90 protein-coding genes, 2 pseudogenes and 1 riboswitch (2 of these 93 only partly in view) are annotated in these 115,343 nt (G+C 66.0%); of the genes and pseudogenes, 61 read left to right on the forward strand and 31 right to left on the reverse strand.

All coding sequences use genetic code 11. The features are described 5' to 3' along the window. Positions 1–1,204, reverse strand: the start of a protein-coding gene (locus tag LPB260_RS07465; RefSeq protein ID WP_371926118.1) for a penicillin-binding protein 1A. The gene continues 1,223 nt to the left of window position 1, outside the view; the window shows 1,204 of its 2,427 coding nt (coding positions 1–1,204); it begins with the start codon at positions 1,202–1,204; its stop codon lies beyond the left edge, outside the window. A gap of 184 nt (positions 1,205–1,388) precedes the next feature. Here LPB260_RS07465 and LPB260_RS07470 point away from each other — a divergent pair, with 184 nt between their 5' ends. The 11 genes and pseudogenes from LPB260_RS07470 (at position 1,389) to hemE (ending at position 16,923) form a co-directional block, all read left to right on the forward strand. Next, the gene (locus LPB260_RS07470) at positions 1,389–2,453 is read left to right on the forward strand and encodes a pilus assembly protein PilM (protein WP_208708067.1); all 1,065 of its coding nucleotides are present in this window, start codon (positions 1,389–1,391) and stop codon (positions 2,451–2,453) included. Continuing rightward, a complete protein-coding gene (pilN, locus tag LPB260_RS07475) occupies positions 2,453–3,025 on the forward strand; it encodes a PilN domain-containing protein (RefSeq protein ID WP_208708068.1) in 573 nt (190 codons plus the stop codon). The genes LPB260_RS07470 and pilN overlap by 1 nt, the downstream gene beginning before the upstream one ends. Beyond that, positions 3,022–3,645, forward strand: a complete 624-nt coding sequence (gene pilO / locus LPB260_RS07480; RefSeq protein ID WP_208708069.1) for a type 4a pilus biogenesis protein PilO — start codon at positions 3,022–3,024, stop codon at positions 3,643–3,645. Before pilN ends, pilO begins: the two co-directional genes overlap by 4 nt. After that, positions 3,642–4,166, forward strand: a complete 525-nt coding sequence (gene pilP / locus LPB260_RS07485; protein ID WP_371926119.1) for a type 4a pilus biogenesis lipoprotein PilP — start codon at positions 3,642–3,644, stop codon at positions 4,164–4,166. Before pilO ends, pilP begins: the two co-directional genes overlap by 4 nt. Positions 4,167–4,220: 54 nt before the next feature. Further along, entirely contained in the window at positions 4,221–6,299 is a 2,079-nt protein-coding gene (gene pilQ, locus LPB260_RS07490; RefSeq protein WP_208708070.1) for a type IV pilus secretin PilQ, read from the forward strand. 3 nt (positions 6,300–6,302) lie between these two features. Then, on the forward strand, positions 6,303–6,821 hold the full coding sequence (gene aroK / locus LPB260_RS07495; protein WP_208708071.1) for a shikimate kinase AroK: 519 nt from the start codon (positions 6,303–6,305) through the stop codon (positions 6,819–6,821). A gap of 51 nt (positions 6,822–6,872) precedes the next feature. Continuing rightward, positions 6,873–7,978: pseudogene (gene aroB, locus LPB260_RS07500) on the forward strand (3-dehydroquinate synthase). A 7-nt stretch (positions 7,979–7,985) separates the two neighbouring features. Continuing rightward, positions 7,986–9,560 (forward strand): SPOR domain-containing protein, encoded by a 1,575-nt coding sequence (locus LPB260_RS07505; protein ID WP_208708072.1) that lies wholly within the window; start codon positions 7,986–7,988, stop codon positions 9,558–9,560. Between the two features lie 235 nt (positions 9,561–9,795). Then, a complete protein-coding gene (gltB, locus tag LPB260_RS07510) occupies positions 9,796–14,244 on the forward strand; it encodes a glutamate synthase large subunit (RefSeq protein WP_208708073.1) in 4,449 nt (1,482 codons plus the stop codon). A 33-nt stretch (positions 14,245–14,277) separates the two neighbouring features. After that, entirely contained in the window at positions 14,278–15,696 is a 1,419-nt protein-coding gene (locus LPB260_RS07515; protein WP_208708074.1) for an FAD-dependent oxidoreductase, read from the forward strand. Between the two features lie 159 nt (positions 15,697–15,855). Then, the gene (gene hemE, locus LPB260_RS07520; protein ID WP_208708075.1) at positions 15,856–16,923 is read left to right on the forward strand and encodes a uroporphyrinogen decarboxylase; all 1,068 of its coding nucleotides are present in this window, start codon (positions 15,856–15,858) and stop codon (positions 16,921–16,923) included. A gap of 262 nt (positions 16,924–17,185) precedes the next feature. Here the strand turns inward: hemE and LPB260_RS07525 are convergent, their stop codons facing one another. Beyond that, positions 17,186–17,614, reverse strand: coding sequence for a hypothetical protein (locus LPB260_RS07525; protein ID WP_208708076.1), 429 nt, complete (start codon positions 17,612–17,614; stop codon positions 17,186–17,188). A gap of 265 nt (positions 17,615–17,879) precedes the next feature. Here LPB260_RS07525 and LPB260_RS07530 point away from each other — a divergent pair, with 265 nt between their 5' ends. Continuing rightward, positions 17,880–18,656: a ParA family protein gene (locus tag LPB260_RS07530; RefSeq protein ID WP_208708077.1), complete on the forward strand. Its 777-nt coding sequence runs from the start codon at positions 17,880–17,882 to the stop codon at positions 18,654–18,656. A gap of 65 nt (positions 18,657–18,721) precedes the next feature. Here the strand turns inward: LPB260_RS07530 and LPB260_RS07535 are convergent, their stop codons facing one another. The 4 genes from LPB260_RS07535 to LPB260_RS07550 all read right to left on the reverse strand — a co-directional run bounded on the left by LPB260_RS07535 (position 18,722) and on the right by LPB260_RS07550 (position 23,349). After that, positions 18,722–19,519 carry a universal stress protein gene (locus LPB260_RS07535; protein WP_208708078.1) on the reverse strand — a complete coding sequence of 266 codons (798 nt, stop codon included), beginning with the start codon at positions 19,517–19,519 and terminating at the stop codon, positions 18,722–18,724. A gap of 182 nt (positions 19,520–19,701) precedes the next feature. Continuing rightward, entirely contained in the window at positions 19,702–20,136 is a 435-nt protein-coding gene (gene trxC / locus LPB260_RS07540) for a thioredoxin TrxC (protein WP_208708079.1), read from the reverse strand. A 55-nt stretch (positions 20,137–20,191) separates the two neighbouring features. Further along, entirely contained in the window at positions 20,192–21,466 is a 1,275-nt protein-coding gene (locus LPB260_RS07545; RefSeq protein ID WP_208708080.1) for a bifunctional O-acetylhomoserine aminocarboxypropyltransferase/cysteine synthase, read from the reverse strand. A 92-nt stretch (positions 21,467–21,558) separates the two neighbouring features. Beyond that, positions 21,559–23,349 (reverse strand): SLC13 family permease, encoded by a 1,791-nt coding sequence (locus LPB260_RS07550; RefSeq protein WP_208708081.1) that lies wholly within the window; start codon positions 23,347–23,349, stop codon positions 21,559–21,561. A gap of 231 nt (positions 23,350–23,580) precedes the next feature. Between LPB260_RS07550 and LPB260_RS07555 the strand changes: the two genes are divergently transcribed. Next, entirely contained in the window at positions 23,581–24,282 is a 702-nt protein-coding gene (locus tag LPB260_RS07555; protein WP_208708082.1) for an aspartate/glutamate racemase family protein, read from the forward strand. Positions 24,283–24,325: 43 nt separating this feature from the next. Here LPB260_RS07555 and LPB260_RS07560 read toward each other — a convergent pair whose 3' ends face one another. From LPB260_RS07560 to LPB260_RS07585, 6 genes are all read right to left on the reverse strand, one after another. Beyond that, positions 24,326–25,132 (reverse strand): ABC transporter substrate-binding protein, encoded by an 807-nt coding sequence (locus LPB260_RS07560; RefSeq protein WP_208708083.1) that lies wholly within the window; start codon positions 25,130–25,132, stop codon positions 24,326–24,328. Positions 25,133–25,276: 144 nt separating this feature from the next. Then, entirely contained in the window at positions 25,277–26,737 is a 1,461-nt protein-coding gene (gene selO, locus LPB260_RS07565; protein ID WP_208708084.1) for a protein adenylyltransferase SelO, read from the reverse strand. A 56-nt stretch (positions 26,738–26,793) separates the two neighbouring features. Further along, positions 26,794–30,144, reverse strand: a complete 3,351-nt coding sequence (gene mscK, locus LPB260_RS07570) for a mechanosensitive channel MscK (protein WP_208708085.1) — start codon at positions 30,142–30,144, stop codon at positions 26,794–26,796. A 36-nt stretch (positions 30,145–30,180) separates the two neighbouring features. Continuing rightward, positions 30,181–31,926, reverse strand: a complete 1,746-nt coding sequence (locus LPB260_RS07575; RefSeq protein ID WP_208708086.1) for a potassium/proton antiporter — start codon at positions 31,924–31,926, stop codon at positions 30,181–30,183. A 134-nt stretch (positions 31,927–32,060) separates the two neighbouring features. Further along, entirely contained in the window at positions 32,061–33,878 is a 1,818-nt protein-coding gene (locus tag LPB260_RS07580; protein WP_208708087.1) for an acyl-CoA dehydrogenase, read from the reverse strand. 82 nt (positions 33,879–33,960) lie between these two features. Further along, a complete protein-coding gene (locus tag LPB260_RS07585; protein WP_208708088.1) occupies positions 33,961–35,004 on the reverse strand; it encodes a nitronate monooxygenase family protein in 1,044 nt (347 codons plus the stop codon). 114 nt (positions 35,005–35,118) lie between these two features. On the opposite strand from LPB260_RS07585, the gene LPB260_RS07590 reads away from it, so the two are divergent. Beyond that, positions 35,119–35,967, forward strand: coding sequence for a 23S rRNA (adenine(2030)-N(6))-methyltransferase RlmJ (locus LPB260_RS07590; RefSeq protein WP_208708089.1), 849 nt, complete (start codon positions 35,119–35,121; stop codon positions 35,965–35,967). 18 nt (positions 35,968–35,985) lie between these two features. On the opposite strand, the gene msrA is transcribed toward LPB260_RS07590, so the two are convergent. Together msrA and LPB260_RS07600 are read right to left on the reverse strand one after the other, a co-directional pair. After that, positions 35,986–36,633 carry a peptide-methionine (S)-S-oxide reductase MsrA gene (msrA, locus tag LPB260_RS07595; protein WP_208708090.1) on the reverse strand — a complete coding sequence of 216 codons (648 nt, stop codon included), beginning with the start codon at positions 36,631–36,633 and terminating at the stop codon, positions 35,986–35,988. A 68-nt stretch (positions 36,634–36,701) separates the two neighbouring features. Then, a pseudogene (locus LPB260_RS07600) lies at positions 36,702–38,888 on the reverse strand (putative bifunctional diguanylate cyclase/phosphodiesterase); the annotation flags it as partial. A gap of 581 nt (positions 38,889–39,469) precedes the next feature. Here LPB260_RS07600 and LPB260_RS07605 point away from each other — a divergent pair. After that, on the forward strand, positions 39,470–40,000 hold the full coding sequence (locus tag LPB260_RS07605; protein WP_208710117.1) for a hypothetical protein: 531 nt from the start codon (positions 39,470–39,472) through the stop codon (positions 39,998–40,000). A gap of 84 nt (positions 40,001–40,084) precedes the next feature. Here the strand turns inward: LPB260_RS07605 and aceF are convergent, their stop codons facing one another. Further along, positions 40,085–41,746 carry a dihydrolipoyllysine-residue acetyltransferase gene (aceF, locus tag LPB260_RS07610; protein ID WP_208708092.1) on the reverse strand — a complete coding sequence of 554 codons (1,662 nt, stop codon included), beginning with the start codon at positions 41,744–41,746 and terminating at the stop codon, positions 40,085–40,087. Between the two features lie 11 nt (positions 41,747–41,757). Next, complete coding sequence (gene aceE / locus LPB260_RS07615; RefSeq protein WP_208708093.1) at positions 41,758–44,403, reverse strand: pyruvate dehydrogenase (acetyl-transferring), homodimeric type; 2,646 nt, start codon at positions 44,401–44,403, stop codon at positions 41,758–41,760. Positions 44,404–44,673: 270 nt separating this feature from the next. Here aceE and glnE point away from each other — a divergent pair, with 270 nt between their 5' ends. From glnE to LPB260_RS07675, 12 genes are all read left to right on the forward strand, one after another. Next, positions 44,674–47,619 (forward strand): bifunctional [glutamate--ammonia ligase]-adenylyl-L-tyrosine phosphorylase/[glutamate--ammonia-ligase] adenylyltransferase, encoded by a 2,946-nt coding sequence (gene glnE / locus LPB260_RS07620; RefSeq protein WP_208708094.1) that lies wholly within the window; start codon positions 44,674–44,676, stop codon positions 47,617–47,619. Between the two features lie 71 nt (positions 47,620–47,690). Continuing rightward, a complete protein-coding gene (locus LPB260_RS07625) occupies positions 47,691–48,614 on the forward strand; it encodes a branched-chain amino acid transaminase (protein WP_208708095.1) in 924 nt (307 codons plus the stop codon). A 109-nt stretch (positions 48,615–48,723) separates the two neighbouring features. After that, positions 48,724–49,767, forward strand: coding sequence for a lipopolysaccharide heptosyltransferase II (gene waaF / locus LPB260_RS07630; RefSeq protein WP_208708096.1), 1,044 nt, complete (start codon positions 48,724–48,726; stop codon positions 49,765–49,767). Continuing rightward, positions 49,767–50,768 carry a lipopolysaccharide heptosyltransferase I gene (gene waaC, locus LPB260_RS07635; protein WP_208708097.1) on the forward strand — a complete coding sequence of 334 codons (1,002 nt, stop codon included), beginning with the start codon at positions 49,767–49,769 and terminating at the stop codon, positions 50,766–50,768. The genes waaF and waaC overlap by 1 nt, the downstream gene beginning before the upstream one ends. Further along, on the forward strand, positions 50,768–51,889 hold the full coding sequence (locus LPB260_RS07640) for a glycosyltransferase family 4 protein (RefSeq protein ID WP_208708098.1): 1,122 nt from the start codon (positions 50,768–50,770) through the stop codon (positions 51,887–51,889). Before waaC ends, LPB260_RS07640 begins: the two co-directional genes overlap by 1 nt. Then, positions 51,886–52,692, forward strand: coding sequence for a lipopolysaccharide core heptose(I) kinase RfaP (gene rfaP / locus LPB260_RS07645; protein WP_208708099.1), 807 nt, complete (start codon positions 51,886–51,888; stop codon positions 52,690–52,692). Before LPB260_RS07640 ends, rfaP begins: the two co-directional genes overlap by 4 nt. Then, a complete protein-coding gene (locus LPB260_RS07650; protein ID WP_208708100.1) occupies positions 52,692–53,426 on the forward strand; it encodes a lipopolysaccharide kinase InaA family protein in 735 nt (244 codons plus the stop codon). Before rfaP ends, LPB260_RS07650 begins: the two co-directional genes overlap by 1 nt. After that, positions 53,423–54,169, forward strand: a complete 747-nt coding sequence (locus LPB260_RS07655; protein ID WP_208708101.1) for a lipopolysaccharide kinase InaA family protein — start codon at positions 53,423–53,425, stop codon at positions 54,167–54,169. The genes LPB260_RS07650 and LPB260_RS07655 overlap by 4 nt, the downstream gene beginning before the upstream one ends. Further along, the gene (locus LPB260_RS07660; RefSeq protein ID WP_208708102.1) at positions 54,166–55,641 is read left to right on the forward strand and encodes a lipopolysaccharide kinase InaA family protein; all 1,476 of its coding nucleotides are present in this window, start codon (positions 54,166–54,168) and stop codon (positions 55,639–55,641) included. The genes LPB260_RS07655 and LPB260_RS07660 overlap by 4 nt, the downstream gene beginning before the upstream one ends. A gap of 11 nt (positions 55,642–55,652) precedes the next feature. Then, on the forward strand, positions 55,653–57,407 hold the full coding sequence (locus LPB260_RS07665) for a carbamoyltransferase (RefSeq protein ID WP_208708103.1): 1,755 nt from the start codon (positions 55,653–55,655) through the stop codon (positions 57,405–57,407). Continuing rightward, positions 57,394–58,320 carry a glycosyltransferase family A protein gene (locus LPB260_RS07670; RefSeq protein ID WP_208708104.1) on the forward strand — a complete coding sequence of 309 codons (927 nt, stop codon included), beginning with the start codon at positions 57,394–57,396 and terminating at the stop codon, positions 58,318–58,320. Before LPB260_RS07665 ends, LPB260_RS07670 begins: the two co-directional genes overlap by 14 nt. Positions 58,321–58,340: 20 nt before the next feature. Beyond that, on the forward strand, positions 58,341–59,792 hold the full coding sequence (locus LPB260_RS07675; protein ID WP_256625544.1) for a hypothetical protein: 1,452 nt from the start codon (positions 58,341–58,343) through the stop codon (positions 59,790–59,792). A gap of 17 nt (positions 59,793–59,809) precedes the next feature. Here LPB260_RS07675 and LPB260_RS07680 read toward each other — a convergent pair whose 3' ends face one another. Then, positions 59,810–60,442, reverse strand: coding sequence for a phosphotransferase (locus LPB260_RS07680; protein WP_208708105.1), 633 nt, complete (start codon positions 60,440–60,442; stop codon positions 59,810–59,812). 95 nt (positions 60,443–60,537) lie between these two features. On the opposite strand from LPB260_RS07680, the gene LPB260_RS07685 reads away from it, so the two are divergent. After that, entirely contained in the window at positions 60,538–61,419 is an 882-nt protein-coding gene (locus LPB260_RS07685) for a glycosyltransferase (RefSeq protein WP_208708106.1), read from the forward strand. 157 nt (positions 61,420–61,576) lie between these two features. Here LPB260_RS07685 and LPB260_RS07690 read toward each other — a convergent pair whose 3' ends face one another. Next, positions 61,577–62,557, reverse strand: coding sequence for an IS5 family transposase (locus LPB260_RS07690; protein WP_208708107.1), 981 nt, complete (start codon positions 62,555–62,557; stop codon positions 61,577–61,579). Positions 62,558–62,711: 154 nt separating this feature from the next. Between LPB260_RS07690 and LPB260_RS07695 the strand changes: the two genes are divergently transcribed. From LPB260_RS07695 to hldE, 5 genes are all read left to right on the forward strand, one after another. Then, positions 62,712–63,254, forward strand: a complete 543-nt coding sequence (locus LPB260_RS07695; protein WP_208708108.1) for a CatB-related O-acetyltransferase — start codon at positions 62,712–62,714, stop codon at positions 63,252–63,254. A gap of 32 nt (positions 63,255–63,286) precedes the next feature. Beyond that, positions 63,287–65,098 carry a lipid A export permease/ATP-binding protein MsbA gene (gene msbA / locus LPB260_RS07700; RefSeq protein WP_208708109.1) on the forward strand — a complete coding sequence of 604 codons (1,812 nt, stop codon included), beginning with the start codon at positions 63,287–63,289 and terminating at the stop codon, positions 65,096–65,098. Continuing rightward, on the forward strand, positions 65,098–65,994 hold the full coding sequence (locus LPB260_RS07705) for a GNAT family N-acetyltransferase (RefSeq protein ID WP_208708110.1): 897 nt from the start codon (positions 65,098–65,100) through the stop codon (positions 65,992–65,994). Before msbA ends, LPB260_RS07705 begins: the two co-directional genes overlap by 1 nt. A 2-nt stretch (positions 65,995–65,996) precedes the next feature. Beyond that, positions 65,997–67,391: a PIG-L deacetylase family protein gene (locus LPB260_RS07710; protein ID WP_208708111.1), complete on the forward strand. Its 1,395-nt coding sequence runs from the start codon at positions 65,997–65,999 to the stop codon at positions 67,389–67,391. 92 nt (positions 67,392–67,483) lie between these two features. After that, complete coding sequence (hldE, locus tag LPB260_RS07715) at positions 67,484–68,905, forward strand: bifunctional D-glycero-beta-D-manno-heptose-7-phosphate kinase/D-glycero-beta-D-manno-heptose 1-phosphate adenylyltransferase HldE (protein WP_208708112.1); 1,422 nt, start codon at positions 67,484–67,486, stop codon at positions 68,903–68,905. Between the two features lie 17 nt (positions 68,906–68,922). On the opposite strand, the gene LPB260_RS07720 is transcribed toward hldE, so the two are convergent. The 4 genes from LPB260_RS07720 to LPB260_RS07735 form a co-directional block, all read right to left on the reverse strand. Then, entirely contained in the window at positions 68,923–69,849 is a 927-nt protein-coding gene (locus tag LPB260_RS07720; protein ID WP_208708113.1) for a metal ABC transporter ATPase, read from the reverse strand. Between the two features lie 41 nt (positions 69,850–69,890). Further along, entirely contained in the window at positions 69,891–70,700 is an 810-nt protein-coding gene (locus LPB260_RS07725; RefSeq protein ID WP_208708114.1) for an aldo/keto reductase, read from the reverse strand. Then, a complete protein-coding gene (locus LPB260_RS07730) occupies positions 70,700–71,872 on the reverse strand; it encodes an FAD-binding oxidoreductase (protein WP_208708115.1) in 1,173 nt (390 codons plus the stop codon). The genes LPB260_RS07725 and LPB260_RS07730 overlap by 1 nt, the downstream gene beginning before the upstream one ends. A gap of 64 nt (positions 71,873–71,936) precedes the next feature. After that, on the reverse strand, positions 71,937–72,269 hold the full coding sequence (locus LPB260_RS07735) for a multidrug efflux SMR transporter (protein ID WP_208708116.1): 333 nt from the start codon (positions 72,267–72,269) through the stop codon (positions 71,937–71,939). Between the two features lie 85 nt (positions 72,270–72,354). Between LPB260_RS07735 and LPB260_RS07740 the strand changes: the two genes are divergently transcribed. After that, a complete protein-coding gene (locus tag LPB260_RS07740; protein WP_208708117.1) occupies positions 72,355–73,239 on the forward strand; it encodes a LysR family transcriptional regulator in 885 nt (294 codons plus the stop codon). Between the two features lie 33 nt (positions 73,240–73,272). Beyond that, complete coding sequence (gene waaA, locus LPB260_RS07745) at positions 73,273–74,556, forward strand: lipid IV(A) 3-deoxy-D-manno-octulosonic acid transferase (RefSeq protein WP_208708118.1); 1,284 nt, start codon at positions 73,273–73,275, stop codon at positions 74,554–74,556. 79 nt (positions 74,557–74,635) lie between these two features. Here the strand turns inward: waaA and LPB260_RS07750 are convergent, their stop codons facing one another. Next, a complete protein-coding gene (locus tag LPB260_RS07750) occupies positions 74,636–76,075 on the reverse strand; it encodes a TolC family outer membrane protein (protein ID WP_208708119.1) in 1,440 nt (479 codons plus the stop codon). Positions 76,076–76,294: 219 nt separating this feature from the next. After that, positions 76,295–76,401: riboswitch (TPP riboswitch) on the forward strand. A 98-nt stretch (positions 76,402–76,499) separates the two neighbouring features. On the opposite strand from LPB260_RS07750, the gene thiC reads away from it, so the two are divergent. From thiC to LPB260_RS07800, 10 genes are all read left to right on the forward strand, one after another. Further along, positions 76,500–78,389: a phosphomethylpyrimidine synthase ThiC gene (gene thiC, locus LPB260_RS07755; protein WP_208708120.1), complete on the forward strand. Its 1,890-nt coding sequence runs from the start codon at positions 76,500–76,502 to the stop codon at positions 78,387–78,389. 94 nt (positions 78,390–78,483) lie between these two features. Then, a complete protein-coding gene (gene nudF, locus LPB260_RS07760) occupies positions 78,484–79,083 on the forward strand; it encodes an ADP-ribose diphosphatase (protein WP_208708121.1) in 600 nt (199 codons plus the stop codon). Beyond that, positions 79,074–79,526, forward strand: coding sequence for a DUF1249 domain-containing protein (locus LPB260_RS07765; protein ID WP_208708122.1), 453 nt, complete (start codon positions 79,074–79,076; stop codon positions 79,524–79,526). Before nudF ends, LPB260_RS07765 begins: the two co-directional genes overlap by 10 nt. 130 nt (positions 79,527–79,656) lie before the next feature. Beyond that, on the forward strand, positions 79,657–80,472 hold the full coding sequence (gene cpdA / locus LPB260_RS07770; RefSeq protein ID WP_208708123.1) for a 3',5'-cyclic-AMP phosphodiesterase: 816 nt from the start codon (positions 79,657–79,659) through the stop codon (positions 80,470–80,472). A 77-nt stretch (positions 80,473–80,549) separates the two neighbouring features. Then, a complete protein-coding gene (locus LPB260_RS07775) occupies positions 80,550–81,167 on the forward strand; it encodes a YqiA/YcfP family alpha/beta fold hydrolase (RefSeq protein WP_208708124.1) in 618 nt (205 codons plus the stop codon). 16 nt (positions 81,168–81,183) lie between these two features. Further along, positions 81,184–83,082, forward strand: a complete 1,899-nt coding sequence (gene parE / locus LPB260_RS07780) for a DNA topoisomerase IV subunit B (protein ID WP_208708125.1) — start codon at positions 81,184–81,186, stop codon at positions 83,080–83,082. After that, positions 83,082–84,065 (forward strand): esterase-like activity of phytase family protein, encoded by a 984-nt coding sequence (locus tag LPB260_RS07785; RefSeq protein ID WP_208708126.1) that lies wholly within the window; start codon positions 83,082–83,084, stop codon positions 84,063–84,065. The genes parE and LPB260_RS07785 overlap by 1 nt, the downstream gene beginning before the upstream one ends. 35 nt (positions 84,066–84,100) lie before the next feature. Next, a complete protein-coding gene (locus LPB260_RS07790) occupies positions 84,101–84,586 on the forward strand; it encodes a TIGR02281 family clan AA aspartic protease (protein WP_371926165.1) in 486 nt (161 codons plus the stop codon). Positions 84,587–84,593: 7 nt separating this feature from the next. After that, positions 84,594–86,852, forward strand: coding sequence for a DNA topoisomerase IV subunit A (parC, locus tag LPB260_RS07795; protein WP_208708128.1), 2,259 nt, complete (start codon positions 84,594–84,596; stop codon positions 86,850–86,852). Positions 86,853–86,989: 137 nt separating this feature from the next. Then, the gene (locus LPB260_RS07800) at positions 86,990–87,697 is read left to right on the forward strand and encodes a membrane integrity-associated transporter subunit PqiC (RefSeq protein WP_208708129.1); all 708 of its coding nucleotides are present in this window, start codon (positions 86,990–86,992) and stop codon (positions 87,695–87,697) included. Positions 87,698–87,796: 99 nt separating this feature from the next. On the opposite strand, the gene LPB260_RS07805 is transcribed toward LPB260_RS07800, so the two are convergent. Continuing rightward, complete coding sequence (locus tag LPB260_RS07805; RefSeq protein ID WP_208708130.1) at positions 87,797–89,275, reverse strand: AhpA/YtjB family protein; 1,479 nt, start codon at positions 89,273–89,275, stop codon at positions 87,797–87,799. Between the two features lie 175 nt (positions 89,276–89,450). On the opposite strand from LPB260_RS07805, the gene serB reads away from it, so the two are divergent. Beyond that, entirely contained in the window at positions 89,451–90,665 is a 1,215-nt protein-coding gene (serB, locus tag LPB260_RS07810) for a phosphoserine phosphatase SerB (protein WP_208708131.1), read from the forward strand. A gap of 53 nt (positions 90,666–90,718) precedes the next feature. Here serB and LPB260_RS07815 read toward each other — a convergent pair whose 3' ends face one another. From LPB260_RS07815 to LPB260_RS07835, 5 genes are all read right to left on the reverse strand, one after another. After that, positions 90,719–92,788, reverse strand: a complete 2,070-nt coding sequence (locus LPB260_RS07815; protein WP_208708132.1) for an EAL domain-containing protein — start codon at positions 92,786–92,788, stop codon at positions 90,719–90,721. Between the two features lie 62 nt (positions 92,789–92,850). After that, entirely contained in the window at positions 92,851–94,665 is a 1,815-nt protein-coding gene (locus tag LPB260_RS07820; RefSeq protein ID WP_208708133.1) for a molecular chaperone, read from the reverse strand. Between the two features lie 276 nt (positions 94,666–94,941). After that, positions 94,942–95,805 (reverse strand): archaetidylserine decarboxylase, encoded by an 864-nt coding sequence (gene asd, locus LPB260_RS07825; RefSeq protein WP_208708134.1) that lies wholly within the window; start codon positions 95,803–95,805, stop codon positions 94,942–94,944. 35 nt (positions 95,806–95,840) lie between these two features. Beyond that, the gene (locus LPB260_RS07830) at positions 95,841–96,656 is read right to left on the reverse strand and encodes a rhodanese-like domain-containing protein (protein ID WP_208708135.1); all 816 of its coding nucleotides are present in this window, start codon (positions 96,654–96,656) and stop codon (positions 95,841–95,843) included. Between the two features lie 44 nt (positions 96,657–96,700). Then, complete coding sequence (locus tag LPB260_RS07835) at positions 96,701–98,227, reverse strand: HDOD domain-containing protein (protein WP_208708136.1); 1,527 nt, start codon at positions 98,225–98,227, stop codon at positions 96,701–96,703. 116 nt (positions 98,228–98,343) lie between these two features. Between LPB260_RS07835 and motA the strand changes: the two genes are divergently transcribed. Beyond that, positions 98,344–99,195: a flagellar motor stator protein MotA gene (gene motA, locus LPB260_RS07840; protein ID WP_208708137.1), complete on the forward strand. Its 852-nt coding sequence runs from the start codon at positions 98,344–98,346 to the stop codon at positions 99,193–99,195. A 6-nt stretch (positions 99,196–99,201) separates the two neighbouring features. Next, positions 99,202–100,212, forward strand: a complete 1,011-nt coding sequence (gene motB, locus LPB260_RS07845) for a flagellar motor protein MotB (protein ID WP_208708138.1) — start codon at positions 99,202–99,204, stop codon at positions 100,210–100,212. A 47-nt stretch (positions 100,213–100,259) separates the two neighbouring features. On the opposite strand, the gene rsgA is transcribed toward motB, so the two are convergent. Continuing rightward, positions 100,260–101,291, reverse strand: coding sequence for a small ribosomal subunit biogenesis GTPase RsgA (rsgA, locus tag LPB260_RS07850; protein ID WP_208708139.1), 1,032 nt, complete (start codon positions 101,289–101,291; stop codon positions 100,260–100,262). Between the two features lie 132 nt (positions 101,292–101,423). On the opposite strand from rsgA, the gene LPB260_RS07855 reads away from it, so the two are divergent. Both LPB260_RS07855 and orn read left to right on the forward strand, forming a co-directional pair. Further along, positions 101,424–102,224 carry a class I SAM-dependent methyltransferase gene (locus LPB260_RS07855; protein ID WP_208708140.1) on the forward strand — a complete coding sequence of 267 codons (801 nt, stop codon included), beginning with the start codon at positions 101,424–101,426 and terminating at the stop codon, positions 102,222–102,224. A gap of 36 nt (positions 102,225–102,260) precedes the next feature. Beyond that, on the forward strand, positions 102,261–102,803 hold the full coding sequence (orn, locus tag LPB260_RS07860; RefSeq protein ID WP_208708141.1) for an oligoribonuclease: 543 nt from the start codon (positions 102,261–102,263) through the stop codon (positions 102,801–102,803). Here the strand turns inward: orn and queG are convergent. Further along, positions 102,800–103,885 (reverse strand): tRNA epoxyqueuosine(34) reductase QueG, encoded by a 1,086-nt coding sequence (gene queG / locus LPB260_RS07865; protein ID WP_208708142.1) that lies wholly within the window; start codon positions 103,883–103,885, stop codon positions 102,800–102,802. The genes orn and queG overlap by 4 nt on opposite strands. 59 nt (positions 103,886–103,944) lie before the next feature. On the opposite strand from queG, the gene LPB260_RS07870 reads away from it, so the two are divergent. From LPB260_RS07870 to LPB260_RS07920, 11 genes are all read left to right on the forward strand, one after another. Then, on the forward strand, positions 103,945–105,435 hold the full coding sequence (locus tag LPB260_RS07870; RefSeq protein ID WP_208708143.1) for an NAD(P)H-hydrate dehydratase: 1,491 nt from the start codon (positions 103,945–103,947) through the stop codon (positions 105,433–105,435). After that, positions 105,432–105,899: a tRNA (adenosine(37)-N6)-threonylcarbamoyltransferase complex ATPase subunit type 1 TsaE gene (gene tsaE, locus LPB260_RS07875; protein ID WP_208708144.1), complete on the forward strand. Its 468-nt coding sequence runs from the start codon at positions 105,432–105,434 to the stop codon at positions 105,897–105,899. The genes LPB260_RS07870 and tsaE overlap by 4 nt, the downstream gene beginning before the upstream one ends. A 9-nt stretch (positions 105,900–105,908) precedes the next feature. Continuing rightward, positions 105,909–107,339 (forward strand): N-acetylmuramoyl-L-alanine amidase, encoded by a 1,431-nt coding sequence (locus LPB260_RS07880; protein WP_371926122.1) that lies wholly within the window; start codon positions 105,909–105,911, stop codon positions 107,337–107,339. Next, entirely contained in the window at positions 107,336–109,213 is a 1,878-nt protein-coding gene (mutL, locus tag LPB260_RS07885) for a DNA mismatch repair endonuclease MutL (protein ID WP_208708146.1), read from the forward strand. The genes LPB260_RS07880 and mutL overlap by 4 nt, the downstream gene beginning before the upstream one ends. 30 nt (positions 109,214–109,243) lie before the next feature. Further along, positions 109,244–110,218 (forward strand): tRNA (adenosine(37)-N6)-dimethylallyltransferase MiaA, encoded by a 975-nt coding sequence (miaA, locus tag LPB260_RS07890; protein WP_208708147.1) that lies wholly within the window; start codon positions 109,244–109,246, stop codon positions 110,216–110,218. A gap of 102 nt (positions 110,219–110,320) precedes the next feature. Next, complete coding sequence (gene hfq, locus LPB260_RS07895; RefSeq protein ID WP_208708148.1) at positions 110,321–110,581, forward strand: RNA chaperone Hfq; 261 nt, start codon at positions 110,321–110,323, stop codon at positions 110,579–110,581. A gap of 13 nt (positions 110,582–110,594) precedes the next feature. Then, positions 110,595–111,896, forward strand: a complete 1,302-nt coding sequence (gene hflX / locus LPB260_RS07900; protein WP_208708149.1) for a ribosome rescue GTPase HflX — start codon at positions 110,595–110,597, stop codon at positions 111,894–111,896. A 97-nt stretch (positions 111,897–111,993) separates the two neighbouring features. Further along, positions 111,994–113,151 (forward strand): FtsH protease activity modulator HflK, encoded by a 1,158-nt coding sequence (gene hflK, locus LPB260_RS07905; RefSeq protein WP_208708150.1) that lies wholly within the window; start codon positions 111,994–111,996, stop codon positions 113,149–113,151. Next, positions 113,151–114,020, forward strand: a complete 870-nt coding sequence (gene hflC, locus LPB260_RS07910; protein ID WP_208708151.1) for a protease modulator HflC — start codon at positions 113,151–113,153, stop codon at positions 114,018–114,020. The genes hflK and hflC overlap by 1 nt, the downstream gene beginning before the upstream one ends. A gap of 107 nt (positions 114,021–114,127) precedes the next feature. After that, on the forward strand, positions 114,128–114,313 hold the full coding sequence (locus LPB260_RS07915) for a DUF2065 family protein (protein WP_208708152.1): 186 nt from the start codon (positions 114,128–114,130) through the stop codon (positions 114,311–114,313). A gap of 37 nt (positions 114,314–114,350) precedes the next feature. After that, positions 114,351–115,343: the 5' portion of an ATP phosphoribosyltransferase regulatory subunit gene (locus LPB260_RS07920; RefSeq protein ID WP_208708153.1), read on the forward strand. It continues 195 nt past the right edge of the window; the window shows 993 of its 1,188 coding nt (coding positions 1–993); the start codon lies at positions 114,351–114,353; its stop codon lies beyond the right edge, outside the window.

The raw sequence follows: 115,343 nt of genomic DNA on the forward strand, positions 1-115,343 counted from the left end.
GGTCGCCCACCTGGACCACGTCTGCCGGCTGCTTCGGTCGCGGGCCCAGGCTGTTGGTGTTGAGGAACGGGCGCGCCCATTTCATGCTGTCCCAGGCGACCGCTTCTTCCGCGCCGCTGCGGGTGAGGACGAGGATGCCACTGGCTTCGACCTGGGTGACGATGACCGGCTCGAGGCCGCCCAGGGAGCTCTGCTTGGCCAGTTCCCCCAGCCAGGTCTGCTGGGTCATGCCGGGCAGCCGGCTCTCCGGTCCACGATAGCCATGGCGTTGATCGTAGTCGATCAGGCCCTCGCGCACCGCCCGATTGGCCGTGGCCTGCAGATCGCTCGGCACCGTGGTGGTGACATTGAAACCCTCGGTGTAGGCATCGCTGCCGAAGCGCCCGACCATCTCCGCGCGGGCCATTTCCGCCACGTAGGGGGCGGCGACTTCCGGGGTGGGGACGTGGTGGCTGGCGTCGATCGGCTCGGCCAGCGCCTGTTCATAGCGCTGCTGATCGATCCGGCCGAGCAGGCGCATGCGCCCGAGAATCCAGTCGCGGCGCTCCTGGGCGCGGGTCGGGTTGACCAGCGGATTGAAGCGCGAGGGGGCTTTCGGCAGGCCGGCGATCATCGCCATCTGCGCCAGGCTCAGCTCGCGAATCGATTTGCCGTAGTAGACCTGGGCTGCGGCTTCGATGCCGTATGCCCGATTGCCGAGGTAGATCTTGTTGACGTAGAGCTCGAGGATCTCGTCCTTGCTCAGCTCGCGTTCGATCTGCAGCGCCAGGAGAATCTCGTTGATCTTGCGCGAGAAGCTCCGCTCGCTGGTGAGGAAGAAGTTCTTCGCCACCTGCATGGTGATGGTGCTGCCGCCGGTCTGGATGTGCCCGCTTTTCAATATTTGCGTGGCAGCGCGCAACAGGCTGGTCACGTCGACGCCATAATGATTCGCAAAGTTGTCGTCTTCGGCGGCGAGCAAGGCGTTGGTGAAGTCCGCCGGGATGTCCGCGAAGGCGATGGGCGAGCGGCGCATCTCGCCGAATTCCGCAATCAGCTTGGCATCGCTGCTGTAGACGCGCAGTGGGATCTGCAGCTGAATGCTGCGCAGCGACTCGACGGACGGGAGGCTCGGGCTAAGATAGAGGAACGCGCCGCTCAAACTGAGTAACAGCCCGCAAAAGACGGCGACACAAGACCAGCAGAAAAACTTCAGCAGACGCATCAAGATTCTTGGATTTCCAGATAAAAGAACGAGTTAAGCGGAAGGCGGAGTCAAAAGGGGAAAACTGTTCACATTATAAGCGTTTTTTTTCCTGGGGAGCCATTTGCGCTTCTGTCAAGACTGTTATTTAATGTGAAAAAACATAAATAGTCCGTAAGTCGCGGATGCCAATAGGAAATCGGTCGTGCTAGGGCTCTTCAATAAGAATGCGAATACGCTGCTGGGGATCGATATCAGCTCGACCTCGGTCAAGCTCCTCGAATTGAGTCGCTCCGGAAGCCGCTACAAGGTAGAGGCTTACGCAGTCGAGCCGCTCCCGCCAAATGCTGTGGTCGAGAAGAACATCGCCGAGCTGGAGGGTGTCGGTCAGGCGCTTTCCCGTGTGCTCAGCAAGGCCAAGACCGGCGTGAAGTCGGTGGCCGTTGCGGTGGCCGGCTCGGCGGTGATCACCAAGACCATCGAGATGGAGGCGGGGCTCTCCGACGATGAGCTGGAAAACCAGCTGAAGATCGAGGCTGATCAGTACATCCCTTATCCGCTTGAGGAAGTGGCCATCGACTTCGAGGTGCAGGGCGTTTCGCCAAGAAATCCCGAGCGTGTCGAAGTGCTGCTGGCGGCTTGCCGCAAGGAGAACGTCGAGGTCCGCGAGGCGGCGTTGGCCCTGTCTGGACTGACGGCCAAGGTCGTGGATGTCGAAGCCTATGCGCTGGAGCGGGCTTACGGCTTGCTTGCCGAGCAGCTGGGCAGCGGCCAGGAGGAGTTGACCGTGGCCGTGGTCGATATCGGCGCGACGATGACGACCCTCAGCGTGCTGCACAACGGCCGCACCATCTATACCCGCGAGCAGTTGTTCGGTGGCAAGCAGCTGACCGAGGAGATCCAGCGGCGCTACGGTCTATCCGTGGAGGAGGCGGGGCTCGCGAAGAAGCAGGGCGGCCTGCCAGACGACTATGACAGCGAGGTGTTGCAGCCGTTCAAGGAAGCGGTCGTGCAGCAGGTGTCGCGTTCGTTGCAGTTCTTCTTCGCGGCGGGTCAGTTCAACGATGTCGATTACATCCTGCTTGCGGGTGGCACGGCTTCCATTCCGGATCTGGACCGCCTGATCCAGCAGAAGATCGGCACTCAAACGCTGGTGGCCAACCCGTTCGCCGACATGGCGCTGGGCGGCAGGGTCAATGCCGGGGCGCTGGCCAGTGATGCGCCATCGTTGATGATTGCCTGTGGGCTGGCCATGAGGAGTTTTGACTAATGGCACGGATTAACCTGCTTCCATGGCGCGAGCAATTGCGCGAGGAACGCAAGCAGCGCTTCCTGGTCGCGCTCGGCGGAGTCTTGGCGATTGCGGCCGGTATCGTGTTTCTCGGTGATCAGTATCTGAATGGGGCAATCGAGCAGCAGAATGCGCGTAATGAGTTCGTGCGCAAGGAAATTGCCGTGCTGGATGCCCGCATCAAGGAGATCAGCGAGCTGAAGACCCGACGCGAGCAATTGCTGGAGCGGATGAAGATCATTCAGGACCTGCAAGGTAATCGGCCGATCATTGGGCGAGTGTTCGATCAGCTGGTCAGGACCTTGCCGGATGGCGTGTATTTTACGGGCCTTAAGCTGACTGGAAAAAATATCGCCATTGTCGGGGCTGCGGAGTCAAACAACCGGGTCTCCAACTTGATGCGTAACTTGGATTCTTCCGAATGGCTGGAGTCTCCAAACTTGACGGAGGTCAAGGCGGTCACGGCTGGCGCGATCGATCAGGCTAACGTTTTCAAGCTGACCGTTCAGCAGACTCAGCCCGGACTTGAAGCTGAGGAGACTGTGAAATGAGCCTGAGCGAATCGTTAGAGAGCTTACGCAAAATTGATGTCAGTGATTTAGATTTTAATAATGTCGGCTCTTGGCCAGCGGCAGTAAAGTTCATTGCTGGGGTTATCTTGTTTGTGGCGGTATTGGCGCTGGGCTACAACTTCCATTTGCAGGATTTACAAGTGCAATTGGAGGGGCAGCAGGCTCAGGAGGATGTGCTCAAGCAGCAGTTCGCGACAAAGGCATTCCAGGCGGCCAACCTAGAGGCATATCGGGCGCAAATGGAAGAGATGGAGGTTTCCTTTGGGGCGCTGCTCAAGCAACTTCCAGGAGATACAGAAGTGCCGGGCTTGCTGGAGGATATAACCCGGACCGGCTTGGGCAGTGGCCTGGAGTTTGAGGAGATCAAACTTCTACCAGAGGCCGCGCAGCAATTCTATATTGAGCTGCCCATCCAGATTAAAGTGGTGGGTGCCTATCATGACCTCGCAACCTTTGTCAGTGGTGTGGCCAGTCTTCCGCGCATTGTGACTTTGCACGACTTTGAGCTGACGCCGGCTGAGACTGATAGTACATCGAAGCTACGCATGAGTATCCTTGCCAAGACATATCGTTATAACGACAAGGGGGTGCAGCCATGAAGATTATTCGTTCTGCGCTGCTTCTGCTTGTTTCGTCGTTAGCGGGTTGTGGGGCGGATAACGATTTCGGCGATTTGCAGGCATACATGGACGAGGTCCGTGCTCGGCCCAAGGGTGCAATTGAGCCGCTTCCAAAATTTCAGCCGTATGAAAGTTTTACCTACAGCGCTGCCGCATTGCGAAGTCCGTTTCAGCCGCCAATCAAGATAGATATGGCCAACCGTCAAAAGGGCTCGCAAGAAGTTAAGCCGGATGAGGCGCGGGTCAGGCAGTTTCTTGAAGGCTTCAATATCGAGGTTTTCGAGATGGTCGGTACTCTTGCGAAAGACGAAGCCGTATATGCGTTGGTGAGCGGTGCTGGTGGTGTGCACCGTGTCAAAGTCGGGGATTACCTTGGGCGCAATCACGGTCGTATTCTTGCGATTGACGAATCGAAAGTTGACGTAGTTGAAATCGTTCCAGATGGTGAGGGTGGCTGGTTGGAACGGCCGCGAAGCCTCTCCCTTAAGGAGCGCTCTTGAGGGAGCGAAGTGAGTATGAAGAAAAATAACTGGTCTGCCCAACGGAATACGATAATGAATAGCTCCCTTTCACGTATAGGTATTTCTCTGTCGGCGATGTTGCTATCGCCGGCGCTGTTGGCTGCGGACCTGCAGGCGCTTGATGTGGCGGCCCTGCCGGGTGATAGAGTTGAATTAAAGTTGACGTTCGACGAACCAGTTCTCGCACCGCGCGGGTACACGATCGAGCAGCCAGCGCGTATCGCATTGGATCTGCCCGGGGTGTCCAACAAGCTAGGGGCGAAGAATCGTGAGCTGGGTGTGGGCAATGCGCGCAGCGTTACGGTGGTCGAGGCAAAGGATCGTACGCGTCTAATCATTAATCTGACGAATCTCGCTCCTTATAGTACGCGCGTCGAGGGCTCTAATCTGTACGTGCTGGTGGGGGAGGGAGCCGGTAGAGGTTCCGTTGCTGCACAGTCAATGACTTCGGCGGCGCCTGTTGCTGTGGCTCCTGCAGCCAAGGTGTATGCGCCTCAACGAAAAGCTATTAGTGATATCGATTTTCAGCGCGGCGAGCAAGGCGAGGGTAACGTTGTAATTACCCTGTCAGATGCTTCGGTGAGCCCTGATATCCAAGAGCAGGGTGGCAAGATTCGTTTGGACTTCGCAAAGACGCAATTGCCTGAAGCTTTGCGTGTGCGCTTGGACGTAAAAGATTTTGCAACGCCAGTACAGTTTGTTAGCGCCACAGGCTCTGGCGATAGGGCGAGCATCATCATTGAGCCTAGCGGGCTCTACGATTATCTGGCTTACCAGACAGATAATAAGTTAACGCTGAGTATCAAACCCTTAACCCAAGATGAGGTCGAAAAACGCAAGACAGAGCGTTTTGCGTATACCGGAGAGAAGCTCTCGCTGAATTTTCAGGACATCGATGTGCGCTCGGTGTTGCAGTTGATTGCTGATTTTACGGATTTGAATTTGGTTGCCAGCGATACAGTGCAGGGCAATATTACCTTGCGCTTGCAGAACGTCCCTTGGGACCAGGCTCTGGATTTGGTGCTCAAAACGAAGGGGCTGGATAAACGACAGGTTGGCAACGTGTTATTGGTCGCGCCGGCAGATGAGATAGCTGCTCGTGAACGCCAGGAGCTGGAAGCCCAGAAGCAGATTGCCGAGCTAGCGCCGCTGCGTCGTGAGTTGATTCAGGTTAATTACGCGAAAGCGGCGGATATGGCTAAGTTGTTTCAGTCGGTTACTAGCGTGGAAGGAGCTCCCGATGAGCGAGGTTCTATTACGGTCGATGATAGAACCAACAGTATTATTGCGTATCAGACCCAGGATCGGCTGGATGAGTTGCGTCGAATTGTGTCTCAGCTCGATATTCCGGTTCGGCAGGTGATGATTGAAGCGCGGATTGTCGAGGCCAATGTCGATTACGATAAGGCCCTTGGTGTTGAGTGGCGCGGCGTAAGTCTCGCTGATAACAATTTTATCGTTGGGGGGCGCAACAGTCTGATCAAGGGTTCGGACCCGGTTGACTTCCAGGCGGGTACCTTTGTTGATCTAGGAGCGGCGGGAGCAAATACCGGGCTCAATTTGGGCTTTATCACCAATAATACTTTGCTGGACCTTGAGCTGTCGGCTATGGAGAAAACCGGTAATGGTGAGGTGGTGTCGCAGCCCAAGGTGGTTACCTCGGACAAGGAGACGGCCAAGATTCTGAAGGGTGCCGAAGTGCCCTATCAGGAGGCGAGCTCCAGTGGTGCGACTACTACCTCGTTCAAAGAGGCTGCGCTTTCCCTTGAGGTTACGCCTCAGATTACCCCGGACAACCGGATTATCATGGAGGTCAAAGTTACCAAGGATGCGCCTGATTTTTCTAACGCTGCGGCAAGTGGGGGCGTTCCGGCGATCAATAAGAACGAGGTCAATGCGAAAGTATTGGTGGCGGACGGCGAAACTATTGTTATCGGCGGCGTGTTCTCCAATACTCAGAGTAAGTCGGTCGACAAGGTTCCGTTGCTGGGTGATATTCCTTTCATTGGGCGCGTGTTCCGGCGAGATGTTGTAAAGGATAGTAAGTCGGAGCTGCTGGTCTTTCTCACTCCGCGTATCATGAACAATCAGGCCATATCTGTGAGCCGATAGTTTGTGAGAAATTTGATCCTCATTGGCCCGATGGGTGCCGGCAAAAGCACCATCGGGCGCTTGCTTGCCAAAGAGCTGCGTTTGCCGTTCAAGGATTCGGACAAGGAAATCGAGCAGCGCACGGGGGCCGATATTCCGTGGATTTTCGATGTCGAGGGCGAGCAAGGGTTTCGTGAGCGTGAGCAGGCGGTGATTACCGAGCTGTGCGAGGTCGATGGCATGGTGCTGGCGACCGGGGGCGGGGCGGTGTTGCGTCCGGAAAATCGCGCGGCGCTGAGGCGGGGCGGGCGCGTCGTCTACCTGCATGCCTCGGTTGTTCAGCAACTCGACCGCACTTCGCGTGATCGCAATCGGCCTTTGTTGCGCACCGCAGATCCGGCCAAGGTGCTCAGCGACCTGCTGGCGATACGCGACCCGCTGTATCGGGAAATTGCCGATGTAGTCGTGGAAACCGACGAGCGCCCGCCGCGTATGGTCGTGCAGGAAATACTGGAGCGTCTGGAGGCGTTGCCGCCCCGTTAAAGCGCGGCCTGAACTGCGCTATCCTAGGGCCCTTTTAAACTCGGGGGCTCCATGCAAACTCTTCAGGTCGATCTCGGTGAGCGCAGCTATCCCATCTATATCGGTGCCGATTTGCTGTTGCGCCCCGATTTGCTGGCACCACACATAGTCGGGCGGCAGGTCGCCATCGTCACCAACGAGACGGTGGCGCCGCTCTATCTCAATGCTCTCGAATCCGCCTTGAATGGCTATGCGCTGACCTCCATCGTCCTGCCAGACGGTGAGGCGTACAAGACCTGGGAGACCTTGCAGAAAATCTTCGATGGCCTGCTGACCGCTCGGCATGATCGGCGTACCACGGTGATCGCCCTGGGGGCGGGGTGATTGGCGATATGGCCGGCTTTGCCGCGGCCTGTTATCAGCGAGGGGTCAATTTCATTCAGGTGCCGACCACGCTGTTGTCGCAGGTGGATTCCTCGGTTGGCGGTAAGACGGGCATCAATCATCCGCTTGGCAAGAACATGGTGGGAGCCTTCTATCAGCCTCAGGCGGTGGTGATCGATACGGCCAGCCTAGCCACCCTGCCGGCTCGTGAGCTATCCGCGGGGCTGGCGGAAGTGATCAAGTACGGACTCATTTGCGACGAGCCGTTTCTTTCCTGGCTCGAGGACAATATGGCGGCGCTGAGAGCGTTGGACCAGGTGGCGCTGACCTCGGCCATCGAGCGCTCCTGTGCCGCCAAGGCGCGGGTGGTGGGGGCCGACGAGCGCGAATCGGGCGTGCGTGCCACGCTCAATCTGGGGCATACCTTCGGCCATGCCATCGAGACCCATCAAGGCTATGGCGTCTGGCTGCATGGTGAGGCTGTTGCGGCGGGCACTGTCATGGCCCTGGAGATGTCCATGCGCCTGGGCTGGATTAGCGTCGCGGACCAGAATAGGGCGATTCGGCTGTTTCAGGCCGCCGGGTTGCCGGTGGTTCCGCCGAGTAATATGCAACCCGACGACTTTATCGAGCACATGGCGGTGGACAAGAAGGTCCTCGACGGCCGCCTGCGGTTGGTCCTGCTGCGTCGCCTGGGCGAGGCGGTGGTGACCGCCGATTTTTCGCGCGAGATTTTGCATGCCACCCTCTGCGCGGATTACGCGGCGCTGGTGGATCAGTTAAAAAACCAATGAGTGCCCAATGACCAGTCTGCACGCTGACGAGGCCTTCCTCGATCATTACCAATTCAGCCATGACCCGTTCGCGGCCCGGGTGCCGGGCTTCAAGTTCTTCCCGGCCCAGCGCAAGCCCGTGCTCGGTCAGCTGCATCACCTCGCGCGCTACAGCCAGCTATTGCTGGTGGTGACGGGGCCGCTGGGCAGTGGCAAGACCCTGCTGCGCCAGGCGCTGGTGGCCAGCACCAACAAACAGGCGGTGCACAGCGTCGTGCTTTCTGCCCGTGGGGCGGCGGAGCCGGGGGCGGTGCTGCGTCAGGTTGCCCAGGGTTTGCACATTCAGCAGGCCGATCCCTCGGCAATCCTGGCGCAGGTCGGGCAGTTGGCGCTGACCGGTCAGGAAGTCTATGTGCTGGTCGATGATGCGGAGCAGCTGAGTGACGCGGCTCTGGCCAGTCTGCTGGCGCTGGCCGAGGGCAATGCCGAGGGACGTGCGCATGTCTTTCTGTTCGCCGAGCCGCAATTGGTCGCCAGGCTGGAGGCGCTGGTCGAAGGTGAGGAATGTTTCCATGCGTTGGCGCTGCAACCCTACAGCGAGGACGAGACGCGCGCCTATCTGGCGCAGCGCCTAGAGGGTGCGGGTCAGGGAATCGAGTTGCTGTCGGACCAGCAGGTGGCGCAGATCCATGAGCATTCCGCGGGTTGGCCGGGCGGCATCAACGAGTCCGCGCGGGAGGCGCTGATCGAGGCGATGCTGGCTCAGAAGGGTGCGACGCGACGCGCGGGGGTGGGCTTGAACCTGCCGCGCAAGCACCTGCTGGCACTGGTGGTGGTGGCGGTTGGCGTGCTGGCTGCGTGGCTGATGCAGGGCCAGTCTGGTGGCGACCTGTTGGCGCCGGCGACGGCGCAGTTGCCATTGGGGCAGGGGGCGCAGCCTGCGGTGTCAGCCGATGCGGCACCTGCCGTTGCGCCGGTAGAGGCGCCGGCCATCGAATTTGCTGGTGCCAGTCAGCCGTTACCGCTGCCACTGGTTGGGGAGGCGCAGCCGGTGATTCGTCAGCCGTTGGCGCAGGCCGCAGGGTTGAGCTCGGCCGAGGAAGTGGAGGGGGCGGTGGATGAGATCCTCGTCAGTGTCGAGGCCGATCCGGTTCCGGTGGCGCCAGTTACGCCGAAGCCCCTAGCTGCAGCGCCTGTGGTTGCCGCGGCGCCTGCTGCGCCGGTGGTAAAGCCCGTAGCGCCGCCTGCGCCTGCGCCTGCGCCGGCTCCGGTAGAGCGTAAAGTCGCCGCCGCGGCGCCGGTTCAGGCGCCGGCAGTTGCCGGCTGGTATGCCGCGCAGGCGCCGTCTCGTTACACCTTGCAAGTGCTTGGGGCGCGCGCGGAGAGCAGTGCCCAGGCCTTCGTGCGCGAGCATGGCGGCGAGTACCACTACTTCAAGAAGCTGCATCAGGGACAGCCGCTGTACGTGGTGACCTATGGCAGCTTCGCCACCCGCGAGGCGGCGCAGGCGGCGCTCAGGGGGTTGCCGGCGAAGGTGCAGGCGGGCAAGCCCTGGCCGCGTACGTTCGCCAGTATCAAGCAGGAGATCGCTTCCGCGCGCTAGGGCGGGGCGTTGCCTGGCAGACCGCTCGGTCGTTAGCACGACCGGGCGGTCTATTCCTTCGATTTCGCGACATAAGTTTTCATCGGCCCGTCACGAGGATTTGTGACGAGCCGGGTGGATATGTACAATGACCTCCCTTTTGCCTGCGCAAAGCCGGGGCTCTGCCCTGCGCGTACGGTAAGTGGTTGAATTAGAAAGCAATTGCCTTGCAAAAGGCAGTCTGGTGAGAGTCCCTATGAAAGCAGGTTTGTACCGTCCTGATGAGTTCAAGGATAACTGCGGCTTCGGCCTGATCGCCCATATGCAGGGCGAGGCGAGCCATCACCTGCTGCAGACCGCGATCGAAGCGCTGACATGCATGACCCACCGCGGCGGAATCAACGCCGACGGCAAGACTGGCGATGGTTGCGGCCTGCTGATCCAGAAGCCGGATGCCTTCCTGCGCGCCATGGCCCGGGAGCATTTCGCCGCCGATCTGCCGCAGCAGTATGCCGTCGGCATGGTCTTCTTCAATCAGGACCCGGAGAAGGCCGAGCGAGCGCGGGAGAACATGAACCGCGAAATCCTCGCCGCCGGCCTGAGCCTGGTCGGCTGGCGCAAGGTGCCGGTGGATACCAGCGTGCTCGGCCGCCTGGCCCTGGAGCGCCTGCCGCAGATCGAGCAGGTGTTCATCGGTGGCGAGGGCCTGAGCGACCAGGAGTTCGCCATCAAGCTGTTCAGTGCGCGGCGCCGCTCCTCGGTGAGCAATGCGGCGGACAGCGACCACTACATCTGCAGCTTCTCGCACAAGACCATCATCTACAAAGGCCTGATGATGCCGGCCGACCTGCAGCAGTTCTACCCGGACCTGGGTGACGAGCGCCTGCAGACCGCCATCTGCGTGTTCCACCAGCGCTTCTCCACCAACACCCTGCCGAAGTGGCCGCTGGCGCAACCGTTCCGCTTCCTCGCCCACAACGGCGAGATCAACACCATCACCGGCAACCGCAACTGGGCCCAGGCCCGTCGCACCAAGTTCGCCAACGAGTTGATCGGCGACCTGGATGAGCTGGGCCCGCTGGTCAATCGCGTCGGTTCGGACTCCTCGAGCATGGACAACATGCTCGAGCTGATGGTCACCGGTGGCATCGACCTGTTCCGCGGCGTGCGCATGATCATTCCGCCGGCCTGGCAGAACGTCGAGACCATGGACGCCGACCTGCGCGCGTTCTACGAGTACAACTCGATGCACATGGAGCCGTGGGACGGCCCCGCCGGCGTGGTGCTGACCGACGGTCGCCATGCGGTCTGTCTGCTCGACCGCAACGGCCTGCGCCCGGCGCGCTGGGTCACCACGACCAACGGCTATATCACTCTGGCCTCGGAAATCGGCGTGTGGAACTACGCGCCGGAAGACGTGATCGCCAAGGGCCGCGTCGGCCCGGGGCAGATCCTCGCGGTGGATACCGAGACCGGCCAGGTGCTCGGCACCGACGACATCGACAACCGCCTGAAGTCGCGCCATCCCTACAAGCAGTGGCTGCGCAAGCATGCCCAGCGCATCCAGGCGACCCTGGAAGACCGTGACCACGGTTCGGCCTTCTACGACGTCGACCAGCTCAAGCAGTACATGAAGATGTACCAGGTCACCTTCGAGGAGCGTGACCAGGTGCTGCGCCCGCTCGGCGAGCAGGGCCAGGAAGCGGTCGGCTCCATGGGTGACGACACGCCGATGGCCGTACTGAGCCAGCGCGTGCGTTCGCCGTACGACTATTTCCGCCAGCAGTTCGCCCAGGTCACCAACCCGCCGATCGATCCGCTGCGCGAAGCCATCGTCATGTCCCTGGAAGTCTGCCTGGGCGCCGAGCGCAACATCTTCGCCGAGTCGCCGGAACACGCGGCGCGGGTGATCCTCAGCAGCCCGGTGATCTCGCCGGCCAAATGGCGTGCCTTGATGACCCTGGAGCGCCAGGGCTTCGAGCGCCAGCTGATCGACATGAACTACGACGAGACCCTCGGGCTCGAGGCGGCCGTGCGCAACATGGCCGACCAGGCCGAGGAAGCGGTGCGCGGCGGCAAGGTGCTGCTGGTGCTGACCGACCGGCATATCGCCCCGGGCAAGCTGCCGGCTCACGCGGCGCTGGTCACCGGTGCTGTACACCACCGCCTGGTCGAGAAGGGCCTGCGTTGCGACTGCAACATCCTGGTGGAAACCGCCACCGCCCGCGACCCGCACCACTATGCGGTGCTGCTCGGCTTCGGCGCCTCGGCGGTCTACCCGTTCCTGGCCTACGAAGTGCTCGGCGACCTGATCCGCACCGGCGAGGTGCTGGGCGACCTCTACGAGGTGTTCAAGCACTACCGCAAGGGCATCTCCAAGGGCCTGCTGAAGATCCTGTCGAAGATGGGCATCTCGACCATGGCCTCCTACCGTGGCGCCCAGCTGTTCGAAGCTGTCGGCCTGGCCGACGAGGTCACCGAGCTGTGCTTCCGTGGCGTCGCCAGCCGCATCAAGGGTGCGCGCTTCGTCGACCTCGAGGCCGAGCAGAAGCTGCTGGCGGGCGAAGCCTGGAACAACCGCAAGGCGATCCAGCAGGGCGGCTTGCTCAAGTTCGTCTACGGCGGCGAGTACCACGCCTACAACCCGGATGTGGTCAGCACCCTGCAGGCCGCCGTGCAGCAGGGCAACTACGAGAAGTACAAGGAATACAGCGCCCTGGTCGACACCCGGCCGGTGTCGATGATCCGCGACCTGCTCAAGCCCAAGCTGGCCGAGCAACCGTTGTCGCTCGATCAGGTCGAGCCGCTGGAGGCCATCCTCAAGCGCTTCGACTCCGCCGGTATTTCCCTCGGCGCCCTGTCGCCGGAGGCCCACGAGGCTATCGCCGAGGCGATGAACCGTCTCGGCGCGCGCTCCAACTCCGGTGAGGGTGGCGAAGACCCGGCCCGCTACGGCACCGCCCGCAGCTCGAAGATCAAGCAGGTGGCCACCGGCCGTTTCGGCGTGACCCCGGAGTACCTGGTCAACGCCGAGGTGCTGCAGATCAAGGTGGCCCAGGGCGCCAAGCCCGGCGAGGGCGGCCAGCTGCCGGGTGGCAAGGTCAACGGCCTGATCGCCCGCCTGCGTTACGCGGTGCCCGGTGTGACGCTGATTTCGCCGCCGCCGCACCACGACATCTATTCGATCGAAGACCTGGCGCAGCTGATCTATGACCTCAAGCAGGTCAACCCGGCTGCGCTGGTGTCGGTCAAGCTGGTGGCCGAGGCCGGCGTCGGCACCATCGCCGCCGGCGTGGCCAAGGCCTATGCCGACCTGATCACCATCTCCGGCTACGACGGCGGTACCGGCGCCTCGCCGCTGACCTCCATCCGCTATGCCGGTGCGCCCTGGGAGCTGGGCCTGGCCGAAACCCACCAGACCCTGCGCGGCAACGACCTGCGCGGCAAGGTGCGGGTGCAGACCGACGGCGGCCTGAAGACCGGCCTGGACGTGATCAAGGCGGCCATCCTCGGCGCCGAGAGCTTCGGCTTCGGCACCGCGCCGATGATTGCCCTGGGCTGCAAGTACCTGCGCATCTGCCACCTGAACAACTGCGCCACCGGCGTGGCCACGCAGAACGACAAGCTGCGCAAGGATCACTTCATCGGCACCGTCGAGATGGTGATGAACTTCTTCACCTATGTCGCCGAGGAAACCCGCGAGTGGCTGGCCAAGCTCGGCGTGAGCAGCCTGGAAGAGCTGATCGGCCGTACCGACCTGCTCGAGGTGCTGCCGGGCGAGACCGCCAAGCAGGGCAACCTGGACCTGAGCCCGCTGCTCGGCAGCGAGCACATCCCGGCCGACAAGCCACAGTTCTGCGGGGTCGAGCGCAACCCACCGTTCGACCAGGGCCTGCTGGCCGAGAAGATGGTCGAGCTGGCCAAGCCGGCGATCGATGCGGCCAGTGGTGGCGAGTTCGAGCTGGATATCTGCAACTGCGACCGCTCCATCGGTGCCCGCGTCTCCGGCGAGATCGCCCGCAAGCATGGCAACCAGGGCATGGCCAAGGCGCCGATCACCTTCCGCTTCAAGGGTACCGCGGGGCAGAGCTTCGGCGTGTGGAACGCCGGCGGCCTGAACCTGTACCTGCAGGGTGACGCCAACGACTACGTGGGCAAGGGTATGACCGGCGGCAAGCTGGTGATCACTCCGCCTGCCGGTAGCCCGTTCAAGACCCAGGACAGCGCCATCATCGGCAATACCTGCCTGTACGGCGCCACCGGCGGCAAGCTGTTCGCCGCCGGCACCGCGGGCGAGCGCTTCGCCGTGCGCAACTCCGGCGCCCACACCGTGGTGGAAGGCACCGGTGACCACTGCTGCGAATACATGACCGGCGGTTTCGTCTGCGTGCTGGGCAAGACCGGCTACAACTTCGGCTCCGGCATGACCGGTGGCTTCGCCTACGTGCTCGACCTGGACAACAGCTTCTACGACCGGGTCAACCACGAGCTGGTGGAGATCCAGCGGATCAACAACGAGGCGATGGAGGCTTACCGTAGCCACCTGCAGCGCGTGCTGGCCGAATACGTCGAGGAGACTGCCAGCGAGTGGGGTCGTACCCTGCTGGAGAACCTGGATGACTATCTGCGCAAGTTCTGGTTGGTCAAGCCGAAGGCGGCAAGCCTTAAGTCGCTGCTCACCAGCACCCGTGCCAACCCGCAATGATTTGCGCCTGCAGTAGTTTGATGAGGTTTTGAAATGACTGAACGTCTGAATAACGACTTCCAGTTCATCGAGGTCGGGCGCAAAGACCCGAAGAAGAAGCTGTTGCGTCAGCGCAAGAAGGAGTTCGTCGAGATCTACGACAACTTCAAGCCGGCCCAGGCCGCCGACCAGGCCCATCGTTGCCTGGGCTGCGGCAACCCGTACTGCGAATGGAAGTGCCCGGTGCACAACTTCATTCCCAACTGGCTGAAGCTGGTGTCCGAGGGCAACATCCTGGCGGCGGCGGAACTGTCGCACCAGACCAACACCCTGCCGGAAGTCTGCGGCCGGGTGTGTCCGCAGGATCGCCTGTGCGAGGGTGCCTGCACCCTCAACGACGGCTTCGGCGCGGTGACCATCGGTTCGGTGGAGAAGTACATCACCGACACCGCCTTCGCCATGGGCTGGCGCCCGGATATGTCCAAGGTCAAGCCGACCGGCAAGCGCGTCGCGGTGATCGGCGCCGGTCCGGCCGGCCTCGGCTGCGCCGACGTGCTGGTGCGTAACGGCGTGACCCCGGTGGTGTTCGACAAGAACCCGGAAATCGGCGGCCTGCTGACCTTCGGCATCCCCGAGTTCAAGCTCGAGAAGACCGTGATGAGCAATCGTCGCGAGGTCTTCAGCGGCATGGGCATCGAGTTCCGCCTCAACACCGAGGTGGGCACCGACGTGACCATGGAGCAGTTGCTCGAAGAGTACGATGCCGTGTTCATGGGCATGGGCACCTACACCTACATGAAGGGTGGCTTCCCGGGCGAGGACCTGCCGGGCGTCTACGACGCGCTGGACTTCCTGATCGCCAATGTCAATCGCAACCTCGGTTTCGAGAAGGCCCCGGAAGACTTCATCGACATGAAGGGCAAGCGCATCGTCGTGCTCGGTGGTGGCGACACCGCCATGGACTGCAACCGCACCTCGATCCGCCAGGGCGCCAAGAGCGTGATCTGCGCCTACCGTCGCGACGAAGAGAACATGCCGGGCTCGCGCAAGGAAGTGAAGAACGCCAAGGAAGAGGGCGTTAAGTTCCTGTTCAATCGCCAGCCCATCGCCATCGTCGGCGAGGAGAAGGTGGAGGGCGTCAAGGTGGTCGAGACCCGTCTCGGCGAACCGGATGCCCGCGGCCGGCGCAGCCCCGAGCCGATTCCTGGCTCCGAGGAAGTCATCCCGGCCGAAGCCGTGCTGATCGCCTTCGGTTTCCGCCCCAGCCCGGCGCCCTGGTTCGAGCAGTTCGAGATCCAGACCGACAGCCAGGGCCGCGTGGTGGCGCCGGAGAAGAGCCAGTTCAAGCACCAGACCAGCAACCCGAAGATCTTCGCCGGTGGCGACATGGTCCGGGGTTCCGACCTGGTGGTGACGGCGATCTTCGAGGGGCGTAACGCCGCCGAAGGCATCCTCGACTACCTCGGCGTCTGATGGGTAGGGTGCGCTGTGCGCACCACCTTGACCTAGCCGCTGCGCTCGGCGAGTGCGCGGGCGAGGCAAATCGTCGCAATGGATAAAAGGCACGGCACTCGCCGTGCCTTTTGTTTTCCGGTCTGAGAAAATGCCCGCACTTTTCTACCGGACGCTGCCATGACTGCCCTGAAGAACGACCGCTTCCTTCGCGCCCTGCTCAAGCAACCCGTCGACGTCACCCCGGTGTGGATGATGCGTCAGGCCGGTCGCTACCTGCCCGAGTACCGCGCCAGCCGGGCCAAGGCCGGCGACTTCATGAGCCTGATGATGAACCCGGCGTTCGCCTGCGAGGTCACCCTGCAGCCGCTGGACCGTTACCCGCAACTGGACGCGGCGATTCTGTTCTCCGACATCCTCACCATCCCCCATGCCATGGGCCAGGGCCTGTACTTCGAGACCGGCGAGGGGCCGCGCTTCAAGAAGGTCATATCCACTGCCGCCGACATCGAGGCCCTGCCGATTCCCGACCCGGAGCAGGACCTCGGCTACGTGATGGACGCGGTGCGCACCATCCGCCGCGAGCTGAACGGCCGGGTACCACTGATCGGCTTCTCCGGCAGCCCCTGGACCCTGGCTACCTACATGGTCGAGGGCGGCTCCAGCAAGGACTTCCGCAAGTCCAAGGCGATGCTCTACGACAACCCGGAGGCCATGCACGCCCTGCTCGACAAGCTGGCGCAGTCGGTCACCAGCTACCTCAATGGCCAGATCAAGGCCGGCGCCCAGGCGGTGCAGATCTTCGACACCTGGGGCGGCAACCTGTCGTCGGCGGCCTACCAGGAGTTCTCCCTGGCCTATATGCAGAAGATCGTCGATGGGCTGATCCGCGAGCAGGACGGGCGCAAGGTGCCGGTGATCCTGTTTACCAAGAACGGCGGCCTGTGGCTGGAGTCCATCGCCGCCACCGGCGCCGATGCCCTGGGTCTGGACTGGAGCTGCGACATCGGTGAGGCGCGTCGCCGGGTCGGCGCTCAGGTGGCGTTGCAGGGCAACATGGACCCCACGGTGCTGTACGCCAAGCCGGCGGCCATCCGCGCCGAGGTGGCGCGCATCCTGGCCAGCTACGGTAAGGGCTCCGGCCATGTCTTCAACCTCGGCCACGGCATCACCCCGGAAGTCGACCCGGCCCACGCCGGCGCCTTCCTCGAGGCGGTGCACGAGTTGTCGGCGCAGTACCACGTATAGGCACTGGCCTAGTAGCGAGGCCTTGGGAAGATGCGGCCTCTCTATGGCGCTGCATGTTCAGGGCTGGCTGGGGCCGGGGCTACTCGGGCCCGCGCCTGCCGCTGCTCAAGGGCCAGTTCACTGCATAGGCAGGGTCAGCGGCGAGTACCTGCTGGCCCGTTGTTCGAGCTTGTCAGCTAGCTAGCTAGCGTCGCTCAGCGCACCGTCAACGCAAGCGCCCCTTCTGACGAGGGGGGCTTGCTTTCGGCCCTGCCAGCCGGCCTTAGTTGTACCGGTACTTTTGGTCGACCTTGCGCTTTTCCAGCGTGTACTGGGTGATGTCGATCTGCCCGGTCTGGAGCTTGCTGTCCAGTTCGCCCATCTCGCGCTCTTGCTGGCGATACAGGTGTGCTTTGGTGGCCTCGTAGTTGATTGACTGAGCTGCATCGTAGCCGCTGACCGGGTCCCATAGGATGGAAAGGGGCCAGAACAGCAGGTTCACTACGCCGAAGCCGTACTCGCGCCCATAGAAGGAGCCGCCACCTGGAAGAAGGCCGAGGGCGGCACCCAGGCCGGGTTCCTTCTCCTTCACCGCTTGGCCGCGAGCCTCGAAGTGTTTGAGTTCTGCTTTCTGGTGTGAATTAAGGCCGGTTGCACAACCCGAGCAAAGCACGATGAAGCCGGTGGCGAGCGCCAAGCGTTTGATGTTCATGAAAACTCCTTGCGTTTATCTTCTATCCAGCCGCCGCGATAGGCGGCGGCGAAGATTAGCATGGCTTGATGGCATTTGGCCTTGATCTCACAGACAGGCCACCGTCTGTGATGTCTAAGCGCTCTGGATGGCTGGACAAGAGTCGTGGTCGAAGCATGGCTGTAGGCTTTCGCTTCATGCTCAGTCAGTGGATGACCAAATGGCTCGCCCTTGTCACGCTCTTTGCATAGAATCCAGCCCCACTTAGGGCTCAGGGAGGTGTGCGATGCGGCGTGTGGTGTTCAATCAGAAGGGCGGGGTGGGCAAGTCCAGCATCGCCTGCAATCTGGCGGCGGTGAGCGCGGCGCAAGGCTATCGGACCTTGCTGGTGGACCTGGATGCCCAGGCCAACTCCACCCACTACCTGACCGGCCTGACCGGCGCCGAGATCCCCATGGGGATCGCCGAGTTCTTCAAGCAGACCCTGGCCAGCGGGCCGTTCGCCAAGAAGGGCCGGGTCGATATCTACGAGACGCCGTTCGACAACCTGCACGTGGTCACCGCGACCGCCGAGCTGGCCGATCTGCAGCCCAAGCTCGAGGCCAAACACAAGATCAACAAGCTGCGCAAACTGCTCGACGAGCTGGGCGAGGATTACGACCGGATCTACCTGGATACCCCGCCGGCCCTGAACTTCTACACGGTTTCCGCGCTGATCGCCGCCGATCGTTGCCTGATTCCCTTCGACTGCGACAGTTTCTCGCGCAACGCCCTGTATGGCCTGCTGCAGGAGATCGAGGAGCTGCGCGAGGACCATAACGAGGGATTGGAGGTCGAGGGCATCGTGGTCAACCAGTTTCAGCCGCGGGCCAGCCTGCCGCAGCAGCTGCTCGACGAGCTGATCAGCGAGGGCTTGCCGGTGCTGCCGGTGAACCTGATGAGTTCGGTGAAGATGCGCGAGTCACACCAGGCCTGCACGCCGCTGATCCATCTGGATGCGCGGCACAAGCTGACCCAGCAGTTTGTCGAGCTGCACGACCTGCTCAACGCCGCCGGCCAGTAGTCGTCAGGCAAGCAAAAAGGCGCCGTGAGGCGCCTTTTTGCTATGCGGGTTAACAGGCTGGCGCCCTAGCGGACGACGAAGATGTCGCAGGGGGCGCGGTGCAGGAAGTGTTGCGCCAGGCTGCCGAGCAGCGCCTGGGACAGGGCGCTGCGGCCATGGCTGCCGAGCACCAGCAGTTCGCTGCGGCGCGCCTTCAGCTGCTCCTGCAGGCTGCGCAGGATGCCGCCGTGGAGCACTTCGTGGCTGAGGCGCGGGCCCGGGCTGGGCAGGTTCAGCGCTTCGTCCTGCATCAGCTGGTCGATCAGCGCCTGCTGAATCTGCAACTGCGTCTCGACCTGCTGGGTGGTGCCCTTGTCCGGCTCGAACACGTGCACGGCATGCAGTTCGGCGCTGCTTGGCAGCAGGCGATAGGCCTGGCCCAGGGCGCTGCAGGCGCAGAGGGAAAAGTCGATGGCGGCGATGGCGCGCTGGTAGGGCTGGAAGTCGTTGCGCGCCACCAGCAGCAGCGGTACCGGGCAGCTGCGGGCGATGCGGTCCAGGCTGGTGCCGGAGAAGAAGTCGTGGCGCTGGTGGTGGGCGCCGAGCACCAGCAGGTCGCAGCCGAGCGCCTGCAGCTGCTGCAGCACCACCTCGGCGGGCTTGCCGCTGCACAGGAGCAGTTCGCTGCCGGGCGGTGCGTAGCGGGTCAGGCTGCGATCCAGTGCCTCTCGGGCCTGTTCCTGTTGCGGGCTGCTGTGGCTGGGGTCGAGGACGTGCAGCAGGGTCAGGCGGGCATCGTGCTGCCGGGCCAGTTGGCTGGCCCGGCACAGGGCCAGGTCGGCGGTGTCGCGCAGGTCGTGGGCGACGAGGATGTGGCTGAACATGGCAGAGCAATCTCCGGCCGAAGGGGGCTGCAATTTATTATCCATTCAGGCTTAGCCGGTGAATTGATCTATCGCAAGGTCAGGCGTCAGCGCGGCCGCAATTGACCGCGAGCTTGGCCGCAACGGTTCGCGGTCGCCCCTAGGCTGGCGCGGAGGGTGCGCGGTCCGTGCTGGCCTGTTGCTCAGATACCCTGGCCCTTGAGCCAGGCGAGCAGCTGGGCGAGGGGCAGGGCGCCGCTCTGCCGGGCCACTTCCTCACCGCCCTTGAACAGGATCAGGCTGGGAATCGAGCGGATGCCGAGCTGGCCGGCCAGTTGCCGGTTGGCTTCGCTGTCCAGCTTGCCCAGGCGCGCCTTGCCCTGAAGCTGCCTGGCGGCCTGGGCGAAGGTCGGGGCGAAGGCCTGGCAGGGGCCGCACCAGTCGGCCCAGACATCGACCAGCAGCGGCAGGTCACCCTTGAGCTGGCTGGCGAAGTTGGCCTGGGTCAGCTCCAGCGGCGTGCCCGGCAGCACGGCGCTCTTGCAGCGCCCGCAGACGGGGTGGTCGCCCAGGCGCTGGGCGGGAATGCGGTTGAGGCCATTGCAGGCGGGGCAGGGGATCAGCAGGCTGTCGGTCATGTGCGGCTCCGGATCGGGATAGACCTAATCTGGAGCCGCCGCGGCGAATATCAAGTCAACCGGCGGCCGCCAGGGCCTGATCGAGGTCGGCGAGGATGTCGTCGATATGCTCGATGCCGATCGACAGGCGCACCATGTCCCGCGGCACACCGGCCTTGGCCAGCTCCTCGTCGTTGAGCTGGCGGTGGGTGGTGGAGGCGGGATGGCAGGCCAGCGACTTGGCGTCGCCGATGTTCACCAGGCGCACCACCAGTTGCAGCGCGTCGATAAAGCGCGCCCCTGCCTCCTGGCCGCCCTTGATGCCGAAGGACAGAATCGAGGCCGGCTTGCCCTGCATGTAGCGCTGGGCCAATGCGTGCTCGGGATGGTCGGCCAGGCCGGCATACTGCACCCAGGCCACCTGTGGATGGGCCTTGAGGTGCTCGGCCACCTTCAGGGCGTTCTCGCAGTGCCGCTCCATGCGCAGGGCCAGGGTCTCCAGGCCCTGCAGGATGAGGAAGGCGTTGAACGGCGACAGCGCCGCGCCGGTGTTGCGCAGTGGCACCACCCGGCAGCGGCCGATGAACGCGGCCGGGCCGAAGGCTTCGGTGTAGGTGACGCCGTGGTAGGACGGGTCCGGGGTGTTGAGCAGCGGGAAGCGGTCCTTGTTGTCGGCCCAGGGAAACTTGCCGGAATCGACGACGATGCCGCCGATGCTGGTGCCGTGGCCGCCGATGTACTTGGTCAGCGAATGCACGACGATATCCGCGCCATGGTCGAAGGGGCGGCAGAGGATCGGCGTGGCCACGGTATTGTCGACGATCAGCGGCACGCCGTGACGGTGGGCGGCATCGGCCAGGGCCTGCAGGTCGACGACATTGCCCGCCGGGTTGCCGATGGATTCGCAGAACACCGCCTTGGTCCTGTCGTCGATCAGTGCCTCCAGGGCGGCGATGTCGTCGTGGGCGGCGAAGCGGGTCTGGATGCCAAAGCGCGGCAGGGTGTGGGCCAGCAGGTTGTAGGTGCCGCCGTACAGCTTGGCCACCGAGACGATGTTGTCGCCGGCCTCGGCGACGGTCTGGATGGCGTAGGTGATGGCCGCCATGCCCGAGGCCACGGCCAGGGCGCCGACGCCGCCCTCCAGGGCCGCGATGCGCTGCTCCAGCACGTCGTTGGTCGGGTTCATGATGCGGGTGTAGATGTTGCCGGCGACCTTCAGGTCGAACAGGTCGGCGCCGTGCTGGGTGTCGTCGAAGGCGTAGGAGCTGGTCTGGTAGATCGGTACCGCCACCGCCTTGGTGGTCGGGTCGGGGCTGTAGCCGGCGTGAATAGCCAGGGTTTCCAGTTTCATCGGGCGCTCCTTCAGGTAGATGGCAAGGAGCGCAGCATGGAGACAGTGTCCGGGCCCGGTCAACCTCTGTGGACGGGCCCGGGTATCGCCCGTCAGACCGGCGTCAGCGGCCAGAACAGCGGAATCACCACGGACGCCACGGCCCACAGCAGCAGGTTGAGGGGAATGCCGACCTTCATGAAGTCGGTGAAACGATAGCCGCCGGCGTTGTAGACGAAGGTGTTGGTCTGGTAGCCGATGGGCGTGGCGAAGCTGGCGCTGGCGGCGAACATCACCGCCACCACGAAGGCCCGCGGGTCGACGCCCAGGTGCTGGGCCAGGCCGATGGCGATCGGAGTGACCAGCACGGCCACCGCGTTGTTCGACAGCATCTCGGTGAGGATCGAGGTGAACAGGTAGATGAACGACAGCATCAGCAGCGGCCCGGCCCAGGGCAGCCAGCCCATGACGTTCTCCACCAGCAGCTTGACCAGGCCGACCTTGTCCATGGCGATGCTGATGGCCAGCATGCCGAAGATCAGGCTGAGGATCTTCCAGTCCACCGCCTTGTAGGCGTCCTCGACATCCAGGCAGCGGGTGGCCAGCACGGTCACCGCGCCGATGATCGCCAGGCCCTCGATGGGCATCAGGCCGAAGGCGGCCAGGACCATCACCGCCAGGGTGGCGATGATCGCGATCGGCGCCTTGTCGCGGCGGAAGGCGCGCTCCTGCACGGCGTTGAGGCTGATCAGCTCGCCGTTGTCGGCGAAGCGCTTGATCTGCGCCGGGGTGCCCTCGACCAGCATGACGTCGCCGAACTGCAGCTCGAAGTCATCGAGGTTGCCCTGGATGTTCTCGTCCTGGCGGTGCACGGCGAGCACGGCGATGCCGTAGCGCGCGGTCAGGTCGAGATCGCGCATCGGCCGGTGGCTGTAGCGCGAGTTACGCCCGACTATGGCCTCGGCGAGGATCACGTCGTGGCTGCTGATGGTTTCGAAGGCATCGCCGCGGTTGAACGACAGGTGGCCGCTCTCGCGCAGCTCGACCACGTTCTTCACCTGGCCGTGCAGCAGCAGGCGGTCTCCGCCGGCCAGCAGGGTGCCGTGGTCCGGCTCGGTGAGCTCCTGTTCCTCGCGAAACAGCTTGAGCACCTGCAGGCCACTGCCGCCGTTGAGGTTGGCTTCGGCCAGGGTCTTGCCCACCACCGGCGAGTCGTGCGGCACCAGCAGCTCGGTCATGAAGGTGCGCTCCAGGTCCGGGCGCAGCTGCTTGGACAGGGTCTCGCGCTCCGGCAGCAGGTGGCGGCCGATGGTCAGCAGGTAGAGCATGCCGACGGCGGCGAGGATCAGCCCGGCGCCGGTGATCTCGAAGATGCCGAAGGGCGCCAGGCCGGCCTTGCGCGCCACACCGTCGACCAAGATGTTGGTCGAGGTGCCGATCATCGTCAGGGTGCCGCCGAGGATGGTGGCGTAGGACAGCGGAATCAGCAGCTTGGACGGCAGGGTGCCGGCGCGGCGGGCCAGGGAGATGGCCACCGGGGTGAGGATAGCCACCACCGGGGTGTTGTTCAGGCAGGCGGAGATCACCAGGGCGGTGAGGGTCAGGCCGGTGAGCACGCGGACCGGATTGGTGCCGACCAGGTTGCCCAGCCAGTTGCCGAGGGCGTCGATGCAGCCGGTGCGCTCCAGCGCCGCGGACAGCACGAACATGCAGGCGATGGTCACCGGCGCCGAGTTGGACAGCACGCTGAGCACTTCCTTGGGCTCCAGCAGCTGGGTCACCAGCAGCGCGGCCACGGCAATCGCCGCGACCACGTCCGGGCTCCACTTCTCGCGGATGAAGGCAACCAGCACCCAGACCAGCAGAGCGCCGACGAACAGCAACGGCAGAGAGTCCCAGAACATCTTCGTCCTTAGCGTGCGAATCTCGTATGAGGGGGCAGGCTCACCGATGGGCGGCCGCGCAAGGTCGCCAAGATAGTGGCCTTTGCTTAGATAGTCTAAGAATGTTTGAGAAGGTTTATATGCCTTTTCTGCTGGCCCGATAAGGCTGTACCGCTCACCTGCCAAGTCGCTGTGCCTGTGCCTGTGGCTGGCGGCCGACTAGGCTCGGGGTTTCTGCACAGGGGAGGTGATATGGGGCTTCTAGGCATTCTGGGTGGCATGAGTTGGGAGTCGACGACCAGCTACTACCGCTTGCTCAACCAGGGCGTGCGCGAGCGCCTAGGCGGGCTGCATTCGGCGCCGCTGCTGCTGCACTCGGTGGACTTCGCGGCAATCGCCGCGCTGCAGCAACAGGGCGACTGGGCCGAGGCCGGGCGCCAGCTGGGCGTCGCCGCCCAGGGCCTGGAGCGTGCCGGGGCCGGCGCGCTGCTGCTGGCGACCAACACCATGCACAAGGTGGCGCCGGCCATCCAAGAGGTGCTCGACATCCCGTTGCTGCATATCGGCGATGCCGTCGGCCAGGCCCTGCAGGCGCAGGCGGTGCGCCGCGTGGCCTTGCTCGGCACGCGCTTCACCATGCAGGAGGACTTCTACCGCCAGCGCCTGGCCGAGCGTTTCGCCATCGAGGTGCTGGTGCCCGGCAGCGAGGCTATGGCCGAGATCGATCGGGTGATCTTCGCCGAACTCTGTCGCGGCGAGTTCCGGGCCCCGGCGCGGGCCTTCTACCTGGAATGCCTGGAGCAGCTGCGTGAGCAGGGCGCCGAGGCGGCGATACTCGGTTGCACCGAGATCGGCCTGCTGCTCGAGGGCGTGGCCGCGCCGCTGCCGTTGCTCGACAGTTGCGAGCGGCATGTGGCCATGGGCCTGGAGTGGCTGTTCGCGCAAGCTGACTGAGCCTGGTGCCTGGGCCCAATGCCGCGATAGCGGGATGGCCGGGTCAGAAGTTGGCCGCGTATTCGGCTTCTTCTGCGGGAAGGTACTTCAGGAATATCTTCTCGAGCGTGCCGTCGGCCTTCATGCCATCGATGATGGCCTGCATGTCATCACGGTCCTGCGCCGAAAAATGCACCTTGCTGAGTATCAGGTTGTGCAGGATCGGCGCCGGGTCTGGATCCCAGTCGTTGATCGTGAGGCGGGATGCCAGTCCGTGTTCCTCGAGCTCTTTGTCATAGAAGACCGGCAGGGCGATGATCATGTCGACCCTGTTGCCGGCCTTGAGCATCAGGAACAGGTTGCGAATACTCGGCACTTCGCGCACGCCGCCATGGGCGCGCACGCGCTCGATGATGCCGTCGAAGAACTCGCCGTGCCTGAAGCCCCTGACCACCGCGATTGTCGCGCGGGTGTCGTTCGCCAGGCTGTCGGCGCTTCGATACGCGGGGTTGCTGACCAGCGCCTTGTTGCGCTGCGCCAGGTAGGGAATGAAATAGGCGAACTGATCGCGCTCGGCATTCCTGATCCCGGAGACGCTCATGGGCAGTACGCCGTTCTGCAGGTCTTTCCATATTCTGACGCGCGGCTGCTCGACCAGCTTGAAGCGGTAGCCACCTCGGCGCTGCAGTTCAGTGATCACATCCATATCGATGCCGGCGCCGTTCGAATAGAGGTGCCCGGCCTCATAGAAAGCCACGGTGATGATCTTGTTCCTGAGCCCCGCCTCGTCGGCGTCGGCGGGGGACGCGAGCATGAGCGCCGCGCACGCGAACGCCTTGAGGCAGGCGCTGAAGCAGATTTCGGCTCTCATGCTCGACTGCCTTCCATTGGGTGGGAGGGGGCCTTCGCTGGCCGGTCGATGCAGCGTAGCCGAGATGTGCGTCGAACACGATCCGCCTGGAGTGGTCCAGGGACGTGCGTTCCGCGCCGGGAGTCGACTCACTCGAGGCGGGGTTTATGAGGAGCAGCTGATCGCCAGGTGCTTGCCCCATTCCGGCGGGCGCTCGGCGTAGCGTTCCATGCCGGGCTGTTCGTCGAAGGGCCGGCCGAGTACCGCGTGCAGTTCGCGCACCGGCCCGTAGTCGCCCTGCTCGGCGGCCTCGATGGCCTGCTGGGCCAGGTAGTTGCGCAGGATGTACTTGGGGTTGACCGCGTGCATGCGCGCGCGGCGCTGCTGCTGGTCGTCGCCGTCCCGGGTCGCACGCGCCTGGTAGTCGGCGGCCCAGGCGTCGAAGCCGGCCAGGTCGACGAAGTGCTCGCGCAGGCGCGCCAGGGCCTGTGCTGGCGCGCTGTCGCCCAGCTCGCGGAAGAAGTTGGTGTAGTCCACCGCGCTGCCCTGCATCAGTTGCAGCAGGCGCTGCACCAGGGCCTCGTCGCCTTCCTCGGCGCTGCGCAGGCCGAGGCGGCGGCGCATCAGGTCGAGGTAGTGGGCCTGGTACAGCGGCATGAACAACGCCAGGGCCTCGCGCAGGGCGTCGATTTCGACGAACGACGTCAGGGCCTGGCCGAGGGCGGCGAGGTTCCACTGGGCGATCGGCACCTGGTTGCTGAAGCTGTAGCGGCCGCTGTCGTCGGAGTGGTTGCAGATGTGCTTGGCGTCGAAGTCGTCGAGGAAGGCGTAGGGGCCGTAGTCGAAGGTGATGCCGAGGATCGACATGTTGTCGCTGTTCATCACCCCGTGGCAGAAACCGTAGGCCTGCCAGTGGGCGATCAGCGCGGCATTGCGCTCGACCACCTCGCGGAACATGGCCAGGTAGGGCTCGTCCTCGCTCAGGCAGCCGGGGAAATGGCAGTTCAGCACGTGTTCGCCGAGTTGCTTGAGCTGCTCCGGCTGGCGGCTGTAGTAGAAGTACTCGAAGTGGCCGAAGCGCACATGACTGCGCGCCAGGCGCAGGAGCATCGCGGCGCTTTCCTTCTTCTCGCGCCACACCGGGGTGCTCGAGGCGGTGACGCACAGGGCCCGCGAGGTGGGAATGCCGAGGGCGTGCAGGTGCTCGCTGGCGAGAAACTCGCGAATCGAGCTGCGCAGCACCGCGCGGCCGTCGCCCATGCGCGAGTAGGGCGTCTGGCCGGCGCCCTTGAGGTGCAGGTCCCAGTGCTCGCCGGCGTCGTTGAGCACCTCGCCGAGCAGCAGGCCGCGGCCATCGCCCAGACGTGGGTTGTACGCGCCGAACTGGTGCCCGGAATAGACCATGGCCCGTGGCTCGGCGTCGTTCCACAGTTTGTGCCCGGCGAACAGCTGGGCGAACTCCTCGCGCTCGGCCTCCGCCGGGTCGAGGTCGAGCAGGGCCATGGCCGCCGTGCTGGCCACCACCAGGCGCGGCTCGGCGATGGGCTCGGGCAGCACTTCGGTGGAAAACGCGTCGCCGAGGCGGGCGAAGCGATTATCGAAGGTCAGATCGGTGAGCGACTTCAAAACAACTCTCCAGCGCGGTGGGGTCAGGGGCTTAATTCCTGACCATACACCGCCGATTATTGCGGGTCGACTGCCGGCGCCGCCGGCTGTGGCTGGCCCAGGGGCTGCTGCACCAGGTTGGCCCGGCCGCTGCCGAGGTCGAGTTCCTGGCCCTCCAGGTTCTTCAGTGTCACCTCGACCTGGTTGAAGGCCATCTCCACCTTGTGTTCGCGGAAGCTCAGGGCGATGCGCGTGAGGATCTCGTCGGTGGAGGTGTTGCGGTCGCCCAGCTCGCGCACGTGGAAGCGCAGCTCATAGTCGAAGGTGCTGGCGCTGATGGTCAGGAAGAACAGCTGCGGCTCGGGGTCGCGCAGCACCCGCGGGTTCTCCAGCACGGCCTGCATCATCAGCTTGCGCGCCAGCGGCAGGTCGGTCTCGTAGGCCACGCCGATCTTGATGATCACCCGGGTCACGGTGTCGTTCAGCGACCAGTTGATCAGCTGGTCGGTGACGAAGGTCTTGTTCGGCACGATGATTTCTTTGCGGTCGAAATCGGTGATGGTGGTGGCGCGGATGCGGATGCGGCTGACCGTGCCGGACAGGTTGCCGATGGTCACCACGTCGCCGATGCGCACCGGGCGTTCGAACAGGATGATCAGGCCGGAGATGAAGTTGGCGAAGATCTCCTGCAGGCCGAAGCCCAGGCCCACCGACAGTGCCGCCACCAGCCACTGCAGCTTGTCCCAGCTGACCCCCAGGGTCGACAGGGTGACCACGAAGCCGATCCCCACTATCACGTAGGACAGCAGGGTGGTGGTGGCGTAGGCGCTGCCCTGGGCCAGGCGCATGCGCGACAGCACCAGCACCTCGAGCAGGCCCGGCAGGTTGCGCGCCAGGGCCACGGTGATGGCCACGATGACCAGGGCGCCGAGCAGGTCGCCGAGGCTGATGGGCACCATGCTGGCGTTGTCGCCGCTGCCGCTGGTGTATTCGTACAGGGTGATGTTGTCCAGGTAGGCGAATACCGACAGTAGGTCGGCCCAGACCCAGTAGAGGCCGGCGATGAACAGGCCGAGCAGGCTCAGGCGGATCAGCCGCAACGACTGCTGGTTGACCTGCTCGATGTCCAGGGTCGGTTCCTCGACCACCACTGCCTCGCTGCCATCGGCACCTTCCTTTGGCGGCGCCATGCGCTTGGCCATGGCGCGCTGATAGGCCAGGCGCCGCGCGGCCACCGCCAGGCCGCGGACGAAGGCGGCCTCGACTATGGTCCAGATGATCAGCAGGTACAGGGTGCTGATCAGCCGATCGCTGAGCTTCAGCGCGGTGTAGTAGTAGCCGAAGCCGACCGCGACGATCAGCGCCAGGGGCAGCAGGCTGAACAGCAGGCCGACCAGGGTGCGGAAGTTCGAGGGGTGTTCGCGGGCCGGGCCGCTGAGCAGCAGCTTGTTCAGCAGCCAGGCCATCAGGCCGAAGCAGGCCAGCACCACGGTGATGCCGATGACGTCTTCGGCCAGGCTCGCCGGCTGGTGCTCGGCCACGGCGACCACCGCCACCAGGGCCATCACCACCAGGCCCAGGTAACGCAGCTGCCGGTGCAGGAAGCTCACGTGGCGGCGTGGCCAGTGGAAGTGCAGTTCGGCCACGCCGCCCGGGGTGACGATGCGGTAGACCGTGTAGAACACCAGCCAAGCCAGGGCCATGCCGAACAGCGCCGAGCCCAGGTTGGCATTCTGGCCGCGGGCGTCGAGCTGCAGGGCCAGGCCGCAGAGGGCCAGGAACAGGGTGCCGGGCAGGGCCAGGAGGACGTTGAGGAGGATCGCCATCGGCGTGTGCAGCTGGCTGTCGTGCTTGAAGTGGCCGATGTCCTGGTGCAGCTCGCCGAGCTTGCGGTAGAGGAAGCCGCGCTTCCACAGCAGCAGGCCGATCAGCAGCAGCAGCGGCAGGAACAGCACCGGGCGCTCGATCAGGCCGGCGCCGAGGGCGCGCAGGTTGGCGCCCCAGGGCAGCTCGGCGATCTGCCGCTTGAGCAGGCCCGGGGCGCTGCTGAACCACTCGAGGTTGAGCGGCTTGTTGCTGGGGATCCAGAACATCTGTTCGTCGAGGGTGGCGCGCAGGGCCTGGGCGGTGCTCTGCAGCTGCTTCTGGTTGAGCTGCAGGGTGATCGACTCGTTGAGCAGCGCGTTGAGTTCGCGGTTGAGGCGGTCGAGCAGTTCTCGGCGGGTGTTGATCAGCTCGAGCAGGGCGTTGCGCAGCTCGGGGGTGACTTCATCTGGCGGCTGCTTGGCGAGCTGTTGCTCGACATAGGCGGTCGGATTGCTGAGGCGCTCGCGCTGCTGGTTCAGCTCGAACTGGTAGAGGCGCAGGTCGGCGATCTCGTTGGCCAGGCCGTTGTCCAGCTCGAGGGCGGGCAGTGCCTGTTTCTGCTGGTAGAGGATCTTCGCCAGCAGCAGGCTGCCTTGCAACACGCTGATCTGCTCTTCAAGAGCCTGGTCGCTCTGGTTGAGGCTGTCGAGCTTCTGCTTGGTCTGCAGGTTCAGCTGGGTCAGCTCGTTGAGCCGGTCGGTGGCGTTAAGCAGGTAGTCGGAGAGCTTCAGGTTGCGCGCGCTCTGGCTCGCCAGCAGCTTGTCGGAGCCGGCCTTCTCGGCCTCGCGGGACTGCTCGGCGACGGTCTTCTCCGATTGCGCGCGGCGCTTCTCGTTGACCAGGGTCTGCAGGTCGAGCAGCTCCTGCTCGGCGCGCTTGATGCGCTCTTCGAGCAGGTCGCGCTGGGCGTTGCCGAGGTCCTGCAGCAGGCTGTTGCCGGCCAGTTCCTGGCGGCGCAGCTGGGTCTTGGCGTTGAGCTGGCCCAACTCGACGCTGAGCAGGTCACGGCGCTCGGTGGTCAGCGGCTTGCCGCTTTCCTTGCCGCTTTTCAGTGCGTTGTTGATGTCCTGGGCGCGGGTCTGGTTGCTGCTGATTTCGGCCTGGGCGCGCTCGGGCCGGGTCTGGGCGGTGATGATCAGGCTGTTGGCCTCGCCCAACTGCTTCTGCCACTCGCCGAGTTGGCTGCTGCGCTCGGCCAGCAGCTGCTCGAGCTGCGGCACCGAGGCGCCGGCATGGCGCTGCGCCGCTGGCTGTGGCTGGCTGGCCTTGAGCTGGGCCAGCTCGCGTTGCGCCTCGGCGATCAGGCGCGGAGCCTGCTCGAGCTGCTTTTTGAGCTCATTCAGGCGCTTCTCGCTGTCGACCTGTTCGGTCAGCAGGCTCAGGGTCTTCTCGAACGTCTGCTTGAGCGCCAGTTGCTCGGCTTCCGGCAGCTTGCGTTCGGCGAGGTTGTCCAGGTTGCGCTTGACCTCGGCGATCTTCGACGAATCAGCGGCCTGGAGCAGGGGGGCGCCCAGGCAGAGCCCGAGCAGTGCGGCGGCAAACAGGGTACGGAAAAAGGGCATGGTCGCGATCGTGCGGCTCGAATGAAAGTGCTGAGTTTAGAGGAACAGGCCCGGCCCCGGGCGCGTGCCTTCGGGGAATCTGACGCCGACCTTGCGGATCTTGTTCCCCTCCATGGCGGCGACTGTCCAGGTCAGGCCCTGCCATTCGACCTGGTCGCCGATCACCGGTTCACCGCCGATCTCGTGGGCGATGAAGCGGCCCAGGGGTTGCGCGCCATTGAGGCCGGCCAGCTTCAGGCCGTAGAGCGCCGCCACCGCACTGAGCTCGGCATCGCCTTCCAGCACGAAGTCGCCGAAGAAACGCAGGTCCTGGCCCCGCGTCGGCGCCTGGCTGAACAGCTTGCCGAGGGCCGGCAGGTCGTGCTCGTGGCCGATCACGCAGAGCAGGTCGCCGGCCTCCAGGGTGGTGCTGCCGGACGGGTGGAGCAGCTCCAGGCCGCGAAACAGGGCGGCGATGCGCGTGCCGGGGGGCATCTTCAGTTCGCGCAGGGCGGCGCCGATGCACCATTTCTCGGCGCCGAGACAATAGATGAACAGCTCCCACTGGCTGGTCGGATGCACCTCCAGGCCGGCGCGCGACACCGGCGCCGGCTCCGGCGGCACGGTGACCCGCAGCCACTTGGCGACCCAGGGCAGGCTGGTGCCCTGCAGCAGCAGCGAGACCAGGACGATGAAGAAGGCCAGGTTGAAGAACAGCTGGGCGTTCTCCAGGCCGGCCATCAGCGGGAACACCGCGAGGATGATTGGCACCGCGCCGCGCAGGCCGACCCAGGCGATGAACAGCTTCTCGCGGTCGTGGAAGCCGCGGAACGGCAGCAGGCCGAGGAAGATCGACAGCGGCCGGGCGATCAGGATCATCCATAGCGCCAGGCCTAGGGCTGGCAGGGCGATGGGCAGCAGCTCGTGGGGGGTGACCAGCAGGCCGAGGACCAGGAACATGCCGATCTGGCTGAGCCAGGCCAGGCCGTCGAGCATGTGCAGGATGCCGTGGCGCGAGCGGATCGGCCGGTTGCCCAGCAGCAGGCCGCACAGGTAGATGGCGAGGAAGCCGCTGCCGCCCACGGCGTTGGTGATGGCGAAGATGATCAGCCCGCCGCTGACCACCAGCAGCGGATAGAGGCCATTGGCCAGGTGCATGCGGTTGACCAGGTTGAGCAGCAGCCAGCCGCCGCCCAGGCCCAGCACGCCGCCGAGGCCGAACTGCAGCAGCAGTTGCACGGGCATGTCCCAGCCGAAGCCGGTCTGGCCGCGCACCAGCATGGCGATCAGGGTCACGGTGAGGAACACCGCCATGGGGTCGTTGCTGCCGGACTCGATCTCCAGGGTGGCGCTGACCCGTTCGTTGAGGCCACGGCCGCCGAGCAGGCCGAACACCGCCGCGGCGTCGGTGGAGCCGACGATGGCGCCGATCAGCAGGCCTTCCATCAGGCTCAGGCCGAACAGCCAGGCGGCGGCGACGCCGGTCAGCCCGGCGGTGACCAGCACCCCGGCGGTGGCCAGCGACAAGGACGGCCACAGCGCCACGCGGAAACTCTTGACCCGGGTGCGCATGCCGCCGTCGAGGAGGATCACCGCCAGGGCCAGGTTGCCCACCAGATAGGCCAGGGAATAGTCGGCGAAGTTGATGCCGCCGGGCCCGTCGACCCCGGCGAGCATGCCGACGGCGAGGAAGATCACCAGGATGGGAATGCCGAAACGCGAACCGAAGGCGCTGACCAGGATGCTCATGGCCACCAGCAATGCACCGATCAGGAACAGGTTGTTGATGGCGCTGGCGTCCACGGGGCTGCTCCGGGTTATAAGGAGAGGGCGCCTTATGCATGGCGCGTGCCAGTGATTCTAACCCGCAGCTTCGCCGCGCTGTCAAAAAAACACCCCGCATTCGGCGGGGTGTTGGTAGCTGGCTGGCCTGCGGGCTAGAACCAGGCGTCCTGCATGACCAGTGTGCAGTCGTCGCGGGCCTCGAGCAGCGCCAGTTCGTGCTGGCAGCCGGGGACTTCCCAGGTCAGGAAGTAGCGTGCGGCCTGCAGCTTGCCGCGATAGAAGTCGGCATCGGCGGCATTGCCCCCGCCTTGCTGGAGCAGTGCCAGGCCCTGTTCGGCGCGAATCGCCTGCTCCAGCCAGCGCCAGCCGATCACCGTGTGGCCGAACACCTTGAGGTACAGGGCCGAATTGGCCAGGCCCTGGTTGACCCGGCCGGCCAGCAGGTCGCCGAGCAGGGCCAGGGTCACCCTGGACAGGCCCGCCAGCAACTGCTCCAGCGGCTGGCGCAGGGCGTTCAGGGAGGCGTACTCGGCGGCGCGCTGGCAGCCGTCCTGGATCAGCCTGAACAACTGCTTGAGCGCCGCGCCGTCGTTCATCGCCACCTTGCGCCCGAGCAGGTCGAGGGACTGGATGCCGTGGGTGCCCTCGTGGATCGGGTTGAGGCGGTTGTCGCGGTAGTACTGTTCCACCGGGTATTCGCGGGTGTAGCCGTGGCCGCCGAGGATCTGGATCGCCAGCTCGTTGGCCTTGAGGCAGAACTCCGAGGGCCAGGACTTGACGATCGGGGTGAGCAAGTCGAGCAGCTGCAGGGCGCGCTGGCGTTCTTCCTCGGTGTCCAGGGTCTGGGTGTCGTCGAACAGCCGCGCTGCATACAGGCCGAGGTCGAAGGCGCCCTCGACATAGGCCTTCTGGGTCAGCAGCATGCGCCGCACGTCGGCGTGCTCGATGATCGCCACCTGCGGGCTGGTCGGGTCCTTGCCGTCGGGCTGGCGGCCCTGGGGGCGCTGGCGGGCGTAGTCCAGAGAATACAGGTAGCCGGCGTAGCCGAGCATGGTGGCGCCCATGCCGACGCCGATGCGCGCCTCGTTCATCATCTGGAACATGTACGACAGGCCGTGGTGCGGCTGGCCCAGCAGGTAGCCGACGCACTCGCCGTGGTCGCCGAAGTTCAGCGCGGTGGAGGTGGTGCCGCGCCAGCCCATCTTGTGGAACAGCCCGGCCAGCAGCACGTCGTTGCGCGGGCCCAGGCTGCCGTCATCGGCGACCAGGAACTTCGGCACGATAAACAGGCTGATGCCCTTCACCCCGGGCGGTGCGTCCGGCAGCCGGGCCAGGACCATGTGCACGATGTTCTCGGAGATCGGCTGGTCGCCGCCGGAGATGAAGATCTTGTTGCCGCGGATGCGGTAGCTGCCGTCTGCCGCGGGTTCGGCCTTGGTGCGGATGTCCGACAGCGAGGAGCCGGCATGGGGCTCGGTCAGGGCCATGGTGCCGTAGAAGCGGCCCTCGATCATCGGCGTGAGGAAACGCGCCTTCTGCTCCGCGCTGCCGAAGCTCTCGATCAGATTGGCCGCGCCCATGGTCAGCATCGAATAGGAGCTGGTGGCGATATTGGCCGCCTGGAAGTGGGCGAAGCAGGCCTGGGACAGCAGGTTGGGCAACTGCATGCCGCCGACGTCGAAGTCGCGGGTGGCGTTGAGGAAGCCAGCGTCGATAAAGGCTTGCAGCGCCGGCTTGACTTCAGGGATCAGCTGCGCGGCGCCGTCGACGTACTGCGGTTCCTGTTCGTCGCCCTTGCGGTTGTGCGGGGCGAACAGGCGTTCGGCGATGTTGCGCGCGGTGTCGGTGGCCGCATCGAAGGTCTCGCGGCTGTGTTCGGCGAAGCGCTCGCGCTGGGTCAGGGCTTGGGCATCGAGCACTTCGTAGAGCTCGAAGGCCAGGTTGCGGGCGCTGAGCAGGGTCTCGGACATGGATCGGGCCTCCAATGGATGGGGCCGAGTCTAGGCAGCCGCCAAGCGGCTGCCCAGCACTATCGATGGGCGTGATACAGCCTCACATGGCCAGGCCCGCGGCCAGTTCGCGGGTCAGCTCGGCGGCGCCGATGGGGCGGCAGCCGGCGACGTTCTGCCCAGCCCACAGCGGCGAGAAGTCGCTGCTGCCCTGGGCCTCGGCCGCCGCGCGCAGCGGGGCGATGGCCGCGGTGGCCAGGGGGAAGGCCGGTGCCATGGGACTGAGCGGTCCCTGCTCGCGCATCAGGCGGTTGACGATGCCGCGTGCCGGGCGCCCGCTGAACAGGTTGGTCAGCATCGTGTGGCGCGCCGCCGGGCTCTGCAGGGCGGCGCGGTGCAGCGCGCTGGTGTTGGCCTCGGGGCACAGCAGGTAGGCGCTGCCGACCTGCACGCCGGCCGCGCCGAGGGCCATGGCGGCGGCCACCCCGCGGGCGTCGCCGATGCCGCCGGCGGCGATGACCGGCACCCTCAGCGCATCGACTAGCTGCGGCAGCAGGGCGAAGGTGCCGAGCTGGCGGCTGAGATCAAAGTCGAGGAAGTGACCACGATGGCCGCCGGCCTCCAGACCCTGAGCGATCACCGCATCGACGCCGCGCGCCTGCAGCCACAGCGCCTCGTCCAGGGTGGTGGCGCTGGAGAGGATCTTCGCCCCGCTGCGTCGCACTCGCTCCAGTAAGGACTCCGCCGGCAGACCGAAGTGAAAACTCACCACCGCCGGGCGAAACTCCTCGACCAGTGCCGCCGCCTCGTCGTTGAACGGCAGGCGGCCCGCCCCGCTGACGATGTTCGCCAGGTCGAGGCCCAGTTCCCGGTAGTAAGGCGCCAGGGCTTCGCGCCAGTTCGCCTCGCGTGCGGCATCCGGCTCGGGCGGTACATGGCTGAAGAAGTTCAGGTTGAACGGGCGTGCGCTCGAGGCGCGCATCGCTTCCAGCTCCAGGCGCAGGGCGGCCGGAGCGAGCATGGCGCAGGGGATCGAGCCGAGGCCGCCGGCCTGGCAGACCGCGGCGGCCAGGCGGTGATCCTGGGAGCCGGCCATGGGGGCCTGGATGATCGGGAGTTCGCTGCCGAGCAGTTCTTGCAGGTTCATGGAGGCCTCCTTGGCCAGGGCTGTGTGACCGCGCAAGCTTGCCACAATTGTGTGTCGGTTCGTCGCCGATGGCTGCTGGCGGTTACACTGCGGCCCAGTCCCGAGGGAGCCCCGATGAACTACCGTCACGCCTTTCACGCCGGCAATCACGCCGACGTGCTGAAACACCTGATCCTCTGTCGCCTGGTCGCCTTGCTGTCGCGCAAGGAGGCGCCCTTCGCCTACCTCGACAGCCACGCCGGCGTCGGCCTCTACGACCTGGCCGGCGACCAGGCCAGCCGTACCGGCGAGTGGCAGCAGGGCATCGCCCGCCTGTGGCAGGCCGACGACCTGCCCGACCCGCTGCTCGACTACCTCGAGGTGGTTCGTGCCATGAATCCGGATGGCGTACTGCGTCACTACCCCGGCTCGCCGGAGCTGGTGCGCCTGCTCAGCCGCGAACAGGACCGCCTGCAGCTCAACGAGAAGCACCCCGAAGACGGCCGCCTGCTCAAGGAGAACATGGCCGGCGACCGCCGCGTGGCCGTGCACCTGGGCGAAGGCTGGCATGTGCCGCGCGCCTTGCTGCCGACCCGGGAGAAACGCGCGCTGCTGCTGATCGATCCGCCCTTCGAGAAGGCCGATGAGCTGGAACGCTGCGTGCAGTCGCTGAACGAGGCCATCGGCCGCATGCGCCAGACGGTGGTGGCGATCTGGTACCCGATCAAGGCCCTGGAGCAGCTCAGGCGCTTCTACCGCGACCTGGAGAAGAGCGCGGCGCCCAAGCTGCTACGGGTCGAGCTCTACGTGCAGCCGACTGACGAGGCCCAGCGCCTGAACGGCTCCGGCCTGGTGATCAGCAACCCGCCCTGGGGCCTGGAGGAAGAGCTCAAGCAGCTGCTGCCCTGGCTGGCCGAGCGCCTGGCCCAGGGCCAGGGCGGCTGGCGCCTGGACTGGCTGATCGGGGAGAAGGCGCCGGGCTGAGCCGCGAGCGCCGTCACATCAGGCCGGCAGGCACACCCCGGTGCCGCCGAGGCCGCAGTAGCCGCCGGGGTTCTTCGCCAGGTACTGCTGGTGGTAGGCCTCGGCGTAGTAGAAGGGCGGCGCCTCGGCGATCTCGGTGGTGATGGCGCCGAGCCCGGCCTTGTCCAGCTCGGCCTGGAAGGCGGCCTGGCTGGCCAGGGCGGCGGCCAGCTGCTCGGGGCCATGGCAGTAGATCGCCGAGCGGTACTGGCTGCCGACGTCGTTGCCTTGGCGCATGCCCTGGGTCGGGTTGTGCGCCTCCCAGAACACCTTGAGCAGGGCCTCGAAACTGGTCAGTTGCGGGTCGAACACCACTAGCACCACTTCCGCGTGGCCGGTCAGGCCCGAGCAGGTTTCCTCGTAGGTCGGGTTCGGCGTGTGGCCGCCGGCATAGCCGACCGCGGTGCTCCACACCCCCGGCTGCTGCCAGAAGCGTCGTTCCGCCCCCCAGAAGCAGCCGAGGCCGAAGACCGCCTGCTGCAGGCCGGCGGGAAAGGGCGGCTGCAGCGGGTTGCCGTTGACATAGTGGGCCGGGGGCACCGGCAGCGGCGTGGCGCGGCCGGGCAGGGCCTGCTCGGCGCTGGGCAGCTCGAGTTTGTGGGCGAGTATTTGCGAACGCAGAACCATGGGTCGTGTCCTCGGCGAAGAGTGTGTGTGCAGATAGACCGCGCAGCGGGCGCGGCGTTACAGGTCATTCAGCCCGGCGGGCGGCAGGGGTAGCGCTTCAGGCTGTCGATCAGTTCGCGCCCGGCGATCGGCCGGTCGAACAGGTAGCCCTGGCCGATGTCGCACTGCTGGCGGCGCAGGAAGCCGAGCTGGGCGGCGCTCTCGATGCCTTCGGCGACCACCTTGAGCTTGAGGTTGTGGGCCATGGCGATCACCGCCGAGGTGATCTCCATGTCGTCCTGGTTGTCCGGGATGTCGTTGATGAAGCTGCGATCGATTTTGATCACGTCGATGGGGAATTTCTTCAGGTAGCTCAGCGACGAATAGCCGGTGCCGAAATCGTCCATCGCCAGCGTCAGGCCCAGGCTCTTCAGGTGCCGCAGCTGCTCGCGGGTGTTGTCGGTGGCCTCCAGCAGCAGGCTTTCGGTCAGTTCCAGCTCCAGCAGCGAAGCGGGCAGCTGCTCCTCGTGCAGGATCGCTTCGATCGAGCCGACCAGATCGGGGTCGGAGAACTGCTTGGGCGACAGGTTGATCGCCACCTGCAGGCTGCCGAGGCCGACCGCGGTCATTTCCTTGCTCATGCGGCAGGCCTGGCGCAGCACCCACTTGCCGATGGGGATGATCAGGCCGTTCTCCTCGGCCACGCTGATGAACTGGTCCGGACGGATCATGCCCTTCTCCGGATGGTGCCAGCGCAGCAGGGCCTCCAGGCCGAGCAGCTGGCCGGTCTTCAGGCACAGCTTGGGCTGGTAGAAGACTTCCAGTTCGTTCTGGGTCAGGGCGCGGCGCAGGTTGCTCTCGACGAACAGCTTGTAGTCGGCCTCGGCGTTCAGCGCCTCGGTGAACACCTGGAGCTGGTGCTTGCCGTTGGCCTTGGCCTTGTGCAGGGCCAGGCCGGCGTGCTTCATCAGGGTCTGCGGGTCCTGGCCATGCTGCGGCGCGCAGGCCAGGCCCACCGAGCCGGTGACGCTGATCAGCTGGTTGTCGACGAACAGCGGCTTGTCCATGGTCTGCAGGATCTGCTGGGCGATGCGCTGGCCGTCCTCGAGCGCGTGGTCCTCCAGCAGGATGGCGAACTCGTTGCTGGCGAAGCGCGCCAGCACGCCGCTGGGGTTGAGGCTGTTGCGCAGGCGCCGGGCCAGGCTGCTGAGCAGCTTGTCGCCGGTCTGGTGGCCGAGGCTGTCGTTGATCCGCTTGAAGTTGTCGATGTCCACCAGCAGCAGGTTGATCGGCTTGCCGTCGGCCTTGGCGAAGCGATCCTCCAACGCGCGGATGAAGGCGTAGCGGTTGCCCAGGCCGGTGAGGTTGTCGCTGAAGGCCAGGCGCTCGATGCGCTGCTGCGCGTGCTTGGTTTCGGTGATGTCTTCGTAGATGCCGATGTAGTGGGTCAGGCTGCCGTCGTCGGCGTGCACCTTGGAGATCGACAGCTGGCTCCAGTAGGGCTCGAAGTTCTTGCGTCGGCTCTTGAACTCGCCCTGCCAGCTGTTGTGCTCGGACAGCCCGGTGCCGGCGTCGAACAGCAGGTCGTTGAGGGCTTCCAGGGCCGGCAGCTCGGACAGGCGGCGGCCCTGGACCTCGTCGGCGCTGTACTGGGTGATGGCGGTGAAGCTCGGGTTGACGTACTCCACCAGGCCGTCCCGGTCGAGCAGGATGAAGGCGCTGGCGCTTTGCTCCACCGCGCGCTGGAACAGGTGCAGGGCGCCGGCGGTGCGCCGCCGCTGGTGGCTGCCGATGACCTGGGCGTAGTGCTCGGCGAGTTCACTGGCGAAGGCGACCTCGTCGGCCTGCCAGGCGCGCGGCCCGCCGACATGCTCGAGGCAGAGCACGCCGACTACCTCGCCGTCGACGCGGATGCTGGCATCGAGCATGGCGCCGATGCCCATGGGGCGCAGGTAGTGCTCGGCCATTTCACGGGTGCGCGGGTCGGTCAGGGCGTCCTGGACGTCGATCGCCCGGCCGCTGTGCAGGGCATGCAGGTAGACCGGGTACTGGCCGGCGTCCATGCTGGCGCCCGGCTCGTGCAGGTCGATGTCGCGGCGGTACAGGGTCACCGGCTCGAGGGTCGCGCCCTGCAGGTTCCAGATGCCGGCCCGCGCCACCCCGTAGGCCTCGCAGGCCGCCCGGGTAATCAGCTCAGCGGCTTCGCGCCGAGGATCGCCGGCGCTGTAGCGCTGAAGCGTCAGGTGCTGGAGCAGCGCCTGTTGGGTGCGCGTGCGAACCTGTTCCAGCGCCTCGGCGATCGGCTCCGGCGACAGCCGATGCCGCTCGCGATGTTCCGCTTGCGCCAGGCCGTCGAGATACGGCTGCGGTGTTTCGGCGGGTGTCGGTGGCTCAGCGACCAGCAGGTAGCCGCGCAACAGGTGGCGGTTGCGCTGCCTGAACGGCTCGCCCAGTTCGGTGAGCCTGAGGGCGCCGCGGGGCGTGTGCAGGGTGTAGTGCACCAGGTAGCGCGCGTCCCGCGCGAGCTGCTGCTGGATCGCTTCGTGCTGGCGATGGCGTGCCACGGGCTCCATCAGGCTGGCGTAGGGGGCGTCGATCAGCGAGCACAGCTCGCTGGCGGGAAGGCCGAGCCGCTGCTCGCACTCCGGATCGAGAAAAAGCAGGGTCCAGCTGGCTTCGTTCAGCCGCTCGAAGCGCAGCATGCCGAGCCGCGAAGGCACTGGCAACTGCGTCACAACCTCGGCCGCCAGCTGGCTCGCGGCATCGGGATGGCTTTTCATTGGGAGGCTGGCTTCCAGTATGCTGACCGAGTCGGGGTCTCGGCCCACTTCACTATCGCGTCGGCTAAGGGTGCATGATGCTATTACGACTGACAAGCAAACTAATTCCCGCCGTGCTCCTCGGCGGCTGCCTGCTGGCCGGCCCGCTGTTTGCCGCCGAGTCCGCGGCGACCCTCGGTGGCGCCGAGCAGGCGCGCTACCTGAGCGAACTCAAGCGCCTGTACCTGACCCAGGATGAGCGCCAGGCGCTGCTGGCGCACAGCAATGATCTGCTCAAGACCTATGCCCTCAGCGCGGCCTACCAGATCGGCCAGGCGCAGCGTCAGGACCGTCTCTACCAGCTGCGTCTGGGCGCACCCGGCGAGCTGCTGTTGCGCGAAGAGACCCGCAACGCTCAGGGCACCGATATCGCCGTGCGCAACCAGCGCATCGCGCTGTTCGGCGTCGACCCCTTTATCCGTTACGACTGCCCGCCCAGTGGCATCAGCTGTGTGCTGTTCAGCCCGCTGGACGGCAGTGTGCTGCTGAGCATCGTGCGCGATCACCAGGGCGCCGCGGAGCTGGCCAAGGCCCTGAGCTTCCTGATCCGCAACCTGCAGAAAGGCTAGGCCGGCGGCCAGGCAAAAAAAACCCCGCCGATGAGGCGGGGTTGAGGGTACGAGCGTGGCATGCTCGAAAGTTGAGGCGGTGCCTTACAGCAGCATGGTGCGGATGTCCGCCAGCACATCGCCGAGACGCTTGGTGAAGCGCGCGGCGGCGGCGCCATTGATCACTCGGTGATCGTAGGACAGCGACAGCGGCAGCATCAGCTTGGGCTGGAAGGCCTTGCCATCCCAGACCGGCTGCATGGTCGCCTTGCTCACGCCGAGGATCGCCACTTCCGGCGCATTGACGATCGGCGTGAAGCCGGTGCCGCCAATGTGCCCGAGGCTGGAGATGGTGAAGCAGGCACCCTGCATGTCGTCCGCCGAGAGCTTCTTGGTGCGCGCCTTCTCCGCCAGGGCGGCGGCCTCGGCGGCCAGCTGCAGCAGGCTCTTCTGGTCGACGTTCTTGATCACCGGCACCAGCAGGCCGTCCGGGGTGTCCACGGCGAAGCCGATGTGCACGTACTTCTTGCGGATCACCGCCTTGCCGCTCGGCGCCAGCGAACTGTTGAAGTCCGGCAGCTCCTTGAGCAGGAACGCGCAGGCCTTGAGCAGCAGCGGCAGCACGGTCAGCTTGACCCCGGCTTTCTCGGCGACCGCCTTCTGCGCGACGCGGAAGGCTTCCAGCTCGGTGATGTCGGCCGAGTCGAACTGGGTCACGTGCGGCACGTTGAGCCAGCTGCGGTGCAGGTTGGCGGCGCCGACCTGCATCAGGCGGGTCATCGCCACTTCTTCCACTTCGCCGAACTTGCTGAAGTCCACGACCGGAATCGGCGGGATGCCGGCGCCGCCGGTGGCGCCGGTGGCGCCGGCCGGCGCCTCCTTGGCCTTCTGCATCATCGCCTTGACGTAGGCCTGCACGTCCTCCTTGAGGATCCGGCCCTTCGGACCGCTGCCGTTGATGGCGGCGAGTTCGACGCCGAACTCGCGGGCCAGCTGGCGTACGGCCGGGCCGGCATGCACCTTGGCGCCGTCACGCCTGGGCGCGGGGCTGACGTTGGCTGCGGCCGCCGCCAGCTTGGCGATGGCGCTGACCTCGGCAGCCACTTCCGGCGAGGCGCCGGGCGGCGTGCTGTGCAGCGCCGGGGCGGCGGCCGGCGCCGGAGCCTGGGCGGCTGCAGGGGCGGCGGCTGCGCCGGTGACCTTGAGCTTGAGGATCAGGTCGCCGGTGCCGACTTCGGCGTCCAGCTGGACTTCCACGCTTTCCACGGTGCCAGCGGCCGGAGAGGGAATCTCCATGCTCGCCTTGTCCGACTCCAGGGTGATCAGCGATTGGTCGGCTTCGACCTTGTCGCCGGCCTTGACCAGGACTTCGATGACCTTGACCTTGCCGTCTGTGCCGATATCCGGCACATGGACGTCTTGCACAGATTCGCTGGCCGGCGCAGCCGCGGGCTGTTCGGCCTTCGCGGCAGGCTTCTCCTGCTGGGGCTCGGTCTTGGCTGGTTGTTCGGCCTTGGGCGCGGCTTCGGCCGCACCCTCGACTTCCAGCTCAAGCAGCTCGTCGCCTTCCTTCAGGCGGTCGCCCAGCTTGACCTTCAGGCTCTTGATCACCCCGGCCTTGGGCGCCGGAATTTCCATGCTGGCCTTGTCCGACTCGAGGGTCAGCAGGCTCTGGTCGGCTTCGATACGGTCGCCGACCTTGACCATCAGCTCGATGACTTCGCCTTCGCCACTGCCGATATCGGGTACGCGGATTAGTTCGCTCACAGTGCGTCTCCTTAGCAGTCCAGCGGGTTGCGTTTTTCCGGGTCGATGCCGAACTTGGCGATGGCCTCGGCCACGACCTTGGGTTCGATATCGCCGCGGTCGGCGAGGGCTTCCAGGGCGGCCAGGACCACCCAGTTACGGTCCACTTCGAAGAAGTGGCGCAGTTTCTTGCGGCTGTCGCTGCGGCCGAAGCCGTCGGTGCCCAGCACCTTGTATTCCTTGCTCGGAACCCACTGGCGGATCTGGTCGGCGAACAGCTTCATGTAGTCGGTGCTGGCGATGACCGGGCCCTGACGGCCTTTCAGGCACTGCTCGACGTAGGTCAGCTGCGGCTTCTGCTCCGGGTGCAGGCGGTTGTGACGCTCCACGGCCAGGCCTTCGCGGCGCAGTTCGTTGAAGCTGGTGACGCTCCACACATCGGACGCGACGTTGTACTCGTCGCGCAGGATCTTCGCCGCGGCGCGCACTTCGCGCAGGATGGTGCCGCTGCCCAGCAGTTGTACGTGGTGGGCGGCTTCCTTCTTGTCCTCTTCGAGCAGGTACATGCCCTTGATGATGCCTTCCTCGACACCTTCGGGCATGGCCGGCTGCTGATAGGCCTCGTTCATCACGGTGATGTAGTAGAAGACGTTTTCCTGCTCTTCCATCATCCGCCGCGTGCCTTCGCGAATGATCACCGCCAGCTCGTAGCCGTAGGTCGGATCGTAGGTGCGGCAGTTGGGGATGGTTGCGGCCATCAGGTGGCTGTGGCCGTCCTCGTGCTGCAGGCCTTCGCCGTTGAGCGTGGTGCGCCCGGCGGTACCGCCGATCAGGAAGCCGCGGGTGCGGCTGTCGCCGGCTGCCCAGGCCAAGTCGCCGATGCGCTGGAAACCGAACATCGAGTAGAAGATGTAGAACGGCAGCATCGGCTGGTTGTGGCAGCTGTAGCTGGTGCCCGCGGCGATGAACGAGCTCATGGCGCCGGCTTCGTTGATGCCTTCCTCGAGGATCTGGCCCTTCTTGTCCTCGCGGTAGAACATCACCTGGTCCTTGTCCACCGGCTCATACAGCTGGCCGACCGAGGAGTAGATGCCGAGCTGGCGGAACATGCCTTCCATGCCGAAGGTGCGCGCCTCGTCGGGAATGATCGGCACGATGCGCTCGCCCAGCTCCTTGTCCTTGACCAGCTGCGCGAGGATGCGCACGAAGGCCATGGTGGTGGAGATTTCGCGGTCGCCGGAGCCGTCGAGGATGGCCTTGAGGGTGTCCAGCGGCGGGGTCGGCACGGCGAAGCTGTTGACCCGGCGCTGCGGCACGAAGCCGCCCAGGGCTTCACGCTTCTTGCGCAGGTACTTGCCTTCGGCGCTGTCGGGTGCCGGCTTGAAGAACGGCAGGTTCTCCAGTTCGTCGTCCTTGACCGGGATGTCGAAGCGGTCGCGGAATTTCTTCAGGCTGTCGACATCGACCTTCTTGGTGTTGTGGGCGGTGTTCTTCGCCTCGCCAGCACCGGTGCCATAACCCTTGACGGTCTTGGCCAGGACGACGGTCGGTTGACCCTTGTGGTTGACCGCCTGGTGATAGGCCGCATAGACCTTGTAGGGGTCGTGGCCGCCGCGGTTGAGCTTCCAGATCTCGTCATCGGAGAGGTCCTTGACCATCTCCTTGAGTTCCGGGCTGTTGAAGAAGTGCTCGCGCACGAAGGCGCCGTCTTTGGCCTTGTAGTTCTGGTACTCGCCGTCGATCACTTCGTCCATGCGCCGTTGCAGGATGCCGTCGACGTCTTTGGCCAGCAGCGGGTCCCAGAAACGGCCCCAGACCACCTTGTTGACGTTCCAGCCGCCGCCGCGGAACACGCCTTCGAGTTCCTGGATGATCTTGCCGTTGCCGCGTACCGGGCCGTCTAGGCGCTGCAGGTTGCAGTTGATGACGAAGATCAGGTTGTCCAGTTTCTCGCGGCCGGCCAGGGAAATGGCGCCGAGGGATTCCGGCTCGTCGCACTCGCCGTCACCCATGAAGCACCAGACCTTCTGCTTGCCGGCGGGGATGAAGCCGCGGGCTTCCAGGTACTTCATGAAGCGCGCCTGGTAGATAGCCTGGATCGGGCCGAGGCCCATGGACACGGTGGGGAACTGCCAGAAGTCCGGCATCAGCCAGGGGTGCGGGTAGGACGACAGGCCCTGACCGTCCACTTCCTGGCGGAAATTCTTCAGCTGCTCTTCGCTGATCCGGCCTTCCATGAAGGCGCGGGCATAGATGCCGGGTGAGGCATGGCCCTGATAGAACACCAGGTCGCCGCCGTGTTCTTCGGTCGGGGCCTGGAAGAAGTAGTTGAAGCCGATGTCGTACAGGGTCGCCGAGGAGGCGAAGCTGGAGATGTGACCGCCCAGGTCCGGGTCCTGCAGGTTGGTGCGCATCACCATGGCCAGCGCGTTCCAGCGCACCAGCGAGCGGATGCGGCGTTCCATGAACAGGTCGCCGGGCATGCGGGCTTCGTGGGTGACCGGAATGGTGTTGCGATAGGGCGTGGTGATGGCGTACGGCAACTGGGAACCACTGCGGGTAGCCAGCTCGCCCATGCGGGTCATCAGGTAATGTGCGCGGTCTTCACCCTCATGGTCGAGGACGGACTCAAGCGCGTCCAGCCATTCCTGGGTTTCGACGGGATCGAGGTCTTGCATGGCTTGCTCCAGGGCGGAAAGGCTTCCAGAATCGGAGGCCAGGGGTTCGTGGCCGGCTTCGTGAGCGGGTCACGTAAATTCTTGTTTACCGGGGGTAGGACCGGCTCCGTGTAGTTTTACTACATATCGACGGCGATTTCAGCCCTTGGGATACAATCTTTAGTAGCAAAACTACACTTTATTTTGGCTGTTCGTCGCGTGTCCCGCGGCGAGGTCCGTGGAATACAGCTGTTCCCGGCGCCACCCGCAGCCCGCCGAAAAGGATAGACCATGAGCTTGCCGGTGCTGGTCTCTTTGCCCGCTTCCCTCGACTCCCTTGCCTTGCGCGCCGAGCAGTCCTTGCGCGCGGTTCTGGCCGATCTGGGCACTGCTGCCGAGGCGCGCTTCGACGCCTGGCCGCAGGCCCGTCGTGACGCCTGGCGCCGGGTGTCCGCGGCCAGCGATTTCGTCCTGCAGCAGGCCTTGCGTGATCCGCTGATGCTGCTGGAGCTGGCAGATTCCGGGGAGCTGGAGCGCAGCCTGTCGGCCGGGGAGTTGCGCGCTCAGTTGGTCGTCGCGCTAGACGGCTGTGCCGACGAGGATGAGTTGGGGCAGCGTCTGCGGCGCTTCCGCAACCGCCAGCAGTTGCGCATCATCTGGCGCGACATCGGCCGCCAGGCGGATCTGCAGGAAACCTGCCGCGATCTTTCCGACCTCGCCGACGCCTGCATCGACCTGGCCTACCACTGGCTCTATCCCCACCACTGCGCGCAGTTCGGCACGCCGATCGGGCGGCGCAGTGGCCAGGCCCAGCACATGGTGATCCTCGGCATGGGCAAGCTCGGCGCCCATGAGCTCAACCTGTCTTCGGACATCGACCTGATCTTCGGCTACCCGGAGGGCGGCGAGACCGAAGGGGTGAAGCGTCCCCTGGATAATCAGGAGTTCTTCATCCGCCTGGGCCAGCGGTTAATCAAGGCGTTGGACGCCATCACCGTCGAGGGCTTCGTGTTCCGCACCGACATGCGCCTGCGCCCCTACGGCTCCTCCGGCGCCCTGGTGTTCAGCTTCAATGCGCTGGAGCAGTACTACCAGGACCAAGGCCGCGACTGGGAGCGCTACGCCATGATCAAGGCGCGGGTGGTCGGCGGCGATCCGCTCGCCGGCGAGCAGCTGCTGGAAATGCTGCGCCCCTTCGTCTATCGGCGCTACCTGGACTTCTCCGCCATCGAGGCGCTGCGCAGCATGAAGCTGCTGATCCAGCAGGAAGTGCGGCGCAAGGGCATGGCCGACAACATCAAGCTGGGCGCCGGCGGCATTCGCGAGGTGGAGTTCATCGCCCAGGCCTTCCAGCTGATCCATGGCGGGCGCGACCTCAGCCTGCAGCAGCGGCCTCTGTTGAAGGTGCTGGCCACGCTGGCAGGGCAGGGCTACCTGCCGGACGCGGTGGTCGAGGAATTGCGCGAGGGCTACGAGTTCCTGCGCTACACCGAACATGCCCTGCAGGCGATCGACGACCGGCAGACGCAGATGTTGCCGGACAACCAGCAGGACCGGGCGCGGGTGGCCTTCATGCTCGGCTTCGCCAGCTGGGACGCCTTTCATCAGCAGTTGATGCACTGGCGCGGACGGGTCGACTGGCATTTCCGCCAGGTCATCGCCGATCCGGACGAGGATCAGGATGGCGCGGTCGACGAGGTGATCGGCGGCGAGTGGCTGCCGCTGTGGGAGGACGCCCAGGACGAGGCCGCCGCCTGTCGCCAGCTCAGCGATGCCGGCTTTGTCGACGCCCCGGCGGCTCGGCAGCGCCTGGCCGGCCTGCGCAACGGTAATCAGGTGCGGGCCATGCAGCGGCTCGGCCGCGAGCGCCTGGACGCCTTTATTCCCCGATTGTTGGCGCAGGCGGTGGAGCACGAGGAGCCGGACCTGGTGCTGGAGCGGGTGCTGCCGCTGGTCGAGGCGGTGGCGCGGCGCTCGGCCTATCTGGTCCTGCTGACGGAGAATCCCGGGGCCCTGCAGCGCCTGCTGACCCTGTGCGCGGCCAGTCCGTGGATCGCCGAACAGATCGCCCGCTTCCCGCTGCTGCTCGACGAGCTGCTCAACGAAGGCCGGCTGTTCAAACCGCCCCAGGCGCCCGAGCTGGCCGCCGAGTTGCGCGAGCGGCTGATGCGCATCCCCGAGGACGATCTGGAGCAGCAGATGGAGGCGCTGCGCCACTTCAAGCTGGCCCACCGCTTGCGCGTCGCCGCCTCGGAGATCGCCGGCACCCTGCCGCTGATGAAGGTCAGCGACTACCTGACCTGGCTGGCCGAGGCGATTCTCGACCAGGTGCTGGCCCTGGCCTGGCGCCAGACCGTGGTCAAACACGGCGCGCCGCGCCGCGCCGATGGCAGTCCCTGCGACCCCGATTTCATCATCGTCGGCTATGGCAAGGTCGGTGGCATCGAGCTGGGGCATGGCTCGGACCTGGACCTGGTGTTCATCCATGATGGCGACCCCCAGGCCGAGACCGACGGCGCCAAGCCCATCGATGGCGCGCAGTTCTTCACTCGCCTGGGCCAGCGCATCATTCACCTGTTGACCACCCAGACCAACTCCGGCCAGCTCTACGAGGTGGATATGCGCCTGCGCCCCTCCGGCGCCGCGGGCTTGCTGGTCAGCTCCCTCGGGGCCTTCCAGCGCTACCAGGAAAACGAGGCCTGGACCTGGGAGCATCAGGCGCTGGTGCGCGCCCGGGTGCTGGTCGGCTGTCAGCGGGTGGCCAAGGCCTTCGAGGCGGTACGCGCCGCGGTGCTCGGGGGTGAGCGCGATCTCGACAAGCTGCGCGCGGAAGTCAGCGAGATGCGCGCCAAGATGCGCGACAACCTCGGCAGCAAGGCCACCGCCGCCGGCACCGCGGCCAATGCCTTCGAGGCCTCGGCGCCCTTCGATCTCAAGCAGGATGCCGGAGGTATCGTCGATATCGAATTTATGGTGCAATACGCGGCCCTGGCCTGGTCGCGACAGTACCCGGAGTTGCTCGAGTTCACCGACAACATCCGCATCCTGGAAGGGCTGGAGCGCGTCGGCCTGCTGCCCGGAGAAGATGCCCTGCTGTTGCAGGAGGTCTACAAGGCCTATCGCTCGGCGGCCCACCGGCAGGCGCTGCAGAAGCAGCCCGGGGTGGTGAGTGGCGACCAGTTCCACGCCGAACGACGCAGCGTGCTGCGCATCTGGCAGGCGCTTGGCTTGAACTGAATGAGTGCCGATCGGCAGGCGCAGCGTCCGCCGGTGGCAGTGTACGAAGCGAATTTGAGGAGCAGGCAACTATGTCGATGGCCGATCGTGATGGTGTGATTTGGTATGACGGCAAGCTGGTGCCGTGGCGCGACGCCACCACCCATGTGCTGACCCACACCCTGCACTATGGCATGGGCGTGTTCGAGGGCGTGCGCGCCTACAACACCCCCGATGGCACGGCGATCTTCCGCCTGCAGGCGCACACCGATCGGCTGTTCGATTCGGCCCACATCATGGGCATGAAGATCCCCTTCAGCAAAGACGAGATCAACGAGGCGACCCGCGCCGCGGTGCGCGAGAACAATCTGGAAAGCGCCTATATCCGCCCGATGGTGTTCTACGGATCCGAAGCCATGGGCCTGCGCGCCAGCGGCCTGAAGGTCCAGGTGATCGTGGCAGCGTGGAACTGGGGCGCCTACATGGGCGACGAGGCCCTGCAGGTCGGCATCAAGGTGCGCACCAGCTCCTTCACCCGGCATCACGTCAACATCTCCATGACCCGGGCCAAGGCCAACGGCAACTACATCAACTCGATGCTGGCCCTGCAGGAAGCCATCTCCGGTGGCGCCGACGAGGCCATGCTTCTGGATCCGGAAGGCTACGTGGCCGAGGGTTCGGGGGAGAACATCTTCCTGGTCAAGGATGGCGTGGTGTACACCCCGGAGGTCACCTCCTGCCTCAACGGCATCACCCGCAACACCGTGCTGACCCTGGCCGAGGAGCTGGGCATCAAGGTGATCGAGAAGCGCATCACCCGCGACGAGGTGTACATCGCCGACGAGGCCTTCTTCACCGGCACCGCCGCCGAGGTCACGCCGATCCGCGAAGTGGACGGCCGGCAGATCGGCGCCGGGCGCCGTGGCCCGGTGACCGAAAAGCTGCAGACCGCCTACTTCGACCTGGTGACCGGCAAGACCCGCAACCACGCCGAGTGGCGCACCCTGGTCAAATAAGCTCGCGGGACGGGCAGCCGCCCGTCGATGCGGTGGGTGGTCGCGCACTGAGCGACAAGGCAACTACAACCGGGAGGCGCAAGCCTCCTCGGTCGTTTCTGGGATAGGCATGAGAATACTGATCGTAGGCCCCAGCTGGGTGGGCGACATGGTGATGGCGCAGACGCTGTTCCAGTGCCTGAAGCAGCGCCACGGCGACTGCGATATCGACGTACTGGCGCCGGAATGGAGCCGGCCGATCCTCGAGCGCATGCCCGAGGTGCGGCGAGCCCTGAGTTTTCCCCTTGGCCACGGCGTGCTGCAGCTGGCGACCCGCCGGCGCATCGGCAAGTCCCTGGTCGGTCAGTACGATCAGGCGATCCTGCTGCCCAACTCGCTCAAGTCGGCCCTGGTGCCGTTCTTCGCCGGCATTGCCAAGCGCACCGGCTGGAAGGGCGAGATGCGCTACGGCCTGCTCAACGATGTGCGCAAGCTGGACAAGCAGCGCTACCCGCTGATGATCGAGCGCTTCATGGCGCTGGCCTTCGAACCCGGCGCGCAGCTGCCGCGTCCCTATCCGCGGCCCAGCCTGCAGATCGAGGCGGCCAGTCGCGACGCGGCCCTCGGCCGCTTCGCCCTGAGCCTGGATCGACCGGTGCTGGCGCTCTGTCCCGGCGCCGAGTTCGGCGAGGCCAAGCGCTGGCCCAGCGAACACTACGCCAGGGTCGCCGAGGCCAAGATCCGCGCCGGCTGGCAGGTCTGGCTGTTCGGCTCGAAGAACGATCATCCGGTCGGCGAGGACATTCGCGCGCGGCTGATTCCCGGCTTGCGCGAGGAGGCGGTCAACCTCGCCGGCGAGACCAGCCTGGCCGAGGCCATCGACCTGCTGTCCTGCGCCACGGCGGTGGTGTCCAACGATTCCGGCCTGATGCACGTGGCCGCGGCGCTCAATCGGCCGCTGGTGGCGGTCTACGGCTCGACCTCGCCGCAGTTCACCCCGCCGCTGGCCGAGCAGGTGGAGATCGTCCGGCTGGGCCTGGAGTGCAGCCCCTGCTTCGACCGCACCTGTCGCTTCGGTCACTACAACTGCCTGCGCGAGCTGGCGCCGCAGCCAGTGCTGGAGGCCCTGGATCGCCTGGTCGGCGATCCGATCGAGCCGGTCGAGGTCGATTGATGCGGGTGCTGCTGATCAAGACGTCCTCCCTGGGCGATGTGGTGCACAGCCTGCCGGCGCTCACCGACGCGGCCCGGGCCATCCCCGGGATCCAGTTCGACTGGGTGGTGGAGGAGGGTTTCGCCGAGATTCCGGCCTGGCACCCGGCGGTGGCCCGGGTGATTCCGGTGGCCATCCGCCGCTGGCGCAAGAACCTCTGGCAGACCCTGAGCAATGGCGAGTGGCGCCGCTTCAAGCAGCGCCTGGGCGAGACCCGTTACGACCTGGTGATCGATGCCCAGGGCCTGCTCAAGAGCGCCTGGCTGACCCGCTACGTCAAGGCGCCGGTGGCCGGCCTGGATCGCGACTCGGCACGCGAGCCCATCGCCAGCCGTTTCTATGACCGGACCTATAACGTGCCCCGCGAGCAGCATGCCCTGGAACGCGTGCGCCAGCTGTTCGCCCAGGCGCTGGACTATCCGCTGCCGGCCGGCCTCGGCGATTACGGCTTGAACCGGGCCCAGCTCGCCGGCGCTGCGACGCAGCCCTATGTGCTGTTCCTGCATGGCACCACCTGGCCGAGCAAGCATTGGCCGGAGGCCTACTGGCGCGAGCTGGCCGAGCAGCTCAGCGAGCAGGGCTGGGCGCTTCGCCTGCCCTGGGGCAATGAGCAGGAGCGGGCGCGGGCCGAGCGCATCGCCGCCGGCCTGGACAACGCCGCGGTACTGCCCAGGTTGAACCTGGCCGGAGTGGCCAAGGTGATCGCCGGGGCCCAGGCCTGCGTGGCGGTGGACACCGGTCTGGGCCACCTGGCCGCCGCGCTGGATGTGCCGAGCATCTCCCTCTACGGACCGACCCTGCCGGGGCGCGTCGGCGCCTATGGCCGGGCGCAGATCCACCTGTGCGCCAGCGGGCCCAATGCCGGCCTCGGCGACCGCCACAAACCCTGCCTCGACGAGCTGCGCCCCGAACGGGTGGCCACCGAGTTGCAGGCGTTGTTGCTGGCCGAGGAAATCGTCTGATGCAGCTGGCTTTTATCCTCTACAAGTATTTCCCCTACGGCGGCCTGCAGCGCGACTTCATGCGCATCGCCCTGGAGTGCCAGAAGCGCGGCCACGCCATTCGCGTCTATACGCCGATCTGGGAGGGCGAAGTGCCGGCGGGTTTCGAGGTGGTGGTGGTGCCGGTCAAGGCGCTGTTCAACCACCGGCGCAACGAGAAGCTCACCGCCTGGGTCGAGGCCGACCTGGCCCGGCGCCCGGTCGAGCGAGTGATCGGCTTCAACAAGATGCCCGGGCTGGATGTCTACTACGCCGCCGACGGCTGTTTCGAGGACAAGGCGCAGACCCTGCGCAATCCCTTGTACCGCCGCTGGGGGCGCTACAAGCACTTCGCCGACTACGAGCGGGCGGTGTTCGCCCCCGAGTCTAAGACCGAGATCCTGATGATTTCCGAGGTGCAGCAGCCGCTGTTCGTCAAGCACTACGCCACCCCGGCCGAGCGCTTCCACCTGCTGCCGCCGGGCATCGCCCAGGATCGCCGGGCGCCGGCCAATGCCGCGCAGATCCGCGCCGAGTTCCGCGCCGAGTTCGGCCTGGCGGACGACGAGCTGCTGCTGGTGCAGATCGGCTCCGGCTTCAAGACCAAGGGCCTGGATCGCAGCCTCAAGGCGGTCGCCGCGCTGCCGCGCGAGCTGCGCCAGCGCACCCGGCTGATCGTCATCGGCCAGGACGACCCCAAGCCCTTCCTGCTGCAGATCAAGGCCCTGGGCATCTCCGAGCAGGTGCAGATACTCAAGGGCCGCAGCGACATTCCGCGCTTCCTCCTCGGCGCCGACCTGCTGATCCATCCGGCCTACAACGAGAACACCGGCACCGTGCTGCTGGAGGCCCTGGTCGCCGGCCTGCCGGTGCTGGTCACCGATGTCTGCGGCTATGCCCACTACATCGCCGAGGCCGACGCCGGCCGGGTGCTGAGCAGTCCCTTCGAGCAGCAGCAGCTCAACCGCAACTTGCGCGAGATGCTCGAGGACGATGCCCAGCGCGGCCAGTGGCAGCGCAACGGCCTGGCCTACGCCGACTCGGCTGACCTGTATTCCATGCCGCAGCGGGCGGCCGATGTGATTCTGGCGGAGCGTCCATGAAGTTGTTGTTGAACGAGCCGTTCAAGAGTCTGTGGGCCGGCAAGGACCCCTTCGTCGAGGTCGAGGCCCTGCAGGGCCAGGTCTACCGCGAGCTGGAGGGCCGGCGCACCCTGCGCACCGAGGTGGCCGGGCGTGGCTATTTCGTCAAGATCCACCGCGGCATCGGCTGGGGCGAGATCGCCAAGAACCTGTTCAGCGCCAAGCTCCCGGTGCTCGGCGCCGGCCAGGAATGGCGAGCCCTCGAGCGTCTGCACCAGGCCGGCGTGCCGACCATGACCGCGGTGGCCTACGGCGAGCGCGGTGGCAATCCGGCCAGCCAGCACTCCTTTATCGTCACCGAGGAGCTGGCGCCGACCGTCAGCCTGGAAGACTTCAGCCTCGACTGGCAACGCCAGCCGCCAGAGCCGGCGCTCAAGCGCGCATTGATCGCCGAAGTGGCGAACATGACCGGCACCATGCACCGCGCCGGGGTCAACCACCGCGACTGCTATATCTGCCACTTCCTGTTGCACACCGACCGAGCGGTGGCGGCCGGCGATTTCCGCCTGTCGCTGATCGACCTGCACCGCGCCCAGACCCGCGCCGCGGTGCCGCGCCGCTGGCGCGACAAGGACCTGGCCGGGCTGTACTTCTCCGCCCTGAACATCGGCCTCAGTCGGCGCGACAAGCTGCGCTTCCTCAAGGCCTATTTCCGCCTGCCGCTGCGCCAGGTCCTGCGTGATGAGGCGCGCCTGCTCGCCTGGCTGGAGCGCCGTGCCGACAAGCTCTACGCACGCAAGCAGCGTTATGGGGATGCGCTCTGATGGCTGGCTGGACACTGCAACCCGAATACGCCGGGCGGGCCGCCGAGTTCGGCAGCCTGGAGGCGGTCTTCGCCCTTGAGGGCGAGCGCATCACCAGTGACCCGCTGTCCGAGGTGATCCGCATCGAGCGCGATGGGGTGCGCTACTACGTCAAGCGCTACTGGGGCGCCGGCAAGGGATTGCGCCGCTATATCGGCCGTCCGCGGGTCAAGGCCGAGTGGCAGAACCTCAAGCACTTCGCCAGGTGGGGCATTCCCACCGCGCCCATCGTCGCCTACGGCCTGGAGCGCCAGCTCGGCGCCTTCGTCCGCGGCGCCCTGGTCACCCGCGAGCTGCCGGACACCCTGGACATGAACCACCTGGCGCTGCGCGACCATCCCTGGCTGCGCGATCGCCACTGGGTCGACCGCATCAGCCGCCAGCTGGCCGCGGCGACGCGCGCCCTGCATGGGCACCACTTCACCCATAACGACCTGAAGTGGCGCAACCTGCTGGTCAACGAGCAGGCCGAGCTGTTCTTCATCGACTGCCCGACCGGCGCCTTCTGGTGGGGCCCCCTGCTGCGCTACCGGGTCATCAAGGACCTGGCCTGCCTGGACAAGGTGGCCAAGCGCGCGTTGTCGCGCAGCCAGCGCCTGCGCTTCTACTTGCAGTACCGCGGGCACCGGCGCCTGAGCGCACGGGACAAGCGGCGCATCCGCCAGATCGTCGGGTTTTTCGAGGGCCGCGAATGAGCGACTTTATCGCCGCCGAGGACCGCGCACTGCTCGAGCGCCATGGCCTGGCCAGCTTCTCCGCGCTATGGGCGCTGGAGCTGGAGGCGGTGGACGAGCCGAATACCGAACGCGGCGGTTGGAGCAGCGTCTATCGCCTGGAGCTGGGCGACGCGGCCTTCTACCTCAAGCGCCAGAGCAACCACCTGACCCGCAGCGTGCTGCATCCCCTGGGCGAGCCGACCTTCGCCCGCGAGTTCCGCAACATCCAGCGTTATCGCCGGCTGGGCATCCCGGCCTTGCAGGCCGCCTTCTTCGCCGAGCGCCGTGTGCCGGGAGAACGCCGCGCGGTGCTGCTGACCCGCGCCCTGGACGGCTGGCTGGACCTGGACCACTGGCTGCAGGGCTGGTCCGCCCTCGACGAGCCTCGGCGCCAGGGCATTCTGCGCGCCTGCGGGGCGCTGGCCAGGCGCCTGCACGGGGCGGGGCAGGTGCATGGCTGTTTCTACCCCAAACATATATTCCTGCGCGAGGCGGGCGGCGGCTTCGACGCCCAGTTGATCGACCTGGAGAAGACCCGGCCGCTGCTGTTCGGCGAGCGCGACCGGATCAAGGATCTCGAGCCGCTGCTGCGCCGCGCTGGCGCCTGGGGCGAGGACGAGGTGCGCCAGCTGTTGGCGGCCTACCTGTCATCCGGCGCCGAACTGGAGCGCTGGAGCAGCCGCCTGGGCCGGCGTCGCCAGGACAAGGAGGGGCGCCGATGACCCTGGCCGAGCTGGCGCGCGCCGGCAGGACGCCCACACTGCCTCTGCAGCTGGAGCTGGAAGATGCCGCCGGACCGGCCGTGCTGACCCTGAGCAGCCTGCTGCGCGTGCTGCCGGGCCAGCGCTACGTCGGCCTGGCCGAATGGCGCGGGCGCAAGGTGCTGGCCAAGCTGCTGGTCGGGGCCAGGGCGGCGCGACATTTCCGCCGCGAGCTGGACGGTGCGCGTCTGCTCGCCGGGCAGGGGCTGGCGACGCCGCTGCTGCTGGCCGACGGCCTGCGCGAGGGTGAGGGCGGCTGGCTGCTGTTCGACTACCTGGAGGGCGCCGAAAGCCTGTGGGACGCCTGGCGTCAGGTCGAGCCGCAGCCGTTGCTCAGCGCCGCTCAGCAGGCGGTGCTGGGCGAGGCCCTGGCGACGGTGGCGCAGCTGCATGCCAGGGGGCTGTGGCAGGCCGACCTGCACCTGGACAATCTGCTGCGGCATGGGGGGCGGTTGCTGGTCATCGACGGCGGCGGGGTGCAGGCGCAGGTCCCGGGGCAACCCCTGTCGCGGGAGTTGGTGCTGGAGAATCTCGGGATACTGTTCGCCCAGCTTCCAGTCGAGCTGGAGCCCTTTATCGAAGAGCTGCTGGTGCACTATCTGCTGGTCAACGGCGAGCATGCCCTGCCGCTGGAGGCGCTGCTCGAGGAGACCGCCAAGGTGCGCCGTTGGCGCCTGCGCGACTACCTGCGCAAGGTCGCCCGCGACTGCAGTCTGTTCAGCGCCAAGGTCGGCGCCTTCGGTCTGCGGGTGGTACGCCGGGAGCAGGAAGCGGCGCTGCAGCCGCTGCTGGCCGATCTCGACCGCCTCACCGAGCAGGGCCATGTCTACAAGACCGGCGGCGCCGCCACCGTGGCGCGGGTCGAACTGGACGGCCGCCCGCTGGTGGTCAAGCGCTACAACATCAAGCACTTCGGTCACTGGCTGAAGCGTTTCTGGCGGCCGAGCCGGGCCTGGCACAGCTGGGTCGAGGGCAATCGCCTGGAGCTGCTCGGCATCGCCACGCCGCGCCCGCTGGCGGTGCTGGAGCGGCGCTGGTGCTGGCTGCGCGGTCGTGCCTACCTGATTACCGAATACTGCGGCGGGCAGGATATAATCGCGCGTTTTCGGCCGTACTTGGATACAGAAGGGCGCAGTTCGCCCCCTGAGCACGAACTCCTGGCGCTGGATCGCTTGTTCGCCGCCTTGGTGCGCGAGCGCATCAGCCACGGCGATTTCAAGGGGCACAACCTGTTCTGGGATGGCCAGGAACAGGGCGGCAGATGGGCCTTGATCGACCTCGATGCCATGTGCCAGCACCACAGCATGCGCAGTTTCGCCCGGGCCTATGCCCGCGACCGCGCGCGATTCCTGCGCAACTGGCCGGCCGACTCGGCGCTTCACCAGTTGCTCGACCAACGTTTACCGCAGGTGCCCGGCACCTGCCCTGAATAGAGGCAAAACCAGTGGCACTGACCATTCTCGGCCTTTCCGGCGCCCTCAGTCATGATCCGTCGGCAGCCCTGTATATCGATGGCAAGCTGATCGCGGCCGCTGAAGAAGAACGCTTCGTGCGCGACAAGCACGCCAAGAACCGCATGCCCTACGAGTCGGCCAAGTTCTGCCTGGAGCAGGCCGGGATCAAGCCCGCGGATGTCGACGTGGTGGCGATTCCCTTCGCCCCCATCAGCCTGTTCGGCGAGGCCCGCTGGCATTACGCCAAGCGCTACTGGTACGCCCCGGACCGCGCCCTCGATGCGATCCTGATGGGCAACCGGCGCTACAAGCGCTACCGCAAGAAGATCGTCTGGTGCCTGGAGCAGCTGGGCTTCGATGCGAAGAAGGTCAAGATCGAGCCGGTCGAGCACCACCTGGCCCATGCCTCCAGCGCCTACCACTGCTCGGGTTTCAAGGAGAAGACGGCGATCCTCGGCATCGATGGCAAGGGCGAGTACGCCACCACCTTCTTCGGCTATGGCGAGAACGGCAAGATCCACAAGATCAAGGAATTCTACGATCCAGATTCGCTCGGCGGCCTGTACGGCGCGATCACCGAGTTCCTCGGTTTCGAGATGCTCGACGGCGAGTTCAAGGTCATGGGCATGGCGCCCTACGGCGACGCCAGCAAGTACGACTTCTCCCGTCTGGCGACCTTCGAGAACGGCCAGCTGGTGATCAACACCGACTACGCCAACGTAATCGGCCTGCGCCGCTACAAGGAGAAGGGCAAGGGCTTCTACTTCTCCAAGAAGCTGATCGAGTGGCTGGGGCCCAAGCGCGAAGGCGACATCGCCGACGACCCCTACATCCACTACGCCGCCAGCATGCAGGCGCTGTTCGAGAAGCTGGCGCTGCAGATGATGGACCACTACCTCGGCGACATCATCAAGGAGACCGGCAAGATAGCCTTCGCCGGCGGCTGCGCGCTGAACGTCAAGCTCAACCAGAAGATCATCGCCCGCCCCGAGGTCAAGGAGCTGTTCGTCCAGCCGGCCTCCGGTGACGCCGGCACCGCGGTCGGCGCCGCCGCCTATGTGTCGCACCAGCGCGGCGTGCCGGTGGAGAAGATGGAGCACGTCTACCTCGGCCCGTCCTACTCCAACGAAGACGTCATCGCCGCCTGCGCGCGCCACCCGAGCAAGCCCAGGTTCAAGCAGATCGCCGACATGCCCCAGCGCATCGCCAGGATCATGGTCGACGGCAACCCGGTGGCCTGGTTCCAGGGGCGCATGGAGTTCGGCCCGCGGGCCCTCGGCGGTCGCTCGATCATCGGTTGCCCGAGCATCCCCGGGGTGGCCGACCGGATCAACGAACAGATCAAGTTCCGCGAGCGCTGGCGCCCCTTCTGCCCGTCGATGCTCGACACCGTCGGCCCGCAGATGCTCAAGGTCGACCACCCGAGCCCGTTCATGACCTTCACCTTCGAGGTCAACGAGGAGTGGAAGGCCCGCGTCGGCGAAGTGGTGCACGAGGACGGCACCTCCCGCGCCCAGGTGCTCAAGCGCGAGTACAACCCGCGCTACTACGACATGATGCTGGAGCTGGAGAAGCTCACCGGCAACGGCGTGTCGCTGAACACCTCGCTGAACCGCCGCGGCGAACCGATGATCTGCTCGCCGACCGATGCCCTGAACATGTTCCACGGCTCCGACCTGCAGTACCTGATCATGGAGGACATCCTCGTGGTCAAGGACGGCAAGGACTGGTATGAGCAGGCCTGAGCCGCTGATCAGCGTCATCATCCCGACGTATAACTACGCCCATCTGCTGCCGAGAGCCCTAAACTCGGTATTTCAGCAGATGGCTGAGGACGTCGAGTTGATCGTGGTCAATGATGGTTCTCGGGATAATACCGGCGAAGTTTTGGCCGCATATCAAAGGCAACAAATTCAAGGTTTTCGAGTCGAACACCAAGTGAACGCTGGGGCGGCCGCTGCGCGCAATAGTGGTATTCGCTTGGCTCGTGGGCGCTTTGCATTATTGCTGGACGCGGACGATGAGCTGCTCCCGGGCGCTTTGAGTTGCCTGAGGGAGGTGTTGGCCCACAACCCTGAGGCGGGGCTGGTTCTTGGCGCGCAGGTGTCAGTGTATCCCGACGGTCGTGAGCGGATCCGATTGCCCACGCCGGTTACTAACACTCACTCCCCTTGCGAGTTGACCCGGCGATACTTGCTGGAAAAGAAAATATCGATATCTCACTGCTGTACGCTCTTTCGGCGTGATCTTTTGTTGCAGCGTCCTTACCCCGAAAGTTTGCGTACTGGCGAGGATGTTCCGGTTTTTGCCTATCTCTTGGTCAATGCATTGGTTGTAACAACCGCGCGTCCTCTGGCCAGAATCCACAAGCATTCAGATAGCCTGCGACACAATCGTGAGGATGAAGAGGTCGTCGCGCAAAGGATGGTCCGGGAGGTTTTCGCGGGCCTTCCGCACGAGTGCCAGCAGCTACGCCGCCAATATGAAGCGCAGCGCTACTTGTCCTTGTTTCGCGCAGCCGTGTTAGGGGGGGATCGGGAGGCAGCAAAACGGTTCTATTGGCATGCCTTAGAACTGCACCCTTACCAGGCACTGCGTTGGAGCTATCTGCGCAAGGCGCTTCGGTTGCTAGGAAGGGGAACGCGCAATCGGCGCTAACGGTAATGTATGGAGCGGTAATGCAAGTGTTGATCAGACAGATAGGTATGCTTTCTTCGCCTCATTGGGCTTTTTGGGGCAGTTTGTTGCTCTCTTTTATCGCTGTATTAGGCGTGGCAACGGTCGGAAAAGATGCCGCGTTCTATCTGGACATTGCTCAGCGCTCGGTAGAGCAGGGGCCTCTTGTTGCGTTCAAGGTGTTCAACTGGCCTTGGTTTCCTTTGTTGTTAGCGGGCACTCATGTGCTTACAGGGCTACCGCTTGAGGCCAGTGCTTACCTCTGGTGCGCGTTCTTCTTGGCTGGAACCTGTGCGCTGCTAGTCGACTGCGTGCGGCGGAGCTTTCCTGGGGCGGCGCCATGGGCTTGTCTCGTTGTGCTGTCAGTTCCGGCATTCAACTCCTTTCGTAGCGATATCCTGCGAGAGTATGGGTTCTGGTTTTTTTCGGTATTGGCGCTTTGGCTCGCGCTGCGTTGGTATGAGCGCAGAAGCTGGTTTGGTGCGGTCGCAATTCAGGTGTCGATCGTTATGGCGGCTTTATTTCGGCTGGAAGCTATATTGCTGATCGCGGCGATAAATTTCTGCCTGTTGCCCGATCTGAGTCGGCGTGGTGGTTGGATGGCATTACTTAAGCTTAATGCCTTGCCAATTTTTGTGGCGCTGGTCGGCCTTACGGTGCTGTATCAGCAGGGCGGATTTAGCCAAGGACGGATAGAGTATTTCCTGTCGATGCTCAATCCAGGCCAGGTCCATAGCAAGTTGTTGGTGATGGCGCAGGAGATGTCTGATGCCGTCTTGAACAAGTACTCATCGGATGATGCAATTGTTCTGCTTCTTTCGGGGATGTTAACGGTGATCGCGCTAAGCTTCATCAAGCTGTGTGGCCCTTTCGCCTTGCCGTACCTTAGTCGTCTAGCTTGGGGCTCTGCTCTTCAGTACTGGCGGGCGTACAAGCCATTCGCTTTGGCGATGGCAATATATGTCATAGTGCTGTTGCTCTTCTTTATTCAGGAAAGGTTTATAAATTCGCGCTACACCAGTTACCTCGGCTTGCTTGCCGTGCCTCTTTTGAGCCTGGGGCTGTGGCTGTTCGCGCGTGCTCATTCCCGCATGGCTCGCGTGCTGGTGGCGCTTGCCGTGCTTGTCATGTTGGATAACGTGGTGTCCCTCAGTGCCAAGAAAACCCATTATGTTGAGGCGGGGCACTGGCTGTCCGCGCATGTGGATCCAGGGGAGGGGATCTACTACGACGACTCACGGATCGCCTACTACGCCGGTTGGGGGTATCCGCGCATGGATCTAACCCGTGAGCAGGCCATGAGTGTTAAGAACGCCAGCAAGTTCCGCTATTTTTTAATCGAGGCCGAGGCTGAGGAGCCCTGGCTGGCTGAATGGTTGGATCGGGAGCGCAGACAAATACTCAGTCAGTTCGAAAACCGTAAAGGTGAAACCGTCTTGATCATTGGAGACTGAGGTAGCTGTTCTTCAGCTCATCGTCTCTGCGTGCTGTCGATTTTCGTACTATCGATGATCAGTTTGCTGTTCGACCTATAGGACTGCAGAAAAGGTCCCGACTCTAGCCACTGGCTATCTGCTGGGTCTCGAAACAGGTGTCGGAGATTTCGCAGGCGTTTGCTTTTACCTAAAGCGTGTCGATATTGCCGCAAGTCGGCAATGTCGATCAGGCCCAGCTCACCTTCGGGCGTTAGAACGATATTCCCGAGGTGCAAAGAGCGGAAATAGACGCCTACGTCATGCAAATGAGCGACAAATTTTCCGAGGTCCTCATGCAATTGGTCTGGAGCTTGGCTCTCCCGAAGCTGGCGAAGCGTTTGTCCGGGGAGGGGGGCGTAGTAGACAATGTCGCGCTCGATGTCATGGGCGCGGTAGACTCCGAGAACGGTTGGGCAGCGTATGCCAGCAGCGGCAAGGGCTTTGGCGTTGCGGGCGAAACGCGCGGCGTAGGGCCAGATCAATGCTGATGAGAAAAGACGCTTGCGCCTGAACAGTTTGATGAAATTTCCATCCCGCAGGCGCAGGACCTTATCGCCAAAGCTGTCGGCCTCCAGCACTTCTGCGCCGTAGCGTAGGGTCGCATAGTCAGTTGGGTCGATACGTCGCATGGCCGCTGCTCTGAAAGGGGGGGCTGATGATACTCAGTATTCTCCTCAAGCAAAACGGTACTGATCCTCGAAGGGGCTTGAGAGAGAGTGTGTTTATGAATGAAGCCAAACCGTTGGTCTCGGTGATTATCGCTTGTTACAACCACGCCAAGTACATTGAGCAGTCCATTCGAAGCGTGCTCGCGCAGACCTATCCAAATATAGAGCTGTTGGTCGTTGACGATGGTTCCAGTGACGACAGCCCGCTGATTATCCAGCGGTTGCAGGCGGAGTATGGCTTTGATTTTCGCGTGCAGGCCAATCAAGGCTTGTCTAAGACCTTGAATGAGGCAATTGGCCGTTCCAGTGGGGTGTTTATTGCTCCTTTTGGTTCGGATGATGTGATGTTACCCGAGCGTATAGCAATTCAGGTGGCTTATATGGCGGATAAACCTGAGGTCGGCATATGTGCAGGTGATATCCAGTTGATTGATGGTGAGGGGCGGCAGCTGGCGAAAGGTGCCGGTAAGCGCACAGTGTTTAGGCGCCTAGACTTTGCCGATGTCATCATGGATCGTGTGCCTCTGCCTCCGGCCGCGACCATGCTCCTGCGCAGGGAGGCCTTGCAGGCGGCCGGTGGATTTGACCCAAGTATCCGCTTGGAGGATCTGCAGATTTGGTTGAAGGTGACCCACGCCGGCTTCACGATCGATTGTCTTCCGCAAGTGTTCGCACACTATCGGACTCACGGCGCTAATACCTATAAAAATTATCGTTTTATGGTTGACAATGTGCTGCGGTCTTATGCGCTTTTCGCGGATCATCCGCTCTACGATGAGGCGCGATGGCGCTTTCTCAACGGCATGTTTCTCAAATGTGCGGGCCGCGACAAGGAATTTGCCCGTGAGTTGCTTTCCAAAATTCCCTATTCCGCATGGTCGAAGAAAACCTTGCGAGGTTTGGTGCGTCTCTATTTATTACCTTTGGAGAAGGGATGATGAGGCTTAGGGAAGGTCTGAAGTAGCCCGGTCTCTGCCGCCGACTTCATCCTCCGCTGATTTTAAAAGCGGGCAGTCGATCAAAATTGACTAGATAGCCCACTCATTTCTCCGCTTTTTCGCCGCCGTGAGCACCTCGCGACGGCCATTTCCCACATTACAGGCGCACCTCTCCTGCGGTGGCTAGCAAATGTCGACGTGCCATCCACAGGTTTGACAGTGCGAACAGCGTCATCAGCTGCGCAGTGTTCTTGGCCAGGCCACGGAAGCGCACCTTCACGTAACCGAACTGGCGCTTGATCACTCGGAACGGGTGCTCGACCTTGGCTCGCACCTGCGCCTTGGCCTTTTCGACCTTGCGCTTGGCTTTGTAGAGTGGATTGTTCTTGCCCAGCTTCTTGTAGGTACTACGGCGCGCCGCGACCTGCCAGATCACGTTCCGGCCAGCGTGCTCGGCGCGCTTTTCGACTCCGGTGTAGCCGGCGTCGGCGCAGATGACGTTCTCGTCGCCATGCAGCAGCTTGTCGACCTGGGTGACATCCGCCACGTTTGCCGCCGTGCTGACCACGCTGTGCACCAATCCCGATGCGTCATCGACGCCAATGTGGGCCTTCATGCCGAAGTAGTACTGGTTGCCTTTCTTGGTCTGGTGCATCTCCGGGTCGCGCTTGCCGTCCTTGTTCTTGGTCGAACTGGGCGCATGGATCAACGTGGCGTCGACGATGGTGCCCTGGCGCAGCGACAGACCGCGATCACCGAGATAGCCGTTGATCACCGCCAGTATCCCGGCCGCCAGCTCGTGTTTTTCCAGCAGCCGGCGGAAGTTGAGGATGGTGGTTTCGTCCGGAATGCGCTCTAGGCTCAGCCCGGCAAACTGGCGCAGGATGGTGGTCTCGTACAGCGCCTCTTCCATGGCCGGATCGCTGTAGCCGAACCAGTTCTGCATCAGATGAATACGCAGCATGGCCAGCAGCGGGTAGGCGGGCCGGCCGCCTTCACCCTTCGGGTAGTGCGGCTCAATCAGGGCAATCAGTCCCTTCCACGGCACCACCTGATCCATCTCGATCAGGAACAGTTCCTTGCGAGTTTGCTTGCGCTTGCCGGCGTACTCGGCGTCGGCGAAGGTCATCTGCTTCATGGAATAACTCGGGTGGCGGGTTCGACCTATTTCACCGGATTCAGGAAGTCTTTTTCAGAGTGTCCTTAGGTGGCTCGATCGCATTTTGCAGCGGCGGGCGAAGCGAAGGATCAGCAAGCTACCGGCGTTCTATCGCAGTCAAGCCAAATTTCTGATGCGCTACCCGGCATATAAAATCGGTGTGGGCACGTACGGAATGCCAAATGTTCTGGATTGGGGGGAGGGCAGTACTCTGATCATTGGCGCATATTGCTCTGTTGCCGAGGACGTCGAGATATTGTTGGGCGGTCACCATCGCACCGACTGGGTTAGTACTTATCCGTTTCCAGCGAAGATTCCGCAGGCGGCTGGCATTGAGGGATACGGGAGGAGCCGGGGCGATGTCGTTATCGGCAGTGATGTTTGGCTCTGCACACGTGTAATGATTTTGTCTGGCGTCACTATCGGGCATGGCGCAGTCGTGGCTGCCGGGGCAGTGGTAAGTCGTGATGTGGAGCCATATTCAATCGTGGCGGGCAACCCCGCCAGGCAGATTGGCTGGAGATTTGATGAGAGTACGCGCCAAGCGCTGCTTGAAATAGCCTGGTGGGACTGGCCGGAAAACGAGGTGCGACAAGCCAGTAGCTTGTTGTGTTGCGATGATATTGAGGCGTTTCTGGCCTACGGGCGCAGGAGAAACTCGGCGCAAACGGCATGATATGATGCTCTCCTTTTGACTGTGCCTACTCCATGAGCAATCCTGATCGCCAGCCTGCTTCAAGTTTGAAGATATACCTGCGTTTGCTGGCCTACGTGCGGCCATACATAGGGCTGTTTCTGCTGAGCATTCTAGGGTTCCTGATTTTTGCCTCTACTCAGCCGATGCTTGGCTATATCCTTAAGTACTTCGTCGATGGCCTGTCCAACCCCGACGCCAGCCTGTTTCCCAATGTGCCCTACCTGCAGGATCTGCAGCTGGTCGAGGCGGTGCCGCTGCTGATCGTGCTGATCGCGCTGTGGCAGGGCATCGGCTCCTATCTGGGCAACTACTTTCTCGCCAAGGTTTCCCTGGGCCTGGTGCACGACCTGCGGGTGGCCCTGTTCAACAACCTGCTGGTGCTGCCCAACCGCTACTTCGACAACCACAACTCGGGACACCTGATTTCGCGCATCACCTTCAACGTGACCATGGTCACCGGGGCGGCGACCGACGCGATCAAGGTGGTCATACGCGAAGGCATGACGGTGATATTCCTGTTCGCCACCCTGCTGTGGATGAACTGGAAGCTGACCCTGGTAATGGTCGCCATCCTGCCGCTGATCGGCGTGATGGTCAGCAGCGCCAGCCGCAAGTTTCGCAAGCAGAGCAAGAAGATCCAGGTGGCCATGGGCGATGTCACCCATGTCGCCTCCGAGACCATCCAGGGCTACCGGGTGGTGCGCAGCTTCGGCGGCGAGACCTACGAGCAGGAGCGCTTCCTCAACTCCAGCCTAAGCAACACGGAAAAGCAGCTGCGCATGACCAAGACTGGCGCGGTGTACACGCCCATGTTGCAGCTGGTGATCTACAGCGCCATGGCCGTGCTGATGTTCCTGGTGCTGTTCATGCGCGGCGATGCCTCGGCGGGGGACCTTGTGGCCTACATCACCCTGGCCGGTCTGTTGCCGAAGCCGATCCGCCAGTTGTCGGAAGTGAGTTCGACCATCCAGAAAGGCGTGGCCGGTGCGGAAAGCATCTTCGAGCAACTGGACGAGGCGCCGGAGGTCGATCACGGCACCCAGGAGCGCGAGCGCGTCAGTGGTCGTCTCGAGGTGCGTGACCTGAGCTTCGTCTACCCGGGGGCGGAGAAGCCGGTGTTGAACGACATCTCCTTCAGCGTCGAGCCGGGGCAGATGGTCGCCCTGGTCGGGCGTTCCGGCAGCGGCAAGTCGACCCTGGCCAGCCTGATTCCGCGCTTCTACCACCACGATCAGGGGCAGATCCTCCTCGATGGCGTGGATGTCGAGGAGTACACCCTGCGCAACCTGCGCCGGCACATCGCCCTGGTCACCCAGCACGTCACCCTGTTCAACGATACCGTGGCCAACAACATCGCCTATGGCGACGTCGCTGGCGCGCCGCTGGAACAGGTGCGCAAGGCGGCCGAGGCGGCTTATGCCGACGAGTTCATCAGCGTCATGCCGGAGGGCTATGACACCCTGGTGGGCGAGAACGGCGTGCTGCTGTCCGGGGGACAGCGTCAGCGTCTGGCGATCGCCCGGGCGTTGCTCAAGGACTCGCCGCTGCTGGTGCTCGACGAAGCCACCTCGGCGCTGGACACCGAGTCCGAGCGGCATATCCAGGCCGCCTTGGACGAGGTGATGAAGGGCCGCACCACCCTGGTCATCGCCCATCGTCTGAGCACCATCGAGAAGGCCGACCTGATCCTGGTGATGGACCAGGGCCGTATCGTCGAGCGCGGCACCCACCGCGAGTTGCTGGAACAGAACGGTTATTACGCGCGCCTGCATGCCAAGCAGTTCGAGGTCGGTGGCGAGACCGTGGTGGAGCAGGACGTTTGATGCTGAGTCATCTGCGCCTCTGGCGCGAGCAGGGCTGGACCCCGATCGATGCCGCCACCTATGCCGAGCTCTGGCAGCGTTTCGGCGGCAGCGTGGCCACCCATCCGCAGGTGATCGAGCGCCTGGCCGACCTGGCCGGCATCGCGGTGCGCTATCTGGGCTGGTCGCAGCAGGGTGAGCTGAAGGCGGCTGTGGCGACCTGGGGCCGCCACCTGGCGTTGTCCAAGGATGTGCTCAAGCAGCGCGGGCGGCGTGGGCTGTTCGACCTGGGCAATGCCGAGATCATCCTGCCGCTGGCCCCTGACGCGCGGGTGCAGTTGCGGCACAAGGCGCGCTACGTTTCCGATCTGCACGGCGAACGCATCACCTCGCTGCGCGAGCAGGCCGAGGGCCTAGCCCTGGCGCGTGAGCCGGAGCAGTACAGCAAGAAGTTCCGCTACAACCAGCGCCGCGAGCAGCGTCTGCTGGAAGAGGCGGGCGGGGTGATCCGGCCGATGCTGGAGCTCAGCGCCGCCGAGCAGGCGGCGATCTACGCCGACCTGTTCCAGCGCCGCTGGGGCTTCGAGGCCACCGGCAAGGCGCACCTGGCAGAGGTCTTCGCGCTGATGCGCGAGTTCATGACCGGTTCGCTGATCTACCTCAACGACGAGCCGGTGGCCATCCAGGTGCTCTACCGGGTCGAGGCGCCGCAGTGGATCAGCCTGGAGTACATCAACGGCGGGGTCGACCCGCAGAACCGCGACTTCAGCCCCGGCAGCGTGCTCAGCTTCGTCAATACCCAAGCCGCCTGGGTCGAGGCCCGGGCCCTGGGCAAGCCGCTGCGCTACTCCTTCGGTCGCGCCGACCGCGAGTACAAGGACCGCTGGTGCAATCGCGTGCCGGTCTATCAGGTGTGAGCATGGCCGGCCGCAAGCAACAGCTCCTCAAGCGTCATCGTCGGCACAAGCGCATCGCCCTGCTGGTGGGCATGCTGCTGTTGGCGCTGCTCGGCGTGCTGCTGGCCTGGTGGCTGGTGCCGCTGCTGCTGGTGCTGGGCTGGGTAGGCCACGAGGCCTGGTTCGCCGATCACCTGTTCTACTCGCCGGCCGATGACTACCGCTACGACTTCCCGCCGGGTACGCGGCAGCTGCCGGCGCGCGTGGCCGATGGGATGCTCGAGGTGGAGGGCGACTTCGCCAGCGCCGACACCCTGATCCTGCAGCTGGAGCTCCGGGCCGGCTGGCTGGGGCGCTGGCTCGACCCCCATGTGCTGGTCGGCGAGGATCGCCAGGATTTCGAGCGTGGCGTCAGTGGGCGGCGCTACCTCAACTTGTCCAGCCAGGGCGAGGCCCTTGCCGCCGGCGGCCTGCCGATCCGTGGGCGCTTCTGTCGCCTGGGCGCCAGTGCCACGTTTTACGCCCTGAGTAATCCCGATTACGCCCGCCAGCGGCTGATGGTCATCGCCCCCCATGCCGACGACGCCGAGCTGGCCGCATTCGGCCTGTACAGCCGCGCCGCCGAGGCGAGCATCGTCACCCTGACCCAGGGCGAGATCGAGGCCGATGCCTACCGGCGCCTCGGCCTGGACCAGGCCGCGGCGGCGCGCCTCAAGGGCCGCCTGCGCACCTGGGACAGCCTGGCGGTGCCGCTGTGGGGCGGCGTCACCCCGGAGCGTTGCGTGCAGCTCGGCTACTACTGCCTGCAGCTGCCAGCCATGGCCGAGCAGCCCGCCCAGGCCTTCGGCTCTCGCGAATCCGGGGAGTGCGATACTCGCGGTGCCCGCCGCCACAACCCGCTGCAATTGCCCGGCGATGCCGATGGTGTGCCCAGCTGGCACAACCTGGTGGCGGACCTGGTGGCGCTGCTGGAGCATTACCGCCCCGAGCTGCTGGTCACCCCGCACCCCGAGCTGGACCCGCACAGCGATCATGTCGCCGCGACCCGCGCGCTGCAGGAGGCAATCCAGCGCAGCAGCTGGAAGCCCGCGACCCTGCTGCTCTACGCCAATCACCTGCACGACAACGACCGCTGGCCCATGGGCCCTGCCGGCCAGGGCATCGCCCTGCCGCCGGCCATCGAGCCCTTGCCGGCCGATGGCCTGTGGAGCCCGGGCCTGAGCGCCGAGGTGCAGGTGGACAAGGCCATGGCCCTGGCCATGCAGCACGACCTGCAAGGGCCGCTGCCGACCAAGAAACGCCTGCGCCGGCTGATCCAGCGCCTGCTGGCCGGGCGCCGCTGGCCGGCCAGTGGCGAGGACGAGTTTTTCCGCAAGGCGGTGCGCCGCCACGAGCTGTTCTGGGTGCGTCCTCTGTAGGAGGGCACCGCACCTGGCGCGCGCCTGGCCGGCATCGGCCGATATTCCCGACATGCTATGATCTGCGGCGATTTTGCCGCCCCGGAGTCCCCATGAAGTTGTCCATGCCCCGTTTCGACCAAGCCCCCGTTCTGGTGGTGGGCGATGTCATGCTCGATCGTTACTGGCACGGCGGCACCTCGCGGATCTCCCCGGAGGCGCCGGTGCCGGTGGTCAAGGTCGAGCAGATCGAGGACCGCCCCGGTGGCGCCGCCAACGTCGCGCTGAACATCGCCGCGCTGGGGGCCCCGGCCGTGCTGGTCGGCGTCACCGGCGCCGACGAGGCCGCCGACAGCCTGAGTAACAGCCTGCAGGCGGTGGGGGTCAAGACCCGCTTCCAGCGTATCGCCGACCAGCCGACCATCGTCAAGCTGCGGGTGCTGAGCCGTCACCAGCAACTGCTGCGCATGGACTTCGAGGAAGCCTTCAGCACCGATGCGGACGCCATCGCCCGGGAAGTCGAGGCGCTGCTCGAGGGGGTCAAGGTGCTGGTGCTGTCCGACTACGGCAAGGGCGCGCTGAAGAATCACCAGGTGCTGGTGCAGGCCGCTCGCGCCCGCGGCATCCCGGTGCTGGCCGATCCCAAGGGCAAGGACTTCTCCATCTACCGCGGCGCCAGCCTGATCACCCCCAACCTCAGCGAGTTCGAGACCATAGTCGGGCGCTGCGCCGACGAGGCCGAGCTGGTCGCCAAGGGCGCGGCGCTGATGCGCGAGCTGGACCTCGGCGCGCTGCTGGTGACCCGCGGCGAGCACGGCATGACCCTGCTGCGCCCTGAGCATGCACCGCTGCACCTGCCGGCCCGCGCCCGCGAGGTGTTCGATGTCACCGGTGCCGGCGACACAGTGATCTCCACCCTGGCCGCCAGCCTAGCCGCCGGCGAGGAGTTGCCGCAGGCAGTGGCGCTGGCCAACCTCGCCGCCGGCATCGTGGTCGGCAAGCTCGGCACCGCGGCGATCAGTGCCCCCGAGTTGCGCCGCGCGGTGCAGCGTGAGCAGGGCTCCGAGCGCGGCGTGCTGAGCCTGGACCAGCTGCTGCTGGCCATCGAGGACGCCCGCGCCCATGGCGAGAAGATCGTCTTCACCAACGGTTGCTTCGACATCCTCCACGCCGGTCACGTGACCTACCTGGAGCAGGCTCGTGCCCAGGGCGATCGCCTGGTCCTGGCGGTCAACGACGACGCCTCGGTCAGCCGCCTCAAGGGGCCAGGCCGGCCGATCAACTCGGTGGACCGGCGCATGGCGGTGCTCGCCGGCCTCGGCGCGGTGGACTGGGTGGTGAGCTTCGCCGAGGACACTCCCGAGCGGCTGCTCGAGCAGGTGCGCCCGGACGTGCTGGTCAAGGGCGGCGACTACGGCATCGACCAGGTGGTCGGTGCCGAGATCGTCACGGCCTATGGCGGTGAAGTGCGGGTGCTCGGCCTGGTGGAAAACAGCTCGACCACCGCCATCGTCGAGAAGATCCGCAGCAAATAGTCACCGCGGCGAACCGCTCAGCCTCTCAGCGGCGTCGCTGCGTCCGTCGCGCCGCCGGGGCTGGACGGTTTCAGCCCGTGCAGGCTCAGCCAATCCTTCCAGCGAATGCGTTCGTCGCGCACCAGCCAGCCGTCCTGGGGCGCGAAACTTTCCGCCAGCCACAGGCCGCGCGTGCTGGCCGGGGTCAGCAGGCCGTTTTCCAGGGTCAGCAGTTCCGCGGTCGGCTTGCCGCCCTGTAGCGGGATCAGGTACAGGTCGGGGCGCGAGCGGTCGAGGCGGGCGACCAGCTGGCCGTCCTCCAGGTGCTCGTCGACGTGGAACAGGCTGGGCTGCCTGGCCTCCTTCGGCAGCTCCAGGCACAGGTCGTAGACCAGCTGCAGCGAGGCCGTCGGCAGGTGCACATAGGCGCGCGGGCGCTCCAGCAGGGTCAGGTTGCCGCATTGCACCGGTCGCGCCGCGCCGGATAGCGGGCTCAGGCGAAAGTGCGCGGCCTCGCGGTAATGCAGCGCGCCCTGGTAGGGCGCCGGCAGCCAGGTGTCGCCAAAGCGGCCGTACAGCCAGCCTTCCGGGGTTTCCACCAGGCACTCCTCGGCGACCTCCTGGATTGCGGTGTGCAATGGCAGGTTCAGTTCATGGGTGGGGACGTAGCCGGAGATCAGCTTGAGCACCACGTCGCCGCGATCCAGGCGCCGCTGGCGCACCAGCAGCCAGTATTCGCGGCCCTGCCAGCTCAGGGTCAGGCGTACCGAGACCCCGAGGTTGGCCAGTTCCACGGCGAAGTGCTGGCTGTCGCCGATGGCGATCGCCTGGCGTCGCGCCAGCACCTGGTTGAAGTTCAGTGGCTGGCCGATGCCCTGGTAGCTCAGGCGGTCCGCTCCCGCCTCGACGAACAGCGGCAGGGTCTTGAAGACGCTGGGATTCTTGCGGATCAGCGCGCGCGCCATCTCGGCTCCTTTCGCGGGGTGGCCTGGCCGCGAGCGCGGGCTCAGGCGATGTCCTGGATCACCGCCGCGGCTGTCGCCACGTTGTCGGCCAGGTGCTGCGGGTTGATGGTGCCGATGATCGCGCTGCTCACCGCCGGGTGGCCGAAGATCAGCTCGAAGCTGGCACGCACCGGATCTTCGCCCGGTTGCAGGCAGGCATGGCCGCTGGCCAGGGCCTTCTTCACCAGGATGCCTTTGCCGTGCAGCTCGGCGTAGTCCAGCACCGGCACCTCGCCCTGCTCGTTGAGATTGTAGGTGACCATCGCGCAGTCACCCTGCTCGAGGGCCAGCAGGCCGCCCTCGACGGTCTTGCCGGACAGGCCGAAGGCGCGGATCTTGCCTTCGCGCTTGAGCGCGGCGAGGGTCTCGTAGAGGCCGCTGTCCTGCAGGATGGCGACATCGTTGCCGTCCGAGTGCACCAGCAGCAGGTCGATGAAATCGGTCTCCAGGCGCTTGAGGCTGCGCTCCACGGAGAGGCGCGCGTGGGACGGGGAAAAGTCGAAGCGCGACTGACCGTCCTCGAACTCCTCGCCGACCTTGCTGACGATCACCCACTGCTCGCGCTGGCCGCGCAGCAGCGGGCCGAGGCGCGCCTCACTGGTGCCGTAGGCGGGGGCCGTGTCGATCAGGTTGATGCCCAGCTCGTGAGCCTGGGCCAGCAGCGCGCGCGCCGCCGCGTCATCCGGGATGCGAAAGCCGCTGGGGTACTTCACCCCCTGGTCGCGGCCCAGCTTGACGGTGCCCAGGCCCAGCGGGGAGACCAGCAGTCCGGTCGCGCCGAGCGGGCGGTGGAGGTTGTGCAGGGTGTGCATCAGAACAGTTCCTCCCAGGCGGGATGGGCGATGGCCGGGCGCGGCAGCTCGGGCAGTGGCGGATGGCCGGCGGGCTGGATACCGTCGCGCGCCAGCGTCGCCAGCACGCGGTCGGCGAAGTCCGGGGCCAGGGCAAGTTTAGTCGGCCAGCCGACCAGCAGGCGGCCCTGTTCGGCGAGAAAGGCGTTGTCGGGGCGCACCAGGCCGGATTGCGCCGGTTCGGCGCGCTCGACCCGCAGGGTGGCCCATTGCGCGCTGCCGAAATCGACCCAGGGCAGCAGCTCGCCCAGCTCCTTCTGCGCCGCCCGGACCTGCGCCGCCGGTTCGCGGGCTACTCCATCGGCCTCGGCCAGGTCGCCGCCCAGGTACCAGACCCACTGGCCGTCGGCCGCCGGGTGGCTGGTGACCGTCACCCGCGGCTTGGGGCCGCCGCCCAGGCAGTGGGCGTACAGCGGCTTGAGGGTCGGCCCCTTGACCAGCACCATGTGCAGCGGGCGCAACTGTTGGGCCGGTTGCTGCAGGCCGAGCGCCGCGAGCAGCTCGGCGTTGCCGCGGCCGGCGCTGAGGGCGATGCGCTGGGCGCGGATCTCGCGGCCGTCGACGCGCAGGCCGACCAGCTCGTCCTGCTCGCGCAGCGGTTCGATGCGCTCGGCCGCCAGCAACCCGTCACCGGCCAGTTCGGCGAGGCGGGCGATCAGGCTGGGCACGTCGAGCACCAGTTCGGCCAGGCGGTAGACCTTGCCCTTGAACCTGGGGTGTTGCAGCGCCGGCGGCAGCTGTTCGCCCTTGACCTGGTCGACCCGGCCGCGCACCGCCTTGCTGGCGAAGAAGCTGGTCAGGTTGCCGGCCAGGCTGCCGGGCGACCACAGGTAGTGGGCCTCGGACAGCAGGCGCACGCCGGACAGATCCAGCTCGCCGCTGCCGGCCAGGGCCTCGCGCCAGCGCCGCGGCATGTCGGCGATGGCTTCCGAGGCGCCGCTCAGCGCGCCATGCAGAGCGTACTTGGCGCCGCCGTGGATGATGCCCTGGGACTTGACGCTCTGCCCGCCGCCGAGGCTGGCGTTTTCCACCAGCAGGGTGGCGAAGCCCTGGCGGCGCAGGCGCGCATTGAGCCAGAGGCCGGCGATACCGCCGCCGACGATCAGGACGTCAGTGCTCAGAGCTTGGGACATGGGCGCGCCTCGATAGGAAAACAGGCGCGCAGTATAACCCGCGAGGTCGTGGTGGCTGCCTCGCTCAGTGGCCGACGCTTTGCGAGAACAGCTGGATCACCACCACCCCGGCGACGATCAGGCCCATGCCGAGCAGGGCCGGCAGGTCCAGGCGCTGCTGGTAGAGCACGGCGGCGGCGACGCTCACCAGGACGATGCCCAGGCCGGCCCACACCGCGTAGGCGACGCCGACCGGGATGGTCTTGACCACCAGGCTGAGCATCCAGAACGACAGCACGTAGCCGCCCACCACCAGCAGCAGCGGCAGGGGCCGGTTGAAGCCGTCCAGCGCCTTCATCGAGGCGGTGGCGACGACTTCCGCGGAAATGGCGATGGCGAGGTAGAGATAGCCGGTCATGGTGGAACTCCTGTGGGTGCTGCCGCCATTCTAGGGAGATTCATGATGGGATAAACTTATTACCTATCTGAAATGGAGATGGGTCATGCAGTGGAGCCTCGAGCAGATTCGCCTGTTCATCAGTGTCGCCGAGGGCCGCTCGTTCTCCGCCGTGGCGCGGCAGATGAATCGCGCGCAGTCGGCCGTCAGCACGGCGATTGCCCAGTTGGAGGTCGATCTGGGCGTGCAGTTGTTCGCGCGCAGCAGCGGCCGCCAGCCGCAGCTGACGGAAGCCGGCGCCAGCTTGCTCGAGGAGGCGCGCGAAGTGCTGCGCCAGTGCGAGCGTCTGGAAGGGCGGGCCCTCGGCCTGGCCCGCGGCGAGGAGGCGCGGCTGCGCCTGGCCCAGGACGAGGCGATGCCCTATCCGCCGGTGCTCGATAGCCTGGAGGCGCTGGCCCGGCAGTTTCCGCAGCTCGAGGTGCAGGTCGCCAGCGCCGCCCAGGGCGATGTCGCGCGCAAGCTGCTGGAGCGTCGCGCCGACCTGGGCCTGCTGTTCCACCACGAACAGATGCCCGAGGCCCTGGAGCGCCAGCGCCTCGGCGCCATCGGCATGGTCACGGTGTGCGGCGCCGGCCATCCGCTGGCCGCGCACGATTATGTGGATCGCCGCGAACTGGCCCGGCACCGTCAGCTGCTGATGGCGCCCCAGGACAGCCGCTACCCCGGTGGCGAGCAGATCAGTCCCCAGGTCTGGCGCGCCGACAGTTTCTACGTCATGGCCGAACTGCTGATGCGCAACCTCGGCTGGGCCTGGCTGCCACGCCATGTGGCGCAGTACCCGACCTACCTGGGGCAGCTGGTGGAATTGCGCAGCGACTGGACGCCGCCGCCCCTGGTGGTGGAGCTGGTCTGCCGGCGCGACGAGGCCCTGGGGCCGGCGGCCTTGTGGCTGGCCGACTGCCTGGCCGAGCACCTGCAGGCCATTGGCTGATCGGCGGGCGCGGCTCTGCTAAGCTGCGCGCCCATGAATCGGACCCTCTATACCCTGCTGTTCCATCTCGGCCTGCCCCTGGTCGCCCTGCGCCTGGCCTACCGCGCCTGGCGGGCGCCGGCCTACGCCAGGCGCATCGGCGAGCGCTTCGCCTTCGGCCTGCCGGCGCTCGCCCCTGGCGGCATCTGGGTGCATGCGGTCTCGGTGGGCGAGAGCATTGCCGCCGCACCGCTGATCCGCGAGCTGCTGGCGCGCTACCCGCAGTTGCCGATCACCGTCACCTGCATGACCCCGACCGGCTCGGAGCGCATCCGCGCGCTGTTCGCCGCGCCGGAGTTCGCCGGGCGCGTGCAGCACTGCTACCTGCCCTATGACCTGCCCTGGGCCGCCGCGCGTTTTCTCGAGCGGCTGCGCCCGCGTCTGGCGCTGATCATGGAAACCGAGTTGTGGCCCAACCACATCCACCAGTGCGCCCGCCGCGGCATTCCCGTGGTCCTGGCCAACGCGCGGCTGTCCGAGCGCTCGGCACGCGGTTACGGGCGCTTCGCCAAACTGACCGCGCCGATGCTCGCCGAACTGAGCCTGATCGCCGCGCAGACGGCCGCCGAGGCCGAGCGCTTTCGCACGCTGGGTGCTCGCGGCGAATGCGTCGAGGTGACCGGCTCGATCAAGTACGACCTGCACGTCGACCCGGCCCTGCTCGATCGCGCCACCGAACTGCGGGTGCAGTGGGGCGCCAACGAGCGCCCGCTGTGGATCGCCGCCAGCACCCACGCCGGCGAGGACGAGATCATCCTCATCGCTCATCGCCAGCTGCTGGACCAGTACCCGGACGCACTGCTGATCCTGGTGCCGCGCCATCCGGAACGCTTCTCCGGCGTGTTCGAGTTGTGCCGGCGGCAGGGGTTCGCCACCCGTCGTCGCTCCACCGGCGAGGCGGTGAGCGACGCCGACCAGGTGCTGCTCGGCGATACCATGGGTGAACTGCTGTTTCTCTATGCCCTGGCCGACTGCGCCTTCGTCGGCGGTAGCCTGGTGGCCAATGGCGGCCACAACCTGCTGGAGCCGGCGGCACTGGGCAAGCCGGTGCTCAGCGGCCCGCACCTGTTCAACTTTCTCGAGATCGCCGCGCAACTGCGCGAGGCCGGGGCGTTGGGGGAAGTGGCCGATGCGCAGCAGCTCGCCGCCAGGGTGGCCGAGCTGTGGCAGCAGCCGCAGCAGGCGCAGCGCATGCGTGAGGCCGGCCTGGCGGTGATGAGGGCCAATCAGGGCGCGCTGCAGCGCCTGCTCGCCGGCGTGGGGCGCCTGCTCGGTTAGTCGCCGCGCCGGCTCTGCGGCCTGACCGAACAGCCATGAAAAAGCCGGCCACCTGGGCCGGCTTTTTCATGTTCGTCCTTCAGTAGTCCGGGTTGCCTTGCAGCTGCGCTTCCGCGGCCTTGGCCAGGTCCGGCGGGAGGAAATCCTGGTCCGGGTCGTAGTCCGGCTTGAGGAAGCTGCCCAGGGCCTCCAGATCGGCCGGGCTGAGGGTGCCGGCGGCCTGCTTGAGGCGCAGGTTGTTGAGGATGTAGTCGTAGCGTGCGTCGTTGTAGGTGCGCACCGAGCTGTACAGCTGACGCTGGGCGTTGAGCACGTCGACGATGTTGCGCGTACCGACCTGGTAGCCGATCTCGGTGGCTTCCACGGCGCTCTGGTTGGAGATGATCGACTGCTTGCGCGCCTGCACGGTCTCCACGTCGGTGTTCACCGCGCGGTGCAGGTTGCGGGTGTTCTGCACCACCTGACGGCGCAGGCTCTCGCGCAGCTGCTCGCTCTGGCTCAGGCGCTGGTAGGCCTCGCGCACCTGGGAGCTGGTCAGGCCGCCGCTGTACAGCGGGATGTTCAGCTGCAGGCCGATCGAGCGCTGCTCGACGTCGCCGCTGAAGCGCGCGGCGCTGGCGCCGCTGTTGCTGAAGCCGAGGCTGTCGTTGTCGCCCTTCTGGTAGCTGGCCACCGCATCCAGGCTAGGCGCATGGCCGGACTTGCGCTGGCGCAGGGTTTCCTCGGCGGCGCTGACCGCGTAGTTGCTGGCCAGCAGGTTGAGGTTCTGCGCGGCGGCGGTGTCGACCCAGGCCTTGGCGTCGTTGGGCGTCGGGGCGAGGATCGGCAAGCTGTGGTCGATGCCCTCGAGGGCGCCGTGTTCGCGATTGGTCAGGGTGATCAGGGCCTGGAAGGCGTCTTCCACCTGGCGCTCGGCGATGATCCGGTTGGCCCGCGCGGTGTCGAAGCCGGCCTGGGCCTCGAGCACGTCGGTCTTGTCCGACAGGCCGACGTCGAAGCGCTCGTTGGCCTGGTCGAGCTGGCGCTTGAAGGCGGCTTCCTCGGCCCGGGTCGAGGCCAGGGCGTCCTGGGCGCGTAGCACCGCGAAGTAGGTCTCGGCGCTCTGCAGGATCAGACTCTGCTCGGTGGCGGACAGTTCCAGGGCCGCCTGTTCGCTGCTTGCCTCGGCGGCCTGCAGCTGGAACCAGCGGTCGGCGCGGAACAGCGGCTGGCTGAGGTTGGCCTGGTACACCGTGCCGCTGCGCGTGCTGGTGCTGGCCGGCGAGTCGACCTCGGTGCGGGTGTTGCTCAGGTTGGCGCCCGCCGACAGGTTCGGCAGCAGACCGGCGCGGGCCTGGGGCACCACTTCGCGGCGGGCCTGGTAGTCGGCGCGCGCCGCCGCCAGGTCGGCGTTGTTGCTGGCGGCTTCCTGATAGACGGTGATCAGGTCGGTCTTGGTGGACAGCGGAGCCTGTTCGGCCCAGGCCAATCCGGCGGAGGCGGCGGCCACGGCAAGCGCCAGGGAGAGTCTGCGCAGCATTCGGGGAATCCTAGATTTGGCGGTAATCGGCAAGGCTAAGCGGGTCCGCCGGGAGGGGTCAAGCCGTGCCGAGGGCGCCGAGAGTGTAGTTTGCGACAAGCTATGTTGCCTGCTTGCAACAATCGGCGGCGCCCGTCCTTGGCGTCATTATCCGACGTATGGGTCAGGCGTTTTTGACTCGCCGGTTGGTTTTATCGCCGGCGGTTGATTAGACTGGGCGGGTTCTTGTCGGGGTGCCCCATATGCGGGGCTGAGATTGGCAGCTGCCGGATCCCGTTGAACCTGATCAGGTTAAGGCCTGCGTAGGGAACAAGATGTCCTCGCCCATCCTTCGGCGAGTCCTCTCGGCGCCGTCTCCGGTGCTCCCCGCACACCTCGCCCATCCCAGGTTCGCTCCGACATTCATCCAGGAGAGCACCAGCCGATGAGCGCACAAGAAAAGAAGAACCTGAGCGAGTCCGCCCAGGTCGACCAGCAGTCGATCCAGCCCTTCCCCCGCTCGCAGAAGATCTATGTGCAGGGATCGCGTCCGGACATCCGCGTACCGATGCGCGAGATCAGCCTGGACGTCACCCCGACCGATTTCGGCGGCGAGATCAACGCGCCGGTGCTGGTCTATGACACGTCCGGTCCCTACACCGACCCGAGCGTAACCATCGATGTGCGCCAGGGCCTGGCCGATGTGCGCAGCGCCTGGATCGAAGACCGCGGCGACACCGAGCTGCTCGATGGCCTGAGCTCCCATTTCGGCCAGGAACGCCTGGCCAACCCCGAACTGACCGCCATGCGCTTCGCCCACGTGCGCAACCCGCGCCGCGCCAAGCCCGGCAAGAACGTCAGCCAGATGCACTACGCGCGCCAGGGCATCATCACCCCGGAGATGGAATACGTCGCCATCCGCGAGAACATGAAGCTGCAGGAGGCCCGCGCCGCCGGCCTGCTGGAGCAGCAGCACGCCGGCCACAGCTTCGGTGCCTCGATTCCCAAGGAGATCACCCCGGAGTTCGTCCGCGAGGAGATCGCCCGCGGCCGCGCCATCATCCCGGCCAACATCAACCACGTGGAACTGGAGCCGATGATCATCGGCCGCAACTTCCTGGTGAAGATCAACGGCAACATCGGCAACTCGGCGCTGGGCTCCTCCATCGAGGAGGAAGTGGCCAAGCTGACCTGGGGCATCCGCTGGGGTTCGGACACCGTGATGGACCTGTCCACCGGCAAGCACATCCACGAGACCCGCGAGTGGATCATCCGCAACTCGCCGGTGCCGATCGGCACGGTGCCGATCTACCAGGCCCTGGAGAAGGTCAATGGCGTGGCCGAGGACCTGACCTGGGAGCTGTTCCGCGACACCCTGATCGAGCAGGCCGAGCAGGGCGTGGACTACTTCACCATCCACGCCGGTGTGCTGCTGCGCTACGTGCCGATGACCGCCAAGCGGGTCACCGGCATCGTCTCGCGCGGCGGCTCGATCATGGCCAAGTGGTGCCTGGCGCACCACAAGGAGAATTTCCTCTACACCCACTTCGAGGAAATCTGCGAGATCATGAAGGCCTACGACGTCAGCTTCTCGCTGGGCGACGGCCTGCGTCCCGGCTCGATCGCCGACGCCAACGACGAGGCACAGTTCGGCGAACTGGAGACCCTCGGCGAGCTGACCAAGATCGCCTGGAAGCACGACGTGCAGGTGATGATCGAAGGCCCCGGCCACGTGCCGATGCAGCTGATCAAGGAGAACATGGACAAGCAGCTGGAATGCTGCGACGAGGCGCCGTTCTACACCCTCGGCCCGCTGACCACCGACATCGCCCCCGGCTACGACCACATCACCTCGGGCATCGGCGCGGCGATGATCGGTTGGTTCGGTTGCGCCATGCTCTGCTACGTTACCCCCAAGGAGCACCTGGGGCTGCCGAACAAGGACGACGTGAAGACCGGCATCATCACCTACAAGATCGCCGCCCATGCCGCCGACCTTGCCAAAGGCCATCCGGGAGCGCAGATTCGCGATAATGCCTTGAGCAAGGCGCGCTTCGAGTTCCGCTGGGAAGACCAGTTCAACCTGGGCCTGGACCCGGACACGGCGCGCAGCTACCACGACGAGACCCTGCCCAAGGACTCGGCCAAGGTGGCGCACTTCTGCTCCATGTGCGGGCCGAAGTTCTGCTCGATGAAGATCACCCAGGAGGTGCGGGTCTATGCTGAAGAGCAACGCATCGCCGCCCTGGAGCTGGATCAGGAGGTCGAGCAGGGCATGCAGGCCAAGGCCGAGGAGTTCAAGGCACAAGGCGCGCAGCTCTATCACAAGGTGTGATGGGGGATGCAGCCACCGACGCAGTGCCGCGCCGGTGGCGAGAAGCTGATCTAGGGCGGGCCTTCGGGCCCGTTCCTGTTAACAGGGGGTGCTTATGCAGCGGGACGATGTAGAAATAATCGAGCGGGAGGCCTGCTTTCGCGGCTTCTACCAGCTCGACCGCGTGCGCCTGCGTCATCGCCAGTTCGCCGGGGGCATGGGGCCCGAGCTCAGTCGCGAGCTGTTCGTGCGTCACGATGCGGTCTGCGTGCTGCCCTACGACCCGCAGCGCGACGTCGTGGTGCTGATCGAGCAGTTCCGCGTCGGCGCCCTGGACAAGAGCGCCAATCCCTGGCTGCTGGAGCTGGTCGCCGGACTGATCGACACCGACGAGGAACCGGAGCAGGTGGCTCGCCGCGAGGCGGAGGAGGAGGCCGGTTTGAAGCTCAGCTCGCTGTGGCCGATCACCCAGTACTACCCCTCGCCCGGCGGTTCGGATGAGCGGGTGCACCTGTTCATCGGCCGTTGCGACAGCGATGGCGCCGGTGGTGTGCATGGCCTGGCCGAGGAGGGCGAGGACATTCGCGTGCATGTCTGGCCGCTGGAGGACGCCCTGGATGCGATGAAGGATGGCCGCATCGACAATGCGGCGAGCATCATCGCCCTGCAATGGCTGGCGCTGAACCGCGCCGAGGTCAGGGGGTTGTGGTCGTGAACCTGTTGCGCGAGCGCTACCGGGTCGACCTGGTCGAGCTGCAGGCGGCCTGCGAGGCCAACTACGCCCGGCTGATGCGCCTGCTGCCGGAGATGCGCAGCGAGCAGAAGACTCGCCGGGTCGCCCTCAGTCAGGGCGACCGCGTGCTGGGCGTGCTGGTGCTGGAGGTGCTGGAGGCCTGCCCCTACACCACCACCCTGCTGGTGCGTCAGGAACACAGCCTGCCCTGGTTGCCGGTGCCGCAGTTGCAAGTGCGGGTGTACCACGATGCGCGCATGGCCGAGGTGGTCAGCGCCGAGAATGCCCGGCGCTTCCGCAGCATCTATCCCTACCCGAACGCGGCCATGCACCAGCCGGACGAAAAGAGCCAGCTCAACCTGTTCCTCGGCGAGTGGCTGAGCCACTGCCTGGCTTGCGGCCACGAGCCGGCGCCGGTGTTCTAGGGGGCGCCCGGGGCGTTGTCGCGTTTACGCCCGATTACGACGGTTTTTCTGTGACCCAAGCCCGCTTCGCGGGTTTACCATCGCCGGCGCTAGCTAGCATAATCCAAGCACCCTGCTCGAGGAGACGGCCTTGCCGAGCGTGCCCACTTCCGCTGTTGAGTCTTCGGTGCTGCTGGTGCAGCTATCCGACAGCCATCTGTTCGCCGAGGCGGGCGGCAAGCTGTTGGGCATGGACACCCAGGACAGCCTGCAACGGGTCATCGAGCTCGTGCTTCAGGAGCAGCCACGGATCGACCTGATGCTGGCCAGCGGCGACCTGTCGCAGGACGGCAGCGAGGCGTCCTACGCCCACTTCCGCCAGCTGACCGCGGCCATCCCGGCGCCGGCCCGCTGGTTTCCCGGCAACCACGACGAGCTGCCGGCGATGCACAGCGCCTGCGCCGGCAGCGACCTGCTGGAGCCGGTGGTCGACCTGGGCAACTGGCGCATCATCCTGCTCGACTCCTCGATTCCCGGCGCGGTGCCCGGCTACCTTGCCGACCAGCAGCTGGAGCTGCTCGAGCGCGCACTGAGCGAAGCCCCGGAGCGCCATCACCTGATCTGCCTGCACCACCACCCGGTGTCCATCGGTTGCGCCTGGATGGAGCCGATCGGCGTGCGCAACCCCGAGGCGCTGTTCGCCGTGCTCGAACGCCACAGCCAGGCGCGAGCGCTGCTCTGGGGGCACATCCACCAGGAGTTCGACCAGCAGCGTGGCGACCTGCGCCTGCTGGCCTCGCCCTCGACCTGCGTGCAATTCACCCCGCGCAGCGAGGATTTCCAGGTCGACAGCTGCGCGCCGGGCTACCGCTGGCTGCGCCTGCATGACGACGGCCGCCTGGAAACCGGCGTGTCGCGGGTCACCGGTATCCAGTTCGAGGTGGACTACAGCGTCAAGGGCTATTGATAGCCACGGGCTGGAGGCGGCGGCGGTAAAACTGCTACCGTTCGGCTTCCCGTACCTTGCCGCAAGCCTCGTCACCCATGTCCGCAGTCAGTCCCAGCATCCTCTATATCCACGGCCTCAACAGCTCGCCCGACTCGCTGAAAGCCAGCCTGCTGCGCCGGGCCATGGCGCGGCTGGGCCTGGCCGCGCAGCTGCGCGTGCCGGCCCTGCATCACCATCCGCGCCAGGCCATCGCCCAGCTCGAGGCGCTGATCGCCGAGCTCGGTCGGCCCGTGCTGGTCGGCAGCTCCCTGGGCGGCTACTATGCGACCCACTTGGCCGAACGGCATGGTTTGCGCGCGCTGTTGATCAATCCGGCGGTGCGTCCGCACCTGCTGTTCGATGGCTACCTGGGACCGCAAAAGAACTACTACAGCGATGAAACCTGGGAGCTGACCGCCGAGCACGTGACGGCTCTGGGTGAGCTGCAAGTGCCGCCGCCGCAGGACCCCGCGCGCTATCAGGTGTGGCTGCAGACCGCCGACGAAACCCTCGACTACCGCCAGGCCGAGGCCTACTACCGGGCCTGCGCGCTGCGCATCCAGGCCGGTGGCGACCATGGTTTCCAGGGCTTCGCCGCACGCCTGCCGATGCTTTTTGCTTTTGCCGGTGTGCCCGCCACCCTGTGGCGCGACGCCGACTTCTCCGACCTTTAATACGATTCGAGACCCCATGGCCCAGCAGAACGCCTATAACGCAGACGCCATCGAAGTCCTTTCCGGCCTCGACCCGGTGCGCAAGCGCCCGGGCATGTACACCGACACCAGCCGGCCCAACCACCTGGCCCAGGAAGTGATCGACAACAGCGTCGACGAAGCCCTGGCCGGCCACGCCAAGTCGATCCAGGTGATCCTCCACGAGGACAACTCCCTGGAAGTGCTCGACGACGGGCGTGGCATGCCGGTGGACATCCACCCCGAGGAAGGGGTGCCGGGGGTCGAGCTGATCCTCACCAAGCTGCACGCCGGCGGCAAGTTCTCCAACAAGAACTACCAGTTTTCCGGCGGTCTGCACGGCGTCGGCATCTCGGTGGTCAACGCCCTGTCGACCCGGGTCGAGGTGCGCGTCAAGCGTGACGGCAGCGAATACCGCATGGCCTTCGCCGACGGCTTCAAGGCCAGCGATCTGGAGGTAATGGGCACGGTCGGCAAGCGCAACACTGGCACCAGCGTGCATTTCTGGCCGGACCCCAAGTACTTCGACTCGTACAAGTTCTCGGTCAGCCGCCTCAAGCACGTGCTCAAGGCCAAGGCCGTGCTCTGTCCGGGCCTGGCGGTCAGTTTCGAGGACAAGGCCAGCGGCGAGCGGGTCGAGTGGCTCTACGAGGACGGCCTGCGCTCCTACCTGGTGGATGCGGTCAGCGAGTACCCGCGCCTGCCCGAGGAACCGTTCTGCGGCAGCCTCAGTGGTAACAAGGAAGCGGTGGACTGGGCCTTGCTGTGGCTGCCGGAGGGCGGCGAGGGCGTGCAGGAGAGCTACGTCAACCTGATTCCCACCGCCCAGGGCGGCACCCACGTCAACGGCCTGCGCCAGGGCCTGCTGGACGCCATGCGCGAGTTCTGCGAGTTCCGCAATCTGCTGCCGCGCGGGGTCAAGCTGGCGCCCGAGGACATCTGGGAGCGCATCGCCTTCGTCCTGTCGATGAAGATGCAGGATGCCCAGTTCTCCGGGCAGACCAAGGAGCGCCTGTCCTCGCGCGAGGCCGCGGCCTTCGTCTCTGGTGTGGTCAAGGACGCCTTCAGCCTGTGGCTCAACGCCCACCCCGAGTTCGGCCAGCAGCTCGCCGAGCTGGCGATCAGCAACGCCAACCGGCGCCTCAAGGCCGGCAAGAAGGTCGAACGCAAGCGCATCACCCAGGGCCCGGCACTGCCCGGCAAGCTCGCCGACTGCGCCGGCCAGGAGCCGATGCGCGCGGAGCTGTTCCTGGTCGAGGGCGATTCGGCCGGAGGCAGCGCCAAGCAGGCGCGCGACAAGGAGTTCCAGGCGATCATGCCGCTGCGCGGCAAGATCCTGAATACCTGGGAGGTCGACGGCGGCGAGGTGCTGGCCAGCCAGGAGGTGCATGACATCGCCGTGGCCATCGGCATCGACCCGGGATCCAGCGACCTCTCCCAGCTGCGCTACGGCAAGATCTGCATTCTCGCCGACGCCGACTCCGACGGTCTGCACATCGCCACCCTGCTGTGCGCGCTGTTCGTCCGGCACTTCCGCCCCCTGGTGGATGCCGGCCACGTTTATGTGGCCATGCCGCCGCTGTATCGCATCGACCTGGGCAAGGAGGTGTTCTACGCCCTGGACGACGCCGAGCGCGACGGCATCCTCGACCGCCTGGTGGCCGAGAAGCGCCGCGGCAAGCCCCAGGTCACCCGCTTCAAGGGCCTCGGCGAGATGAACCCGCCGCAGCTGCGCGAGACCACCATGGACCCGAATACCCGGCGCCTGGTGCAACTGACCCTGGACGACTTCGAAGGCACCCGGGAGATCATGGACATGCTGCTGGCGAAGAAGCGCGCCGGCGACCGCAAGTCCTGGCTGGAGTCCAAGGGCAACCTGGCCGAGGTGCTGCTCTGATGCGTGGCCTGGCTGTCGCGCTGTTGCTGGTCTCGGCGGCGGCATCGGCGGATGCGCCGCCCCTCGAGGAGTTGAGCCTGCTCGGCGAGTACCCGGTCGAGGGCCTGGCCGGTGGCAACCTGTCCGGCCTGGCCCAGTGCGAGGACACGCTGTGGGCGGTGTCGGACCGCGAGGATGACCGGCTGTACCGCCTGCAGACCGGCGCCGAGGTCTGGCAGGCCGAGGCCGAGCCCTTCGCGGCCCCGCCGTCACCGCCCATGCCGCTGCCCTGGGGGCTGCGCATGAGCACCTGGGTCGCCGGCCAGGTGCGGGGCGGTGGCCTGGACTTCGAGGGACTGTCCTGCGATCGGCAGGGCAATCGCTACCTGGTCAGCGAGTCGCAGGCCGCCGTGTTGCGCCTTACGCCCCTGGGCGAGGCGCGCTGGCTGGCCCTGCCGGAAGCCGTGGTGCGCCAGGCGCGGGCCAGCGGCATGTTGCTGAAATTCAACGCGTTGCTGGAGGGCGTCGCCGTCGATCCGGCCGGTGAGCGCCTGTGGCTGGCCGCCGAGCGCAATCGTCGCGGTCTGCTGGTGCTGCACGGCAATGGCCTGTCCTGGCGCTGCAGCGGTGGCTGCGTGCTGATCAGCGAAGGCGGCCGCGAGCCGGCGCCGGCGCAACTGGGCGACGAGGCGCGGCCCCGGGACTTCTCCGGCCTGGCCTTCCATCAGGAGAAACTCTTCACCCTGGAACGCCAGGCCCATCGTATCTGCCGCCGCCAGCTGAGCGACGGCGCGGTCGAACGCTGCTGGTCCTTCGCCGCCGAGGCGCTCACCGACGCTCGCCGCTATCCGTCGAGCCAAGGCCAGGCCGAGGCCTTGTGGGTCGATGCCGAAGGCGCCTGGATCGGCCTGGACAATCAGGGCCAGGCCCGCGCCGATGGCGAGCAGCGGCCGATCGTCTGGCGCGTCGCCGCGCCGAAGCACGGCTGGGGCGGCCGCCGGTGAGCGCGCCAGCGCCGGGACGCCGGGCGGGGCGGGTGATGCTGGTGCTCGCCTGGCTCGCCGCGCTGCTGCTGGCCACGCGCTTCTTCGCCGATTGGGAGGAGTCCCAGCGCAACCCCAATCGTCAGCCCGAGTCGCTGCATGGCAGCGATTACGTGGAAGTACGCCTGGCCAGCAGTCGCCAGGGGCATTACCGCGCCACCGGGCAGATCAACGGCGAGCCGGTGACCTTCCTCCTCGACACCGGCGCCACCCAGGTGGCGGTGCCCGTGGAGGCGGCCCGGCGCCTGGGCCTGCGTGCCGGCGCGGCGATCACCATCAGCACCGCCAATGGCCGCGCCACGGCCCATCGCACGCAACTGGCCAGCCTGCGGCTGGGCGACATCGTGCTGCATGACGTCGAGGCGCTGATCGCCCCCGGCATGGATGGCGAGGAAGTGCTGCTGGGCATGAGCGCCCTCAAACAACTCGAATTCACCCAGCGCGACGGCACCCTGATGCTGCGCCAATCAACCTTGCGATGAGACTTTCATGAGCGAATCCCTCGATCTGAGCCTGGATGGCGTTGAGCGCCGCTCGCTTGCCGACTTCACCGAGCAGGCCTATCTCAACTACTCGATGTACGTGATCATGGATCGCGCCCTGCCGCATATCGGCGATGGCCTCAAGCCCGTGCAGCGGCGCATCGTCTATGCCATGAGCGAGCTGGGCCTGGACGCCGACGCCAAGCACAAGAAGTCGGCGCGCACCGTCGGCGACGTGCTCGGCAAGTTCCACCCCCATGGCGACTCGGCCTGCTACGAGGCCATGGTGCTGATGGCCCAGCCGTTCAGCTATCGCTACACCCTGGTCGACGGCCAGGGCAACTGGGGCGCGCCGGACGATCCCAAGTCCTTCGCCGCCATGCGCTACACCGAGGCGCGCCTGTCGCGCTACTCCGAGGTGCTGCTGACCGAACTGGGCCAGGGCACGGTGGACTGGGTGCCGAACTTCGACGGTACCCTCAACGAGCCGGCGACCCTGCCGGCGCGCCTGCCCAACCTGTTGCTCAACGGCACCACCGGCATCGCCGTGGGCATGGCCACCGACGTGCCGCCGCACAACCTGCGCGAGGTCGCCGCCGCCTGCGTGCGCCTGCTCGATCAGCCGGACGCCACGGTCGAGCAGCTCTGCGAGCACGTGCTGGGCCCGGACTTCCCCACCGAGGCCGAGGTGATCACCCCGCGCAGCGATCTGTTGAAGATCTACGAGACCGGCCGCGGTTCGGTGCGCATGCGCGCGGTGTATCGCATCGAGGACGGCGACATCGTGGTCACCGCGCTGCCGCATCAGGTCTCCGGGGCCAAGGTGCTGGAGCAGATCGCCGGGCAGATGCAGGCCAAGAAGCTGCCGATGGTCGCCGACCTGCGCGACGAGTCGGACCACGAGCACCCCTGCCGCATCGTCATCATCCCGCGCTCCAACCGGGTCGATGCCGACGAGCTGATGACCCACCTGTTCGCCACCACAGACCTGGAGTCCAGCTACCGGGTCAACACCAACGTCATCGGCCTGGACGGCAAGCCCCAGGTGAAGAACCTGCGCCAGCTGCTGCGCGAGTGGCTGGAGTACCGGGTGAACACCGTGCGCCGGCGCCTGCAGTTCCGCCTGGACAAGGTGGAGAAGCGCCTGCACCTGTTGGAGGGCCTGCTGGTGGCCTTCCTCAATCTCGACGAGGTGATCCACATCATCCGTACCGAGGACCAACCCAAGCCGGTGCTGATGGCCCGTTTCGGCCTGACCGAGGTGCAGGCCGACTACATCCTCGACACCCGCCTGCGTCAGCTGGCGCGCCTGGAAGAGATGAAGATCCGCGGCGAGCAGGACGAGCTGGCCAAGGAGCGCGCCAAGCTGCTGGCCCTGCTCGGCAGTGAGGTCAAGCTGAAGAAGCTGGTGCGCGACGAGATCATCAAGGACGCCGAGACCTATGGCGACGCGCGGCGCTCGCCGATCGTCGAGCGCGCCGAGGCCCGCGCCCTGTCGGAAACCGAGTTGCTGCCGACCGAGCCGATCACCGTGGTGATGTCCGAGAAGGGCTGGGTGCGCTGCGCCAAGGGCCACGACATCGATGCCACCGGCCTGTCCTACAAGGCCGGCGACGGCTTCAAGGCGGCCGCGCCGGGGCGCTCCAACCAGTTCGCGGTGTTTATCGACTCCACCGGCCGCAGCTACTCGCTGGCGGCGCACTCGTTGCCGTCGGCGCGCGGTCAGGGCGAGCCGCTGACCGGGCGCCTGGCGCCGCCGCCGGGGGCGAGTTTCGAGTGCGTGCTGCTGCCGGACGACAATGCGCTCTACGTGATCGCCTCCGACGCCGGCTACGGTTTCGTGGTCAAGGGCGAGGACCTGCAGGCCAAGAACAAGGCCGGCAAGGCCCTGCTCAGCCTGCCGGCGGGGGCCAAGGTGATCGCGCCCAAGCCCCTGGCCAATCGCGAGGAGGACTGGCTGGCGGCGGTGACCACCGAGGGCCGCCTGTTGCTGTTCAAGGTCGCCGACCTGCCGCAGCTGGGCAAGGGCAAGGGCAACAAGATCATCGGCATTCCCGGCGAGCGGGTCGCCAGTCGCGAGGAATACCTCAGCGACCTGGCGGTGCTGCCGGCCGGTAGCACCCTGGTGCTGCAGGCGGGCAAGCGCACCCTGTCGCTCAAGGCCGATGACCTGGAGCACTACAAGGGCGAGCGCGGGCGCCGCGGCAACAAGCTGCCGCGCGGTTTCCAGCGGGTCGATGGGCTGCTGGTGGAACAGGCCGGATGAGCCGAAGCGGCGCACGAGGCTGGAGTCGTGCGCCGCTTTGGCGGATGATGGTGGGCCGCGGGATGCATCAGGACGGCTGAATGCATTCGCCAACCCAGGTTTGACTGCCGGCAGTGCCTGCCGGCCGGATGAGAGCAATGACTGTAGTGCGCCTTCCCTTGATCCTGCTGCTGACCGGCCTGCTCGGCCTGGTCGGCTGCACGGCCTACCAACCGGTTCCGCTGTATCAGCTCGACGGCGGCAATGCCCCGCTGCCCACCGACAAGGGTGGGGTGGCGGTGCTGCTGGGGCCGGTGTCGATTGCCGATTACCTGCAGCGCGAGGCCCTGCTGCAACGCCAGCCCGATGGCAGCCTGACCGCGGCCCGTGACGGGCGCTGGGCCGGCAGCCTGGCGGCGGACATCGATCGCCAGCTGCTGCGCCAACTGGCGGCGCGGCTGAACAGCCAGCGCCTGGTGATGGCGCCGGCGACGCCCGGCTTCAGCCCCCAGGTCCAGGTGCTGCTGGCCATCAGCCGCCTCGACTCCGGCCCGCAGCGTCCCGCCGTGCTGGAGGCCCACTGGCGCCTGCTGAGCGGCGAGGGGAAGTTGCTCGACGGCCGGCTGGTGCGCCTGGAAGAGACCCATGAGGGCTCCATCGCCGACCAGGTGCGGGCCCAGAGCCTGGTGATGCGCCAACTGGTCGAGCAGGTGGCGCTGGCGGTGCAGGAGTACGGCGATCTGCCGCCGGAGGTGGCCAAGGAGCCGCGCAAGAAGGCCCCGGTCACGCCGGCGGCGAAGCCGGCCAAGCCGAAGATTCCGGTGGCCGAACCGCTCAGGAACGAGGGCGAGGTGTTTCGCTTCTGACGTCAGGGCCAGTCGGGCCGGTGGCTCGAGCACAAAAAAGCCCCGCGCTTGGCGCGGGGCTTTTTTGTGGCTGCTGTTTACTGGACGCCGCCCTGGGGGTCAGTGGCTCTCGTGCATGCGCGCCAGTTGCCGCTCCAGCAGTGACGGGTAAGGCTCCAGCAGCCGCTCCACACAACTGGCGCCGTCCGGGCTGGCGATGGCGCGTATGCGGCTGCGCTGGCGAACCAGCGGGTCTTCGGCGATGCGCCGCTCCAGCAGCAGCAGATTGCGGCTGTGCTGGGACAGGGCCAGGGCGTCCTGGGCGGTTTCGCTGAGCAGCAGGTCGCCCTGGCTGAGGTCGACCAATTCGCTGCCCTGGGTCAGGCCCAGTTGCAGTTGCAGGGTGATGCCGCTGTCGGCGACCTCGATCTGCAGGGCATGGCCGAGTGCGCGCATCAGCTCGCCACAGCAGATGGCGTGGGTCAGGTAGTCGTCGCCGCTGTCCCGGCTGTGGAACAGCATCAGGCTGCTGCCATCGCTGAGGGTGTGCAGTTCGCCCTGGTAGAGCTCGGCCGCCTGGTTCAGGCAGTCGCGGTAACGCTGCAGCAGATCGAGCAGGCGCGCCCGTGGCAGGCGCCGCAGTTGCTCCTGGGCGCCCAGCTGGATGGCCAGCACGGCGCTGGGCTGCGGCGCCGCAGGCGGTGCCGGCGGCTGTTGCGCGGGGACATCGCGCAGATCGGCGAAGGGGTCGAGGTGCTCGTCATCGTCGGCGTCGAGCTCGTCGACGCGCTCGTTGCGCAGGTTGGGTACGGCGAAGCCGGGCTCGTCGTCGAGCCTGTCGTCCAGGTACTGCTCGTCGTCCTCGAACCCCTGGTCTTCATCGTCGAGCCCCTCCACCTCCGGCTTCTCCGGCACCAGGCGGGCCTGCAGCTGGCGCGCCAGGTCGCCGATCTCGTCCTGGCGACCGGCGCCGGGCGCCGGGTCGTCCGGGTCGCGCAGCCAGACCCGCAGTTGCAGCAGCGGCGTGGAGATATGCCGGCCCAGGCGCAGGCTCAGGCTGAGGGTCAGCGCCAGCAGGATCAGGCTGAGGATGCCCATGCTCTGCAGGCTGATGGTCATCGGCTGCTGGAACTGGCGCATGTCGAGGCTGATGCGCAGCTGGCCGGCGATGACCTCCTGGAAGGTGATGGGGGTCGAGTACAGGCCCTCGGTTTCGCCGAGCATGTTCTTGCTGGGGCGGGCGCCGGCTTCGGCGAGGATGCGATTGTCCACGCTGTAGATCGCGGCGTGGGCCACCAGTGGGTTCTTCACCAGGTTGTTCAGCAGCACGTTGAGGCTGAGGATGTCGTTGGACACCAGCAGCTCGGTGGCCGAGGCGGCGGTCTGGGTGATCAGGCTGGTGCCCAGGGCCTCGGCCTGCTGCTGCATGGCCTGCTTGAACTGCATGCCGATGACCCAGGCATAGATCACCAGCGCCAGGGCCACCAGCAGCAGGCTGTGGCTGGCGATGCGCAGGGCCAGCGGCACCCGGCGTTGGCGCAGGGCCTGAAACAGCAGGAGGAAGAAGTTGTCGGGCTTTACGGGGGCGGGCCGGTTCACAGAGCTCGGCTCTCGTCGACTGGAGTTGCCGCGCAGTATAGCGACCGCCCTGCAGCGGGCAAAGCGTCGCGCATGCCCGTACGGCTGCGAAAATGGTTAGAATGTGCGGCTTTTCTCCGGCCTGCTCAGCGTTTGGCTGGTGGTCCATTTTTCAACCGAGCCCTGGGGGTGCGCCGTGCGCGAAATCGTCCTGATCAATATCACTGGCGAGGACCGCCCCGGTCTCACCGCCGCCATCACCGGCGTGCTGGCCCAGGGCGGGGTGAATATCCTCGACATCGGCCAGGCGGTGATCCATGACACCCTGTCGTTCGGCATCCTGGTCGAGATCCCGGATACCGAACAGGCCTCCTCGGTACTCAAGGATGTGCTGTTCACCGCCTACAAGCTGGACCAGCAGGTGCGCTTCACCCCGGTCTCGGAGGCGGACTACCAACAGTGGGTGGGCGGTCAGGGCAAGGCCCGGCACATCGTCACCCTGCTGACCCGCAAGGTCACCGCCGAGCAGCTGCAGCGGGTCAGCGCGATCACCGCCCGCTACGGCCTGAATATCGACCATATCGACCGCCTGTCCGGGCGCATGCCGCTGGACACCCCGGCCGAGCAGAGCAAGGGCTGCATCGAGTTCTCCGTGCGCGGCGAGCCGGCCGATCCGGCTGCGCTGCGTGCCGAGTTCCTCAGTGTCGCTCAGGAGCTGAATGTCGACATCGCCTTCCAGCGCGACTCGCTGTTTCGCCGCAACCGCCGCCTGGCGGTGTTCGACATGGACTCCACGCTGATCGAGGCGGAAGTGATCGACGAGCTGGCCAAGGCCGCCGGGGTCGGCGAGCAGGTGGCGGCGATCACCGAGCGGGCCATGCGCGGCGAGCTGGACTTCGCCGCCAGCTTCAGGGAGCGCATGGCGCTGCTCAAGGGCCTGCCGGAAACCGTGCTGGCCGATATCGGCGCCTCGCTGCGGCTGACCGAGGGGGCGGAGACGCTGTTCGCCGAGCTGCGCCGGCTGGGCTACAAGACCGCCATCCTCTCGGGCGGCTTCAGCTATTTCGCCAAGCAGCTGCAAGCCAAGCTGGGCATCGACTATGTGTTCGCCAACGAACTGCAGATCGTCGATGGCCGGGTCACCGGCGTGGCGGTCGAGCCGATCGTCGATGCCCAGCGCAAGGCCGACCTGTTGCGCCAGCTGGCGGACCAGGAAGGCCTGCGCCTGGAGCAGACCATCGCCGTGGGCGATGGCGCCAACGACCTGCCGATGCTGGCGATAGCCGGGCTGGGCGTGGCGTTTCGCGCCAAGCCTCTGGTCAAGCAGTCGGCCAAGCAGGCCATCTCCACCCTGGGGCTGGACGGCATCCTCTATCTGCTGGGGTTCCGCGACCGCGACGGACTGGCCTGAAATCGACATGAAAAAGCCGCCCACGGGCGGCTTTTTCATTTCGGCGGGCGGTGTCACTCGTCGTCGGAGGAGAAGTCGTAGTTCATCGACTGGCTCGGCGCCTGCAGGTAGTAGCCCTGGATGTAGTTGACCCCGGCCTGCCACAGCGTGGCCAGGACGCTGGCGCTCTCGACGAAGGGCACTATGGTCAGCTTGGCCTGGGCATGCAGGCTGGCCAGCAGGGTCTTCAGGGCTTCCTGGCTGTCCGCCGTGTTGAGGTCCTGGGAGTAGGAGCCGTCGATCTTGATGAAGTCCAGCTGCAGGTGCTTGAGCGTGTTGAACGGGTTCAGGGCGCAGCCGAACTGGCTCAGGGCCACCTTGCAATGCAGCTCGCGCAGGCCATGGGTCAGGGCCTTGGCCTGTTTCAGGTAGGCGATGGCGTCCGGCTCGTTGAGCTGGAAGACCAGCGAGTCCGAAGGCAGGCGCGCGGCCTTCAGGGCGACGCTGAGCCAGGGCAGCAGGGTCTGGTCCTGCAGGCTGGCGCTCGACAGGTGAACGAACAGGCGGGTGTTGTGACCCTTGCTGCGGTGGTCGGCGAGCAGCTTGATCGAATTGAGGATCACCCAGCGGTCGATCTTCTCGCCGAGGCCGGCCTCCTTGGCGGCGTTGAGGAAGTCCGGTGGCGGCACCTCCTGTCCTTGGGGGTTGAGCATGCGCAGGAGCACTTCGTAGTGCTCGTGACTGTCGCCGCGCAGGCTGATGATCGGCTGGAACAGCAGGCGGAAGCTGTTGTTCTCAAGCGCCTGCTGGACCATCGCCACGATGCTGCCGCGGTTGGCGGCGGCGGCCAGCTCGGCGGACGGGTCGAACAGTTTCAGGGCGTTGCCTTCGCTCAGTTCGTCGGCGCAGCGTTGCGCGCGGTTGACCACGTCCTGGGCTTTGGTGGTCTTCTCGCTGAGGCCGGCGACGCCGATCGACAGGGTCGTCTGGGCGGTGCGGCCACTGATGTCGAACAGATGGCTTTCGACTTTCTTCAGCACGGCCGTCAGGCCTTCCCGCGACTGTTCCGGGGTCAGGCCGGGTTGCAGCACGGTGAATACGTCGTCGCCGAAGCGGGCCAGTTGCGCCTCGCCGGCGAAGTGCGCGCGCAGCAGGTTGGCCAGGTCGGTCAGCAGCAGGTCGATGCCGGCCAGGCCGACTTCGGCGAGCAGGCTGGCGTACTGGTCGACGCGGATGTAGGCCAGGCTGGCCGGCTGGCCGATGTTCACCGCGCGCTCGGCGGCAGCGTCCATCAGTTCCAGGAAGTAATTGCGGTTGTACAGGCCGGTGACCAGATCCTGGCTGCTGATTTCCCGCAGCTTTTCCTCCAGTTCGGCGTTGCCGACCTCGCCGCGAATCACCACCTGGATGCACGGCTCGCCGTCATAGCTGGCCGCCGAGAAGCTCATCCGTACCTTGAAGCTGTCGCCGCTGGCCTTGACCCCGGTGCAGCCCAGTTCGGCGTTGCCTTCGGCGCCCTGGTAGCCCTTAAGAAAGTCCTTGAAACCTGCCTGGTCGGCGGCGGCGATCAGGTCGATCATCGGCATGCCCTCCAGCTCCTCGGCGTCCTCGTAGCCGAACAGCTCGAGATAGGAACGGTTGGCATAGATGTGCATGCCGTCGTGGACGTAGGCGATGGCGTCGACCGAGCTCTCGAGCAGCAGTTGGCAGCGCTTCTCCGCTTCGCGCAGGGCCACTTCGGCGGCCCGTCGCGCACGGCGTTCCTCTAGGTTGGCCAGCTCGCGCTGGGCCACCAGGATCAGGCGCTCGTCCTCGCCTTGCGGCAGGGCGTCCTGGGCGCCCAGGGTCAGGGCCTCGGTGATGCTGTCGGAGTCGTTGCCGTCGAGCAGCTGGATGACCGGAATGTCCTTGGCCTGGCGGCGGATGGCGTTGATCGCCTCGCCGGGGGCGAGGTGCTCGCTGCTGGGCGCGGCGATCAGCAGGTCCCAGCTCTGCTGTAGGGCGTCGGCCAGGTCCTCGCTCGAACTCAGGCGGTGCACCCGGGTCGCGCGGCCGGCGTTGCGGAACAGGCTGACGAGGCGCTCGGCCTCATTCTGCGAGTCTTCCAGGATCAGCAGTCGAATAGTCTTTTTTTCGATGGCCATGGTGGGGTCAGGTCTGCGCCGAACGGGCGCGAAAAGGCGACAAAAGGTAGAGAACCGGCAATCTACAGCGACTTCCAGAGCGAGTCAAAGTCTTCCTCCCCGCCTGCGCCGCGGCTTCCCGAGGGTGTGACGGGCTTCCCTGCGGGGGTGTCCGGCTGGTCGAGGCTGCGGTACTCGAACTGACTGAAACTGCCGGTGCTGGTCTGCCGGCGACTGAGCACGGCACGGCGTTCCGTGCCATTGAGGTTGATCATGACCTTGTTGCCTTCCTGAAAAGGCAGCCTGGGCGTGACCAGTGTCGCTGGACGGGAGATGGCACTGATTGCCGGCAGCAGCAAGGCCCGCAGGTACTGGCTGCTCTGGTCGGCCTTGCGCACCAGTTGCAGGCCGCAGGCCTGGGCGTGGGGGGCGATCAGCTCGATGCCCATCTGGGTGCCGCCGCCGCGGACCTGGCGTATCCAGCGCACCACCGCGACGCTCCAGCCCTGTTCGGGGTTGTCCTGCACGCCGAGCAGTTCGCCGGCCTGCAGCTGGCTGGGCACCTCCTTCGGCCAGGACAGGCAGTAGCCGCCTGGGCTGTGGTTGATGATGGGCAGCGCGTAGCTCGGGTAGCTCTCCTTGCTCTCGGCGGCCTGCGGCTGGCCGCCCTGGGCCGTTGGCGATGGGGGCTTGCTGTACTCGATCTCCTCGAACGGCAGGCCCTGCTCCCAGTTGGTCGTTTGCTGGGCGTCGAACGCCTTGGCCCAGACATCGGGAGCACCGCTGCGTGGCTTGAACTCGACCGAATTGCTGACGGGTAGTTGCAGCGTCTTGCTGAAGGCGCGCTGGCTGGACAGGAAGAAATGCAGTGCACTCATGCCGATGCACAGGGTCAGCGAGCCCTGCCCGGGGGTGCGCTGAAAGGTGCGCTCGGCGATGTCCCCCCAGGCCGCGCTGAGATGTTGCAGCATGTCCTGGCTGAGCCCCTCGGGAACCAGCAGGCGCGCGCTGGCGCGGTCTTCGGCTGGCAGCAGCAGGTATTCCTTGATCGCATCGACCAGCGGGCCTGGATCGATGCCGAGGGCATGGTGCAGTTCGCTGGGCTGGAACAGCGAGCTGTAGCGTGGCGGACCGTCCTGTTGCGGCGACACGGCGAACAGGCTGGAGGGGGCGTCGCCCGCCTGCAGGCGCACCAGGGCGCTCCAGGGTTCGAGGACCTCTGCCAGGCGCGCGATGCTGTTCTGGCGCATCTGGTTGCAGCGAGCAGAGCCGAGCATCAGGGCCACCAGGTAGTTCTGCTCGATGCTCAATCCCTGGGTGTGGGTGCCCAGGGGGTCGCGGATCGCCACTTGATGCAGGTTACGTTGCCGGGCGATCTGGTAGAGCTGGTGCAGTTCAAGCCAGAGACCTTCCGGCACCGGGCAATACAGCTGGCTGGTGCGGATCAACGGGGCGCACAGGCTGTGGATCGCGCGCTGCAGGGCGAGGGTCAGGGCTTGGATCTGCTCGCGGCTGGTCTGGGTGGCGAGGCGGACGATGATCAGCTTGTAGCCGACCGCCAGGTGGTTCTGCAGCGCTTGGCACAGGTTGGCGACTTTGCGCGGGCGCTCGTCGAGCACGATGGCCTGGCTGAGGAAGTGCCGCTCCAGGTGCTTGCAGACGAAGTACACCTCGGGACGCAGCAGCTCGAGCAGTTGCAGGCGCATGTCGGAGGGGGTCTGCAGCTGGTTGAGCTCGACCAGGGCCTGATAGAGCTGACGGGCCGTTTCGCCGATGTTGGCCTTGGGCAGGCCGGCAATCCAGTGTTTGAGGTCGCGCGGGTGCGCTTGGCAGAACGACAGGCTCTGCTTGTCCGGTGTGGGGACGCGGAGCAGCAGGTGAGGACTCTGTCTATCCATCTAAATCGGAGACTCCAACGCCAGCGGCCGAGGCGGGTCGATCTAATAATAATGTTGCAGACTCTAGCAGCATCCGCGCGGGGGTGCAGCCATCGCTAGAACCCTTCGTTCACGCTGTGACCGAATGCAGGCCCGCACGCGGGGGAGTGTGAGGGGGCGGCAGTTGGACCGCTGGGCGCCGCCGGCGTTCGGCGCGAGGGGTGAATCACCAAGATTGCTTGCGTTTTGCCGCCAGGGCCAGGGCTGCGCCTGGCCCTGGCGGCAAATGGGTGAGTCTCAGGCCTGGCGGCTGCTGCCGAGTCTTTGGCCCATCCGCACCTGGCTGTCGGCGCCGAGCTGTTCGGCCCACTGCACCTGGTCCGGGCCGAACAGGACGATGGCGGTGGAGCCCAGCTTGAAACGGCCCAGTTCCGCGCCCTTGTCCAGGCTGATAGGTGCGCGCGCCGCCTCGTCATAGCGCACGCTCTTGAGGCTGCGCTTGGGCGGGGTCACCAAGCCGGCCCAGACCGTCTCGATCGAGGCGACGATCATCGCCCCGACCAGCACCACGGCCATCGGCCCGCGCTCGGTGTCGAACAGGCAGACCACCCGCTCGTTGCGGGCAAACAGCTCGGGGACATTCTGCGCCGTGGTCTGGTTGACCGAGAACAGCCGCCCCGGCACGTAGACCATTTCCCGCAACGTGCCGGCCAGGGGCATGTGCACCCGGTGGTAGTCCTTCGGCGACAGGTAGATGGTGGCGAATGCGCCGCCCATGAACGGCGCGGCGCGCTCGGCATCGCCGCCGAGCAGCTCGACCGCGCTGAAGCTGTGGCCCTTGGCCTGGAAGATCCGCCCGTGCTCGATCGGCCCCAACTGGCTGACCGCACCGTCGGCCGGGCAGAGCACCGCGTCCGGGCTGTCGTCCAGCGGGCGGGCGCCATCCTTCAGCGCCCGGGTGAAAAAGGCGTTGAAGTGTTCGAAGGCGCTCGGCTGCTCGCACTGGGCTTCGCTCATGTCGACCTGGTAGCGCTTGATGAACCAGTCGATCAGGCGGTTCTTGAACCAGGGCGCGCGGCACTCTGCGGCATGGCCGATCAGGCGTGACAGCAGGTGGTGGGGCAGCAGGTACTGGCTGAGGATAAATAGACGCTGTTTCATCGGGTTTCCTTAAGGGCCGGCCGAGGCGCGGCGATTCAACGTTCGACCGGGGTGTCCGGGTGGTTGCCCCACTCGCCCCAGGAACCCGCATAGGCCTTGACGCGCGGGTAGCCGAGGGCCTTGGCCACCAGGTAGGTGAGGCCGGAGCGGTGATGGGTCTGGCAGTGGGTGATCACTTCCTTGTCCGGGGTGATGCCCAGGTCGGCGAGCAGCTCGGGCAGGTCCTGGCGCAGGCGCAGGGCTCGGGCCTGATCCATGCAGGCGGTCCACTCCAGGTTTGCCGCGCCGGGAATGTGCCCGGCCTTGGCTGCCAGGGCCTTCTCGCCGCGGTACTCGGCCGGGGAGCGGGCGTCCCAGATCGCCAGGTCATTGGCCCCCAGGCGGCTCTGCAGGTACTCGCGCGTGGCGCTGGGCGCCGTGCTGAAGCTCAGCGACGCTGCGGCGGACAGTGGGGCTGGCTGATCGCCGCTTAGCGGGCGCTCCTCGGCCAGCCAGGCCACCAGGCCGCCGTCAAGGTAGTGGTAGCGGCCGTGGCCGATCACATCCAGCAGCCAGATAAAGCGACCGGCCCAGCCGCCACCCTCGTCGTCGTACACCACGTAGACGGCGTCCGGGTTGTGTCCCAGTTCGCCGAATAGCTGTTGCAGCTGTGCCTGTTCCGGCAGCAGGCCGGGTGCCGGCGGCTGACCCAGCTGGGTGCGTTTCGGGTCGACGAAGCGGGCGCCGGGAATGTGTCCGGCGGCATAGCGCGGTGCGCTGGTCAGATCGACCAGGATCAGCTCGGGGGCGCTCAGGCGGCTGGCCAGATCGGCCGGCTGGATAACCAACGGCAACTCGGCGAAGGCAGTCATGCTGGACCTCTTAGTCGGAGAAGGGGCGAATTGTAGCGGAAAGCCTAGGGCGCGCGTCTGGCAAAGCTGTTCAGGGCCCGCTCGATGCACTGGGCCGTCTTGCCGAAGGCCTGCAGCTGGGTGTCGCTGAAGGCGCCGCCGTTGCGGTCGACGACCAGCAGCAGGGCCACCCGGCCGTTGCAGGCCAGCGAGCGGAGCAGCAGGTGCTCACTGGGAAACAGTGCCTTGAGCGCGCCGGGTAGCAGGGCGGAGAACTGGGCGATATTGCTGGGGCTCAGGCGCAACTGCCCCGGCTCCTTCAGCAGGCGGCGCAGCACCTGGCTGTGCTGGGGGTCGAGCGCCAGTCCGCTGCCTGGCTGCTCCAGGCCGGCGTGCTGCAGTGCGCGCAGGCGGCTGTGGCTGCGGTCGGCCAGCAGCAGCAGCACGCGCGCCAGGCCGCAGGCCTGCAGGGCCTGGCTGGCGCCGCTGGCGAGCTGCTCGAGGTTGTTGAAGGCGCTGGGCTGGGCGAGCAGCTGCGTGCACAGGCGTCGCCATTCATCGACTGCCGTGGCTTTCGCCGGTGCCGGTGCCGGCGCCTCTGGCACGGCGCTGCGCAGGTGGCGGGCGGTGGGCGGCCACAGCAGCGCCTCGGCCGGGTGCCAGAGGCCGCTGGCGGCATGCAGGCGCGCACTCTGGGCGGCCTGCTGGTGAATCTGCTGCTGCACTTCGACCAGCGGAAGCTGCAGGTAGAGTCCGCTCAGGCGCTGCCAGCGCAGGCTGTGCGGGCTGCTCCAGGCCTGGTGGGCCGATAGCGCCAGGCCGTTGGCCAGCACTATGGTGTTGGCCGGCTGGGTCAGCCAGCGGCGCAGCTGGGGATCGGCATCGAGCATCTGCTGCTGGTGCAGCGGGTGCTCGTTATCGCGGGCGATATGCAGCGCCTTGATCAGCAGGCGGCGATCCTGGGTCAGCAGGCGATAGCCCTGCACGATCCACTCCGGCAGGCGCCAGCGTTCGGCCAGGGCCAGGCAGAGCTCGAGCAGGGGCACGCCGAGCAGCTCCTGCTCGACCCGGCTGGCCGGCTCGCCCTTGACCAGGACGCGCTGCTCCCAGGTTTCGAACAGCTCCGGCCGCGCGGCAAGCAGGGTCCAGATCGGCGCGAGAAACAGCAGGCTGCCCCAGTGGATTTCCTGCCAGAGCCGGGCCAGGCGCCCGGCGAACAGGCCGTTGGCCTGCTGGCTGGCATGCTGGCTGACCAGCTGGATCTGCCGCAGTGCCGGGGGAACCTCCTCGGCCGGCAGGGTCGGCTGGCGCTGCACCAGTTCCTCGGTGCGCTGCAGGCCCAGGCGACCGATGGCGCTTTCCAGGCTCTCCGCCGGCTCGCCGAGGCCGCCGCTATGGCGATTGGCCTCGCGCAGTACGCGCAGTGACAGCGCCGGGCTGGCTTGCATCAGCTCGGCGATGTCGCGCAGCGAGCAGCGACTGTCCGCCAGGGCGCGACATACCCGCTGGTGACTGTCGGCAGGCACCGGTATAGGTTGTTTGTCCAGCTGTTTGAGCCAGGCGTCGAGACTGCGGGGTAGGGGCGTCGGCATGGGGGAGCCAAACTGGCTTTTGCACTTAACAGGCTATAGTCTCGCGCATTCCTTCCGATAAATAGAAGGGTTGATTCAACAAACCCCAACTCCTGGTTCCTGCAAGTTTTCTCTATATGGCAAAAATCATCGGCATCATCGTCGTGCTCGCCAGCGTGATCGGCGGCTTTATTCTTTCCGGCGGCAAGTTCATGGCCCTGGTGCACCCCTTCGAGGTGATGATCATCGGCGGTGCGGCCCTGGGCGCCTTCCTCCAGGCCAACCCAGGCAGCACCTTCATGCACGTCTTCAAGAAGTCGCTGAAGATGTTCAGTTCGCGCTTCACCCATACCTTCTACCTGGAGGTGCTGAAGCTGCTCTACGAGATCCTCAACAAGAGCCGGCGCGAGGGCATGATGGCCATCGAGGCCGACCTCGAGGAGCCGGCCGCCAGCCCGATCTTCAGCAAGTACCCGGCGATCCTCAAGGATGAGCGGATGACCGCCTACATCTGCGACTACCTGCGCATCATGTCGTCCGGCAACATGGCGCCCCATGAGCTGGAGGGCCTGTTCGACATGGAGATGGCCAGCCTCAAGGAGGAACTCGAGCATCCCGCCCATGCCGTGGCCAAGGTCGCCGACGGCATGCCGGCGATGGGGATCGTGGCGGCGGTGCTGGGTATCGTGATCACCATGTCGATCCTCGCCGAAGCCGATAACGCGCAGATCGGCGAGAAGGTCGGCACGGCCCTGGTCGGCACCTTCCTCGGCATCCTCGCGTCCTATGGCTTCTTCGGTCCCTTGTCCAATGCCCTGGAGCACGACGCCAAGGAAGAACTCAACGTCTACGAATCGATCAAGGCCGCTCTGGTGGCCTCGGCGTCCGGCATGCCGCCGACGCTGGCCGTCGAGTTCGCGCGCAAGACGCTGTTCCCGGCGCACCGGCCGAGCTTCACCGAGCTGGAACAGGCGATGCGCGGAAACTGATGAGTCATGGAAAATAATCAGCCGATCATCGTCAAACGGGTCAAGAAGACCGCCGGCGGCCACCATGGCGGCGCCTGGAAGATCGCCTTCGCCGACTTCGCCACGGCGATGATGGCGTTCTTCCTGGTGATGTGGCTGATGTCCTCGGCCTCGCCGGAGCAGAAGAAGCTGATCTCCGGCTATTTCAAGGACCCGATCGGTTTCAGCGAGAGCGCCAGCCCCTATGTGATCGATCTCGGTGGCTCGCCCACGCCGTCACCGGACCGCACCCTGAACCCGGAGATCCAGGAACCGGCCGACAGCGAGCGGGTCGATGGCGAGGCGGTCGAGGTCGACCCGGAGCAGGCCGAATCCATGGCCGAAGAGCTGGAGCGCGAGCGTCTGAAGCTGCTGCTACAGGAGCTGCAGAACAGGGTCGAGGAGAATCCGCAGTTGCAGCGCTTCAAGGACCAGATCCTGTTCGAGATCACCCAGGACGGCCTGCGCATCCAGATCGTCGATGCCGAGAACCGGCCGATGTTCGACCTCGGCAGTGCGCGCCTGCAGCCCTATTTCGAAGACATCCTGCTGGCCATGGTCGACACCATCAAGGCGGTGCCGAATAAGATCAGCATCAGCGGCCACACCGATGCCAAGCCCTTCGCCGGGGCTGGCGACTTCGGCAACTGGGAGCTGTCCGCCAATCGCGCCAACGCCGCCCGGCGCGTGCTGGTGGCCGGCGGCTACGACGAGGAACAGCTGGCGCGCGTGGTCGGCTACGCCTCGTCGGCCCTGTTCGATCGAAAGAACCCGCTGAACCCGGTGAACCGGCGCATCGACATCACCGTGCTGACCAAGAAGGCGCAGCGGGCCATCGAGGGCGAGCCGCAGGGCGGCGAGGCGGCGCCGGCGAGCGATGGTGGCTCGGCCGCGTCGTCGCCGGACGAGCCATTGCCGCCGGCCTCGGCGGAGGAGCTGCGCAAGCGCTTGAATATCTTCGAGGACGGGGTGCTGCGGCTCGACCAGCCTGGTCAGTGAGCGGCACCTGCCGGGTCAAGGCCGCGGGTGATCGCGGCCTTGTCGTTTCAGTAGTCCGCTTCCGGCAGGCTGGCGAGGATGTGCCGGTAGCTGGCCATGCGCTGCGGGTGGATGCGCCCGTCCTCCAGGGCCTTGAGCAGGGCGCAGCCGGGCTCGCGGTCGTGCTTGCAGTCGCGGAAGCGACAGTGGCCGAGCAGCTCGTGGAACTCGATGAAGCCCGCCTCGACGTCGTCGCGACTGACGTGCACCAGGCCGAATTCGCGAATGCCGGGGGAGTCGACCAGCTCGCCGCCGCCGGGGAAGTGGAACAGCCGCGCGGTGGTGGTGGTGTGGGTGCCCTTGCCGGTCAGCTCCGACAGCGCACCGACCCGGGTGTCCACGCCCGGTAGCAGGCTGTTGACCAGCGACGACTTGCCCACCCCGGATTGTCCGACGAAGACGCTGACGTGGTCGTCCAGCTGCTGCTTGAGCTTCTCCATGCCGTCGCCCTGGTGGGCCGAGACCTCCAGCAGCGGGTAGCCGAGCTGGCGATAGACCGCGAGCAGGGCTTCGAGCGCCGGGCCGTTCTGCGTGTCGATCAGGTCGGCCTTGTTCAGCAGCAGCAGCGGACGGATGCCGGCATGCTCGGCGGCCACCAGGTAGCGGTCGATCAGGTTGGCGTGGGGCTCGGGCAGCGGCGCGAAGACGATGACGATCAGGTCGACGTTGGCCGCCACCGGCTTCAGCTGGCCGCGGCTGTCCGGGCGGCACAGTTCGCTGTCGCGTGGCAGCTGCGCGACGATCACGCCGATGCCCTGGTTGCCGGCGCGCCACACCACGCGGTCGCCGGTGACCAGGGTCGGCAGGTTGGCGCGCAGGTGGCAGCGGAACACCTGGCCGCGCTGTTCGCCGTCCTGGGCCTCGACCTCGACCTGCACGCCGAAGTGGGCGATCACCAGGCCCACCTGTTCCGGGCCGAGGTCGCCGCCTTCCAAAATCTGCACGGCTTGTGACTCGCGCTTGGCGGCGCGGGCGGCACGCTCGCCCTGGATCTTGTCGATGCGCCAGCTTTGCCGGCGGTTGAGTTGGCGTTTGGCCATGGGGGTCTCGAGGGTTGAGTCGCGGGGAAAACCGGCCGCGAGTTTAGCACGCGCGGGCGGCCGACTCGCTTGCTGCAGCCGGCCGAGGCGCTCGGTACACTGCGGGGCATCTTGGGACGGCTGGACGAGCGCATGGGCGCGAGTGTGATCGGAAACAATCCGGCGTTGCGCGCCTTGCTGGCGCAGCTGCTGGCGACCCTGCTGGTCGGCGGCGGGATCTATCTGGCGGCGCAACTGTCCGACTGGCGCGCGCCCTGGCTGCTGGCCGGATTGCTCCAGGGGCTGCTGGCCGCCAGCCTGGGCAGCTGGCTGGGCCTGGCACGCTGGTGGTGGTGGCTGAACCTGCTGTTCGTCCCCGCAGTGCTGCTCAGCAGTGGCGCGTCGCTACCGTCCTGGGTGTTCTTCCTCGCCTTCCTGCTGGTGCTGCTGCTCAACTGGAACAGCCTGGTCGAGCGCGTGCCGTTGTACCTGAGCGGTGCGCGCTGCCAGGAGCAGCTGGTGGCGCTGCTTGCCACGCGCCCGGCGGACTTTCGTTTCGTCGACCTCGGCTGCGGCCCGGCCGGCACCCTGCTGCACCTGGCCCGGCGCTTTCCCGCTGCGCAATTCGTTGGCGTCGAGACCGCGCCCCTGACCTTTGCCATCGCCTGGCTGCGTTGCCTGCCCCAGCGCAACTGCCGGGTGCGCTACGCCAGCCTCTGGCGCACCGACCTGTCGCGCTTCGAGGTGGTCTACTGCTTCCTCTCGCCAGCGCCCATGGCGGCTCTCTGGGATAAGGCCCGGGCACAGATGAAAGCGGACGCCTGGCTGATCAGCAACAGCTTCGAGGTGCCCGGGGTGGCGGCGGACCGCTCGATCGAACTGCACGACTGGCGTGAGTCGCGCCTGCTGCTGTGGCGCATGGGCGGTGAGCCGGGCGCATCGTCAGGCGAATAATTCGCTAAACTGGCGATCCAAGCCGAGGAGCGCAACATGCAGAACCCACAGAACCTGATCTGGATCGACCTGGAAATGACCGGTCTGGATCCGGAGAAAGACCTCATCATCGAGATGGCCACCATCGTTACCGACAGCGAACTCAACGTGTTGGCCGAGGGGCCGGTGATCGCGGTGCACCAGAGTGATGAGGCGCTCGCCGGCATGGACGAGTGGAACACCCGCACCCATGGCGAGAGTGGCCTGACTCAGCGCGTGCGCGACAGCAAGGTCGGCCCGGCCGAGGCCGAGGCGCAGACCCTGGCCTTCCTCGAGCAGTGGGTGCCCAAGGGCAGCTCGCCGATCTGCGGCAACAGCATCGCTCAGGACCGGCGCTTCCTCTACCGCTACATGCCGGAGCTGGAAGCCTATTTCCACTACCGCTACCTGGATGTCACTACCCTGAAGATCCTCGCCGATCGCTGGGCCCCGCAGCTCAAGGCCGGGTTCCAGAAGAAGGCCAGCCATCAGGCGCTGGACGACATCCGCGAGTCGATCGCCGAGCTCAAGTATTACCGCGAGCACTTCCTCAAGGCCTAAGCGCCTTTTACCGGTGCGCCGCGCTCGGCGTGCCGGGCCAGCGCCCATTCGATATGCTCGCGCACCAGCGCCGAGGGATGCTCGCGGCGCGCCTCCAGCGCCTCGAGCACCGGGATGCTCGAGGGCGCGTTGCCCAGGCCGACCGCCAGGTTGCGCAGCCAGCGCTCATAGCCGGCGCGGCGCAGTGGCGAGCCTTCGGTGCGGCTGAGGAATTCTTCCTCGCTCCAGCGGAACAGTTCGGCCAGCCCGGCGTTGTCCAGGCCGTGGCGGGGCTGGAAGTCGCCCTGCCCGGTGGGGCGGGCGAAGCGATTCCACGGGCAGACCATCTGGCAGTCGTCGCAGCCGAACACGCGGTTGCCGATCGGCGCGCGCAGATCAAGGGGGATAGGCCCCTTCAGCTCGATGGTCAGGTAGGAGATGCAGCGCCGCGCATCCAGCTGGTAGGGACTGACGAAGGCGTCGGTCGGGCAGATGTCCAGGCAAGCCGTGCAGCGCCCGCAGTGCTCGCTGGCGTGGGGCGCATCGACCGGCAGGGGAATGTCGACGAACAGCTCGCCGAGGAAGAAGTAGCTGCCGGCCTTGCGATTGAGCACCAGGGTGTTCTTGCCGATCCAGCCCAGGCCCGCCTGCTCGGCGATAGCCTTCTCCAGCACCGGGGCGCTGTCGACGAAGGCGCGGTAGCCGAACGGGCCGATCGCCTGCTGGATGCGCTCGGCCAGCTGCTGCAGGCGCTTGCGGATCAGCTTGTGGTAGTCGCGGCCCAGGGCGTAGCGCGATACGTAGGCTGTTTCCGGCTGGCCCAGGCGCTCGGCCATGCGGGTGTCGCCGGGCAGGTAGTCCATGCGCAGCGACACCACCCGCAGGGTGCCAGGCACCAGCTGCTCGGGGTGCGAGCGCTTGCTGCCGTGGGCGGCCATATAGTCCATCTCGCCCTGGTAGCCGGCGTCCAGCCAGCGCTGCAGGTGCGCCTCGTGCTCGCCCAGTTCCAGGCCGGCGATACCGACCTGCTGGAAACCCAGCTCGCGGCCCCAGTCCTTGATCGACTGGGCGAGGGTGGCGAGATCGGCGCTGGAGACGGACATGCTGGGCGGGAAACCTGAGTGGAGGTGGGTATAATTCTGCCAGACATCGGAGCCGACGCATGCCGCATTCGCCAGACAATCTTCCCCTTGCCCTTTACAGCGCAGCCCAGGTGCGCGCGCTCGACGCCCGGCTGATCGCCGCCGGCACCTCCGGCTTCGAGCTGATGAGTCGCGCCGCCCATGGCCTGTGGCGGGCCCTGCGCCGTCGCTGGCCGGACGTCGGGGCGGTCACCGTGTTGGCCGGGCGCGGCAACAACGCCGGCGATGGCTATCTGCTCGCCGCCCTGGCCCAGCATGCCGGCTGGCGCGTGCGGGTGCTGGCGCTCGGCGATCCGGGGCAACTGCAGGGCGACGCGGCGCGCGCGCGCGACGAGGCGCAGGGCGCCGGCGTAACGGTGCAGGCCTGGAGCGAGTGCGCGGCGCTGGAGGGGGTGGTGGTCGATGCGCTGCTCGGCACCGGTCTGCGCGGCGCGGTACGCGAGCCCTACGCCCAGGCCATTCGCCAGCTCAATGCCAGTGGCGCGCCGGTTTTGGCGGTGGATATCCCCTCGGGGCTGTGCGCCGACAGCGGCCAGGTGCTGGGCGTGGCGGTGCGCGCCCAGCTGACGGTGACCCTGATCGGCCTGAAGATCGGCCTGTTCACCGGGGCGGCGCTGGACTGGGTCGGCGAGCTGGCCTATGACGACCTGCAGGCCGACCCGCAGCTGGTCGCGAGCCAGGCCAGGGTCGCCCAGCGCCTGGCCCCGGGCAATCTGCCGCGCTTGCCGGCGCGGCCGCGCACGGTGCACAAGGGCCTGCTCGGCCATGTGCTGGTGGTGGGCGGTGAGCGTGGTTATGCCGGGGCGGCCCTGCTGGCGGCGCAGAGCGCCTTGCGCGGCGGCGCCGGGATGGTGTCCCTGGCCAGCCGTGGCGATCACCTGGCGGCGGCGCAGGCGCGTCTGCCCGAGGTGATGAGTGCGGCGGTGGCCTCGGCCAACCAGTTGCTGGCGCTCGGCTCGGCCGCCAGCGTCTGGGTGGTCGGCCCGGGGCTGGGCCAGGGCGCCTGGGGCCGCAGCCTGCTGTCGGCCGCCGCCGCCGCGACGGCGCCCCAGGTGTGGGATGCCGATGCGCTCAACCTGCTGGCCAGCGGCGCGGTCGGCCTGCCGAGCGGCTGCGTGATCACCCCGCATCCCGGCGAGGCGGCGCGCCTGCTCGGCGTCAGCACCGCCGAGGTGCAGGCCGACCGCCCCGCGGCCGCGCTGCAGCTGGCGCGACGTTACCGGGCGGTGTGCGTCTTGAAGGGCGCTGGCACCCTGGTCGCCGACCCGGACGGCAGCCTGCTGCTGTGCGATCGCGGCCATCCGGCGATGGCCGGGGCCGGCCTGGGCGATGTGCTCGCCGGGCTGATCGGCGCCCTGTTGGGGCAGGGGCTGGCGCCGCTGGCGGCGGCCAGCCTGGCGGTCTGGCTGCATGCGCGGGCCGGCGAAATGCTGGCCGATAAGGGGTGTGGGTTGGCGGCGAGCGATTTGTGCGACGCCATTCGTCAGTTGATGCAGGAGCAGTGCGCGTGACCGAAATACAACGCTACGCCGCCGATGAACCGGCCATGTACGCCCTGGGGGCGGCCATCGCCCAGGCCAGCAAGGGGGTGGGTGTGATCTACCTGCACGGCGACCTGGGTGCCGGCAAGACCACCCTGGCGCGCGGCATCATCCGCGGCCTGGGCCATGTCGGCGCGGTGAAAAGCCCGACCTTCACCCTGGTCGAACCCTATGAAATCGATGGGGCGCGGGCCTATCACTTCGACCTGTATCGCCTGGTCGATCCGGAAGAACTGGAGTTTCTCGGCATCCGCGACTACTTCGCCGGGGATGCTTTGTGTCTGGTGGAGTGGCCGCAGCGTGGTGCGGGCATTTTGCCAAAGGCCGACCTGGACATTACCATTAGCCCGCAAGCGGCCGGCCGTTCGCTGCGCCTGCAGGCGCACAGCGCGCGCGGCGAAGCCTGGTGTGCCGCCCTGGCCATCGGAGCATGATTAGAACGTATGGGGTTGGCTATGCGCATAGGCGCGCGTTTCATCGCGGTAGGGGTGGTAATGGCGGCGTTCGCCGCCGAGGTTTTTGCCGCTTCGGATGTACGCAGCGTCCGGCTGTGGCGGGCCCCGGATAACACCCGCCTGGTCTTCGACCTGTCCGGGCCGGTGCAGCACAGCGTATTCACCCTCAGCGCCCCGGAGCGCATCGTCATCGATGTCAGCGGTGCCAAACTGGCCACCCAGTTCGACCAGCTGGCCCTGAGCAATACGCCGATCACCGGCGTGCGCTCGGCCCAGCGCACCGCCGATGACCTGCGCGTGGTGATCGACCTGGCGGCGCCGGTCACGCCGAAGAGCTTCACCCTGGCGCCGAACCAGCAATACGGCCATCGCCTGGTCGTCGACCTGTACGACCAGGAATCCGGCGCAGCGCCCAGCCTGCCCTCGACTGCGACCGCCAGCAGCGCGCCGGTGCCGGTCACGCCGACCCAGGCGCCGCCTAAGCCCACCCCGGTGCCCGGGGGAAAGCGCGACATTGTCATCGCCATCGACGCCGGCCACGGTGGTGAAGATCCGGGCGCCTTGTCGCCGGTCAAGGGCCAGTACGAGAAGCATGTAACCCTGGCCATCGCCAAGGAACTGCAACGGCAGATCAATGCCGAGAAGGGGTTCCGCGCCGAGCTGGTGCGCACCGGCGACTACTTCATCCCCCTGCGCCGGCGCACCGAGATCGCCCGCAAGAAGGGCGCCGACCTGTTCGTCTCCATCCATGCCGATGCGGCTCCGCGGGCCTCGGCTTCGGGCGCGTCGGTGTATGCCCTTTCGGACCGCGGCGCTACTTCGGAGACGGCGCGTTGGCTGGCCGACTCGGAGAACCAGTCGGACCTGATCGGCGGTGCCGGCAACGTCAGCCTCGACGACAAGGACAAGATGCTCGCCAGCGTGCTGCTGGATTTGTCGATGACCGCCTCGCTGTCTTCGAGTCTGAACGTCGGGCAGAAGGTGCTGAGCAACATGGGGCAGATCACCCATCTGCACAAGCGTCGGGTCGAACAGGCCGGCTTCATGGTGCTGAAGTCGCCGGATATTCCGTCGATCCTGGTTGAGACGGGCTTCATCTCCAATCCCGGCGAGGCACGCAAGCTGGCCACCTCGAGCTATCAGCAGGCTATGTCGCGCTCGATCCTCACCGGGGTGCGGCAGTTCTTCCAGCAGAATCCGCCGCCGGGCACCTACATCGCTTGGCTGCGTGACAACGGCAAGATCGCCCAGGGGCCGCGCGAGCACGTGGTCAGCTCCGGCGAGAGCCTGGCCCTGATCGCCCAGCGCTACCAGATCAGCCTGGCCGCCCTGCGCAGTGCCAATGCCCTGCGTTCCGACCTGATCCAGGCCGGGCAGACCCTGCAGATTCCGGCCACCGCGCTGGCGGCCCAGCCATGAGTGGCGCGGCGCGCATCCAGCTGCTCAGTCCGCGGCTGGCCAACCAGATCGCCGCCGGCGAGGTGGTCGAGCGGCCGGCCTCGGTGATCAAGGAGTTGCTGGAGAACAGCCTGGACTCCGGCGCCCGGCGCATCGAGGTGGACGTCGAGCAGGGCGGCATCAAGCTGCTGCGCGTGCGCGACGATGGCAGCGGCATCGCCCCGGACGACCTGCCCCTGGCGCTGGCGCGCCACGCCACCAGCAAGATTCGCGAGCTGGACGATCTCGAGCAGGTCATGAGCCTGGGCTTTCGTGGCGAGGCCCTGGCCTCGATCAGCTCGGTCGCCCGCCTGACCCTGACCTCGCGCACCGCAGGCGCCGAGCAGGCCTGGCAGGTGGAGACCGAGGGGCGCGACATGCAGCCGCGGGTGCAGCCGGCGGCGCATCCGGTCGGCACCACGGTGGAGGTGCGCGACCTGTTCTTCAATACCCCGGCGCGGCGCAAGTTCCTGCGCACCGAGAAGACCGAGTTCGAACACCTGCAGGAGGTCATCAAACGCCTGGCCCTGGCGCGCTTCGACGTGGCCTTCCATCTGCGTCACAACGGCAAGGCGGTGCTGGCGCTGCATGAGGCCAATGACGAAGTGGGTCGCGCGCGCCGGGTCGCCGCCGTCTGCGGGCCGGCCTTTCTCGAGCAGGCGCTGCCGATCGAGATCGAACGCAACGGCCTGCACCTGTGGGGCTGGGTCGGGCTGCCGACCTTCTCGCGCAGCCAGGCCGACCTGCAGTATTTCTATGTCAATGGGCGGATGATCCGCGACAAACTGGTCGCCCACGCGGTGCGTCAGGCCTATCGCGACGTGCTGTTCAATGGTCGGCACCCGACCTTCGTGCTGTTCCTGGACATCGACCCGGCGGTGGTCGACGTCAACGTGCACCCGACCAAGCACGAGGTGCGGTTTCGCGACAGCCGCATGGTTCACGATTTCCTCTACGGCACCCTGCATCGCTCGCTGGGCGAGGTGAGGCCCGAGGATCAGCTGGCGGCGCCGGCGGCGGTCGACGCCGTGGTACGCCCGAGCGGCCAGGCGGCGGGCGAGTTCGGCCCCCAGGGGGAGATCGGCTTGGCCGCCAGCACGCTGGAGCGTCCGCAGGGGGCTTCCGTGTGGCAATCGGCGGGCGCCGGCTACCAGGCGCCGCGGTCCGAGCCGGCATTGCCGGCGGCCGAGGCGCGCGGCGCCTATCGCGAGTATTTCGCGCCACTGCCGTCGGCTTCGGCGCCTGCCGGACTGCCCGAGAGTCAGGGCGAGGTGCCGCCGCTCGGTTATGCGATTGCCCAGCTCAAGGGCGTGTACATCCTCGCCGAGAACGTCCAGGGCCTGGTGCTGGTCGACATGCATGCGGCCCATGAGCGCATCACCTACGAGCGGCTCAAGATCGCCATGGCCAGCGAGGGCTTGCGCAGCCAGCCGCTGCTGGTGCCCGAGTCGCTGGCCGTCAGTCAGCGCGAGGCCGACTGCGCCGAGGAGCACGCGGCCTGGTTCCAGCGCCTGGGCTTCGAGCTGCAGCGCCTCGGCCCGGAGAGTCTGGCGATCCGGCAGATCCCCGCGTTGCTCAAACAGGCCGAGGCGACCCAGCTGGTCCGCGACGTGCTGGCCGACCTGCTCGAATACGGCAGCAGCGACCGGATTCAGGCGCATCTCAACGAGTTGCTCGGCACCATGGCCTGCCATGGTGCGGTGCGTGCCAACCGCCGTCTGAGCCTGCCGGAGATGAATGCGTTGCTGCGCGACATGGAGCACACCGAGCGCAGCGGCCAGTGCAATCACGGCCGGCCGACCTGGACGCAGCTGGGCATGGACGAACTCGACAAGCTGTTCCTGCGTGGTCGCTAGGTGGCCGCGCCACACTGAAAAGGGTTGACCATGTCTGAGCGCCTGCCGCCGGCGATATTCCTGATGGGGCCGACCGCGGCCGGCAAGACCGACCTGGCCCTGGAGCTGGCGCGGGTGTTGCCCTGCGAGCTGATCAGCGTCGACTCGGCGTTGATCTATCGCGGCATGGACATCGGTACCGCCAAGCCAGACAAGGCCGTGCTGGCCGAATTCCCCCACCGTCTGATCGATATCCGCGACCCGGCCGAAAGCTACTCGGCGGCGGAGTTCCGCGACGACGCCCTGGCGGCGATGGCGCAGATCACCGCGCAGGGGCGCATTCCCCTGCTGGTCGGCGGCACCATGATGTACTACAAGACACTGCTCGAAGGCCTGGCCGATATGCCCAGTGCCGATCCGCAGCTGCGCGCCGAGCTGGAGGCGCGCGGCCAGGCCGAGGGGTGGGCGGCGTTGCATCGGGAGCTGCAGGCCGTGGACCCGGAGTCGGCGGCGCGCATCCATCCCAACGATCCGCAACGCCTGACCCGGGCGCTGGAGGTCTATCGCCTGAGCGGTCTGACGATGACCGCCCATCGTCGGCGTCAGGCGGCGCAAATTCCTGGCGGCGGAGGGCCCGCGGCGGGGCAATTCCCCTATACTGTGGCGCAGTTGGCCATCGCGCCGGCAGAGCGACAGGTGCTGCACGCGCGGATCGCGCAACGTTTTCAGTCGATGTTGGAACACGGCTTCGTCGCAGAGGTCGAAGGCCTGCGTCGGCGAAGTGACTTGCACGCCGGGTTGCCGTCTATACGGGCGGTGGGTTATCGCCAGGTCTGGGAATATCTGGATGGCAACCTGAGTGAGGCGCAGATGCGCGAGCGCGGCATCATCGCCACGCGCCAGCTGGCCAAGCGGCAGTTCACCTGGCTGCGCGGCTGGGATGACGTGCACTGGCTGGACAGCCTGGCTTGCGACAATCTGCCGCGCGCCTTGAAATACCTGGCATCGGTCTCCATATTGGCCTGAGACCTTGCCATGGGCGGTCTATCCTTGGGGGGTAGACTGCTTGAAGCCGTTCGTTGGTTTATTAAAAATTATTGTTTTTTGACCTTTATAGGAGTGCGGCACATGTCAAAAGGGCATTCGCTACAAGACCCTTACCTCAATACCCTGCGTAAGGAACGCGTCCCGGTTTCCATCTACCTGGTCAACGGCATCAAGCTGCAGGGTCAGATCGAGTCCTTCGACCAGTTTGTGATTCTGCTGAAGAACACTGTCAGCCAGATGGTCTACAAACATGCCATTTCCACCGTGGTGCCGAGCCGCCCGGTACGTCTGCCGAGTGCTTCAGAGTCCGAGCAGGTTGAAGCCGAGCCTGGCAACGCCTGATTAGGGGGCTGCATTGTTCTTCGAGCGCCATGAAGGTGGTGAACGGGCCATCCTGGTTCATCTGGAAGGCCAAGACTCCGAGGCGCGCGAAGATCCGCAAGAGTTTCAGGAGCTGGCCCTCTCGGCCGGCGCTGATGCGGTGGCTTTTCTTAGCGTCCCGAGCAACAGGCTGACCGCCAAGTACCTGATCGGCAGCGGCAAGGTCGAAGAGTTGCGCGACCTGGTCAAGGCTGCCGAAGCCGATCTGGTGATCTTCAATCACGTCCTCACGCCCAGTCAGGAACGCAACCTCGAGCGCGTCTTCGAGTGTCGGGTGCTCGATCGTACCGGGTTGATTCTCGATATCTTCGCCCAGCGCGCGCGTACCCATGAGGGCAAGCTGCAGGTCGAGCTGGCCCAGCTGGATCACATGAGTACGCGCCTGGTGCGCGGCTGGACGCACCTGGAGCGGCAGAAGGGCGGTATCGGTCTGCGTGGTCCGGGTGAAACCCAGCTGGAGACCGACCGGCGTCTGTTGCGGGTGCGTATTCGCCAGATCAAGCAGAAGCTGGAGAAGGTACGCAGCCAGCGTGAGCAAGCCCGGCGTGGGCGCAAGCGGGCGGACATTCCCTCGGTGTCGCTGGTTGGTTATACCAACGCCGGCAAGTCGACCCTGTTCAATGCCCTGACGACCTCGGAGGTCTACGCCGCCGACCAGTTGTTCGCCACCCTCGATCCGACCTTGCGCCGTCTGGAGCTGGATGACCTCGGCCCGATCGTCCTGGCCGACACGGTGGGCTTCATTCGCCATCTGCCGCACAAACTGGTCGAGGCGTTTCGCGCAACCCTGGAGGAGTCGAGCAATTCCGACCTGCTGTTACATGTGATCGATGCCCATGAGCCTGAGCGCATGGCGCAGATCGAGCAGGTGGTCGCGGTGCTGGGCGAGATTGGCGCCCAGGAACTGCCTATGCTTGAGGTGTATAACAAATTGGATCTGCTCGAAGGCGTCGAGCCGCAGATCCAGCGTGATGCCGATGGGCGGCCGCAGCGGGTCTGGCTGTCGGCTCGCGACGGGCGGGGCCTGCCGTTGCTGGAGCAGGCGATTGCCGAGCTGTTGGGCAATGATCTGTTCGTCGGCACATTGTGCCTGCCCCAGCGTCTGGGCCGCCTGCGCGCCCAGTTCTTCGCGTTGGGGGCGGTGCAGAGCGAGGGACATGCCGAGGATGGCAGCAGCTTGCTGGCGGTGCGACTGCCGCGCGTCGAGCTGAATCGACTGGTCAGTCGGGAGGGCCTGCAGCCGCAGGACTTTCTCGAGCAACACACTTTGCAATAAAGCCTGCACCAGCGGCTTTGCCGCTGATGGTGGGCATTCGGTAGCATTGGCCGACGCGCCGTGGGTGCGTCTTTGCTTTATCAGTATGGAGAGCGCTATGGCTTGGAATGAGCCGGGTGGCAACTCGAACAATCAGGATCCTTGGGGTGGACGCCGTGGTGGCGACCGCAAGGGGCCGCCGGATCTCGATGAGGCCTTCCGCAAGCTGCAGGAGAGCCTGAACGGCTTGTTCGGTGGCGGTAAGCAACGTGGCAGCGGTGATGGCTCCGGCAAGAGTGGCGGCTTCGGCCTGCTGTTCGTCGGCCTCGGTCTGCTGGCGCTGGTCTGGCTGTACAGCGCGATCTACGTGGTCGACGAGCAGGAGCAGGCGGTGGTGCTGCGCTTCGGCAAGTACTACGAGACAGTCGGTCCGGGCCTGAACATCTATTTCCCGCCGATCGATCGCAAGTTCCAGGAGAACGTCACCCGTGAGCGTGCCTACAGCAAGCAGGGGCAGATGCTCACCGAGGACGAGAACATCATCGAGGTGCCGCTGACCGTGCAGTACAAGATCAGCAACCTGCAGGACTTCGTGCTCAATGTCGATCAGCCGGAGATCAGCCTGCAGCATGCGACCGACAGTGCCGTGCGCCATGTGGTTGGCTCCACCGAGATGGACCAGGTGCTGACCGAAGGTCGTGAGTTGCTGGCCAGCGAGGTCAAGGAGCGCCTGCAGCGCTTCCTCGACACCTATCGCACCGGCATCCTGGTGACCCAGGTCAACGTGCAGAGCGCCGCGGCGCCGCGTGAGGTGCAGGAAGCGTTCGACGACGTGATCCGTGCCCGTGAGGACGAGCAGCGCGAGAAGAACCTGGCGGAAACCTATGCCAATGGCGTGGTTCCCGAGGCGCGCGGTCAGGCTCAGCGCATGATCGAGGATGCCAGTGGTTATCGCGACGAGGTGATCTCCCGCGCCCAGGGTGAGGCGGACCGCTTCAGCAAGCTGGTCGCCGAGTATCGCAAGGCGCCCGAGGTGACGCGCGAGCGTCTGTACCTGGACACCATGCAGGAGATGATGGGTAACACCAGCAAGGTCCTGGTCACCGGTGGCGAGGGCCAGAGCAACCTGCTCTACCTGCCGCTGGACAAGATGATCGATGGCCGCAGCAGTGCGGCGCCGAGCGCCATTTCGGGTGCTGGTGTCGGCGACCTGGGGTCGCGCATGAGTACGAGTGGTCAGCGTCAGCCTGAGCTGCGCACGAGGGAGAGCCGCTGATGAGCAATAAATCGCTGATCGCCCTGATCGTCGGCGTCGTGCTGGCGATCGTCGCCTGGAACAGTTTCTATATCGTTGCGCAAACCGAGCGTGCGGTGCTGTTGCAGTTCGGTCGGATCGTCGAGCCGGATGTGAAGCCTGGCCTGCACGTGAAGATTCCGTACGTCAATCAGGTGCGCAAGTTCGATGGCCGCCTGCTGACGCTCGATTCCAGCAGCTCACGCTTCCTGACCCTGGAGAAGAAGGCGCTGATGGTCGATGCGTTCGCCAAGTGGCGGGTGCTCGATGCCGAGGCCTACTACACCGCCACCTCGGGGATGAAGCAGATCGCCGACGAGCGCCTGGCGCGTCGTCTGGAGGCTTCGCTGCGGGACCAGTTCGGTAAGCGGACCCTGCACGAGTCGGTGTCCGGCGAGCGCGATGCGCTGATGGCGGACGTCACGGCTTCGCTGAACCGCGCGGCGCAGAACGAACTGGGTATCGAAGTGGTCGATGTGCGGGTCAAGACCATCGACCTGCCGAAGGAAGTCAACCGCAGCGTGTTCGACCGCATGAGCTCGGAGCGTGAGCGTGAGGCCCGCGAGCACCGCGCCAAGGGTAAGGAGCTGGCCGAGGGTATTCGCGCCGACGCCGACCGCCAGCGCCGGGTGCTGCTGGCTGAAGCCTATCGCGAGGCGGAAGAGCTGCGCGGTGATGGCGATGCCCAGGCAGCGGCCATCTACGCCGAGGCTTATGGTCAGGATCAGGAGTTCTACTCCTTCTACCGCAGTCTGCGGGCCTACCGTGAAAGCTTCGCGGAAAAGAGCGATGTGCTGGTGCTGGACCCGAAGAGCGACTTCTTCCGTTACCTGGAGAAGTCCAAGCCCTGAGGCCGACCCCCGACGGCCGCCAGGCGGTCGTCGGGGTGACCATCGCGCAAAACGTGATATGATGCGGCAGCCGGGAAAATCCCGGCTTTTTTGCGTCTGTGGGAATCATGTGGCAGGAACTGGGCATCGCGATTTGTCTCGTGCTGGTGCTGGAAGGCATCCTGCCCTTCCTCTATCCGCGCCAATGGCGTGGAGCGGTCGCGCAGCTGATACGGCTGTCGGATCGACGACTGCGTCTGATGGGGCTGGCCAGCATGCTGCTGGGAACGGCTCTCCTTTATTTGCTTCACTGATGGCTTGTGCCGCCCGGATCGAGAGGGGAATGGCGAAATGGCAACGGTAGACCGCTGGCTACTGCCAGATGGCATCGAAGAAGTACTGCCGCCGGAAGCGGCGCGCATCGAAGTCGCGCGCCGTCAGGTGCTGGATCTGTTCCAGCGCTGGGGCTATGAATTCGTGGTGACGCCGCATATCGAGTACCTGGAGTCGCTGCTTACCGGCGCCGGCCAGGACCTGGACCTGCGCACCTTCAAGGTGACCGACCCGCTGTCGGGGCGGCAGATGGGCTTTCGCGCCGACATCACGCCGCAGGTGGCGCGCATCGACGCCCATACCCTGCGTCGCGAGGGGCCGAGTCGTCTGTGCTACGCCGGCAGTGTGCTGCATGCCCAGCCGCGTGCGCTGACCACTTCGCGCAGCCCGATCCAGCTCGGCGCCGAGCTGTACGGCGACGCCAGCCCGGCCAGCGACGTCGAGGTCATCAGCCTGCTGGTGGACACCCTCGAGCTGGCCGTGGTGCCGGACGTGCACATGGACCTCGGCCATGTCGGCATCTATCGCGGCCTGGCGCGCGCCGCCGGGTTGTCCGGCGAGATCGAGCAGCAGCTGTTCGATGCGCTGCAGCGCAAGGCCGTGGATGAAATCGCCGCGCTGACCGAGTCGCTGCCGGCGCCTATGGCCAAGATGCTGCGCGCCCTGGCCGAGCTGTGTGGTGGCCGCGAAGTGCTGGACCTGGCGCAGGCCTGTCTGGTCGAGGCTCCGGACGAGGTGCATGCCGCGCTGGACGAGCTGCTGGCGATCGCCGATGCGCTGAGCTTGCGCTATCCGGAATTGCCGCTGTACTTCGACCTGGGCGAGCTGCGCGGCTATCACTATCACACCGGCGTGGTGTTCGCCGCGTTCGTCCCCGGCGTCGGTCAGTCGATCGCCCAGGGCGGCCGGTATGACGATATCGGCGCCGACTTCGGTCGCGCGCGCCCGGCGACCGGTTTCTCCACCGACCTGAAGACCCTGGTCAGCTTGGGGCAGATGCCGCTCGGCGAG

The sequence above is a fragment of the Pseudomonas sp. LPB0260 genome (assembly GCF_013388395.1).

Excerpts from the sequence above, each read along its gene's own strand:
- pilN (WP_208708068.1), top strand. The coding sequence starts at position 2,453 with ATGGCACGGATTAACCTGCTTCCATGGCGCGAGCAATTGCGCGAGGAA.
- pilO (WP_208708069.1), top strand. The coding sequence starts at position 3,022 with ATGAGCCTGAGCGAATCGTTAGAGAGCTTACGCAAAATTGATGTCAGT.
- pilP (WP_371926119.1), top strand. The coding sequence starts at position 3,642 with ATGAAGATTATTCGTTCTGCGCTGCTTCTGCTTGTTTCGTCGTTAGCG.
- pilQ (WP_208708070.1), top strand. The coding sequence starts at position 4,221 with ATGAATAGCTCCCTTTCACGTATAGGTATTTCTCTGTCGGCGATGTTG.
- LPB260_RS07505 (WP_208708072.1), top strand. The coding sequence starts at position 7,986 with ATGACCAGTCTGCACGCTGACGAGGCCTTCCTCGATCATTACCAATTC.
- gltB (WP_208708073.1), top strand. The coding sequence starts at position 9,796 with ATGAAAGCAGGTTTGTACCGTCCTGATGAGTTCAAGGATAACTGCGGC.
- LPB260_RS07515 (WP_208708074.1), top strand. The coding sequence starts at position 14,278 with ATGACTGAACGTCTGAATAACGACTTCCAGTTCATCGAGGTCGGGCGC.
- hemE (WP_208708075.1), top strand. The coding sequence starts at position 15,856 with ATGACTGCCCTGAAGAACGACCGCTTCCTTCGCGCCCTGCTCAAGCAA.
- LPB260_RS07525 (WP_208708076.1), bottom strand. The coding sequence starts at position 17,614 with ATGAACATCAAACGCTTGGCGCTCGCCACCGGCTTCATCGTGCTTTGC.
- LPB260_RS07530 (WP_208708077.1), top strand. The coding sequence starts at position 17,880 with ATGCGGCGTGTGGTGTTCAATCAGAAGGGCGGGGTGGGCAAGTCCAGC.
- LPB260_RS07535 (WP_208708078.1), bottom strand. The coding sequence starts at position 19,519 with ATGTTCAGCCACATCCTCGTCGCCCACGACCTGCGCGACACCGCCGAC.
- trxC (WP_208708079.1), bottom strand. The coding sequence starts at position 20,136 with ATGACCGACAGCCTGCTGATCCCCTGCCCCGCCTGCAATGGCCTCAAC.
- LPB260_RS07545 (WP_208708080.1), bottom strand. The coding sequence starts at position 21,466 with ATGAAACTGGAAACCCTGGCTATTCACGCCGGCTACAGCCCCGACCCG.
- LPB260_RS07550 (WP_208708081.1), bottom strand. The coding sequence starts at position 23,349 with ATGTTCTGGGACTCTCTGCCGTTGCTGTTCGTCGGCGCTCTGCTGGTC.
- LPB260_RS07555 (WP_208708082.1), top strand. The coding sequence starts at position 23,581 with ATGGGGCTTCTAGGCATTCTGGGTGGCATGAGTTGGGAGTCGACGACC.
- LPB260_RS07560 (WP_208708083.1), bottom strand. The coding sequence starts at position 25,132 with ATGAGAGCCGAAATCTGCTTCAGCGCCTGCCTCAAGGCGTTCGCGTGC.
- mscK (WP_208708085.1), bottom strand. The coding sequence starts at position 30,144 with ATGCCCTTTTTCCGTACCCTGTTTGCCGCCGCACTGCTCGGGCTCTGC.
- LPB260_RS07580 (WP_208708087.1), bottom strand. The coding sequence starts at position 33,878 with ATGTCCGAGACCCTGCTCAGCGCCCGCAACCTGGCCTTCGAGCTCTAC.
- LPB260_RS07585 (WP_208708088.1), bottom strand. The coding sequence starts at position 35,004 with ATGAACCTGCAAGAACTGCTCGGCAGCGAACTCCCGATCATCCAGGCC.
- LPB260_RS07590 (WP_208708089.1), top strand. The coding sequence starts at position 35,119 with ATGAACTACCGTCACGCCTTTCACGCCGGCAATCACGCCGACGTGCTG.
- msrA (WP_208708090.1), bottom strand. The coding sequence starts at position 36,633 with ATGGTTCTGCGTTCGCAAATACTCGCCCACAAACTCGAGCTGCCCAGC.
- LPB260_RS07605 (WP_208710117.1), top strand. The coding sequence starts at position 39,470 with ATGCTATTACGACTGACAAGCAAACTAATTCCCGCCGTGCTCCTCGGC.
- aceE (WP_208708093.1), bottom strand. The coding sequence starts at position 44,403 with ATGCAAGACCTCGATCCCGTCGAAACCCAGGAATGGCTGGACGCGCTT.
- glnE (WP_208708094.1), top strand. The coding sequence starts at position 44,674 with ATGAGCTTGCCGGTGCTGGTCTCTTTGCCCGCTTCCCTCGACTCCCTT.
- LPB260_RS07625 (WP_208708095.1), top strand. The coding sequence starts at position 47,691 with ATGTCGATGGCCGATCGTGATGGTGTGATTTGGTATGACGGCAAGCTG.
- waaF (WP_208708096.1), top strand. The coding sequence starts at position 48,724 with ATGAGAATACTGATCGTAGGCCCCAGCTGGGTGGGCGACATGGTGATG.
- waaC (WP_208708097.1), top strand. The coding sequence starts at position 49,767 with ATGCGGGTGCTGCTGATCAAGACGTCCTCCCTGGGCGATGTGGTGCAC.
- LPB260_RS07640 (WP_208708098.1), top strand. The coding sequence starts at position 50,768 with ATGCAGCTGGCTTTTATCCTCTACAAGTATTTCCCCTACGGCGGCCTG.
- rfaP (WP_208708099.1), top strand. The coding sequence starts at position 51,886 with ATGAAGTTGTTGTTGAACGAGCCGTTCAAGAGTCTGTGGGCCGGCAAG.
- LPB260_RS07650 (WP_208708100.1), top strand. The coding sequence starts at position 52,692 with ATGGCTGGCTGGACACTGCAACCCGAATACGCCGGGCGGGCCGCCGAG.
- LPB260_RS07655 (WP_208708101.1), top strand. The coding sequence starts at position 53,423 with ATGAGCGACTTTATCGCCGCCGAGGACCGCGCACTGCTCGAGCGCCAT.
- LPB260_RS07660 (WP_208708102.1), top strand. The coding sequence starts at position 54,166 with ATGACCCTGGCCGAGCTGGCGCGCGCCGGCAGGACGCCCACACTGCCT.
- LPB260_RS07670 (WP_208708104.1), top strand. The coding sequence starts at position 57,394 with ATGAGCAGGCCTGAGCCGCTGATCAGCGTCATCATCCCGACGTATAAC.
- LPB260_RS07675 (WP_256625544.1), top strand. The coding sequence starts at position 58,341 with ATGCAAGTGTTGATCAGACAGATAGGTATGCTTTCTTCGCCTCATTGG.
- LPB260_RS07680 (WP_208708105.1), bottom strand. The coding sequence starts at position 60,442 with ATGCGACGTATCGACCCAACTGACTATGCGACCCTACGCTACGGCGCA.
- LPB260_RS07685 (WP_208708106.1), top strand. The coding sequence starts at position 60,538 with ATGAATGAAGCCAAACCGTTGGTCTCGGTGATTATCGCTTGTTACAAC.
- LPB260_RS07690 (WP_208708107.1), bottom strand. The coding sequence starts at position 62,557 with ATGAAGCAGATGACCTTCGCCGACGCCGAGTACGCCGGCAAGCGCAAG.
- LPB260_RS07695 (WP_208708108.1), top strand. The coding sequence starts at position 62,712 with ATGCGCTACCCGGCATATAAAATCGGTGTGGGCACGTACGGAATGCCA.
- msbA (WP_208708109.1), top strand. The coding sequence starts at position 63,287 with ATGAGCAATCCTGATCGCCAGCCTGCTTCAAGTTTGAAGATATACCTG.
- LPB260_RS07705 (WP_208708110.1), top strand. The coding sequence starts at position 65,098 with ATGCTGAGTCATCTGCGCCTCTGGCGCGAGCAGGGCTGGACCCCGATC.
- LPB260_RS07710 (WP_208708111.1), top strand. The coding sequence starts at position 65,997 with ATGGCCGGCCGCAAGCAACAGCTCCTCAAGCGTCATCGTCGGCACAAG.
- hldE (WP_208708112.1), top strand. The coding sequence starts at position 67,484 with ATGAAGTTGTCCATGCCCCGTTTCGACCAAGCCCCCGTTCTGGTGGTG.
- LPB260_RS07720 (WP_208708113.1), bottom strand. The coding sequence starts at position 69,849 with ATGGCGCGCGCGCTGATCCGCAAGAATCCCAGCGTCTTCAAGACCCTG.
- LPB260_RS07725 (WP_208708114.1), bottom strand. The coding sequence starts at position 70,700 with ATGCACACCCTGCACAACCTCCACCGCCCGCTCGGCGCGACCGGACTG.
- LPB260_RS07730 (WP_208708115.1), bottom strand. The coding sequence starts at position 71,872 with ATGTCCCAAGCTCTGAGCACTGACGTCCTGATCGTCGGCGGCGGTATC.
- LPB260_RS07735 (WP_208708116.1), bottom strand. The coding sequence starts at position 72,269 with ATGACCGGCTATCTCTACCTCGCCATCGCCATTTCCGCGGAAGTCGTC.
- LPB260_RS07740 (WP_208708117.1), top strand. The coding sequence starts at position 72,355 with ATGCAGTGGAGCCTCGAGCAGATTCGCCTGTTCATCAGTGTCGCCGAG.
- waaA (WP_208708118.1), top strand. The coding sequence starts at position 73,273 with ATGAATCGGACCCTCTATACCCTGCTGTTCCATCTCGGCCTGCCCCTG.
- LPB260_RS07750 (WP_208708119.1), bottom strand. The coding sequence starts at position 76,075 with ATGCTGCGCAGACTCTCCCTGGCGCTTGCCGTGGCCGCCGCCTCCGCC.
- thiC (WP_208708120.1), top strand. The coding sequence starts at position 76,500 with ATGAGCGCACAAGAAAAGAAGAACCTGAGCGAGTCCGCCCAGGTCGAC.
- nudF (WP_208708121.1), top strand. The coding sequence starts at position 78,484 with ATGCAGCGGGACGATGTAGAAATAATCGAGCGGGAGGCCTGCTTTCGC.
- LPB260_RS07775 (WP_208708124.1), top strand. The coding sequence starts at position 80,550 with ATGTCCGCAGTCAGTCCCAGCATCCTCTATATCCACGGCCTCAACAGC.
- parE (WP_208708125.1), top strand. The coding sequence starts at position 81,184 with ATGGCCCAGCAGAACGCCTATAACGCAGACGCCATCGAAGTCCTTTCC.
- LPB260_RS07785 (WP_208708126.1), top strand. The coding sequence starts at position 83,082 with ATGCGTGGCCTGGCTGTCGCGCTGTTGCTGGTCTCGGCGGCGGCATCG.
- LPB260_RS07790 (WP_371926165.1), top strand. The coding sequence starts at position 84,101 with ATGCTGGTGCTCGCCTGGCTCGCCGCGCTGCTGCTGGCCACGCGCTTC.
- parC (WP_208708128.1), top strand. The coding sequence starts at position 84,594 with ATGAGCGAATCCCTCGATCTGAGCCTGGATGGCGTTGAGCGCCGCTCG.
- LPB260_RS07800 (WP_208708129.1), top strand. The coding sequence starts at position 86,990 with ATGACTGTAGTGCGCCTTCCCTTGATCCTGCTGCTGACCGGCCTGCTC.
- LPB260_RS07815 (WP_208708132.1), bottom strand. The coding sequence starts at position 92,788 with ATGGCCATCGAAAAAAAGACTATTCGACTGCTGATCCTGGAAGACTCG.
- LPB260_RS07820 (WP_208708133.1), bottom strand. The coding sequence starts at position 94,665 with ATGGATAGACAGAGTCCTCACCTGCTGCTCCGCGTCCCCACACCGGAC.
- asd (WP_208708134.1), bottom strand. The coding sequence starts at position 95,805 with ATGAAACAGCGTCTATTTATCCTCAGCCAGTACCTGCTGCCCCACCAC.
- LPB260_RS07830 (WP_208708135.1), bottom strand. The coding sequence starts at position 96,656 with ATGACTGCCTTCGCCGAGTTGCCGTTGGTTATCCAGCCGGCCGATCTG.
- LPB260_RS07835 (WP_208708136.1), bottom strand. The coding sequence starts at position 98,227 with ATGCCGACGCCCCTACCCCGCAGTCTCGACGCCTGGCTCAAACAGCTG.
- motA (WP_208708137.1), top strand. The coding sequence starts at position 98,344 with ATGGCAAAAATCATCGGCATCATCGTCGTGCTCGCCAGCGTGATCGGC.
- motB (WP_208708138.1), top strand. The coding sequence starts at position 99,202 with ATGGAAAATAATCAGCCGATCATCGTCAAACGGGTCAAGAAGACCGCC.
- rsgA (WP_208708139.1), bottom strand. The coding sequence starts at position 101,291 with ATGGCCAAACGCCAACTCAACCGCCGGCAAAGCTGGCGCATCGACAAG.
- LPB260_RS07855 (WP_208708140.1), top strand. The coding sequence starts at position 101,424 with ATGGGCGCGAGTGTGATCGGAAACAATCCGGCGTTGCGCGCCTTGCTG.
- orn (WP_208708141.1), top strand. The coding sequence starts at position 102,261 with ATGCAGAACCCACAGAACCTGATCTGGATCGACCTGGAAATGACCGGT.
- queG (WP_208708142.1), bottom strand. The coding sequence starts at position 103,885 with ATGTCCGTCTCCAGCGCCGATCTCGCCACCCTCGCCCAGTCGATCAAG.
- LPB260_RS07870 (WP_208708143.1), top strand. The coding sequence starts at position 103,945 with ATGCCGCATTCGCCAGACAATCTTCCCCTTGCCCTTTACAGCGCAGCC.
- LPB260_RS07880 (WP_371926122.1), top strand. The coding sequence starts at position 105,909 with ATGGGGTTGGCTATGCGCATAGGCGCGCGTTTCATCGCGGTAGGGGTG.
- mutL (WP_208708146.1), top strand. The coding sequence starts at position 107,336 with ATGAGTGGCGCGGCGCGCATCCAGCTGCTCAGTCCGCGGCTGGCCAAC.
- miaA (WP_208708147.1), top strand. The coding sequence starts at position 109,244 with ATGTCTGAGCGCCTGCCGCCGGCGATATTCCTGATGGGGCCGACCGCG.
- hfq (WP_208708148.1), top strand. The coding sequence starts at position 110,321 with ATGTCAAAAGGGCATTCGCTACAAGACCCTTACCTCAATACCCTGCGT.
- hflK (WP_208708150.1), top strand. The coding sequence starts at position 111,994 with ATGGCTTGGAATGAGCCGGGTGGCAACTCGAACAATCAGGATCCTTGG.
- hflC (WP_208708151.1), top strand. The coding sequence starts at position 113,151 with ATGAGCAATAAATCGCTGATCGCCCTGATCGTCGGCGTCGTGCTGGCG.
- LPB260_RS07915 (WP_208708152.1), top strand. The coding sequence starts at position 114,128 with ATGTGGCAGGAACTGGGCATCGCGATTTGTCTCGTGCTGGTGCTGGAA.